The organism is Haloprofundus halophilus, assembly GCF_003439925.1.
Classification (GTDB): domain Archaea; phylum Halobacteriota; class Halobacteria; order Halobacteriales; family Haloferacaceae; genus Haloprofundus; species Haloprofundus halophilus.
This window is the reverse complement of record NZ_QQRR01000001.1, coordinates 666769-778509: the sequence shown is the minus strand read 5'-3', so window position 1 is coordinate 778509 and position 111741 is coordinate 666769. Positions and strand designations below refer to the sequence as shown.

Genomic DNA, 111741 nt, shown 5'->3' with positions numbered 1-111741 from the left:
AGGCGCTGCGGTCGCTAGTGGGCGAGAACAGGTAGTGAGCGTTCGAGGCGGGTGCTACTCACTCCTCGGTCACCGGTTCGAGGTTCGTCGACCCGCACTCCGGACACTGCTCGTGATGCGTGTGAAACCGCGCGTCGCACTCCCGACACCGGTACGCTGCGTTTTCGTCGGCCGTCGTCTGCACAGTCCGTTTGAACTGCTCGACCTGTCGCCCTAACTCGTTGAAAATGCCCATGGGTTCTCTCCGCAGAGGCGGCCGGGACGGATAAGCGTTTGTTGGACTGCTAATCGGGGCACTCGGACGGACATCGGGAGTCGGTTCGAACGAAGTTGCCGGACCAACCCGTCCATCGCGCCGAGCAGAACGTCGCGTTTATCGGTCAATCGCCGTCGGTTCCGCTGGTCTCCGACGCGGACGTTTTTGCCTGACTGGACTGTACCCGGTACTATGTCGGACCAATACAGTCAGCACGGTCGGCCGCTCCACGCGTGCCAGGAGTGTTCGGTCGTGTACGCACGGTATCAGGCTCCCGAAGAGTGTCGGGTCTGTGGTAACGACTCGTTTGTGGAGGTACAAGTCAAAGGGTACAGCTCTTAGCGCCATCGACCTACGAGCGAACTGGACGCCTCAGTGGTCGAAAAATCGGCATCTGTGCCGAGTGGGTCTGCCGCCTCAGCCGAGGAAGATGTCGACGAGGTCGCCGCTCGACTGGCCTTTGTACAGCTCCGAATAACCGCAGTTCGTACAGGAGACGACCGTGAACTGCCGGTTCTGTACGTCGAAGAACTTCGAGAACCCGCTGCCGGTCGTCGAGATCGAGTCCGTGGTCGCTTCGTCGTGGCCGCATTTCTCGCAGCCGTTGTGGGTCTGTGCGCTGGATGGGCTGTGGTCGGAGACCATATCTGCCGTCTCTCGTGACAGGATAAATATCTTCTCGGCGGTGTGAGGGACGCGCCGACCGACGCTCCGCGCTCAGTTTTCGCCGTTCCGGTCGAGTTCGCTCACGAGTTCGTCGGCGACACCCGTGTACCCGGCGGGCGAGAGCGAGCGTAGCTCCTCGCGAACCTCGGGAGAGACGTCGAGGTCGTCGAACAGCGCGCGGAACTCCTCGATGGTCACGTCGCGGCCGCGGGTGAGTTCCTTGACGCGCTCGTACGCCTCGGTGTCGCCCTCACGCCGCAGGATGGTTTGGACTGCCTCGCCGATAATTTCGGGCGTCACCTCCAGTTCCTCGCGCATCACGCGCTCGTTCGGGACGACCTTTTCCAACCCCGCGGCGGTCTTTCCGTACCCGATGAGACAGTGCGCGAACGCCGCGCCGATGTTCCGTTTGACCGTCGAATCCGAGAGGTCGCGCTGGAGGCGCGACGTCGTGACGTAGTCGGCGAGGAACGTCAGATCGGAGTTGGCTTTCGAGAGGTTACCCTCGCTGTTCTCGAAGTCGATTGGGTTCACCTTGTGCGGCATCGTCGACGACCCCGTCTCGCCCTCGACGGTTCGCTGGCCGAGGTAGCGGTCCGAGACGTAGAGCCAGATATCGCGGTCCAAATCGAGGAGGACGTTGTTCGCACCGCGGAGCGCGTCGAAGAGCGCGGAGAGGTCGTCGCAGGGGTTGACCTGCGTCGTCAGCGCGGTGTGTCGGAGTCCGAGCGACTCGACGAACGACTCGGAGAACGCTTGCCAGTCCACGTCCGGGTAGGCGGCGACGTGGGCGGCGTAGGTGCCCGATGCTCCCGCTAGTTTCCCCGAGAGCGCCTCGCTCGCCTCCCGAATCCGGCCCATCTGCCGGCCGAGGCGGGCGGCGACGACGGCCATCTCCTTGCCGAACGTCGTCGGCGTCGCGGGTTGTCCGTGCGTCCGCGCGAGCATCGGCGTCGCGCGGTGCTCTCGCGCCAGCGACGCGAGTTCGTCGCGCACGTCGGCCAGCGCCGGAAGCAACACGTCCTCGACGGCGGGTTCGACGAGCAAGCGCTGCGCGAGGTTGTTCACGTCCTCGCTCGTGAGGCCGAAGTGAATCCACGGGTGGAGTCGTTCGGCGTCGTCGACGGTCGCCGATTCGCCGAGACGAACCCGCAGGAAGTACTCCACGGCCTTCACGTCGTGGTTCGTCGCCGAGTACTCCTCGGTGCCCTCGGTTTCGAGGCGCTTGACGAGGCGCGCGTCGTCGCCGTCGAACGACTCGTAGCAGTCGCGGACTGCGGCGCGTTCCTCCTCGCCGAGCGTCAGCGGCGTCGCCTCGAGGTCGGCGAGCGCGACGAGATACTCGGCTTCGACGCGGACGCGAGCGCGCATCAGCGCCGACTCGCTGGCGTAGGGGACCAGCGGCGTCGTTCGGCGCGCGTACCGCCCGTCGACCGGCGAGACGGCCGACAGCGGGTCGTTCCGGGAGAGGTCTGTCATGCTCGGGTGTGCCCGCGGACGCGGCAAAAGCGTGTCGATGGGTGTAACCCACTTCTGTGCATACAGTGTCGGTTCGATGGCTCGAACGACGGCAATATGATGCACGTATTTGGATATACGGGCTCAACAGACCGCAACTGTTTTTCCCACGGCGGTGGGCGTCTCTCGTATGCTACGGATTGCGGGTCTGGCGAGCAACCGCGGACGGAACCTCCGACACATCGCCGACGCAGCGCCCGGCGGGGCCGGGTTGAGCGTCGTGCTGTCGAACCACGACGACGCGCCCGTTCTCGACGCGGCCGCCGAACGCGGCGTCCCGACCGAGAGCGTCGAACGCGAGGAGGGTGAATCCCGCGAGTCCCACGAGCGACGCGTCCTCGACGCGCTCGACGGCTACCAGTTCGACCTCGTCTGCCTCGACGGCTACATGCGCGTGCTCACGAACGAGTTCCTCGACGCCGCGCCGACGACGCTGAACGTCCATCCCTCCCTGCTCCCCGTGTTCCCCGGTAACGACGCCCACGAGCAGGTTCTGGAGTCTGGTGTCCGAACGACCGGCTGTACGGTCCACGTCGTCACCGAGGAGGTCGACGCCGGTCCGATCGTCACCCAGGAGGCCGTCCCCGTCTTCGAGGACGACGACGAGGCGTCGCTGAAAGAGCGCGTCCTCTACGACGCCGAGTTCGCCGCCTATCCCCGGGCAGTCCGCTTGTTCGCCGAGGACCGCGTGACCGTCGATTCCGAGTCGGGTCGCGTCTCCGTTGAGGGCGACGAGGGCGGCGACCTCCCTTCGCGCCGAGTCGTCTCCGAGCGCCGCGGCGACACACTGCGTTACGGCGAGAATCCGCACCAGGACGCCGCCGTCTACGTCGACGACGCCTGCGAGGAGGCGAACGTCGTGAGCGCCCCGCAGTTGAACGAGGGCGCGAAGGCGCTGTCGTACAACAACTACAACGACGCCGACGGCGCGCTCGACCTCGTCAAGGAGTTCGAGGAACCCGCCGCGGCGGTCATCAAGCACACCAACCCCGCGGGCTGTGCGACCGCCGAGACGCTCTCGGAGGCGTACGAGCGCGCGCTCTCGACGGACCCGATGAGCGCCTTCGGGGGCATCGTCGCGCTCAACCGCGAGTGCGACGCCGAGACGGCCGAACTCGTCGTCGACTCGTTCAAGGAGGTCGTCGTCGCGCCGGGCTACACCGACGACGCGCTCTCGGTGCTGACCGAGAAGAAGAACCTCCGCGTACTCGATGTCGGCGAACTCGGCGACATCTCCGAACGCTTCACGGAGAAACCCATCGTCGGCGGGCGACTCGTCCAGGAACGCGACCTGTGGAGTCCGACCGTCGACGACCTCGAAGTCGTCACCGAGCGCGAACCGACCGACGAACAACTTGAGACGATGCTGTTCGCGTGGAAGGTGCTGAAGCACGTCAAGTCGAACGGCATCCTCTTCGCCGACGGGACGGAGACAGTCGGCGTCGGGATGGGGCAGGTGAGTCGCGTCGACGCCGTCCGACTGGCGGCGATGAAGGCCGACGAGCACGCGGAGGGCAAATCCGCCGAGGGCGCGGTGATGGCGTCGGACGCGTTCTTCCCGTTCCCCGACGGCATCGAGGAAGCGGCGAAAGCCGGTATCGACGCCGTCATCCAGCCCGGCGGCTCGGTCAACGACGACGACGTCGTCGCGGCCGCCGACGAGCACGACATGGTGATGGTGTTCACCGGTCGGCGGTGTTTCCGTCACGATTAGTGACGGAAACTCGTGACGAGCGAAGCGAAACAACGGCGTTTCCGGCACGACTGAAAGGAGCGCCGGAAGTTCGAGAGGCGAGCGTAGGCGACGCCGAACGTCCACTCACCGAGAGATTCGCGTGAGTAGATTTATCACGGTGTCGTGAGACACACTACCATGCACGTTGCGTTTCTGGTCGTCGGTGCGGCGTTTCTCGTTATCGGGACGTACATGGGCGTCAGTGGAGACACCGGTTCGACGCCCGTGTGGCTCGCGCTCGGCGTCGTCTTTCTGACGCTCGGCGTGGTGCTGGACACCGACCGAAACGCGCGTCGAGAAGCTGAACGACTCCGCCCCGAGTGACGACCGGGGTGGAGTCGTGGGAACGACGGTCAGTTGTCGTCGTTTCGGAGGCTATCGTTCGGGAAGCACTCGCCGAGCGAGTGCAGCAGATCTATCGTCTGTTTCTTGGTCTCGGCGTCGATGTCGAGCGTCTCCACGTCGTTGAGCGCCTGACGGAGCAGGGGAAGGCTCAGTCGCTGGTCGAGGTGGACGACCGGTAGGTAGAGGTCCTCGAACGACTCCGGCGGGATGCCCGAAGTCGACAGCAGGAAGTAATCGTCGAGATCCGCGAGGTCGTCGGTCGCGAAGTCGTCCTCCGAGAGCGACCGGTTCGGCGCGTCCTGCGTCGCACCGCGAATCGTCGGTTCGTGCAGCGTGTACTCTGTCACACCGAAATACACCGCAGCCAGAATGATAGTCGTTGGGGCAGGTTCGGTCGAGAACGGCGGGTTGACACCTCTACGTCTCGTCGTCCGACTGCGTATCCGAATCAGCCTCCGTATCCCGAGACTCGTCGACTTCGTCTTCGTCGACGTCTTCGTGTCTGTCGACGTCCTCGCGCTCGTCCGCCTCCGTCTCCGCCGGGTCGGCGGCGTCTGCGTCCGTCGTCGACTCGTCGTCCGCCGACTCGACGTCCACTAACTCGCTGTCCGCCGATTCGCTGTCCGCCGATTCGCTGTCCGCCGATTCGCCGTCCGCCGATTCGCCGTCCGTCGTCTCGGCGAGGCTCTCGGCGTCGCCGCCGAACTTCGACTTGAACGTCTTTCTGGCGACGTAGACGCCACCGACGGCGGCCCCTCCGGCGACGACCGCACCCGGAACGCCGTACTTTTTGTAGCCGTACTTCGCCGCCTTTCGACCGACAGTAACGGTTCCGAGCATCTCGTCTGTACGATGTCGGTCCAGCAACAACCGATGTAGGCTTGTTCCTTCAGGCCGTTTTTATCCGACCGGTCCTCCTCGCCGACCGGCGAGTCCACCCAGTAGTCCGATAGGCCTAAGCGGAGTCGCAGACTCACCCGTTGCATGAACTACTCCGAGGCGGCGAACTTTCTCTTCGACCTCCGCCGCTTTCAGGTGAAACCGGGGACCGAGTCGGTTCGCGCGCTGCTGGCTCACCTCGGGGACCCCCACGAGCACGTCCGGTTCGTTCAGGTCGCGGGGTCGAACGGAAAGGGCAGCACCGCGCGGATGGTCGAGTCGACACTCCGCGAAGCCGGGTGCAACGTCGGTCTCTACACCTCACCGCACTTCGACAGCCTCCGCGAACGCGTCCGCGTCGACGGGCGGAAGATGCCCGAATCCGCGCTCTGTGCGTTCGTCGAGGAGGCCAAGCCGTACCTCGTCGACCGCGCGGCAGCGGGCGAACCGCTCACCTTCTTCGAGGCGGTGACGGCGCTCGGCCTCTGGTACTTCGGCCGCAGCGACGTCGACGTCGCCGTGCTCGAAGTGGGGATGGGCGGCGAACTCGACGCGACGAGCGTCGTCGACCCCGTCGCCAGCGCCGTCACGAACGTCACGCTCGAACACACGGCCGTGCTCGGCGACACTATCGAGGAGATCGCGACGACGAAAGCCCACGTCGCCCCCGCCGACCGACCGCTCGTCACCGCCGCGACGGGCGAAGCGCTGGACGCCGTCCGCGCGCAGGCCGGCGAGGTCGTCACCGTCGCGGATGCGAACGACGCCGACGCCCCCGAGAACCCCGACTTCCGCGTGAGCTACGAGGGCCGCGTCAACCACACCGAGTCTGTCGTCGCCGTCTCGGCGGAATCGGAGTCGGTCTCGGACGCGCTCGCAGTCGAGGCCCGCTTGCCGATGCTCGGCGCGTATCAGGCGAAGAACGCGGGCGTCGCCGTCGCGCTCGCCCGACAGGTCGCCGACGAGGTCGGCGTCGAGCTCGATACCGACACCATCGCCCGCGGCCTCCGAAACGCCCACTGGCCGGGCCGGTTCGAGGTGATGCAGCGAGAGCCGATGGTCGTCCTCGACGGCGCGCACAACCCGGGCGCGTTCGAGGTTCTCGCGGCCGTGCTCTCGGAGTTCGACTACGACGACCTCCACCTGGTGTTCGGCGCGATGCACGACAAGGACCACCGCGAGATGGCTGCCGCCCTGCCGACGCCCGACTCCGTGACGACGTGTCGACCGAACCTCAGCCGAGCGGAGGACCCCGAGATTCTCGCACGCGTTTTCGAGCGGGCGGGCGTCGAAACCGTCGACAGCGTCGACTCGGTCTCCGACGCGCTGTCGAGCGCCCTCGACCGGGCCGACCCCGACGACTGCGTGCTCCTCACCGGTTCGCTGTTCTGCGTCGCCGAGGCGCGGCGGCGGTGGACGCGACTGGGGATACCCAAGGAGGTCACCTCTCGGGCCGAGGCGCGGACGACGCTGGAGCGAGCGGGCGCGACGCCCGAGGCGGTCGACGCCGCCGGCGACGATATCGCCCACCGCGTCGTGAAGACCCAGGTCGAGAGCCGACAGGCGCAGGCGCTCGAAATCGAAATGGCGCGTCTCGACGGACAGTGCGTCGTCGCCGGCCTCGACAGCGACGGCGAGCTCCACGACGTCGTCCTCTCGGGGACGCTCGCGCAGTTCGGGCGACTGCTCGACGCGCTCGACGGTCACCCGTACGGTCTCTCGGAAGTCGGCGCCGACCTCCGCGAACGTCTCGAACTCGACGAGGGCGGAGTGGCCGACGAATCGGCCTACCCGTGGGACGAGGGCGCGTCGGTGATGGGCATCCTGAACGTGACGCCGGATTCGTTCCACGACGGCGGCGAGTTCTTCGACGCCGACGACGCAATCGACAGAGCGCGGGCGATGGTCGACGCCGGCGCGGAGATTATCGACGTCGGCGGCGAGAGCACCCGCCCCGGCGCGGACCCCGTCTCGATAGAAGACGAAATCGAGCGCGTCGTCCCGGTCATCGAGGCCATCTCCGAACTCGACGTGGCCATCTCCGTCGACACGCGACGAGCCGAAGTCGGCCGCGCGGCGCTCGACGCGGGCGCGGACGTACTCAACGACGTGACCGGCCTCGAAGACCCGGAGATGCGATTTCTCGCCGCCGAGCGCGAGGTCCCGGTAATCGTCATGCACAGCATCGACGCGCCGGTCGTGCCGGGCAAGGAGATCGATTACGACGACGTGGTCGAAGACGTCATCGAGGAACTGAACGAGCGCATCCTCTTGGCCGAGAAAGCGGGCATCCCGCGAGAGCGCGTCATCGTCGACCCCGGCCTCGGCTTCGGGAAGTCGAAGCCCGAGAACTTCGAACTCCTCTCGCGACTCTCCGAGTTCGAGGCGCTGGGCTGTCCGATTCTCGTCGGCCACTCGCACAAGTCGATGTTCGAACTCGTCGGGCAGAAAGCCGGAAATAACCTCGAAGCGACCATCGCCGGGACCGCGCTGGCCGTCGACCGCGGCGCAGATATCGTCCGCGTCCACGACGTGCCCGAGAACGTCGCGGCCGTGCGGGTCGCGGAGGCGACGCTGGACCCGAGTCGGTTCGAGTAGGGCGGGGTTCCGACGGCGCGCGGCGGGAGCGCCCTGTGTGGCGCGACCAACGCGCGAGGGAGTCGGGCGCGTTCATGCGCCCGACGAGGCTGGGGAGGGCCGAGGCGGGCGGTTGCGGTGCGGTCTCTCGGTGCGCCCGGCGACTGTGCGTCGGCCGAGTCCGCTCGTCCGAGTCTCAGTAGCTGCTCTCATCCGGACCCCATGAACACTTATTCCACTCCGTTGAGTCGATAGCGTATGACCGACGCGGTCGGAAAACTCAAATCCCGTCTGCTCTCGTCGAACTGGCAGTCGTGGAATCATCCGCTCCGGGCACAGCTACTCGTGCCGATTCTCATCGTCGCTGGCGGGATAACGAGCATCCTCCTGCAGACGGAACTGGAGCACCTCGGATACGACGCGTTGCCCGGCGGAATCACGACTGCCGTGTTCTGCCTGGGCGCGCTCTCGCTCGGACTCGCCGTGCTCGCGCTCGTCGACTAGCGCCACGTCCCGACACGCCGTCCTCGAACCACGGCACGGTCCCGAAACCGACAAGCACCCACCGCCGAGAACAGAACCCAGACAGCCCACCATGTACGAAGCGGTCCACGCGTACCCAGACGGCGACAGCACCCCCTCGCGGTTCGCCCGCACGGCGGCCCACTACGGCTTCGAGGGCGTCGTCGTCCGGTCGCAGGGCGCACCCGACCTCGACGCCTGCGAGCGCGCGAGCGACCGCTACAACGTCGACGTCGTCGACGCCGTCGAAGTCGTCGCCGCGACCCCCGAACAAGCCAGCGGCGCGGTCGGAAACTTCCGACCCAAAACGACGCTCCTCGTCCTCCGCGGCGGCGACGACAAACTGAATCGCTTCGCAACAGAACAAGAGCGAATCGACGTGCTGTCGCGGCCGATGTCCGGCGGCGACTTCAACCACGTGCTCGCCAAGTCGGCGAAGCGAAACGGCGTCCGCGTCGAGTTCGATTTTCGCCGAGTGTTGCGCGCCGACGGCGGCCAGCGCGTGCAGGCGCTCAAGTCGATGCGGAAACTCCGCGAACTCGTCGAGTACTACGACGTGCCGTTCGTCGTCAGCGCGAATCCGTCCTCGCACCTCCAACTGCGCGCGCCGCGCGAACTCGTCGCCGTCGGCGAGCGCGTGGGGTTCACGGCCGACCAGGTGAAAGCCGGCCTGCGCGAGTGGGGCCGCCTCGCCGCCCGAAACCGCGAGCGAACGTCCGAGTCGTTCATAGCCCCGGGGGTCAAACGGGGCAGGTATGAAGAAGACTGTTGAGGAACACGCCGTCCGCTTCTCGGAGATCGCCGCCGACTACGACGAGAGCCAGGACTCCGACGAGTACAGAGCCTGCGCGTCGCTCGTCGTCGACCACGCCGACCCCGGCCCCGACGACGTGGTGCTCGACCTCGGAACAGGGACCGGAGCCATCGCGCTCGCGCTCGCCCCAAAGGCGAAACGAGTCGTCGGACGCGACATCAGCGAGGGGATGATGAAACAGGCGGAGAAGAAAGCCGAGGAACAGGGGATAGAGAACGTCGAGTTCGGGCGCGGCTCGTTCCGCGAACCCGACTACGACGGCGAGGTAGACGTGGTCGTCTCGAACTTCGCCATGCACCACCTCTCCGACGATGAGAAGCGCGAGGCCATCGAGGTCGTCGCCGACCTCGGCCCGCGGAAGTTCGTCCTCGGCGACGTGATGTTCTTCGGCGAACCCGACCCCGAGGAGCCGTTCTACAGCCCCGAGGTCGACGACCCGTCGACGGTCGGCCACCTCGTCGACTGTCTCACCGGCGCCGGGTTCGCGCTGACGGCCGTCGAACGCGTCCACGACCAGGTCGGCGTGCTCGTCGCCGAGCGGTTCGGCGGCGACGACGAGAGCAGCGGTGGCGACGATGACAGCAGCGGCGGCGATGCCGAAACCGACGAGTAATCGTCGATGAAGCACCTGCCGAAACACCTCCGACCGCGCTGGCGCTACCTCGCGGTCGGTATCGAGACGTGGCCCGACGCCGAGTTCGGTCGCGGCGACTTCCAGCGCGAACTCTGGTACGCCGCCCAGAACCTGTTGGGCGACGCCGGGAGCGCGGACGCCGACCTCACGGTGTACAGCTTCGAACTCGGCGACGGCGTCGGCGAGGTCGTCGTCCGCGTCCGGCGCGGCCACGTCGACGACGCGCGCGCGGCGCTCGCCTGCCTGAGCGTCGTCGACGGCGACGAAATCGGGGTGCGAGTCCGCGGCGTCTCCGGCACCGTGCGCGCCTGTGAAGAAAGCTATTTACGCGGCGCGGCCGCATCTTCCGAGAAGAGACAGGTCGTGTTCGAGGGTTCCGAGCGGCCGGCGGTCGCACGCGACGACGTACGCTGCATCCGCCTGCCCTCGGGCGTTCTCGGCGCGACGGAACTCGATTTCGAGTGATACCTATGCAGGGACAAGCGCAACAGCAGGCGTACGACCGCGGCATCACCATCTTCTCGCCCGACGGCCGTCTGTACCAGGTCGAGTACGCGCGTGAAGCAGTCAAGCGAGGCACGGCGAGCATCGGCGTCCGAACCGCCGACGGCGTCGTGCTGGCGGCGGACAAGCGCAGCCGCTCGCCGCTGATGGAGCCGTCGAGCGTCGAGAAACTCCACAAGGCCGACGAGCACGTCGGCATCGCCTCGGCGGGCCACGTCGCCGACGCGCGCCAACTCATCGACTTCGCCCGACAGCGCGCGCAGGTCAACCGCCTCCGCTACGGCGAGGCCATCGGCATCGAGTCGCTGACGAAGGAGGTCACCGACCACATCCAGCAGTACACGCAGGTCGGCGGCGCGCGGCCGTTCGGCGTCGCGCTCATCGTCGGCGGCATCGAGAACGGCGAACCGCGCCTGTTCGAGACCGACCCCTCGGGGACGCCGTACGAGTGGAAGGCGCTCTCGGTCGGTGCGAACCGCGCGGACATCCGCGACTACCTCGAAGAGAACTACACCGAGGACGCCGACTTGGAGGGTGGCATCGGTCTCGCGCTGTCGGCGCTCGCGGAGTCGAACGACGAAGGGCTCGAACCCGAGGGCGTCGGTCTCGCCACCATCGACGTGGAGTCCGAGCAGTACACCGAGCACTCCGCCGACGAAATCGAGTCGTACCTCTCCGAGCACGACCTGACGCCGAGCGACGACGAGGAAGCCGAGTAAGGCGAGTAACCGACATCCCGCCTCTCGCGGCGAACCGAAACTGAAGTCGACGGTTGGGACCCTTCTCCGGTATGCAGTACGAGGTCCGAGCGACGCTGCCAACCGTCGAGGCGTATCTATCGCTCCGCGAGGCCGCCGGGATGAGCCCGCGCTCCCGGGAGGGTACCGAGCGCGGCCTGCCGAACACGCTGTTCGCGGCAACCGCGTTCGCCGTGGACGGAGACGGAACCGAGACGCCCGTCGGGATGGGTCGGGTCGTCGGTGACGGGGGAACCGTCTACCAGATAGTGGACATGGCCGTTCATCCGGACCACCAGGGCGCGGGCCTCGGGACGAAGATACTGGACGAACTCCTCGCGTTCCTCGACGAGGAGGCCCCGCCGAACGCGTACGTGAACCTCGTCGCCGACGTGGACGGCTTCTACGAGCGCTTCGGCTTCGAGGAGACCAGGCCGGCGTCGAAGGCGATGTATCTCAGCACCGAGTAGCGGTGGGAAAAGCGGGACTGCGGGACGAGCGAGCGCTCAGTACTCGTCGTACGCGAGGTTCATCAGCCACTGCGAGAACGCGTCGCTTTTGGGGTCGATCTCCTCCTCGCCGATGTACGGCGAGAGCATGTCGCCTGCCATGAGCAGCGAGAAGTCGAGGTCCCGCGCCGCCGGTTCGAGGAAGTACGTGTTGTGTCCGTCGTAAACCGTCTCCGAGCGCTTGATGAGACCCGTATCCGCGAGTCGTTCCGCGATGCGGCTCCCTTTCCGAGAGCCGATATCGAGTTGCTTCCAGAAGTCGCTCTGGTGGATGCCCCGCGTCTCGCGGATGAGTTCGAGTCCGCGGCGCTCGTCCGCCGTGAGGTCGGCTTCGAGGTCCGGGGCGCTCACGCGAACACCTCCGTCTGTGGCGTGCGCAGGTTCATACTGGATACACGTCCCGCGACCCGCTTAAATGTGGCTTTCGACCCGAACGTAGTCGGTTTCGCAGGGCGGCCCGTCGGCGAACCGATAGCTCGCACCCTCGTCGCCGATGGCGACGAGCGAGGAGGAGCGCGTCCCGAACCCACCGTCGGGCGAGCCCGACGAGCCGTCCGAGCGTTGCTCGGAGATACCCCCGTGAATGCACACACCGTACTCGTGGTCGCCGAGCGCCGTCGCCGCCCGGTCGTGCCACGCCTCCGAGGATTCGCCCGGCTCGGGCTGTAGCGCCTCCCGGAGCCGGCGGGCGTTCTCGGCCTGCCGCTCGCCGACTTCGGAGCGGACCGACGGAATCGTGAAAGTGTCGTCGGCGCCGACGTTGACGACGACGTGGACGCCGGGGTCGAACTGCGAGACGCGGAGGCGACCGTCCCACTCGAAGAGAACTGCCGCAGTTGCGTCCGCGACGACGAGGTTGAACCCGTCGTAGCTCCGCTCGTCGAGTTCGCGTTCGACGAGACGGGCAGCGTCTTCGGCGGACTCCTGTCGGAGCGCGTCGCGGACGAGCAGTCCGCGGGAGCGGTCCGCGGCGGGGTCGGCGTCTATCCAGCGGTTCGTGATGCCGACGAACAGGCCGTGTTCGTTGTAGCCGACCCACGTCCCGCCCGCCTCGGCGTCTCGGGGGGCGACGATAGCCGGGTCGTCCTCGATGCGCGCCGGGGGTTCGGAGGGGCGTCCGAACGCTTCGTCGCGGTTGGCCGCGACGACGACGGGCGCGTCGGGAAACACCTGCCACGCGAGAGTGAGTGTACACACGAGAGAGTGTAGGATACCGCGCGGCATAAACTCCGTTGCGGACGTTTCGACGAGTGAGAACCGCGAAAGAGGCACGGGTGGCGGTGAGCGCTCACGTGGCTGGCAGGCTGGATGACGTTCGCTGGTGTTGCGCGTCACGCGACGGGGCTGAAGCGTCGCGTACGAGGCTCACCGACGGTTGTAGTGTTTACTCGGGAGAGAATAAATGTTTTGGTGGTCAGGCTCCTAGCCCGAGTATGAAAGCGATAGCGGTGTACGAGGGGGCCGAGAAACCGGGCGTCGTCGACGTTCCGAAACCGGAGCCGTCGACGGGCGAGGCGCTCGTCCGAACGCTTCGCGTGGGCGTCGACGGCACCGACCACGAGGTGCTGAGCGGGGGTCACGGCGGGTTCCCCGAGGGCGAGGAGTTCCTCGTGCTCGGCCACGAGGCCGTCGGCGTCGTCGAGGACCCCAACGGTACCGACCTCGAACGCGGCGAGGTCGTCGTGCCGACGGTTCGCCGCCCGCCGAACGGACCCAACGACTACTTCGAGCGGGGCGAACCCGATATGGCTCCCGCGGGCGAGTACCACGAGCGCGGCATCGACGGCGCGCACGGCTTCATGGCGGAGTACTTCACGAGCCCCGAGGAGTATCTCGTGCCCATCCCCGAGGAGCTCGCGTCGGTCGGCTTCCTCGTCGAACCGGTCTCCATCTCCGAGAAAGCCATCGAACACGCTTACGCGTCGCGTTCCGCGTTCGAGTGGAGCCCCGAATCGGCGCTCGTGCTCGGCAACGGCAGCCTCGGCCTGCTGACGCTGGCGATGCTCGGCTTCGAGTACGGCTACGACGCCGACCGCCTCTACTGTCTGGGCCGCCGCGACCGCCCCGACCCGACTATCGACGTTATCGAGGAGCTCGGCGCGACGTACGTCGACTCCCGGGAGACGCCGGTCGACGAGATTCCCGAGGTACACGAACCGATGGACTTCGTCTACGAGGCGACCGGATTCCCGAAACACGTCTTCCAGTCGGTCCACGCACTCGCGCCGAACGGCGTGGCGGCGCTTCTAGGCGTGCCCAGCGACTGGGAGTTCGAGGTCGACGGCGGCGCGTTCCACAGCGAGCTCGTCCTCCACAACAAGGCGCTCGTCGGCAGCGTCAACTCCCACGTCGGACACTTCGAGGCGGCGACGGAGTCGCTGGCGTCGATGCCGGCGTGGCTCTTGGACTCGCTCGTCACCGGAATCTACGGCCTCGACGAGTTCGAACGAGCGTTCGACGACGACGACACCACTATAAAAACCGCCGTGCAATTCAGTACGTATGAAGAACGTCGATGACCTCATCTCCAGTGCGGCGGAGTTGGCAGAACGCGGCCTCTCGAAGGGCGAGATCGCCGACGAACTGAACGTCTCCCGCGAGACGGCGAGCTGGCTCGTCGAGCGCAGCGGCGCGACGAGTTCCGAACCCGAGGCGACGAGCGCCTCCCCCTCCGGCGGCACCGGGCCCGACGACATCCACATCGACTGGAGCACCGTCGGCCGCGACAGCGCCCGCCTCAGCTACATGGCGTGGACGATGGCCGACCTGCTCGGGAAAGAGGGCGACGACGTCGACCTCACTATCGGCATCGAGAAAGCCGGCGCACCGCTGGCGACGGTGGTCGCCCGCGAACTCGACACCGACCTCGGCACCTTCGCTCCCGCGAAACACCAGTGGGAGGAAGGCGACATCGAGGAACTCGGCGGTAGTTTCTCGCGGAACTTCGCGCAGATCCGCGACCGCAGCTGCTACGTCGTCGACGACATCATCACGAGCGGCACGACGATGCGCCAGACCATCGAAGCCGTCCACGACCACGGAGGGACCGTCGAGGCTGCCGTCGTCGTCGTCGACAAACAGGGTATCGAGGAGATAGACGGCGTTCCGGTCTACTCGCTCATCAACGTCGTCAGCGTCGGCGAGGAGTGAGTACGCTGCCGCCAGAGAAAGTCGCACTCGCCGAGGCGTTCGACTCGTTCGACGAGCAGTGGTCCCCGCGCGTCGCCGCCGAACTGAACGGGCAGGAGGTGAAACTCGCCAAAGTCGAAGGCGAGTTCGTCTGGCACAGCCACGACGACGCCGACGAACTGTTCTTCGTCGTCTCGGGCGAACTCCGTATCGAGTTCCGTGACGAGGAGGCCGCTCTGCTCGAGTCGGGCGAACTACTCGTCGTGCCGGCCGGCGTCGAACATCGACCCGTCGCCGACGCGGAAGCCGAGATACTGCTCTTCGAACCGGCGGCGACCAGAAACACCGGTGACAGGGAGGACGAGTTGACGCAGACCGAGACGACGTACCTCGATTGAACGTCGGCGTCGTGTCGAGCAACACGGAGGTTGCGACACCACAGATGGGCGAACAGGCGGCCTATCCGATATCGAGTCGTCCCCGCGAGCGGGTGGCCGCACACCCGCGAACCGCCCGCGGTCGATAGTCACGACACGCGAGCAGGTGGTCCCGTCCTCGTATTTGAAGCTTCGCGCCGCTCGGAGTCGCGGCCCGCGCCAGCGGTAGGTCGTCGCTCCCCGCGAGCGTGAACGACCCTTCTACCGCAACGGGGCGCAACCCCTATCTGTCGGGGTGTCGTACCGATTCGCATGACGTTCCAACCGGGAAGCGACCTCAGCGCCGACGAGGTTCGAGAACGAGTCGACGAGACCATCGCGGAGAACGACGTCGTGCTGTTCATGAAGGGGAACCGCCTGATGCCGCAGTGCGGCTACTCGATGCGAGCGGTCGAACTCATCAGCCAGCATCGCGAGGAGTTCGAGACGGTGGACGTGCTGCCGGCGCTCGACCAGTACCGCGCCGCCCTGTCGGAACACAGCGGGTGGGAGACGATTCCCCAGACGTACGTTGACGGCGAGTTCGTCGGTGGGAGCGACATCCTGGCCGAACTTGACGAGCGCGGCGAACTCGAAGCGACGCTCGGCTCGTCGTAGTTTATTTCCAAACAGTAATCTTGGATAGAAGGGCAGCCCCTATATCCCCACAGCCCCTAAAGGACACGCGTACCGGCATTTGCGCGTACAGCGCAGTACCAACCCATCCCCCATCAGAAGCACAAGAAAATGTCAGGCCGCGTATATAGACTTCACTCGACGCTCGAACTGCCACTCGAAGATGTAGAGGATTACTTCGACGGTAATCCCGACCTCCCGACGGAGGTCGCCGACATCGACATCACACGACGAAACAACACCCTCATCATCAAAGCGATCTCCGACGACGAGAGCCTGAGCAAGTACACGCCGACGGCGCAGCTCAAGGCGAGCGTCACGGAGACGCGCGTGTACGAAGAGGAGCCACCGCGCGCCGGCGGCCCGCAGTGGGCCCAGGACGAGGAGGAGGAGATTCCCTCCGAACTCGTCGAGTTCGCCTGTTTCAAGGGCGACCGCGAGACGGTGTTACAGAACACGGCGCTACAGTTCCCGATGTTTCAGGTGTTGTGCGAGATAGCGAAACTCGCCGAGAAAGGGACGCTCACGGCGATAACGGAGGAAGACGGCGACCTCCGCGCGACCCGCATCGTCGAAGGCGACGTTCGCCCGGCGAGCGTCGAGGTGGTCGAGAACCCACAGCAGAACAGCTCGGGCGGCAACGGCATCAACTGGCGCGACAACAAGTTCATCAACTGAACGGCACGCGCGGCGGTTTCTCCGACAGACCGGGTCCGGACGAGCGGTTACGCGGCCTTTCGACACGTTCGATGCGGTGGATGCACACGACACGCTCGAGGGGCCGAGTGTGCGATTCGAACACACGCCGACGCACGCGTTGCGACGAGCCATAAGACACTTTACTCCGGTAATTATATCTCATTACGAGATGCCCGAAGGCTTCCCAGAGTACGTCGACGTAGACTACACCGACGGTGAGGGTGAGACCGCCGAGGACTATCCGAGCATCCAGCACAAGATAGAGAAAGCCATCGAGGTGACGAAAACAGGCCTCGAAGCGTACGAGAACCCCGCGGTGATGTGGACCGGCGGGAAGGACTCGACGCTGACGCTGTACTTCGTCAACGAGGTCGCAGAGCGCTACGACCTCGAAAAACCGCCCGCGGTGTTCATCGACCACTACCAGCACTTCGACGACCTGTTCGACTTCGTCGAGCGCTGGGCCGACGAGTGGGACCTCGATGTGAAGTACGCTCGCAACACCGACGTCGGCGACTACGTCGACGAACACGGGCTGACTCCCGGTGACGACATCCCGATTTCGGAGCTCTCCGAACACAACCAGCACCACGTCCGGAACATCCTCGAGTACGAGGAGGACACGTTCCCGTTCCTGCTCGACACGTACGTCGGCAACCACCTCCTGAAGACCGTCGCGCTGAACGACGCCCTCGAATCCGAGGACATCGACGGCATCATCTCCGGCATCCGCTGGGACGAACAGGAGGCCCGCGCCGACGAGACGTTCTTCTCGCCGCGTCACGACCCGGAGATCTACCCGCCGCACGACCGCATTCAACCGATTCTCCAGTTCGACGAGGCCGACGTCTGGGAGGCGTTCTGGCACTTCGTCGTGCCCGAGAGCGTCGACGAGTACCCCGACGAAGGGTACGTCCCGCAGGATTACGACGACCTGCCCAACGGCCTCACCCACGAGGACATCCCGGTGTCGCCGAAGTACTTCGAGGGCTTCCGCTCGCTGGGCAGCGAGGTCTCCACCGACAAGACCGAGTCCACGCCCGCCTGGCTGCAGGACCTCGACAACACGACCGAACGCGCCGGCCGCGCCCAGGACAAAGAGGACCTGATGGAGCGCCTGCGCGACCTCGGTTACATGTGAAGACCGGCCGAAACGCCGCCGAGACACCGCCGAACGATCTTTGAATCTCCTTTCCGAAGCGTCTCTCACCGCCGATGTGACCCCTGTTCTCGGGGACGACCGCAGAAAATGACCGCTTAGTATGTTCGTCGTGACCGCTCGCACCCGATAGAGACAGTGCGACGCACTGACAGCGGAAACAACCATTATTCCGTATAACGACAGGGAGTGTATGGCTAACTTCCCCGAGTATCTCGACGTAGACTACGAAGCCGGGAGCTCCCAGACCGCCGCCGACTACCCCTCCCTCGGCGACAAGGTCGAGAAGGCCGCCGAACTCACCGAGCAGGCGCTCGACGAGTACCGCAATCCGGCGGTGATGTGGACCGGTGGAAAGGACTCGACGCTCGTTCTCTACGTCGTGATGGAGGTTGCCCGCGAGAACGGGTACGACGTGCCGCCGGTGGTCTTCATCGACCACTTCGAGCACTTCCCCGAAGTGACCGCGTTCGTCGACCGCTGGGTCGACGAGTGGGACCTCGAACTCGTCGTCGCGCGCAACGAGGAGTTCGCCCGCCTCGGTGCAGAACCCGGCGACGAGTTCGTCGTGAGTGAACTCAGCGAGGCGACACAGCGGGAACTCGCCCGTTTGGAGTACGAGGATGAGACGCTCGTCCTCGACGCCGACACGTTCGTCGGCAACCACCTCCTGAAGACCGTCGCGCTGAACGAGACGCTCACCGAGTACGGATTCGACGGCATCTTCTCGGGCGTCCGCTGGGACGAACAGGAGTCCCGCGCCGGCGAGACGTTCTTCAGCCCGCGCCACGACTCCGAGAAGTACCCGCCGCACGACCGCATCCACACCATCCTCCAGTTCGACGAGGCCGACGTCTGGGAGGCGTTCTGGCAGTTCGTCGTCCCCGACACCGTCGAGGGCTACCCGGCAGGACACGTCCCGGGGTCGCGCGAGGACCTGCCCGCGGGTCTAACTGCCGAGGACCTCCCCGTCTCGCCGAAGTACTTCGAGGGCTTCCGCTCGCTCGGCACCGAGTCGGGGTCGGCGAAGTCCGACGAACGCCCGGCGTGGATGCAGGATTTGGACGGAACGACCGAACGAGAGGGCCGCGCACAGGACAAAGAGAACATCATGGGCCGATTGCGCGACCTCGGCTACATGTGAAACCCGAGAGCCAGTAAACCGCGGACCACGATACCGAACTCCCGTCACGACACCGAATTTCGTTACGAATCGAACTCCCGTCACGACACCGAATTTCGTTACGAATCGAACTCCCGTCTCGAATCGAACTCCCGTCTCGAATCGAACTCCCGCCACGAGTCGAACCCCGGAATCCGGAAGCGGTCTCCCCTCCGACGCGGTTCGCACCTCTCGTGGACGGACGACCGCCAATCCGTCGTTTACGCGTACATTCATCGGCTTCTCGCCAGAGTGCTTAGTCGCTCCAGAGAGTACCGACCGTATGGACGCGGAAGACGACCGCCGCAAGATGCCGGACTGCGTCTCCGAGGCCGAAATTCCGACCAGCGACATCGTCGAGGTGATTCGCCGCGCGCCGCAACCGGTCGTCAACACGGGGTATCTCGCCGAGCGATTCGGCGTACCTCCTGAGGCGATGTATCAGCGACTCGAATCGCTGACCGACGCGGGCGTGCTCGAACACATGGAGGTACAAGAGCGGGGCCACCTCTGGTGGCAGTCGCTCGAAACCGAACTCGACGAGTACTAACGCGGACGAGGCGCGCGAACCCCGACGACGGGCGACGAGAGCGCCGAATCGTAGCGTGTAAACCCCGTTCGTCACTACTCCGTCCAATGACCGACGACTGGGTGAGCCTCTTCTCGGGCGGTAAAGACTCCTCGTGGGCGCTCTACTTGGCGCTCGAAGACGGGCTGAACGTGAGTCGACTGCTCACCGTCCACCCCGAGGGCGACTCGTACATGTACCACGTCCCCGAGACGCGACTGGCGCGGCTCGCCGCCGAGAGCGTTGGCGTCGAACTCGTCGAAGTCGAACCCGGCTCCTTCGAGGCCGAATTAGCGACTGACTCCGGCGAACAGGGCGACGCCGAACTCGAACCGATGGAGGCGGCGCTCCGAGAACTGCAGGGAGAACTCGATTTGGCGGGTGTCACCGCAGGCGCAGTGGAGAGCGAGTTCCAGACGAACCGGATTCAGCAGATGTGCGACCGACTCGGCATCGACCTCTTTGCACCCTTGTGGCAGGAGAACCCCCGCGAACTCGCCGACGCGATGCTCGACGCCGGATTCGAGATTCGCATCGTTCAGGTCGCCGCCCACGGCCTCGACGAGTCGTGGCTGGGGCGAACGCTCGACGCCGACGCCATCGCGGAGTTAGCGGAGCTCAACGAGGAGTACGGCGTGCACATCCTCGGCGAGGGCGGCGAGTTCGAGACGCTGGTGACCGACGGACCGCACATGTCGAAACCCATCGAGTTAGAGTACGAGACGGAGTGGGAGGGGACACGTGGACGGATTCGGGTGACCGACGCTCGACTCGGGGAGCGGTAAGCAGCGAGTTCGTTCCGCGAGCGACCGAAGGAGCGAGCGGGCCGAGGAGCGAACGGAGCGAAGCGGAGTGAACGACGAGTGCTTTTGGTGCAGCTTTTGCCGAGGGCCGCCGGAGGCGGTCCGCAGCGCAAAAGGTGCGAGTACGAGACGGAGTGGGACGGGACGCGAGGACGGATTCGGGTGACCGACGCTCGACTCGGGGAGCAGTGAGGAGACGACTGCGGAGGAATCAGAGCGGGCAGAGATACAAAAAGCAGACTACGCGGGCGGTTTCGTCACTCCTCGCCGACCAGTTTCGAGTGCTCGCCGACGAGCGTCTCGGTCAACTGCAGCCCCTCGATGTGCGTCTCTATGTCGGTGATCGTATCGCGGAGCGTCGAGTCGTGGACCGTCGCGCCGTCGAAGACGACAGCGCGTTCGAGCGTCGAATCGCGGACCTCGGCTCCGGGCAGTACCTGGACGTTCTCGCCGAGTTCGGAGTTCTCGACCGTCGCGTCGTCGTGGACGAAGTTGTCGCCTCCGAGTTTCCACGCGACGGCTTCGAGGTAGCTCTCGGGCGTCCCGATGTCGTACCAGGCCTCGTCGAAACTGAACGCGTACACCGGTTCGCGAGACTGGAGCCACTGGAGGAACCAGCCGGGTTCGTCGGGGTTGTTGTCCGATTCGAGATACTCGTCGAGTTTCGGCAGCGTCTCGGCGGGGAACGCGTAGCAGGCGATGGAGACGAGCGTGCTCTTGGGGTCGTCGGGCTTCTCCTGGAACTCGACGACCTGGTCGCCGTCGAGTTGGACGAGACCGTACGACTTCGCGCGCTCGCGGGAGCCGACGTCGTAGGCGGCCAGAATCGGCGACCCCTTCTCCTCGAAGAAGTCGACGAACTCCGCGGCGTCGAAACTGATGAGGTTGTCGCCGGCGACGACGACCAGGTCCTCCTCGACGCCTTCGCGTTCGACCAACTCCGCGAGCGCGCCGACGACGCCGAACTTCTCGTCCTCGGCTCTGGTCTCCTCGACCGAGAGCGTCGGTTTCTCGAACTCCGACTCGGCGAGGTGCGCTTCGAACTCGTCGGCGAAGTACTCGTTCGTACTCACGAACACCTCCGAGATTCGGTCGTCGGCTTCGAGGTCGGCAAATATCGTATCGATGACCGTCGACTCCCCCACCGGGAGGAACATTTTCGGGCGGTGCTTCGTAATCGGCCAAAGTCGCGTGGCGTAGCCTCCAGCAAGGACGACTGCTTTCATAGACAGGTAATCAATGCCAGCCGTGATGACTGTTTTGCTCGAATCGACGGCCTACAAAAGGAATTTGGCCGTTCGGCCGTACTCGAAGCTATGAACGAAACCGAGACCACCCGCCAGCGAATCGCCGACGCGCTGAGAGACGAACCGCTGACCGCGAGCGGTCTCTCGACGCGGGTGGACGCGCCTCGGTCGGTCGTCTACGACCACCTCCGACACGTCGCCCAGTCGCTCGACGACACCGACGAACGGTTTCTCGTCGCGCCGCCGGAGTGCCGAAACTGCGGGTTCTCGAACTTCGACGACCCCGTGAACTACCCCTCGCGGTGTCCCGACTGCCGGAGCGAGAGCATCGAGGAGGCGGTGTTCAAAATCGAGTGAGCGTCGCGGTTCGGACGCCGAACGGGCCGCCTACGCGCTCTTCGCTTCCACACCCAACTCGTCGAGCAGCGTCGTCGCCGCCGCGTGCGAGGACTCCGGTCCCCGGGCGGTAACGAGGTCGCCGTCGACGGTGACGCTGGTGTCGGCGTCGAGTTCGGCGTCCCAGTTCGCACCGGCGCCCTTGACCTCGTCTTCGACCCAGTACGGCAGTTTCCGGCCGTCGGGCATCACGTCGTTCTCGTCGACGATGTCTTCTTCCCACTCGTTGGGGAAGCCGGTCACGTCGCGCTCGTTGACGACGTACTTCCCCTCCTCGGTGTGCGTGAAGCCGAGGAGACCGACGGCGTGACAGACGACGAGCGCCTTCCCCTCGTCGCCGTCGACGGCGTCGCGGAGAATCGTTCTCGCGTGTCTGTCCTGGTTGATGTCCCAGACGGTACCGTGCCCGCCGGGGAAGACGACGGCGTCGTAGTCGGACGCCGACACCGTCGCGATCGGTTCGGGGTCGTTGAGTCTGTCGTCGGACTCGTGAACCTCTCGGAGCCGTTCGGACTCCTCCTCGCCGACCGTCTCGGGGTCGAGCGAGCGCTCGTCGACCACCGGCGGCGACCCGCTCGGGGTGGCGACGGTGACGTCGACGCCCGCGTCCGAGAGCGTGGTTAGCGGTTCGATGCACTCCTCGGCCCAGTACCCCTCCTCGCTGACGATAAACAGTGCGGATACCATCGTTCGAAGGGTACGTTCCTGAGCTGCAAAAGCGATGGGGCGAGCGAGGAATCGTCGACTACCGAAACCGAACGGTCCGAGACGAAACGGCGAGCGCCCGGACGCGGTCAGTCCGGGGAACTGCCGGAGTACACGCGCGAGCACGGAGGTCTTATGTAGGTGAGGTCGTACCGACTCGGTATGCTCGATACTCGTGGCGTGCTGGCGATTCTCGTCAGCGTGGCGTTTCTCGTCGGGATGGTCTCCTACCGACGCGGACGGGAGGTCGAAGCGTTCTTCCTGCTCGGCGGCGGGTTCGCGCTGGCGGCGTTCTGGGGCCTCATGGGTATGGCACTGTCGCGGACCGGTCCCACGCAGGTACCCGGAGATATCTACCTGGCGATGTCGGGGTCGGCGGTAGTAATGAGTATGTACTTTTTCATCGAAGGTCGCTCGACGCTCCGAGACCGCTGAATTCGGGTTTTTCGACCCCGAACACTCGTTACATGTGAGCTAACTACACACTGAACTCTGGTGAGAATACCATCAAATATAAGTATGGGATACGTCAACGTGGTGCTGCATGTCTGACGATTCGATGAACGGTAGCCGTCGGCGGTTCCTCAAAGCCTCCGGTGCGGGCGCTGTGGCCCTCACTCTCGCCGGTTGCAGTGACGGTGGCAACGGCGGAGACGACCAGGGTACTGACGGGAACTCCTCCGAGACCGACGACACCCCCGAAAAGAACACGACGAACCCCGACGAGATCACTCGCGGTGGAACGTTCACGGTCGGGATGGACCAGCAGCCGAAAGGGATCAACCCGCTCTCGACCTCCTCGGCGTACTCCTGGAGCATCCTCGACTTCGTCTACTGCTGGGGGACGACTATCGACCCGGTCAACTTCAACGTCAACCCGAGCGCGTACACGGAGTGGACCGTCGAGAACGCCAGCGGCGACGACGCCGAACCCGACGTGTACTTCAACGTCCGCGACGGCCTCACCTTCAGCGACGGCGAGGACCTGACCGTCGAGGACGTCATTTTCACGTACAACTACCTGATGGAGAAGAAGCCGGGGCGCTACGTCTCGACGGTCGAGCCCATCCAGGCGGTCGAGGAGGCCGACAACGACTGGGACGTCCACATGAAGCTCGCCCAGCCCATCGGCACCTACGACTCGACGCAGCTGCAGGTTCCGCTGCTGCCGAAACACGTCTGGGAAGAGGTCGACGACTACCAGGCCTACCAGCCGCAGGAGAACGGCGGCCCCATCGGCGCGGGTCCGGGCGAGATTACGACGTACAGCCCCGACACCGCCATCGAAGTCACGTTCCGCGACGAGGCTCCCCTGCAGAACCTCCAGTGGCTCCAGGACCACGACAACCTGTTGGCGGGCGGCCCGTTCATCGACTCGGTTCGCTTCAAGATCTACGGCAGCCAGTCGGCGCTCACGCAGGCGTTCCTCAACGGCGAAATCGACACCGTCTACAGCAGCATCGAGACCTCGAAGGTCGAGCAGGTCGAGGAGACCGACGGCCAGAGCATCGTTCAGGGGTACGACACCGGGTACGGCCACTACTCGTTCAACCTCCGCCGGACGCCGCTCGACGACCTCGCGTTCCGTCAGGTGCTCGGCTTCGCCTTCGACGACATCTACTGGACCCAGCAGCTCCAGCGCGGCTACGTTCAGGAGGGCGACTTCGTCATGCCGCCGGGTTACTCCGCGGTGCGTCCGGACGCGGGCGGCGACGGCGAGCTCCTGACCGGCGCGGCTTCGCAGGCGTTCACCTTCCGCGGCGTCGACCCGACCAGTTCCGAGGTCGACGTCGAGGGCATCCGCCAGTTCCTCACCGACGGACAGGTCGTCACCGGCGAGGGCGGCACCTACGTCGGCCTCGACTACCCGGGCAGCCTCACCGACGTGAGCGCCGGCCAGAGCGAGGCGAAACACGACTACAGCTTCGGCGAGGTCGAATCCAGCGTCCTGCAGGACGCCGACGCCGAACAGGAGATTCGCGTCAACGGCGAGACCATCACCAGCATGAACGACGGTCCGCTGCAGATGCTCATCTACCCGGCGAAGGACTCGCCGAAGACCGCCCAGATGGTCGAACGCTACGTCTCGAACCTCCGCTCTATCGGTATCCCCATCGAGCGAAAAGTGATGACGTTCAACACGATGCTGAACGCCGTCTACGCCGAGGAGGACTTCGACATCTTCCCGATGTCGTGGAGCAGTCTCTCGCCGTTCGGCGCGAGTTCGCTGTACGGCCTTTTCCACAGCGACAACGCCGACGACCACAGCGAGGAGAACGAAGACGGCGAGACCAACACGGACACGCTGCTCAACAACCCGATGGGCTACGGCCTGTTCGAGGACGCGACGGCCGACGACCTCATCTCGCAGTGCCGCACCGAGATGGACACCGAGAAACGCAACGACCTGGCAAAGCAGGCCGTCGAGCAGATCTACCTCGACTTCCCGACGATGATCACCTCGTACTCGCAGGTTCAGTGGCCGGTCAACTCCGGCGAGTGGGACGGCTTCGTCGGTAACATCCCGGGCCCGGGCGACAGTTACCTCGGGACGAACATCATGCAGGTCCACCAGAAGGACAACTGAGCCGACGGCGACTGTCGCCGCCGTTCGTCGTTTCTTTCTTTCCCGTTATCGGCCGGAGTAGCGCCCGCTCGAACCTTTTCTTTCCGAGAAAACGTAGTAATCCAACACATTCATAACGACGCTTCCCAATCATGCCACAGAAACGCAAACAGTACGCGTGCTAAGAAAACCGTGACCTCGAAACCATGACCAGAATCAGTGGAAAGTATCTCGCAAAGCGGCTCGTGGTCTCCTATCTGACCCTCCTGCTCATCATGACCCTGCTGTTCGTGCTCATCCGGAGCGCACCCGGGACGTTCATCGACAGCATGATCTCCCCGGAGATGACCAGAGCGCAGGTCGAGCGCATCCGAGAGGTCTGGGGGCTCAACGAACCGCTGTGGAAACAGTACCTCAACTTCATGATAAACTACCAGACCGGTAACTTCGGCCGGTCGCCGACGTGGAACGTCCCCGTCTGGGACCTCATCCTCCGCCGGATGCCGCGGACGCTCATCCTCTTCGGCGCGGCGTACATCGTCGCCTACATCGTCGGGCCGCTGGTCGGGATGTATCTCGGCTGGTGGCGCGGCACCCAGAAGGACAAGACCATCTTCGGGACGTCGCTGATGGTGTACTCGATGCCCGCGTTCTGGCTCGCGTGGCTGTTCATCTGGTTCTTCGACTACGAGATGGGCTGGCTCCCGAGCGCCTACATGATGACGCAGTTCCCCGAGTTCGAGTGGAACGCGTTCACCGTGATGGCCGACGTGCTCGTCCACATCACGCTGCCGCTCGTCAGCCTCTCGTGTATCGGCTGGGTCGGCGCGATGCTCATCATGCGCCCGTCGATGAACAACGTCGTCGACGAGGGCTACGTCTTCCTGGCGCGTGCGAAGGGACTCGACGAACGCACAGTGATGATCAAACACGCGGCGCGGAACGCGCTCATCCCGGTCGCGACCGGCGCAATCGTCGGACTGGCGTTCCTCATCGACGGCGCGGTCATCACCGAGGCCGTCTTCACCTGGCCGGGGATGGGACAGATCCTCGTCGAGGCGGTGCTGAACAACGACTACCCGGTGACGCAGGCGGCGTTCTTCATGCTCGCCGTGCTCGTCGTCGTGATGCGACTCGTCACCGACATCGCGTACACGTACCTCGACCCGCGCATCAAGTTCGGGGAGGAGAACTAGATGGCTACCGAAGGAGAATCAACGACCGGACTCGAATCGTACAAGCGAGCGTGGGAACCGCGTATCGAACGCGCCCGCCGCGGGTGGGACCGCTTCACCGAACACCGGATGGGCGTCGTTGGCCTCGTCATCCTGACGATATTCTCGCTGTGGGCCGTCGTTCCGAGCTGGTTCGCGCCGCACACGCCCGAGTGGATCGCCTACATCGGTTACGAGAACGCCCGGCTGACCGGCGAGCAGGTGCGGACGCTGCCGCACCCGCCCGCGTTCGGTGACCCCTTCTTCGCGCCGCTGGGAACCGACTCCTACGGCCGCGGCATCGCGACGATGATGGTGTACTCGGCGTCGACGGCGATGTACATCGGCCTCGCCGCGGGCCTCCTGTCGAGTCTCGTCGGCGTGCCGCTCGGGCTCATCAGCGGCTTCTACGGCGACACCTGGATAGACGAGACCATCCAGCGCTTCGTCGACGTGATGTACGGCCTGCCGTTCCTGCCGCTGCTCATCGTCCTCGTGGCGATTCGCGGGCAGACGACGACCAACATCATCATCGGTATCGCCGTCACCTCGTGGCTCAACAACTGCATCGTCATCCGCGGCGAGACGCTCTCGCTTCGGACCCGGGCGTACGTCGAGTCGGCGAGAGTCGCCGGCGCGAGCGACCTCCGCATCGTCTTCCGACACATCATGCCGCACGTGCTGCCGCTGTCGTTCGTCTACCTCGCACAGGACGCCGCCGCCGCCATCCTGACGCAGGCGGCGCTGGCGTACCTCGGCCTGGCCGACTTCGCGACGCTGTCGTGGGGCATCATGCTGGAGAGCATCCAGTCGGAAGGCTACATCTTCACCGCGTGGTGGTGGCTGCTCCCGCCCGGACTGGCGATCATGCTCATCGCGGCGGCGTTCTACTTCATCGGGTTCTCGATGGAGGACGTGACCAACCCTCAGAGATAATCATATGACGCTACTGGAAGTAAACGACCTCTCGATACGATACGCAGTCGAAGACGCGGACGTCCACGCCGTCGACGGCGCGAGCTTCACCGTCGACTCGGGCGAGACGTACGGCCTCGTCGGCGAGTCCGGCTGTGGCAAGACGACGCTCGCGAAGAGCATCCTCCACCTCCTGGACTCGAACGGCTACATCGAAAGCGGCGAGATGTGGTTCGACGGAACGCTCCCGCAGTGGGAAGACGGCGACGGCAACCCGCGACCGGAGATAATCGACGACGACCGCTACCCGGTCCGCGCCGACGGGATGACCGACCTCGCGCAGCTGACGGACTCCCAGATTCGGGACATCCGTTGGCGCGAGGTGGCGCTCATCCCCCAGAGCGCGATGAACGCGCTCAACCCCGTCTACAAGGTGGGCGACCAGATCGTCGAGGCCATCCTCCGACACGAACCGCGGACGACGAAGGCCGAAGCCGACGACCGCGCCCGCGACCTGCTCGAGCGCGTCGGCATCGACCCCGAACGCGCCGACGACTACGCACACGAGTTCTCCGGCGGGATGAAGCAGCGCGCCGTCATCGCCATGGCGATGGCGTGCAACCCGTCGCTTCTCATCGCCGACGAACCGACGACGGCGCTCGACGTCATCATCCAGGACCGCATCCTGGAGGAACTGGAGAAGATTCAGGAGGAGTTCGGCGTCTCCATCCTCGTCATCAGCCACGACATCAGCGTCATGGCCGAGATCTGCGACCGGATGGCCGTCATGTACGGCGGCAAAATCATGGAGCGCGGCACGCGCGACGACATCTTCCGAGAGACGGCGAACCCCTACACGCTCGGACTGAAGAACTCGTTCCCGACCATCACGCAGAAACAGCAGCAGCTCGTCTCCATTCCGGGGTCGCCGCCGCACCTGCGCGACCCCGAACCCGGCTGCCGGTTCCGTAAACGCTGTCCGTTCGCCGTCGAGGACTGCGAGCGGAGCCACCCGCCGATGTACGATATCGCCGCCGTCGAGGAGAGCGGGCGACTGCAGGAGGCGATGGACGACCGGCGTCACGGCTCGGCGTGTTACCGCAGTGACGAACTGGACGAGATACGAACGAAGGCGATGAAGGAGGAAACATGGAAGGAAACCGCAACGCAGAGTCACTAGTCGAAATCGAGAACGTCCACAAGTGGTTCGACATGACCCGGGGCATCGTGGACACCGTCCTCGGGCGCGAAGCGCAACCGGTTCGCGCCGTCGAGGGCGTCGACCTCTCCATCGAGAGGGGCGACATCGTCGGCATCGCCGGCGAATCGGGGTGCGGGAAGACGACGCTCGGGAAACTGCTCGTCAAACTGTACGAACCGACCGACGGCGAGATTCGCTTCGACGGCAAGGACATCTCGAATCTGAGCCGCGAGGAGGAGCGCGAGTTCCGCCAGCGCGTCCAGATGATCTTCCAGGACCCCTTCGAGAGTCTCAACCCCCGGATGACGGTGTTCGACGCCATCGCGGAGCCGCTGCAGATAAACGGGATGACCGACTCCTACGACGAGCGACGCGAACGCGTCAAGACGGTGCTCAACGACGTGGGTCTCGGCCCCGCCGAAGTGTACCTCGACGCCTTCCCGGACGAACTTTCGGGCGGCGAGCGCCAGCGCGTCGCCATCGCTCGCGCGCTCGTCGTCGACCCCGACTTCGTCGTCGCCGACGAGCCGGTGTCGATGCTCGACGTCTCCATCCGCGCCGGCGTGTTGAACCTGATGAAGGAGCTGCAGGACAAGTACGATCTGACGTACGTCTTCATCAGCCACGACCTCTCGCTCATCCGCTACATGTGCGACCGGACGGCAATCATGTACCTCGGCAACGTCATCGAACAGGGGCCGACCGACGACCTCATCGAGGACCCGAAACACCCGTACACGGAGGCGCTGTTCGACGCCGTCCCCGACGTGGAGATCGCCGAGGAGCGCCGACGCGCCAACGCGACGGGCGAGGTGCCGAGCCCGCGCGACCCGCCGGCCGGGTGCCGGTACCATCCGCGGTGCGCTCACATCATCCCGCCGGACGACTGGCAGGGGAGTCAGGACGCCTTCCGCCGCGCGTACCAGTACAAGATACGCCTCCGGGAGGCGGCGTTCGAGCGCAAGGAGTTCGACGGCGACGACGCCGCCGAACGGATGCTCAGCGCGGGACTCGCGCTCGACGTGCCGGAGGAGTACCGTCACAGCTCCGAGCTACGCGGGGCGGGTGTCGGCGTCGACGTCGACGAACTCGACCTCCCGCCGGAGACCGAGTCGTCGCTGCGGTCGGCGACGCGTAGCTACCTCGACGGCGACAGAGACGGTGCCGTCGCGGAGTTGGACGCGCTCACGACGGTCTGTGCGAACGAGGTGCCGAGACCCCGGCCGCTCGACCGACGGCGGGTCGCCTGTCACCTCTACGAGGGCGACGACGCCGAACGGACCCCCGCGACCCCGCACGCGGAGTAATCCGTGGCGCCTGCCCTCCGTTCACGCCTCCGCCCACGCCTGCGTTCGCCGGCGGTCGTCTCGTTCGTGGTGGTACTCGCGCTGACCGCGGTACTGTTCGGTGCGACGTTTCAGACGCAGCTTGCCGTCGCACGAAGCGACACCATCGAGGCCTCGGTGACGGGAATCGGCGTCGACGACGACGGCGAACTGCTCGAAGTTACTGTTCGCGCGGAGAACCCGACCAGCAAGTCGCTGACGCTGTCGAGCGCGCAGGTCGTCGGGCGCAGCGACGGCGAAGAGCTCACCCAGTACGGCACGCAGTCGCTCTCAGACACCGTTCTCGCGCCGCGAGAGGCGACGACGTTCACCGTCGCCGTCGAACTCGTCGACGGTAAGGCCGAGGCGGCGCGAACGGCCATCGAGGAGGACCGCATCCGCGTGGGCGGCGAACTCGTCGGCTACATCGAGAACGTACGCGTCACCCTCGGGGTGACGAACGATGGGTAACGGCAACTCCGGCGCCCTTTCGGAGTCGAACGCGCGAGGCGGTGACGCCCCCGCTCGACTCGGCGCGGGCCTCTCCGCCTCCGCCGAACAACTGCGGTTCGTCGGTGTCGGCGTCGCTGCCGGTCTCCTCGTCGCGCTGGCGGCGTACGGGTTCAACCGCGCGCAGATGGTCGCGGCGGTTCCGGCGTGGGTTCCGTTTGTCGCCGGCCTGCTCGGCGGTGCGTACGTCCACGTCCTCAGTCGGGATCTCGGCGAGAGCGTCAGGGCGTTTCTCGTCGCGTTCGTCTTCTCGACGGCGCTGTACGTCGTCGCGGCGCTCGCACCCCTGTGGCTGCTGTCGTACGACCCCGTCGCGCGCGACCTGCTGATTCAGTCGATTCTCCGCGAGGAGGTCGCCCGACTCGTGTTCGCCAGTCTGGTTCCACAGCTGTTCGTTGGCTATCTGAGCGCCGTCGTCGTCGACGGTACGTTCCGGCCGTAGCGGTCGGACGGCCCGGCGGTCGGGCGGCTGGGCGGTCGGGCGGTCCGGCGGTCGGGCGGAGCGACGAACCTATCAGTACACGGCCGGAACGGACGGCCATGTCGAAGGACATTCCGACGCGCGAGCGCTCGACGCGCGAGCGCGGGACGTACGCCGGCCACAACGAGGACCCCACGCTGGCGAGCTACCTCTCCTCGTTGTTCTTTCTGCTGTCGGTTCCGACGTTCGTCGCGCTCGCGTACGGCGGGTTCTACGCGGGCTACTACGGCGAGGGCGCTATCGTCCCCGTCTTCGGCGGTCTGCTCGTCTTCGCCATCACCGTCGCGTTCGCGGCGATGCATTTCAAGCGGTAAGCGGCGGACGGGTCGGGCCGAACGAGTTCGACAGGTGAGCGGTGCGAATAACGGACGCTGCGCTCACGCGAGGCCGCTCTCGATGCTGCCGTAGATTATCAGTCCCGTCGAGACGAGCGCGAGCGAGATCTCGAAGCGGGAGACGCCGTCGTCGGTGAGAAAGAAACTCGCGAGACTGACGACCGCGAGCGCGATGGCGACGCCGAAGATGAGGAGGATTCGGTTGACGCCGTTTCTGTACCACCGGTACGCGCGCTCCTCCAGTTTCTCAAGGCTCACGCGCATTCGTTCGGCCTCAGTACCAGATGTCTTCGTACTCGCACTGAACGGGTTCGGTGACGACGTTCGTCACGAGCGCGAGCGAGACGAGTCCGACCGCCGTCTCCATCTCGGCGGGGTCGACGCCGTCGGACTCCCAGCCGGCGAGAGAGACGCCCAGGTCGACGTGCCAGTCGTGGACGGTGACGAGCCACTCGTCGGGGAGCTCCTCGGCGTCGGTGCCGACGCGAAAGAGGTAGTTGAACGTCTCGTCGGTTCGCTCGCGGAGGTCGCCTCCCGCCTCGTAACCGGGCAACTGCGGCGTGCCGAACAGTTGGACGAGGCGGTAGAGCGCGGTGCCGATGTCGCCGTACTCGCCGCCCTGCGACCGGCGGTTCAACTCGACGTACGCGTCGACGTCGTCGCGTTCGCGGAGTTCGTCCTCCAGCAGTTCGTCGCCGTCGTCGAGGCGGCGACGGATCTCCTCGGCGGGCACCGGTTCGAGCGTCAGGTCACCGAGCGCGTCGAGATCCGGCGCGGCCGGATGATCGCGGATGTCGACCGGCATCTCAGTAGGCGAACGTCATGAAGCCGCGCCAGCCGGCGTATCCGGCGGCGAGACAGACGAGGCCGGTTGCGATGACGATGAACGAGTCGACGGTGGTGATGGCGTCACCGAGGCCGTTGAGGCCGAAGTAGAGGGTGATTCCGAGTATCGTGAGGACGTACCCGATAACCGCGCCCACGAGCGTCAGACCCAGGGAGGCGAAGCCGACTGGCTGCTGGAGCCTCGGCGGGACCCGATGTTTGAGCGACATGGTAATCATCCGTTCATCGTAGTGATGTCATATATATCCCGCGCTATGGGTTCACACGGACGGCCGGAGGCGAGCGTTCCGCGGACGCTCGAAGCGACTCCGCGTTGCTTTCTCGCCTACTCGATGTTTCGGTCAGTGTTCGTGCGACGAGCGGAGTCCGTGTCGTTCTCCGACGGCGTGTCGTTCTCCGACCGCGTTTCCGTCTCCCGTCGGAGTTCGTCGGCGTCGTCGGCTCCACGTCCGTCGGCGGCCCCCCGGTCGTGGGCGTCCGAGGGCGTGTTTCCGAGCGGGCTGAGTCGCGGGTCGTACTCGGAATCGGCGGGCGCGTCACCGAGCGCGTCGTCTCCTGCGGACTCCGACCGCGACGACGACGTCTCCCGAGTCAACTCGTCCAGTGGGACGCGAACCCAGTAGCCGAGCGCGATGAGAACCGTCCCGAGCGCCAACGCGAGCAGAATCGGCTGTGAGGACAGCGACGCTTCGCCGGCGACGACCGACTGATGGAGCGCCTCGCCGAAGACGAGCGCCCCGGTGACGAGGAGGACCGTACTGATGAGATTCCGCGGGTTCGCGTGCGCCATACCGCCACTCGCAACCGACCGGATAAAAAAGCAGTCTTCGACCGCTCGCGTCGCCGCGGTCGGACGCCGCGTCTCGGCGGCCGGTTCCTATCCGTCGCCGTGTTCGTCGACGATGACGACTTCGCCGTCCTCGACGGTGACGTTGATGAGCGTCTTCACGTCGTAGCCGGTGTCGTCGAGTTCGTTCGGGCCGGCCTTCTTGATGACGGCGACGACGTCCACGACGTTCGCGCGGACGTCGTTCGTGAGCGCGTCGAGAATCGCCTTCATCGTGCCGCCGGTCGAGAGCACGTCGTCGAGGACGAGCACCCGGTCGCCTTCCTCCACGTCGTTGATGTACATCTCGCTCTCTGAGTAGCCCGTCTCCTGAAACAGCGGCACCTCGCCGTCGAGGCCGTACTGGCGCTTGCGGATGACGACGAGCGGGATGTCGGTCATCAGCGAGACGGCCGTCGAGATGTGGATGCCCATCGCCGCGGGCGTCACGATCTTGTCGACGTTCTCCAGTTCCGCCTTGCGGATGATCTTGATGACGATCTCGCGGAGAAGACTCGGTTCGAGCATCGGCACGCCGTCGCTGATGGGGTGGACGAAGTACTCGTACTCGCCTTTCTCGATGATGGGCGCGTCGCACAGCGACTGCCGCAACTGGTCCATGCCGACAGTTTCTGTGGACCGGGATAAATACTGGTGGTTCGGCGGTCGTTCGTGGTTCGGTGGCACGGGTCGGATTCGGCTCGAGCCGTCGAAAAGAGACGTTTCAGCGCCGCTCGCTCAGATAGCGACGAGCAGTCCGATACCGACCGTCACGACGGCGGTCAGGAGGAGGATGCTCGTCCCCATACCCGCCCGCAGCGACACCGGCCACGTGGCGTTCCCTTCGTCGTCGGTGTCGGTCCGCCCCGTGACGCGTCTGAGCGCCTCGTCGGGGTTGCCGACCGTCCACGTGACGCCCGAGGCGGTGGCGACGGCCGCGCGGTCGACGGCCGCGTACGTCTCGGTGACGCCGCGAACCAGCCCGCGCGTGCCGTAGAAGGCGAGCGGGTTGTAGAGCGCGTCGACGTCGGGGACGCGCCCGAGTCGGTCCAGCGGCTTCTTGAGGATGGCGAAGGCGACGACGCCGAGGGCGAACAGGATGAGCCCTTCCTGGATGTGTCCCCAGGTGTACGTCGTGTAGTCGAAGCCGCCCTCGTTGCCGGGGAGGATGGCGAACAGCGCGTTCGGGAACAGGCCGTAGACGACGCAGAGAATCGCCACCGAGACCATCCCGACCATCTGGAGTCGGTTCGCGTCGCGGACCGGGCCGTCGTAGCTCCCCTCGTAGAAGGCGTACCAGCCCAACTTGATGAACGAGAGGAACGTCCCGACGCCGCCGGCCAAGAGCAGATACCAGATGACGTCGAGGTGCTCGTAGTGCGCCTCCGCGAGCACCATCCCCTTGCTGACGAAGCCGTTGAAGCCGGGGAAACCGCCGATGGAGAGCGCTGCGACGACGAACGCGACGAAGGTGACGGGCATCCTCCGCCAGAGGCCGCCGACGTACTTCAGGCTCTCCTCGCCGGTCCGGTAGATGATGACGCCGACGGTCATGAACAGCAGGCTCTTGTAGAGGATGTGGTTGAACACGTGGCCGAACGCGCCCGCCGTCGCCACCGTCGTCCCGATGCCGACGCCGGCGATCATGTAGCCGACCTGCGACTGGATGTGGTAGGAGAGGAGCCGTCGCATGTCCTTCTGGAGCACGGCCATCGTCGCGCCGAAGACGGCCATCGCCGCGCCCATGTACGCGATCCAGAGGTGGCCCTCCGGGAACGCGCGGTACATCGCGTAGACGCCGGTCTTCGTCGTGTAGACGCAGAGGAAGACGCTGGCGGCGACGTGCGGCCGCGGGTAGGTGTCGGGCAGCCACGCGTGCAGGCCGACGAAGCCGACGTTGACGCCGATGCCGACGGCGGCGAGCGCGAGCACCGCCGGACCCCCGCCGACGATGCCGTCGGCGGCGCTGAACAGGAACGACCCGACCTCGGCGTAGTGCCAGATTATCGCCGCGAGCACGAGGCTGCCGCCGATACCGTGCAGCACGGCGTAGCGGAAGCCCGCGCGGACGGCCTTGCCGCCGTAGTCCCAGACGAGGAGCGTACTCGTCACGGCCATCAGCTCCCAGAAGAACACGAGCGTCAGCCAGTCGCCGGCGAAGACGGCCCCGATACTGGTGCCGGCGTACGACAGCGCGTAGGCGGTCTGCTTGTTCGACGCGTCGCTCGCGTACGAGTAGAGCACCGCAATCGCGCCGATGAAGCCGAAGATGATGCCCATCAGCCGCGAGAAGTCGTCGACGTTGAACAGCGCGACCTCGAAGCCGAACAGGAACGTCTCCCAGTGTACGCCCGCCGGTGCGAGGTACGCGATGGGGACGACGACGGCCGTCGCGACGACGCCGAGCGCGTGGCCGACGCGCCTGGGGACGACCGGAAGCAGCAGCGCGGCGACGAGCACGTAGACGAACGGCGGAACCGTCGTCAGCGCGTCGACCGCCATCAGAACACCACCCCCATCGTCGCGGCGGCGGTGGCAGCAGTCGCCGCCGTGACGACCTCGTTGACGATTTCGAGGAACACCGCTCGACCCGGTACGATTCCGATGACGAGAGAGCCGACTGCAGCGGTCAGAATCGGGCCGAGCATGAACCACGTGCTCTCGGCACCGAGCCAGCTACGGCGCTCCCAGCCGCCGGTCGGCGGGCCGCCCTCGTGGTGGTGGTCGTGGTCGGCGTGGGCCGGTTCGTGGTCGGCCATCTCCGCGGCACCGTCGCCGAGTTCGCCGCCCTGTCTCGTCGCCTTCGTGTGGTCCGACGGGTGGCGGTCGACGGCGTAGTCGGCGTCGGGGTCGGCGGGTTTCTGTACCTCGTTCGCCCGCGGACCGGCACCGGCGTTCCCGCCGGTCAGCGCCGAACCCTCGCCGTCGGGGTTCTCGTCCGCTTTCCGGCCCCCGTCGGCGGCGACGTCCGCTCGGCCGCCGAAGCGGTGTTCGACGAGCGGCTTCCGGTCGTGGCCGCCGGGCATCTCGTCCTCGAAGAACGCCTGGTAGACGACCGGCCAGAAGTACGCGATGTTCAGGACCCCCGAGAGCAGGAGCGCGACGGTGAAGGCGACCTCGCCGCCGGAGGCGGTGCCGACGAGGAGGTAGAACTTGCTGACGAAGCCGGCGACGAGCGGGATGCCGGCCATCCCGGCGGCGGCGACGCCGAAGGCGGCCATCGTCAGCGGCATCCGCTTGCCGATGCCGGCCATGTCGCTGATGTCGTCGGTGTGGGTCTCGACGTGGATGATACCCGCACAGAAGAACAGGGTGAGCTTCATGAACGCGTGCGCGGGGATGTGCAACAGCCCGCCGACGAGCGCGTATCTCGCGGCCTCGCCGCCCATCGAGGCCCCGATGCCGAGGCCGAGGACGATGTACGAGAGCTGGCTCACCGTCGAGTACGCGAGGCGGCGCTTGAGGTTGTCCTGTCGGAGCGCGATGACGCTCGCCATCAGCAGCGTGAAGGCGGCGACGGCCGCCAGCGGGACGCCGACGCCGAGGTTTCCGACCGTCTCGGGGCCGAACACCTCGAGGACGACGCGGGCGATGCCGAACACGCCGGATTTGACGACCGCCACCGCGTGGAGCAGTCCCGAGACGGGCGTCGGTGCGACCATCGCGTCGGGCAGCCACGAGTGGACGGGCATCAGCGCCGCCTTGACGCCGAAGCCGAGCGTCAGCAGTGCGAACGCCGCGCGACCGAGCGTCGGGTCCGCGGTGGCGAGACCCTCGATGCCGCCGGGGGTGAACGCCACCGACCCGGCGAGCACGTAAACGAGGACGGTGCCCGCGAGCACCGCGACGCCGCCGCCGAAGGTGTAGACGAGGTATTTCCGGCCGGCGGCGCGCGACTCCGCCGTCTCGTCGTGGCCGACGAGCGGGTACGTCGCCACCGTCAGCAGTTCGTAGAAGACGAACAGGACGAGCAGGTTCGCCGCGAACGCGACGCCGACGGCGCTGGCCACGCTGGCGGCGAACGCCGCGAAGTACCTGGTCTGGGCGTGTTCGTGCAGGCCGCGCATGTAGCCGATGCTGTAGAAGCTCGTGACGAGCCACAGCAGACTCGCCAGCAGGCCGAACAGCATCCCGAGCGCGTCGGCCTGCAGGGTGAACGCGACGGCGTCCTCGCCGAGCGGGACGAACGCCCCGAGGTCGGTGTAGTACGTGTCGCCCGCGAGCACGCCGGGCACCATACTCGCCACGACGAGGAACGTCGACGCGGCGGCGAGCAGCGTCCACGCCTCGCGGACGTTCGGCCGGCGGTTCGACGCGTAGATGAAGGCGACGGCGACCGCCGGAACGGCGACCGCCGCGAGCGGTCTGAGTGATGAAATCTCTGTCATGGCTGGAGTAGGAGGTCGAGCGTCGGTTCGAGCAGCGGTTCGAAGGTCGAGACGAGCGGGCCGAGTCCGACGGCGAGCACCGCCGCGACGACGACGACGGCGACCATCCCGACGGACGGGCGGCCGAAGTCGGCGTCGTCACCGCGGCCGAGCACCGGACGCTCGTCGTCGGTCACGTCGCCGGAGTTTCCGCCGTCGGCGACGGCGGCCGCCCCGGTTCCGGTCGGCGAGTCGGCGGACGGCTCCGTCGTCGCGGCCGAGCGGAAGTACATCCGTTCGACGAGGCGCAGGAAGTACGCCAACGTCAGCAGCGTGCTCAGGAGGATGACGACCGCGATGGGCCACGACCCGGCCTGAATCGCGCCGAGGGCGATGTACCACTTGCCGACGAAGCCGACGGCGGGCGGAACCCCGACCATCGACAGCGACAGGGTCGCGAGCGCGGCGCTGAGGAGCGGGACGCGGTCGGCGAGGCCGTCGAACTGCTCGACGTATCGAACGCCCGTCCGCGCGGCGACGGCGCCCACCGCGAGGAACAGGCCGCCCTTCATGACGGCGTGGCCGACGAGGTGGACGAGGCCGCCCGTCACCGCCGCCTCGTTGGCGACGGCGAAGGCGGCGACGACGAGGCCGAACTGCGACACCGACGAGTACGCGAGCATCCGCTTCAACTCGCTTTGCATCACCGCGAGGACGCTCCCGGCGACGATACTGACGCCCGCCAAGACGAGGACGAACTCGCGGGCGTAGGCGACCGACGCGAGGAAGTCGACGGTGTAGACGCTGTAGACGACGCGCGCGAGCGCGTACGCCGAGACCGTCGAGACGAGCGCCGAGATGAGCGCGCTGACGCTGTCGGGCGCGCTCGCGTACGCCTCCGGTTGCCAGGTGTGCAGCGGGTACAGCGCCGTCTTGACGGCCAGCCCGGTCACGACGAACGCGAACGACGCCCGGACGAGCGTCGACCCGTAGCCGACGCCGGCGAGCTTCTCGGCGAGGTCGGCCATGTTGAGCGTCCCCGTGGCGACGAACGCGTAGCCGATACCGACGAGGAACAGCGACGCGCCGACGGTTCCGACGAGGAGGTACTTCAGCGCGCCGACCGCCGAGCGTCCGTCGTCGCCGGTCGCCACCAGCGCGTAGGCGGCGAGACCGGTGATCTCGAGGAAGACGTAGAGGTTGAACATGTCTCCCGTGACGCTCATGCCCGAGAGGCCGGCGACCAACAGCAGGTAGCCGGTGTAGAACGCCGGCGAGTGGGGGCCGGCGCGGCGCGCGTAGGCGAGCACGCCGAGGGCGACGGCCGCGACCAGTACGACGACGGCGGCGTTGAGGCCGTCGACGACGAGTTCGATACCGAACGGCGGCCGGAAACCGCCGACGGCGTACGCGAGCGGTTCGCCGCCGGCGTACACCTGTGCGGCGACCGTTCCCGCCATCGCGGTGTGCACCAGCGACGTGACGAGCGCTACGCCCCAGCCGAGCCGTTCGAACGTGTAGCCGGCGACGAGCGTGAGCAACGCGCCCAGAATCGGGACAGCGACCAGCAGCGCCAGCAGGTCACTCATCGGCGCGCACCTCCCGGAGGTTCCTCTCGTCGAGCGTCCCGTACTCGGTGTAGATGCGGACGATGAGCGCCAGCGCCACCGCCGTGAGGCTCACCCCGACGACGATGGCCGTCAGGATGAGCACGTGCGGCAGCGGGCTGACGTACGTCGCCGCCTCGCCGCCGCTACCGACGATAGGCGGGTCCGCGCCCTCGCGGTACGCCGAGGTGATGAAGAACAGGAAGATGCCCGTCTGGAAGATGTTCATACCGATGACTTTCTTGACGAGGTTCCGGTTCTCGATCATCATGTACGCACCGATAGGCAGCAGCAGCGCGACGACGACGTAGTTGTAGCGTGTGAGTAGAATCTCTGCGATCATTGTTCGTCCTCCAACGGTTCGCCGATGTCGAACCCGGCGGCGATGAGGAAGAACAGGCCGGTGATGATGCCTGCGACGACCGCACCGATGCCGAGTTCGACGAGTTCGATACCGTACTTGCTCGCGTGCGGGACGGGGTAGGCGGTGTACTGGAGGAACTCGCCGCCGAGCAACACCGACCCGAGTGCGATCGCGAGGAACGTCCCGACGCCGACGGCGATGAGTCCGAGGATGACGGCCGGACTCAGCCAGTCGCGGACCGGACCGATACCGAACGCGAACGCGAGCAGCAGGACGACGGTGCCCGCGATGGCGCCGCCCTGGAAACCGCCGCCGGCCGAGGACGCGCCGTGGAACATCACGAACAGACCCAGCGTCAGGATGAACGGCGCGACGACCCGGACGGTGGTCATGATGATGGTGCTCTCGACGTACGGCACCTGCTCGTCGTTGTGCGTGATGCCGTCGCCGGCGTCGCCGGAGTCGTCGACGCCGGAACCGTCGGCGCTCATACGAACACCTCCCGGCGCAGCACCAGCAGCACCGCGACGCCGGCGGTGAACACCACCACCGCCTCGCCGAGGGTGTCGAACCCGCGGTAGGCGGCCAACACGGCGGTCACGGCGTTGGTGACTTCGGTCTCCTCGTACGCGTTGTCGAGGTAGTACTGGGTGACCTCGCCGCCGACGACCGGGGAGTCCGCCGCGCCGATGGCGGGCAGCGCCGGCACCGTCGCCAGCAACACGCCAGCGAACGCGACGACGACGACGAGCGACCGGAGACTCGGGCGCTCGAAACTGGCGTCGTTCTCGGGGTTGACCGTCTTCGCGATGGTCAGAAGCAGCAGCAGCGTCATCACGCCGGCCCCGATGGCCGCCTCGGTGAGCGCCACGTCGGGTGCCTGGAGGACGACCCAGAGGATGGCGACACCGAGGCTGTAGGCGGCGAACGCGATGATGACACCGAGAACGTCTCGCAGCAGCGCGGCCGTGAGCGCACAGCCGACGACGAAGACGAGCGTCACCGCCTCGATGGGCGTGAACGTCATCTGTCACCTCCGGTAGAAGAGCCGTCCCGCGGATTCGTCTCCGGCGCGGGGCCGCCGTCTGTCGCCAGCGACTCGGAGCCGTCGACGTCCTCGGGCGACCGGTCGGCGTCGACGCCGCGGCCGGTTCGGTCTGCGGCCTCTCCGGTCCACGGTTCGATGTCTTGGTCGAAGGCCGCGCGCGCGATGGCGTGTGCCGCCGTCGGATTCGTCACGAACATGAACACGAGGAGGAACACCGCCTTCACCGTCGGAATCCCGGCACCGTAGACGGCCGCGACGGCCGCGAGACCGAGCACCGCACCGAGCGTGTCGCTCTTGGAGGCGGCGTGCGCCCGCGTGTAGAGGTCCGGGAGGCGGAGCACGCCAACCACGGCGACGAAGGCGAAGAAGACGCTGCCGGCGAGCAGCGCGACGACGGCTATCTCGACGGGCGTCATATGACACCACCTCGTTCGACGGTGAACTTCGAGATGGCGATGCTCATCAGGAAGTTCAACAGCGCGTACACCAGCGCCACGTCGAGGAACCCGGGTTCGCCGAACGCCGCGGCCAGGAACGCGAGGATGACCACGGTGTTCGAGCCGATGACGTTGACGGCGATGACGCGGTCCTGCATCGTCGGTCCTTTGACGACGCGGTAGAGCACGACGATGGCGAGGGTGACGAACGCCGCCGCCGTCCCGAGCAACACGTCGGTGAGAAACGGCGTGAGGTTCGCCGGGTCGCCGGCGCCGCCCGCGGCGGCGAGAACCACGCCGTTGGCGGTCGTCGCGCTCATCGGTTGGTTCCCCCGTCGGTGGTCAGCGAGTCGTTCGGCGTCTCGCCGAGGTCCTCCTGCGCCGCGCCGCGCTCCTTCGGACTCGGGATTTGCGCGGCGGCGCGGCCGTAGAAGACGAACCTGACGGCGCGTTCGAGCGCTCCGTCGAAGAGGTCGTCGCGCGCGGACTGCGTGAGCGAGTGGATGTAGAACTCCCGATGGCTCACCTCGACGGTCAGCGTCCCGGGGGTGAGCGTGATGCTGTTTGCGAGCGTCGTCGCCGGGAGGTCGTTCCACACCGCCGCCTCGAACTTCACCATCTTCGGGTCGATGGGCAGCCGCGGGTGGAGGATGACGTAGGCCAACGCGACGTTCGCTTTCGCGATCTCCCAGAGGAGGTACGGCGTGTAGAGGAGGAGCCGACCGAGTTCGGCGGGCAGCGTGCGGAGGTCCGGTTTCCCTTTCAGCGCGATTTTCCCGAGCACGACCGTGACGACGGCGGCGCTTATCGCACCGGTGACGAGGTCGAACGTGCCGCTGAACCCGCCGAGGGTGAGATAGAAGAGGTACGACGCGCCGAAGACGAGCAGATACTGCGTCAGGCTCTCTCGCCCGACGAGCACCCCCCGGCGGGTCGGCCGTTCGACCGGCGCCTCCTCGACGCTCAACTCGGACTTCGTCAGTTCGTACTCCAGCGGTCGGAGCATCGGTGCGTTGCCGCCCGGTTGGTACTCCGGGTCGACGACGACCCGGCCGAGGTCGTGTTCTCTCGCGTACGAGACGATGACACGAGCGAAGTCGGCCGGACTGAACAGGTACTCGTCGGCACCGACGACGGCCGTCTCTATCTCGACGGTCGGTTCCGCCGCGTCGGCCTCGTCGTCGCCGAGGTCTTCGTGAGCCCACACCTCGACGCGGTCGAGTAGTTCTTGCGCTCGTTCGAACTTGCCGGCGCGCGTCGGTTCGACCGCCCGCCACAACGCCGGGTAGACGAAGTGAACCGCCGCGGAACTGTCGGCGTCGGCGGCGCGTTCGCGGGCGGTCCGCACGGCGTACGCGACGGTGTTGCGCAGCGTCGGCGACTCGCCGACTGGAACGAGTACGCGCGCGCCGGTCCCGCGCGCCGTGGATTCCGTCGACTTCCTCGCGTCGGTCGCCTCACCCGCCACGGTCTCTCAACTCCGTTCGGCGACGGCCGGCAGGCCAACAGTCGCTCATGCGTGTTCGACCCGTCATGCTAGCTAATCGTATGAAGCGAGTAGCTGTTGACGCAAAACTATTCTTATCTCTGTCTCGCTTTCGGGAGTTGTTACGCGCGCAGTTCGGCGAGGCGAAGTGCCGTCTGTCGTCGCTGTCGACCGACGGCGTCGGTCGGAACGTCGTCGGGTGAGGAACGGGTCACGCTCCGAGTTCCGCGGCGAGTTCGTCGGCGACCCGCCCGCCGAGTCCCGCCTTGTCGCCCTCGTACTCGCCGGTCAGACCCGACTCGCGGACGAACAGCGCCCGCGTCGCGTCCTCGCCCATCACGCTCGCGTCGTTGGCGACGACGAACGACAGCGACGCCCGGTCGAGAATCCGTTTCGCCTCGGCGACCATCGACTCGTCGTCGCCCGCCGTCTCGGCCTTGAACCCGACGATAGGGAGGTCGGGGCGGGCGTCCCGGACCGCGTCGACGAGTTTCGGCGTCGGCCGCAGGTCGAGCGTCCGCGACTCCCCGGATCGGATCTTCTCGTCGGCGGCGTCGACGGTGAAGTCGGAGATGGCGGCCGCGGAGACGAGGGCGTCGGCGGGTGCGACGTCGTCAGCCTCGTCGCCGGCACAGGCGGCTTCGACCGCGGCGAGCATCTCGGCGGCGCTCTCGACGCGTTCGACCGAGGCGTAGGGAACGTCGGGCCCGTCGTGGACGAGCGTCACGTCGGCTCCACGGACGTAGCAGGCGCGGGCGACTTCACGGCCGGTTCGTCCCGACGCGCGGTTGGTCAGCACGCGAATCGGGTCGATTCGTTCGCTCGTCGCGCCGCTGGTGACGACGACGCGCTTCCCCGAGAGCGTCCGCTCGGTCGTCGCTCGGGCGACGTCCGTCACGATGGCCTCCTCGGTGGCGATTTTCGCTTTGCCCTCCTCGATTCGCGGGTCGACGAAGGAGACGCCCCACGACTCGACGCGGTCGATGGCGTCGAGCACGCCCGGGTGGTCGTACATCGGTTCGTGCATCGCGGGCGCGACGACGACGGGCATCCCCGCTCCGAGGGCGGTGGTCGCGCAGGTCGTCACGGGCGTGTCGTCGACGGCGGCGGCGATTTTGCCGACCGTGTTGGCCGTCGCGGGCGCGAGCAGGAGCACGTCCGCCCAGCCGTCGCGTCCGCAGAGTTCGACGTGCTCGACGCGGCCCGTAATCTCCGTGACCACCGGGTTGTCGGTGGCGAACTCCACGGCCCACGGGTGGACGATACCGCGGGCGCTGTCGGTCACGACGGCGCGAACGTTCGCCCCCTGCCGCCGGAGCTCGTGGGCCAGTTCGACTACTTTGACCGCAGCGATACTGCCCGACACCCCCAGCGCGACGTTGACTCCCTGAAGCATCTGGTGGGAAGTGGGGAGCGACGGTAAATAGTACCGTGCGGTTCGCGGATTCGACGCTTCGACCACACCGGTTTGCAAATGCTCCGAACTGAAACCCGCCCCAGCGAGGTCGAGGCGTCCGATTTCGGGACCAGATAAACGTCTTTCGGTGGGCGAGAGACACCGATTTGCAAATGATTCGGCGACTCGGGGCCTAATCCCCTTGAACTCGAATATCTTGCCAGGCGTGGCCCATCGACTCGAACGCCTCGCGAACCTTCGAGCGGTCGACCTCGTCGGAGAACTCGAACTCGTAGTACTGGCCGCCTTTGATCCCCTCGTTGTTGTCGTGGGAGGTGAGAAAGCCGAGCATCGCCAGTTTCGTCAGGTGGTTGTACATGCCGCGCTGGCTCAGCGGGTCGGCGGCGTAACTCTCGGCGACGGCGCGGTACGCGCGGTGAACCTCCTTCACGCGGGCGGGCGTCGCGTCGGCCTTCGAGAGGTGGGCGACGGCGGCGAGCACGTAGCGTTTGTGCGCGTCCTGGTCGGTGATGGAGTCGACCATGTCGCCGTACTCCAGGTCGTCTTTCGCCTCGTGGACGTCGCCCTCGACGATGGTCGTTCGACCGTCGTTCTCGGCGATTTCGCCCGCCCTTCGGAGGAGGTTGATCGCTTTTCGCGCGCTCCCCGAGGATTCGCGGGTGGCGAGCGCCGCACAGAGCGCGATGACGTCGTCGCCGTACGTCTCGTCGTACAGCGCGCGGGAGGCGCGGTCGCGCAGAATCTCGCGCAGTTGCATCGCGTTGTAGGCGGGGAACTTGATCTCGGTCTCGCAGAGCGTGTCCTTGACCTTCGGCGAGAGGTTCGACCGGAACGTGTAGTCGTTGGAGATGCCGATGAGACCGATGCGGGCGTTTTCGACCTTCTCGTTCGCTCGCGCGCGCGGGAGTTCGTAGAGGATGGTGTCGTCGGCGCCGATGCGGTCGACCTCGTCGAGGATGACCAGCACCGTGCCGCCGAGGGCGTCCATCTCCTCGTACAGCATCGAGTACACCGCTTGCGGGGCGTAGCCCGTGGAGGCGATCATATCCTTCGGCGGGCGGAGTTCGTTGACCAGCGCGATGGCGACCTGGTAGGAGGAGGTTCGCTCGCCGGTGGAGGTGAGGTTCTGGCAGTTCACCTTGACGATGGTGAGGTCGACGGGGGCGGCGGCGTCTGCGCTGTCTGCGGCGTCGGTCTCGACGGACGGTTGCGCGTTCCCGTCGTCGTCCGCTCGCTGGTCGTTCCGTTCGTGCTGTCGCTCGATGTCCTCGTTCTTCTGGCGGATGTCGGCTTCTAACTGCGTCGTGAGGTGGTTCGTCACGGCGGTCTTGCCGACGCCGGTGTCGCCGTAGAGGAAGGCGTTCTGCGGTGGACGGCCCTTGTAGATGGGTTTGAGGACGTTGATGTACTCCGTCATCACCTCGTCGCGGCAGAGGATGGTGTCGGGGGTGTAGTCCTCTTCGAGCACCTCGATGTCGCGAAACACCTCGGCCTCGTCTTCGAAAATAGAGTCGGGAGCCATTGTTCGTGCCTGCCGTGTGCCGCTACTTAGTGCTTTGCAAATGCTTCACGTGTTTCAAGTGCTACTCGTGTCCGACGGCTTGGCCGTCTACCCGGCCCGTCGCCGGAGACACCGTCACTCGGAGAGAGAGCGGTTTTCAAATGTTCGGCGCCGCCTCGTAGACCCGAGAATCGGCGAGAAGCGAGCGACCCGAACGGACCCTCTCTCACACCAGTTTGCAAATGCTCCGGGTTCGAGAGGGTGGGGGTGGGGGCGCGAGGCGGAATCAGCCGACCATCGACGACCAGCGGTCGTTCTCATACGGATTTAGACTCCGTCACGAGGTACCGTGGCCAGTGTTAACACGGGTGATTGCCTCGAAAGGCCATTCCTATGATTATATCTTTCTAAACTAGTGTAGTGTAGTGTAGTGTTTTCTCACCTAATCGACAGACGTAACCGACCCCGAACATTTGAAAACCGGTGTGGTCCGTCGGCCGAACGGCGTAATTTATATACTACCCCCTGACTCGCGCTCGACTGTCGCCGAACCGACCCCCTCTCTCGACCCGCCGAACATTTGAAAACAGGTGTGGGAGGGTGGCATCTCGTCGGCTTCGCCGAATCTCTTCGATAGCTCCGACGTCGGCGAGTTCGACGTCGACCCAGCACGGACTACTCGGTTCACTCGGACTACCCGACCCACTCAGATTGCTCGGTTCACTCGGGCTACTCGGCCCACTCAGATTTCTCGGCTCACTCGGACTACCCGACTCTCTTGAACTCTTCCGAGATATCCGACAACTTCACTCGTCGTCGACGAGACTCGGGTGAGTGCGCTGCGGTTCCGGATGCGACTCGGCGAAAAACGCCTGCATCGTCTCCAGCGACTCGGCTTCGCGGCGACGGCGTTCGGCCTCGTCGATCTCCTCGCAGCCCGGCGGAACCTCCCGACCGCGGTCGGTGAAGTAGCCCTCCGGCGTGACCCAGTCGTTGTAGAACGGCGTCTCCGAGTCGTGAACGAGCGTAATCGCGGTCTGCGCGCCGTGACCCGCGGCGACGACCGCCTGGTGGTAACGCTCGGTCAGCCGTCCGGCGGCGTACAGTCCCTCGACGCTCGTCCGGCCGAGGCCGTCGTCGCCGATGTACGTCTTGCTTCCAGCGACCCGGAGGTCGACTCCGAGGCCGTCGAGGTAGCTGGTGTCGCTCCACGAGGCGGCGACGACGTACGTCGCGTAGAGTCCGGAGTCGGTGTCCACGTCGCCGTCGACTCCCGCGCGGAAACCCCCGCCGTCGACGCGCCGGAGGTCGGTCACGCGTCCGTCGACGAACGCACTGCCGCTACGTCGGGCCTGTTCGCGCTGCATCTCGCAGAACAGTCGGGAGTTGACGCCCGCCGGGAAGCCGGGGACGTTCTCCAGATGCGCGTTTCGCTTGACGATGGAGTTGCCGTCGTCGACGACGACGGTGTCGAGTCCGGCACGCGCGGTGAACGTCGCCGCGCTCAGTCCGGCGACGCCGCCGCCGACGACGAGCACGTCGTGGCGGTCGTGGTCAGCCGCGTCGTTCGATACTGGGGCTTCAGTCTGGGACGTGTCGCTCATATCGGTTCGTAGTTCGGACTCCGGTGAAGCGTCGTCGATTTCGGTTCGTTGTCGTCGTCGGAACTCGTCGGCGACGAGGAGACCGGCCTCGGCTGGTGCCGTCGCGTGTCGCCGCGCACCGTCACGTCTCCCATCACGCACCCTCCGTCACGACGCTCGCGACGCGTTCGCGGTCGAACAGCCGCTCGTCCTCCGGAATCGCGTACCTCCCGTCGGCGTCGTAGCCGGGCCACTCGCCGAACCGTTCGGGGTAGATCTGCTTGGCCGCCATCTCCAACTGGAAGATGTTGTAGAGCGGTCCCTGCAGCGGCGACCCGCCCGTGTAAACGCGGTCGTTCTGCATCGCGGTGAGTTCGCCGCCGACGGGGTCGTCCTTCAGGTCGACCATCGCCTCGTACCGGTCGCTCCCGCCCACGTCGAAGTTGTGTATCAGCACGTCGGGGTCGACTTCGAGCATCGCTTCGAGGTCGTAGCTCGCGTCGTAGTCGGCCTCGTACGTCCGGTCACTCTCGGCGAACACGTCCCGGACGCCGAGGGGGCGGTAGTGCGAGACGCCGAAGCCGTCGTTCGCTATCTTGTACGGCGAGAACGTCTGCGCGTCCGCGTCGTAGATGACGAGGCCGACGGTCGGTCGGTCCGACTCCGGCGGGAGGTTCGACTCCAGTTCCGAGACGAGTTCGTCTCGGACCTCCCGAAGCGCCTCCCACCGCTCGGTCTCCCGGTACAGTTCGGCGACTTTGCCCGACAGCTCCCAGAGTGTGTAGTACTCGTAGTCGTCGACGCCGGGGTCGCTGTGGGCGCGGCTGTACCGGTTGGCGAAGAACGGCCCGACGTTCGTCTCTATCTCCTCGATGTCGGCCTCGTCGAGGCCGAAGCTGCCGACGTTCAGAATCCACGTCGGGTCGATGAAGTGGACGTCGGAGTCGAGTTCGTAGAAGATCTCCTTGTCGACGCCGTCGTTCCACAGTTTCGACCGACTCTCGGGGTCGAACTCGACGCCGTCGAGTTGGTCGTAGTAACCCGTGTAGAACGACTCCGGGAAGCCGATGGAGTTCACAGTTTCGCCGCGACCGAAAGCCACGGCCATGTCCACGTACTGCGGGCTGTACGCCATCGCGTTCTCGGGGACGGCGTCGAACGACACCTCGCCCATCGGCGAGATGCTGACCGAGTACCCGCCCTCGCCCGTCTCGCTGTCGGTCGACTCCTGACCCGTCTGCTCGGTTCCGTCGGCTGTCGACCCGTCTCCGGCGCTCGCGTCGTTCTCGCCGTCTCCGCCGTCTCCGCCGTCTCCGTCGCCTCCACCGCCGACACAGCCGGCGACTCCGATGCTCGCGGCGATGGCCGCGGTCCCCGTGAGAAACTGTCTACGCTCGAAGGCTGTCTCCTCATCTTGCATGTTTTTTAGGCTCGCCTAATCCATAGTAAGCGCTTCGAATTTTAGGCGAGCCTAAAATCTTCGACAGAGCGGAGTACAGTGGACGTTTCGGCAGGGTAGGAACTGTCAGCTATCGACCGGAATAAGGGTGCCTCGACGGTCAGTTACCGGAGGTCTCACCGGTCAGTCACTCGTCCATCGCGCGGTGCGGCGAGATGTGCGGTCCGGTCGGGTGGTCGGCGTCGACGGTGGCTTCGACGCGGAACACGTCGCGCAGCAGTTCCTCGGTGACGACTTTCCTCGGCGGGCCCCAGTCGTACAGTTCGCCGTCGCGCATGGCGACGAGGTTGTCCGCGAAGCGCGCCGCCTGGCCGATGTCGTGGAGGACGACGGCGACGGTGACGTCGCGCTCGCGATTGAGCGTCCGGACGACCTCCATCACGCGCAACTGGTGGTGCAAGTCGAGATACGTCGTCGGTTCGTCCAACAGCAACACGTCGGTGTCCTGCGCCAGCACCATCGCAATCCACGCCAACTGCTTCTGCCCGCCGCTGAGGTTTCCGACCTGCGAGTCGCGGATGTGCTCGACGCCCGCCAGCGAGATCGCCTCGTCGACGGCCGCCTCGTCCTTCTCGTCGACCGTCTCGAAGAACCCGCGGTGCGGATAGCGGCCGTGGTAGACCAGCTCCTCGACGGTGAGACTGCCGGGCGCTTCGTTCTCCTGCGAGAGCAGCCCGAGCCGCTTGGCGAGCTCCTTCGTCCCGAACGTCTGGAGTTCGTGTCCATCCAGGAGGACGCTGCCGCGTTCCGGTTCGAGCTGGTTCGACAGCGAGCGAAGCAGCGTGCTCTTACCGGACCCGTTCGGACCGACAAGCGCGGTCACCTCGCCCGCGGGGACGACGACGGAGTCGCACTCGACGACCGGTTCCGGCGTCGTCGGGTAGCCGATTGCGAGGTCCTCGCCGACGAGTTCCGTCGCTTCGACGGCCTCCGTCCGCATCTCCTCGTCGGGCGTCTCTCCGTTCGTTCGGTTCGACGCCGTCGAACTCGACGACTCCGCCGCGTTCGACGATTCCGCCGCGTTCGACGACGACTCCGTCGAGACGTTCGTGTCTACCATCAGATTTCACCCAGTTGCTGTTTCTTCCGCATGAGATAGAGGAAGTACGGCCCGCCGACGAGACCGGTGACGATGCCGACCGGAATCTGCGCCGGATTGAGCGCGAGACGCGCGCCCACGTCCGCGCCGACCAGCAGCGCGGGCCCGGCGAACACACAGCCGACGACCAGCCGACGGTAGTCGCTGCCGACGATGTTGCGGACGATGTGCGGGACGACGAGGCCGACGAAGCCGACGATGCCGGCGACGGCGATGGCGGCGCTGGCGGCGAGGATGGCGACGCCCGACAGCGCGAATCGGACGCGTTCGACGGACATCCCGAGCGCCTGCGCCGTTTTCTCGCCGAGGAGAAGCACGTTCAACTGCCGAGCGCCGGCGATAGCCAGCACCACCGACAGCACCGTCCACGGCAGCGCCGTCCGGACCTGTTCCCAGTCGGTGCCCGTCAGCGACCCCGTCGTCCACGCGATCGCGCTCTGGACGACGCCGATGTCGCTCGCGAAGAAGAAGATAGCCGTCTGCATCGACCCGAAGATAGTCGAGACGATGACGCCGGCGAGGACGAGTCGAACCGGACTCGTCCCGTTCTTCCACGCGATACTGTAGACGAGCAGGAAGGCGACCGTACCGCCGAGCGCCGCGAGAATCGGCAGGTAGACGGCCAATCCGGTGAAGAACACGAGCGTCAGCAGGATGGTCAGTCCCGCGCCCGAACTGACGCCGAGGATGTACGGCGAGGCGAGTTCGTTGCGCGTTACGGCCTGAAATATCGCTCCCGATACGGCGAGGTTCGCGCCGACGAGCGCGCCGACGACGACTCGCGGGAGCCTGATGTTCCAGACGATGATCGTCTCTCTCGCCAACTCCGGTGCGGTGGCCTCGAAGCCGAACGCCCTCGCGGCGGCGTCTGCGGCCCCCTCCCCCAAGAAGAACTGCAACAGGAGATACGGACTCGTCAGCACTGCCGGGTCGAACACCGCGCGCCACGCCTGTACGATACTCATCGAGTACGTCCCGAAACTCACCTGCACGAGCGCGGCGAACACGACGACGGCGACACTGGCGAGCGCGAGCGAGACGAGCGGCGCGTTTATCCAACCGAATCGGGTCCGTCCCCCGGCGTTGCCGTACTCGCCGCTTCGAGCGTCACTCGCCATCTACCGAACGCCCCCTCGGCGCCGTCCGAGTCGTCCCCGACCCCGAGATGGCTGTTTCGTGTACCGTCCGTCTCGGTGTCGCCCACCAGTGTCTCTCGGACGCTTCATGCCCGGAACTGGCGTCTCGCCGAGTCAAAAGAACTTCGATTTTTAGGAGTACCTAAATTGCCTCCCGCGGGCTCAGTTCGGGGTGTCGACGCCGCGTTCGACGAAGAACGTCACCATCGACGGCACGAGTTCGACCCGCCCGACGGGTTCGACCCGGTCGACGAGTTCGACCGTCTGACGCTCTTCGTCGTAGTTCACGACATCGGCGCGGACGAGTTTCGGCACGTGGCTGTGGTGGAGGTTGATGTACGCCGGCGAACTCTCGCGCGTCTGGTCTTCGAGTTCCGTCCCCATCTCTATCGCCGTGAGCACTCGCGCGAGCATCGCCAGCGAGACGGGACCGTTCGCCTCGAACAGACGGTCGGCGGCCCAGAGGCGACGTTCGTCGCTCAGCGCGTCGAACAACTCGACTGCGCGCCTGTCGCGGAGCCCCGACGTGGTACGCTCCTCGGTCGGCGAGCCGAGGTTCGCTGTCATGCGATACCACACCTCCCCTCTCCTCGTAAATCCGTCTTCCCAACCGAACAGAATATCCGATACGTGTACGCGTGGGTGACTATCACTAGATTCTGAAATTTACGAACGTGAACTATACGGTGGAATATCGGAACATCTGACCGGTTCCCGCGGCTGTTTTTCTACTCAATATAAGTATTTGGAGACGTACCGTCGGGACATCCGTGACATCCATCTCCCGTCACTCCGGACTCCGCCCCGTCCTCTCGACCGTACTGCCTCGGAGGAGCTGTCTCCGATGACCGAAGAGACGGCCGACGGCGAACGGTCACGGCTCGTCTCGTCGGTTCCGCTCGACGATTACCGTACCGCGACGGAGGCCGTCGTCACCGCAGTGGCGGCGCTGGAGGAGACGACGCCCCGTGGACTACCGCCGCTCCGGAGATACCTCGACGCGGACGCGCTGGAGAACGTCCTCGTCCCGCCTCGACGCGACATCGCTTCGACCGTCCGGGTCGGGTTCACCTATCTCGACTACGAAATCGTCGTCACCGCCGGCGAGACGGCCGAAATCTTCGAATCGAACGAAACTGAGTGAGAAGACGGGGCGAACGAATCGAACGAGACGAATAGGACGAGCGTGGCAAACGGGACGAGCGTGGCAAACGGGACGAGCGTGGCAAACGGGACGGGCGAGACGGGCGAGTTAGGCGAGGTGAACGAGTCGGGCGAGGTGAACGAGTCGATAGAGCCCTCACCGACCGAACCGATAGTCACACGACAGAACGGCGGAGACGCTCGCGTCGGCTTGATTAGCCGGAGACGATATCCGACACCGCGCCCCGGTCGAACAGTTCGCCCTCGAAGGTGTCGGGGAAGAAGTCCTTGGCGGCGCGTTCGAGCGTGAACAGGTGCTGGATGGGGCCCTGGTAGATTGGGCCGCCGCGGAACACCATCTCGTTTTGGACTGCCGAGAGCTGACTCGCCACGTTGTGTTGCTGCATGAACGACAGCACCGTGTCGGCGAACTCGTCGGCGGATTTGTCCTCGTGTCCGCGCACGAGTAAGACGTCCGGGTCGACTTCGAGCATCGTCTCGTAGTCGATAGTGCCGCGCTCGCTCGTCGAGAGGCCGCTGACGCCGGTGCCTTCCAGCGCGTCCCTGATACCGAGGTCGTGGAACTGTTTCTTGTTCGTTCCCTTATCGGTGAGACGATACGGAGAGAACTCCTCGGGTTCGTCGCCGGCACCGAACGTCAACAGCGCGTTCGGACGCTCGGATTCCGCGGGCAGTTCCGACTGCACCGAGGAGACGTAGTCGTCGTGAAGCGACCGGAACTGCTCGAAGCGCTCCTGCTGCTGGAACACCTGCGCGACTTTCTCGAACGCCTCGTACATCGTGTAGTACTGGTAGTCGTGCCACGAGGAGTCCGTCCGCCGGAAGATGGTGTTGCCGATGAAGGGGCTGACGTTCGTACGGAGTTCGTCGATATCGGACATCTCCAGGCCGAAACCCGACCCGCTGACCAGCCAGTTCGGGTCGACGACGTGGACGTCGGCGTCGAGCTCGTAGAGCAGTTCCTTGTCGATCTGCGAACTCTCGCCGAGCAGCTGCGTGAGCGACTCCTTGTCGACGCTGACGCCGTCGAGTTCGTCGTAGTACTGCGTGTGATAACGCGGCTTGTTGCCGACGGCGAGCAGTCCGTCGGACTGTCCGAGTGCGACGCCCATGTCGGCGTATCCCGCTTCGTACGCCAACCACGTCTCCGGCACCGACTCGAACGTCACGTCGCCGACGGGCACCATCGAGACGGTGTACGACCCGCTCTGTTCGGTGTCGGTCTCGCCGTCCGTCTGGTCTGAACCGTCGGTCCCCGAGGCCGACGAGTTTCCTTCGGACCCGCCCGAAGGCGTCGATTCGTCGGCGCTGTCCGAACAGCCAGCGAGTGCGGTCGCCAGCGCCCCCGCGCTGAGACCCAGATACTTGCGTCGTTGCATACCTGTTTAGGTTCACCTAAATCCAATAAAAGCGTCGATTGTTAGGCGCGCCTAAACGTGATTTGGTGTCACACTGCACATCGGCGGCGGGTGCCTCGTCCGAGGTGAGGCCCTCGGGCGGTCGAGACGCTTGACTTCCCGACGTTCGACTTTCCGGTGGCCGAAACGCTCGACTTTCCGACGCTCGACTCCCGCAACGCTTAGGCTACCGGCTACACATCTTCAGCCGTGGACGAGATTGCCGTTTCGACGGTCGTGTACCTCCCGCCCGAGGAGGTGTACGAGTTCCTCGTCGATTTTCCCCGATACGCGAACTACTCGAAGTATCTCACCGACGTGCGCGCCGACGGCGACGGCTCCGCGGGCACCGAGTACGCGCTCCGCTTCGAGTGGTGGAAACTGACGTACACCGCCCACTCGGAGGTGACCGAACTCGCCCCGCCACACCGCGTCGAGTGGCGACTGACGAAGACGATAAACGCGGAGGGGCGGTGGCTCGTCGAACCGCTGGACGAACTCCCCGAAGACGCGCCGCCGGACGCCGACACCGCCTGCCGCGTCGTCATCGAGGTGGAGTTCGACCCCGACAGCGCCCACGGCGCGCTGGACCTGCCGATGTTCGTCTCCTTCGACAGAGTCATCGAGAAGGTCAAACCGCTCGTCGTCAAGGAGGCCGAGCGCGTCGTCGAACGCGTCGTCGCCGACCTCGAGGGCCGCGAGCGGTCGGTGACGCTCGAAGTCAGGGACCGACCGGACGAACTCTGAGCCGGACGAACTCCGAGCCGGTGAACGCCCCGTCACGGTCGGCGGACGCGTTCTCACGCGAGAGCGGGGCGTCCCGAGACGAAAAGACAAATGTAGTCGGACGACCGCCGAGTGGTATGAACAGAGGTGCGGGGACTCCGTGCGCGTGATCATCATCGGCGCCGGTCAGGTCGGCGAGAGCATCGCCTCCGACCTCGACAGGAGCCACGAAGTCGTTATCGTCGAACGCGACGCCGACCGCGTCGAGGACCTCACGTACTCGCTGGACGTGCTCGCCGTCCAGGGCGACGGCACGTCGCTGTCGGTGCTTCGGGAAGCCGGCATCGACGAGGCGGACATGCTCATCGCGACGACCGACAACGACGAGACGAACATCGTCGCCTGCGCGACGGCGAAAGCCATCAGCGACGCGTTCACCGTCGCACGCGTGAAGAACACCGAACACCTCCGCACGTGGCAGCAGTCCGGCGACGCCTTCGGTATCGACTTCATGGTCTGTACCAACCTGCTGGCGGCGGAGGCCATCGTCCGCATCATCGGCCTGCCCGCCGCCCGCGACGTCGACCCGTTCGCGGAGGGTCGCGTCCAGATGGCCGAGTTCGAGGTGAGTCCCGACAGCCCCGTCGCCGACCAGACCGTGCGCGAGGCCGACCGCTTCGACTCGCTGACGTTCGCGGCCATCCTCCGGAACGGCGAGGTCGTCATCCCCCGCGGGGAGTCGGTCATCAGCGCCGGCGACCGCGTCGTCGTCATCGGGAGCCCCGAGAGCGTTCAGGCGTTCTCGGACGCGCTCGTCCCCGCCGAGTCGCCGGGGTCGCCCGAGGAGGTCGTCATCGTCGGCGGGAGCGAGGTCGGCTACCACGTCGCCCGCCTGCTCGAAGAGCGGGGACTGCGCCCGCGACTCATCGAGTACGACTCCGAACGGGCGCGACGCCTCGCCGAGAAACTCCCGGGCACTATCGTGATGGAGAGCGACGCGACGAACGCCGAGTTCCTCGAACGCGAGCACGTCGGCGACGCAGACGTCGTCGTCTCCGCGCTCGACTCCGACGAGAAGAACCTCCTCGTCTCGCTGCTCGCGACCCGTCTCGGTGCCGGCCGAACGGTGGCGATTATCGACACCCCCACGTACGTCGAACTGTTCGAGGCCGTCGGCGTCGACGTGGGGTTGAACCCCCGCGAAGTCGTCGCCGAGGAGATCACCCGCTTCACTCACGAGGGGGGCGCGGAGAACGTCGCGCTCATCGAGAGCGACAAGGCCGAAGTGCTGGAGATAGAGGTCGACCGCGACAGCATCCTCGTCGGACAGCCCATCAGCGAGGTGATGACGGAACTGCCCGACGGCGTCGTCATCGGCGCTATCACCCGCCACGACGAGTTCGTCACCCCGCGCGGTGACACCGTCATCGAACCCGGCGACCACGTCGTCGTCTTCGTCGACATCGAAGTGCTCGACGACGTGACGCCGAGGCTCTGAGCGCGGCACGTCGTCCCCGCGGCACGTCGTCCCCGCGGCGCGTGGCTCGGCGTTTCCGCCGAATACGGGATTCCACTACGTTCATACGCTCCGCATCGAAACAGGCTCGCACTCGTGACATCTTCGTCGAATCGGTGGCGGTCGATGCATCTGCGCGTCGACTACCGCGCCAGTCTCAGTCTCGTCGGGACGGTGCTGAAGTATCTGGTCGTTCCGCTCGCGCTGCCGGTCGCCGTCGCGCTCTACTACGGCGAGTCGGTCGTCCCGTTTCTCGTGACGATGCTCGTCACCGCGGCGGTCGGAACGTGGTTAGAGCGCCTCGACCCCGAACCGGACCTCCGAGCGCGAGAGGGTTTTCTGATGGTCGGGGTGACGTGGCTGGCCGTCGCCCTCGTCGGCACGATTCCGTATCTCGTCGAGGCCCACGGGATTCCGTTTCTGCTCGGACCCCTCTCGCCGGCGTCGACGCTCGCGAACCCGGTGAACGCGCTGTTCGAGAGCATGAGCGGCTTCTCTACCACGGGGTCGACCGTTCTCGGGGACATCTCCTTCGAGACCCACGGCCGCGCCATCATGATGTGGCGGCAGCTCACGCAGTGGCTCGGCGGGATGGGAATCGTCGTTCTCGCGGTCGCCATCCTCCCGCAGCTCTCCGCCGGCGGCGCGCAGTTGATGGACGCCGAAGCGCCCGGCCCGAGTATCGAGAAACTCACGCCGCGTATCGCCCAGACGGCGCGTCTCCTGTGGGCTGCGTACCTCGGGTTCACCGTCCTCGAAATCCTCCTCCTGTACGGTCTCCACCGCGGCGGGATGGCACCGCAGATGGACTTCTACAACGCCGTCGCTCACGGGTTGACGACGATGCCGACCGGCGGCTTCTCGCCGGAGGCGCGGAGCATCGAGGCGTTCTCGGCGGCCGCCCAGTGGGTCGTCATCCCCTTCATGGTCGTCGCCGGAACGAACTTCGCGCTCATCTGGCACGCGCTGGCGGACGACCCGCGGACGTTCCTCGAGGACACGGAGTTCCACACGTACCTCGGCATCGTCGCCGTCCTCACCGCCATCCTCGCGGGACTGCTGTTCAGCGGAAACGGGTTCGTCGCTCCCGACGCGGTCACGGCCGGGCAGACGTACGACGCGGCCTACGTCGTCGACGCGGCGGCCGACCACGTCGGCGACGCCGAACCGTCGATACGGGCGGCGCTGTTCCAGGTGCTCGCCATCGTGACGACGACGGGGTACGCCAGTCTCGACTTCAACGCCTGGAGCGCGCCCGCGAAGTACCTCCTCCTGTTTGCGATGTTCATCGGCGGCAGCGCCGGGTCGACCGGTGGGGGCATCAAAATCGTCCGCTGGTACGTCATCCTCAAATCCCTCCGCCGTGAACTGTTCACGACGGCACACCCGGAGGCGGTTCGCCCCGTCCGACTCGGCGACCGCGCACTCGACGAGCGGGCCGTCCGCGGCATCTACGCGTTTACGCTCCTCTACTTCGTCATCTTCGCCGTGGCGACGATACTGCTCGGACTCGACGCCGTCCGCGTCGGCCTCGACGTGACGGTGTTGGAACTCGTGAGCGCGTCGGCGACGACCATCGGCAACGTCGGTCCGGGCTTCGGCTTCCTCGGCCCGATGGGCGGATTCGTCGAGTTCTCGAACGCGTCGAAACTGCTGATGGTGGTGTTGATGTGGATCGGTCGGTTGGAGATACTTCCTGTGCTGGTCCTCCTGACGCCCGAGTACTGGAAGCGGTGAGGTCCCCGCTCTCTCGTCACGAGCGAGTCGCCCTCGGACGCTGTTCGGGCGGAACCGGAAACAGAGTGGGGTGCTCGACGGAGAGACGCCCCGACATTTTTGCCGATACTCGACGACCACCGTCACATGGTGGATAACTCCGACATGTCGACGGGGACCGGCACGACAGCGGACGACGGCGGCACCGTCTACTGTCACAACTGCGGCGAACAGATAGACGCCGAGGCCGAACTCTGCCCGCACTGCGGCGTGCGTCAGCGCCCGCCGCCCTCGGCCGTCGACGACAAGCGACTCGTCGCCGCGCTGCTCGCCATCCTGCTCGGGTCGTTCGGCGCGCACAAGTTCTACCTCGGCCGGACGAAGGTGGGTATCCTCTACCTCCTGTTCTTCTGGACCGGGCTTCCGGGTCTCGTCGGCATCGTCGAGGGCGCGATCTACCTGTCGAAGAGCCGCGAGGAGTTCGAGGCGCGGTACGTCGAACGCGAGCACTGAACGCCCACCTTTTTCTTCGCCCTCGGCCCTCGCTTCGCTCGGGCACTCGGCTCGAAAAATCTGGACCAAAAAACCGCGGCTTACTGTTCGACGGCGCTGGCCGTCCACCTTTTTCTTCGACGGCCATCCTCGCTCCGCTCGTCGGCCGCCTCGAAAAATCTGGACCAAAAAACCGCGGCTTACTGTTCGACCGCACTGGCCGTCCGAATAATCTGCTCCTCGCCGAACTTCGGACCGATGAGTTGGAGACCGACCGGAAGACCGTCTGCCTCGCCGGCGGGCACCGAGATGGCCGGGAGGTTCGCCAGGTTCACCGGCACCGTGTTCGCGTCGGTGAGGTACAGTTGCAGCGGGTCGTCGAGGCTCTCGCCGAGTTTCGGCGGGAGGACGGGCATCGTCGGCGACGCGAGTACGTCGACGCTCTCGAAGGCGGCGTCGAAGTCCTGCGCCACCCACGCGCGGGCGTCCTGGGCCTTCTTGTAGTACTTGTCGTGGTAGCCCGCCGACAGCGCGTAGGTGCCGAGGAGGATACGACGTTTGACCTCCGAGCCGAAGCCCTCCTCGCGGGCGCGGGCGAACGACTCGTTCCAGTTGCCCTCGTAGCCGCCCGATTTTCCGTATCTGACGCCGTCGAACCGCGCGAGATTCGAGGAGGCTTCGGACATCGCGATGACGTAGTACGCCTGCACCGCGTGGCCGACGGACTCGAGGCTCACCTCCGTCGTCTCTACGCCCTGCGCTTCGAGTTCCGAGAGGGCGTCCTCGAACACCTCGACGACGCGGTCGTCCGCACCGTCGACCAGTTCCGTGGGGACGCCGACGGTGAGGCCGTCGACGTCGCCGTCGGCGGCGCTCGCGTAGTCGGAGCTCGTCCCCGTCTCACGGGCGGTGCCCGTTCGACCATCCGAGGCGCTTCGTGCCTCGCTCGCGTCACGAGTCGTCGCGTCGTTGGCGTCCGGTCCCGAAATCACGTCGAGCAACGTCGCCGCCTCCTCGACGGTGGAGCCGAACGGTCCGATCTGTTCGAGGCTGTTGGCGTAGGCGACGAGCCCGTAGCGCGAGACGAGCCCGTAGGTGGGTTTGATGCCGACGACGCCGCAGAACGCCGCGGGGTTGCGAACCGAGCCGCCGGTGTCGGTGCCGAGCGCGAGGTCCGCCTCGCCCGCCGCGACCGCCGCCGCGGAGCCGCCGGACGAGCCGCCGGGGACGCGTTCGGGGTCGACGGGGTTCCTCGTCGCGCCGAACGCCGACGTCTCGGTGGTCGACCCCATCCCGAACTCGTCCATGTTCGCCTTGCCGACGATGGTCGCGCCCGCGTCCTTCAGGCGCTCGACGACCGTCGCGTCGTACGGCGGGACGTAGTCGTCGAGCATCGCCGACCCGCAAGTCGTGCGGAGACCCTCGGTGCTGATGTTGTCCTTGACGGCGACGGTCGTGCCGCTCAGCGGGCCGTCGGCGTCCGATTCGACGGTCTCCTCGGTGACGAAGATGTTGAGGTCGGCAGCCATCTACGACACCTTCGGCCCCTTGAAGAAGCCGTCTTCGGCCTCCGCGGCGTTCGAGAGCGCCTCCTCCTGACTGAGGCTCTCGCGGACCTCGTCGGGGCGCATCACGTTCACCAACTCGGCTTCGTCGTCGACTTCGGGCACTTCGTCGAGCGCGTCGAAGTACGTGAGAATATCGGCGAACTGCGCGGCGAACTCCTCGACCTCGGCGTCGTCGAGGTCGACCCGCGCGAGGGTCGCAACGTGACGCACTTCCTCCGCGTCGACGGACGTGTCGCTCATACCGTCTCGGTGTCGGGGGCCGGGAGTAAGGGTTTCGATGCACCGCGAGTCGCCGACGAGAGCGACGTTCGGCGAAAGCGAAAAGTATCGGCCCCCGTGACGAGACGCCAGCGCCACCGGACCGAATCCACCATCGAAACCATCGGTGCGACCGGCCCGCCGGAACGTAGTTTTCGAGGCGTCTCGACCCCTAATTTCGGCACCAGACTTAAGTGAATCGCTTCCGAACAACCCGATGGAGAACAGTCCACGAGAGAGGCGTCTCTCCACCACCCCACTACCCCTAACAATGACTGATAGTGTCCGACGGTACACGGGCGAGCGCACCCGACAGAGAGACGAGGAAGAGAACGAAGACGAAGCCGACGAGACGCTGCGCTGCCCGGAGTGCGGCGGACAGTTGGCCAGCGACACCGAACACGGCGAGACCGTCTGTACCGACTGCGGTCTCGTCGTCGAGGAGGACGGCATCGACCGCGGCCCCGAGTGGCGCGCGTTCGACTCCAAGGAGAAAGACCAGAAGTCCCGCGTCGGCGCACCGACGACGAACATGATGCACGACAAGGGGCTGTCGACGAACATCGGTTGGCAGAACAAGGACGCCTACGGTAACTCGCTGTCGAGCCGCCAGCGGGAGAAGATGCAGCGGCTACGGACGTGGAACGAGCGCTTCCGCACCCGCGACTCCAAAGAGCGCAACCTGAAACAGGCACTCGGCGAGATAGACCGCATGGCCTCGGCGCTCGGCCTCCCCGAGAACGTCCGCGAGACCGCCTCGGTCATCTATCGCCGCGCGCTCGGCGAGGACCTGCTCCCCGGCCGCTCCATCGAGGGCGTCTCGACGGCCAGTCTGTACGCCGCCGCTCGTCAGGCCGGAACGCCGCGCAGTCTCGACGAGATTTCGGGCGTCTCCCGCGTCGAGAAGGACGAAATCGCCCGGACGTACCGCTACGTCGTCCGCGAGCTGAAACTCGAAATCCAGCCCGCAGACCCCGAGAGCTACGTCCCGCGGTTCGCCTCGGCGCTCGACCTCTCCGACGAGGCCGAACGCCGCGCACGAAAACTGCTGAAGAACGCCAAAGAACAGGGCGTCCACTCGGGTAAGTCGCCGGTCGGCCTCGCCGCCGCCGCCGTCTACGCCGCCTCGCTGTTGACCAACGAGAAGGTGACTCAGAGCGAAGTGAGCGACGTCGCCAACATCAGCGAAGTCACCATCCGGAACCGGTACCACGAACTGCTCGAAGCCGAAGAGCAGGTCCACCTGCCGTAGTCGGGTCGTGCGCCGCCGCCTGCCGACGCCTGCCAACGCGTGCTGACACCTGCCAACGCGTGCTGACGCCTGCCGATACCGCTCGACCCCCGCCGCGGATTCGACTCCCCCTTTCGCACCCACAGTCGGAGCGACTGCTACCGATTCGGTCGCAGAATCGAAGCGGTCGCCGCCGATTCGGTCGCCGGAAGTCACGACGGTTAAAACCGGTCGCCGCCACCGTTCGGCATGGAGACGACGCGGCACTTCACGGCGACGGTGTACATCGTCAACGACGGGGCGACGGCGCTGCACGAGCACAAGCGGCTCGGCCTGCGACTGCCCCCCGGCGGCCACGTCGACAGAGACGAACTCCCCCACGAAGCCGCGCTCCGAGAAGCCCGCGAGGAGACGGGTCTGGAGCCGACGTTACTCGCCGATCACTCCACCATCGCCTCCGAGACGGCGCGGACGATTCCGCGGCCGCGGCATCTGTTGCTCGAAGATATCAACGTTCACGACGACGGGGTCAGCCACCAGCACATCGACCACATCTACTACGCGACGACCGACTCGCGTGCCATCGACCCCGACGACGGCGAAGAGAGCGCAGACGTGTGGGACTGGTACACCCCCGACGACCTCCGGACGAGCGACCTCGACGCCGACGTGGTCGAACTCGGTCTGGAAGCCATCGGGTGCGCGTCCGGTCGACGCTGAGGCCGGTACGGCGCTAAGGCCGGTACGGCGCTGAGGCCGGTACGGGTCTGTCTGTCGGTAGCGAGGGTTTTTGAACGAGGACGCGGCCACCCCGTCGTGTGTCCTGACCGATTGCCGAACGGGTGCCGAGGCTGTTGCGCGGTGACCACCCGTTCGAGCGCTCACCGCCTGCTTGCACCCACCACATCGACCCGACGCTGACGGCAGCATCTCCACCGTGAGGAGCGAACGCTATCCCGAGCGCTTCTCGAACGATGCGCGGAACGTGTCTGTATATCGTCACTAACTGGTTAGGCCTCGCACTGATGCGAGCGTGCTCGCAACAGCAGGTACGCGATGACCGACGAGCAATCCTCTGCTACCGCGGACGACGTGGATGAGCTGTCGCAGTTACTGGCGGTTCTCTCGCATCCGCGTCGCCGGCAGGTCGTAACGCTGCTATCGGACGACTCTCACCCCTCGACGCTCACCGAACTGGTCACAGCGATTCGGACGCTCGACTCGCCGACGCCGACGGCTGCCGACCGCGAAGCCTCGCTCCATCTCTCGCTTCACCACGTCCACCTTCCGAAGCTCACCGACGCCGGATTCGTCGAGTACGACTCGGCCAGTCGAACGCTCACACCCGGTCGCCGGCTCGTCGAACGGGACACCGACCAGGTCCCCTCACTGGCGGCCCACTTCGACGACGAACGGACCGGCTCCGGGGTCCGCCTGTTTTCGACGACCACGATGCGGGCGACGTTGGCCGTTCTCGACGCCGACGACGACGAGGAACTCGCCGTTTCGGACGTCGCGGCCGCGCTCTCCGCTCGCGTCGGCGGTTCTCCGCAGACGCACGCGGCGCATCTCGTCCACTCTCTCCTCCCGAAACTCGCCGAAACGGGCGTCGTCGACTACGACGCCGACCGAGGGACGGTGTCGCTCCTGTACCGCTCGCCGCCACTCGGCGGTTCGTCCTCGCCGGCGCACCCCTGAGAAACGGAGACAGAGCAGTCGCCGACTCCTCGCCGAGCGCGCTCTGTTCGATTACCGGTCGGTCAGCGAGCGGACGTACTGCCCGACGTGGTCGTCCATCCGTCGTTTGAACCCCGCGCGGCGGGCCAGTCGGTCGAGTTCGCGCGCCGCTAAACTCCCGTACTGGACGGCTTTCTTGTCCGCGGCGGCGACGGCAGCGGGAAGCACTCTGTCGGCGGTACGTCGAAGCGCAATCTTGCGCTCCTCGCCGTCGGTCAGGAGGCGACCCGGCAGTCGGAGCGCGGCCGCGACCACGTCGTCGTGCAGCAGCGGCGCGACCGGTTCGACGCCCGCCGCGCGCAGCGCCAATACGTCGCGCTCCAGTTGGTCGGGCAGCGTCGCGACGACTTCGCGCGTCGCGCCGCGGACCGTCTCGGCGTCGACGCGGTGGTCGTCGGAGGCGTTCGCCACCTTCGCGTAGCCGCCGAACAGTTCGTCCGCGCCCTGTCCGACGGCCAGCCTGTCGTAGCCGTCGGCGGCGACGCGCTCCGCGACGAGATACAGCGACAACGCGATCTGGACGTCCATCGCGTTCGTCCGCCCCGTCGCAGCGACGATCTCGGGGACCGCGCGGACGAGGTCGTCGTGAGTGAACTCGACCACCCGCAGGTCGCGGTCCCGGTCCATCGCTTCGGCGGCGTCGCGGGCGGCCTCGATGTCGTGCGACCCCTCGAACCCGGCGACGTAGCAGGGCGCGTCGGGTATCCCGGCGGCGACGAGCGCGGAGTCGACGCCCCCGGAGAACGCGACGGCGGTGTCGGCGGCGTCGACGGCGCGGACGCTCCGCAGCACGGCGTCGTCAACCGCGTCGAGCGCCGTCTCGTCGTCGTCGAACGTGGGCGGGTCGGGAAGCGTCCACGCGCGCACACTCTCTGTCTCCGCTTCTCCCCGACTCGGAAGCTGCCGGACGTGACCCGCCGGGAGCGGTTTCGGGTCGTCGAGGTCGGTCGGGTCGAAACTCCACGTCGTCGGGTCGCGCTCCGAGAAGAACACCGGTTGTCGGCCGAGTACGTCGCGGACGAGAAGCGGCCCGTCGCAGGCGACCGACCCGGCGTCGAGACGGCCCGCGAATCCGGCGGTCCCGGGAAGCGGGTCGCCGCGTTCGAACGCGTCCTCGACGCGTTCGGGAGTCGCACCGCGAATCACAGGAAGTCGGTGACCGCGTGTTTCATGCGCCGCTTCGCCCCGCCGGCGGCCTGTCGGAGACTGATGTGCCACGGCGTGCGGGTACCGACGACGCCCGTCCGGCCCTCGGCGATCGCGTCGAGGATGGCGTCGGCGCGGCGTTCGTTCGTTCCGACTTCGGTCACCGCCTGTCCGACCATCTCGCTGATGTGGGCGTCGCTGCCGGCGGTCATCGGGAGGTCGTTGGCGAGCGCGAACTTCTCTGCTTTCCGGTTGGCGAGACCGGTCAGGAGCCGCGAGTTGTACACCTCGACGGCGTCGGCGCTCGCCAGTTGTTCCCGCGAGATGTGCGGGGCGACGCCGTGGCGGGACTTCTGGAACGGGTGGGGGACGACGGCGAGACCGTCCTGGTCTCGGATTCGGTCGAGCGTCTCGTCGTAGGAGAGGCCCGCGGGAATCTGCTCGTCGATGTCGAACGCGAGCACGTGGCCCGCCGAACTCGTCACCTCCATGCCGACGATGCCGACGAGGCCGTAGTCGGCGGCGCGTTCGGCCGCCTCGATGCTCGCGTCTATCTCGTCGTGGTCGGTGACTGCCAGCCCGTCGAGTCCGACGGCCGCGGCTTGTTCGAGCAGCAACTCTACGGGGTCGCGGCCGTCGTACGACAGCGCGGAGTGCGCGTGCAGTTCGACCGATAACACGAACAGCCTTTGGGAGGGTGTCTAAAAAAACTCGCCGGTCCCGACCGCCCTACCTGCTTCGAAGCATGCTCGGAGCGATGATGACCGTGGTGAACAGGACGGCGAGGATGACGCCCACGCCGTAGAGGAACGTGAACTCGGTGACCTGCCCCGCGGCGAGCATACTGAGGAACTCCGAATCCGGGTAGAACAGTATGATGGCGATACCTGCGAGCCCGATGAGGATGCCGATTCCTCCCCAGAGGCGTGATTCGTCCATTAGTGGCCGATGTGACCACGTGCAATCATAGAACTACCGGAATCTCACGCCCGGACTGTGAAATCTACCCGGAGAGCACGGTCCCGGAGGCTCCGTTCGCCGGCGACGATACACACGTGCGTGCATATGAAAAGGGATTTATCGACGCTTTCTGAACAGGGAGGTGAATGAGTCTCTCCGACGCCGACCGCGAACTCGTCGTCGCCGAACTCGGCCGCGAACCCACGGCGGCCGAGGCGGCGCTGTTCGAGAACCTCTGGAGCGAGCACTGCGCGTACCGTTCGTCTCGGCCGTTGCTGTCGGCGTTCGACAGCGAGCGCGAGGCGCGAAGCGCCTCGGACGAACACGGGAAGCGTAGCGACCCGTGGGAGCGCGTCGTTATCGGTCCCGGTGACGACGCCGCCGTCGTCGCCGTCGACGACGACACGTACGTCACGCTCGGCATCGAGAGCCACAACCACCCCTCGTACGTCGACCCCTACGACGGCGCGGCGACGGGCGTCGGCGGCATCGTCCGCGACACGCTCTCGATGGGCGCGTACCCCATCGCGCTCGCCGACTCGCTCTACTTCGGCGAGTTCGAGGACGAACACTCGCGCTACCTGTTCGAGGGCGTCGTCGAGGGCATCGCCGACTACGGCAACGCCATCGGCGTCCCGACAGTGACGGGCAGCGTCGACTTCCACCCCGACTACGAGGGGAACCCGCTCGTGAACGTCGCCTGCGTCGGCCTCCTCCCCGCCGACCGCCTCGTCACCGCCGAAGCCCAGGAGGCCGGCAACAAACTCGTACTCGTCGGCAACGGCACCGGCCGCGACGGCCTCGGCGGCGCGTCGTTCGCCAGCGAGGACCTCGCCGAGGACGCCGAGACCGAGGACCGACCCGCCGTGCAGGTCGGCGACCCCTACACGGAGAAACTGCTCATCGAAGCCAACGAGGAACTCGTCGACGCCGGACTCGTGCGGTCGGCGCGCGACCTCGGCGCGGCCGGTCTCGGAGGCGCGTCCTCCGAACTCGTCGCCAAAGGCGGCTTCGGCGCTCGTATCGACCTCGACGCGGTCCACCAGCGCGAACCGAACATGAACGCGATGGAGATTCTCCTCGCCGAGTCTCAGGAGCGGATGTGCTACGAGGTGCGTCCCGAGGACGTCGAGGCGGTCCAGAAAATCGCCGAGAAGTACGACATCGGCTGTTCGGTCATCGGCGAGGTGGCGGAGGGCAACTACGTCTGCACGTTCGACGGAGAAGTCGCCGTCGACGTGCCCGCCGAGTATCTGGCCGACGGCGCGCCGATGAACGACCTCGACTCGGTCGAACCCCGACAGCCGGAGCGCGACCTGCCGGACGCGGACCTCGCTGACGCCTTCGAGGCCGTCGTCGGCAGTCCGACGACCGCGAGCAAGCGCTGGGTGTACCGCCAGTACGACCACGAAGTCGGGCTTCGAACGGCGGTGAAACCCGGCGACGACGCCGCGGTGATGGCTATCAGGGAGGCAGAGACGGGACTCGCGTTCTCCTCGGGCGCGAACCCGAAGTGGACGAGCGCCGCCCCCTACGACGGCGCGCGGGCCGTCGCGCTCGAAAACGTCGCCAACCTCGCCGCGAAGGGCGCGACGCCGCTGGCGGCCGTCGACTGTCTCAACGGCGGCAACCCCGAGAAACCCGAGGTGTACGGCGGGTTCAAGGGAATCGTCGACGGTCTCGCCGACATGTGTCGCGACCTCTCGACGCCCGTCGTCGGCGGCAACGTTTCGCTGTACAACGACTCGGTGACGGGACCGATTCCGCCCACGCCGACGCTCGCCGTCGTCGGGACGAAAACGGGGTACGACGCCCCGCCCGCGGCGTTTTCGGGCGAGGGGACGCTGCTGCTCGTCGGCGAAGCGGGCGACGCGCTCGGCGGGTCTGAGTTCCTCGCGCACGCCGGCGGCGCCGACCGGTTCCCCGAACTGCCCGAGAACCCGGGGGAGGTCGTCTCGGCGCTCGCCGCCGTCGCCGACGACGGGGCGACGCTCGCCGTCCACGACGTGAGCCACGGCGGCCTCGCCGTCTCGCTCGCGGAGATGGTCACCGCGGAGGCCGGCGCGGACGTCGCCGTCGACGACGCGCTCTCGCTGTTCGACGAAACGCCCGGCCGCGCCATCGTCGAGACGACGGACGAAGCGGCGGTGCGCGAGGCGTTCGACGGAGTCGCGCCCGTCGTGAAACTCGGCGAAGCCACCGACAGTGGGGCGCTTTCGCTCTCCGTGGGCGAGGAGACGCTCGACTACTCGGCCGACGAGATTCGAGAACTCCGCGACGTTATCGCCCGCGAGTTGGACTGACGGGGTCGTCGACGACACCCCGTTTCTCACGGCCGCTGTTTTAGGCAATCCTAAAAATCGGCAGGCTTTTTAGGCCGTCCTAAAAACGTGTGAGCAACGACCATGCGTGCCGACACCTGCGTCATCGTCCCGACGATACGAGAGTACGAGTGCATGCGGACGTACTTCGAGAACGCCCGAGACCACGGGTTCGACCTCGACCGGTTACACGTCGTCCTCGTCACCGAGGACTTCTGCGACACGGCTGCGATGCGCGCGATGCTCGACGAGGAGGGCGTCTCCGGCGACGTGTTCGACGGGAGTCGACGCCGGGAGTGGTTCGAGGCGCACGGTCTCTCGCAGTACGCTCACCTGATTCCGGCCGCCAGCCACGCCCAGACCTCGTTCGGCCTCCTCTACCTGTGGGCCAACGAGTTCGAGTACGGGTTCTTCATCGACGACGACACGCTCCCGCACCCCGAGGAGGACTTCTTCGGTCGCCACTTCGAGAATCTCGACTACGAGGGAGAGATCACGTGCGTCCGCTCCGACGAGCGGTGGGTGAACGTCCTCTACCAGAACTTCGACGAACACGGGCTCTACCCCCGCGGTTACCCCTACGCGGCGATGGACGAGTCGGTCGAGACCGACACCCGATACGTCGACGAGGTGGTCGCCTCGCAGGGGCTGTGGACGAACGTTCCCGACCTGGACGCGGTCCGCATCTTGATGGACGGCGACCTCCGGGGACAGGCGCAGACCCGAACCTCGGCCGACGATTTCGGCGGGGATTTCGTCGCCGACCGCGGTCAGTATCTGACCGTCTGCTCGATGAACCTCGCCTTCCGGCGCGAGGTCGTCCCGGCGTTCTACCAACTGCCGATGGACGACAACGAGTGGGACGTCGGGCGCTTCGACGACATCTGGTCGGGCGTCTTCCTCAAGCGCGCCGCCGACGTCCTCGACAAGGACGTCGTCAACGGACGGCCGCTCTGCGAACACAACAAAGCCCCGCGACCGACGTTCGACGACCTCAACAACGAGGTGCCGGGACTCGAACTGAACGAACATCTCTGGGAGGTCGTCGACGGCGTCGGCGGCGGCCGCGAGACGTACGCTGGCGTCTTCGAAGCTATCGCCGACGAACTCGCCGAGGGCGACTGGAGCGAGTACAACAACGGCGCGTTCTTCACCTTCGTCGGCGAACGGATGCGCGAGTGGCTCGACTGCCTGTCGGCGCTCGACGCGGCCGAGACGACGCCGGCCGCGGAACGCCCGATTCCGAGCGACGACTGAGACGCCCGAACCGGTAGTTCTATATTATTTTAGGCAGACCTAAAATCCATATGGAGCGAAACGACACGGGACGGCTCAGTCGGCGTCGCCTCGTCGCCGCGGGGCTCACGGCCGGCGTCGCCGGTCTCGCGGGTTGTAACGGTGTTCTCGGCGGCGGGAGCGACGACGGCAGCCAGAACGGTTCACAGAGCATCGGACAGATCGGTTCGGGTCGGTCACCGTTCGGGGACCGTTCCATCGACGGCGGCACCTCGATGTCGGAGATGCCCGCTCTCTCGGGTGAACTCACCGTCTACTCCGGCCGCGGCGAGGCGCTCGTCGGTGAACTCGTCGAGTTCATCGACGACCTCTACGACGACTTCTCCGTCCAGGTTCGGTACGCGGGCTCTTCGGACCTCGTCAACCAGATCATCACCGAAGGCGACGGAAGTCCCGCGGACGTGTTCTACTCGGTCAACGCCGGTTCGCTCGGCACGCTCGCCGAGGAGGGTCGGACGACCCCGCTCCCCGACGACGTGCTCGAACTCGTCCGCGAGGAGTTCCGCGACCCCGACGGTCGGTGGACCGGCACCTCCGGCCGCGCCCGGACGGTTCCGTACAACACCGACCAGTGGTCGGCCTCGGACGTCCCGAACGACATCTCCGCCTTTCCCGACGCCGAACGGTTCGCCGACGAGGTCGGTTGGGCACCCACGTACGGCTCGTTTCAGGCGTTCGTCACGGCGATGCGCGTGCTCGAAGGCGACGAGCCGACCCGCGAGTGGCTCCAGGGGATGTTGGACCTCGGCGTCCAGGAGTACAGCGACGAGTTCCTGGTCTGTCAGGCCATCGCCGACGGCGAGATCTCGGTCGGCTTCGCGAACCACTACTACATCCAGCGAATCCTCGCGGGCCGCAACGACGCACCGCTGGCCACCGCGTTCACGAGCGGCGACGCCGGGAGCATCTTCAACGTCGCCGGCGCGTGTACGGTCGACACGTCCGACAACCGGGAACTCGCGGCGAACTTCATCCGTCACCTGCTGTCGGCGGAGGCGCAGGACTACTTCGCCCGCGAGACGTTCGAGTACCCGCTCGTCTCCGGCGTCGACCCCGTCGGCGACCTGCCGCGTATCGACGAGTTGAACCCGCCGCAGGGGGTAGACCTGACGCAACTGTCGGACCTCGAAGGCACCGTCGACCTGATGCGCGACGTCGGTGTCCTCTGAGGGCGGACGTTTCCACCGACTCGTCACCTACACACCGAACACACAGATGGACGCCGAACACAGTACCGGAGCGAACGACGCCGCCAGCGACGCCGAAGACCGCAGCGCGTCGAACGGGGCGTCGACGCCGCTCGGCGAATCGACGCCGCCGCTCGGTCTGTCGCTCGCCTCTGCCACGGTGGCCGTCGTCGTCCTCCTCCCCTTGATATGGCTCGTCCGGCTGGCCTTCGACGTAGGCGTCGAGGAGGCGGTGGCGCTCTCGGTCCGGCCCCAGACCGTGGAGGTGTTCGCCAACAGCGCCGCCCTCGTCGTCGCGGTCACCGCGGCCTCGATTCTCGTCGGCGTCCCGCTGGCGTACCTGACGGTCCGGACCGACCTCCCGTTTCGGCGCTTCTGGACCGTCGCCGTGTCGCTGCCGCTCGTCATCCCGAGCTACATCGGCGCGTTCGCGTTCGTGACGGCGTTCGGCCCGCAGGGGGCGCTCCAACGGCTTCTCGAACCCTTCGGCGTCGAGTCGCTGCCGCGGCTCTACGGCTTCACCGGGGCGACGCTCGTGCTCACGCTGTACACCTACCCCTACGTCTACATCACGACGCGGGCGGCGCTGAAGTCGATGGACACGACGCTCGTCGAGGCGGCGCGGACGCTCCGACACACCCGCTGGGAGGCGTTCCGCCGCGTGACGGTGCCGCAGATTCGACCCGCGGTCGCGGCCGGGTCGCTGCTCGTGGCGCTGTACACGCTCTCCGACTTCGGGACGCCGGCGATCATGCGCTTCGACGCGTTCACCCGCGTCATCTTCGTCGAGTTCAACTCCTTCGGCCGCGACTTGGCCGCCCTGCTGTCGCTGCAGTTGGTCGCGGTGACGCTTCTCATCTTGGCCGCGGAGTCGCGCATCCGCGGCGACGAGCAGGTGTACGGCGGCGGCCGAGCGACCGACCGGGTCCGGCTCGGCCGCTGGAAAGGTCCGGCGCTCGGCTTCTGTACCGGCGTCTCCGCGCTGGCGCTCGCCGTCCCGTCGGTGGTTCTCGGTACGTGGTTCGTCCGCGGCGCGAGCGACGTGGGCAGCGAGACCCTGGCGTTCGATATCTCGTACGTGCTCAACTCCGTCGGCGTCGCGGCCGCCACCGCCGCCGTCGCCGCGATTTTTGCGTTCCCGGTCGCCTACGTCGCCGCCCACCACCGCGGGACGGTCGCGACGCTCGCCGAGCGCGCGACGTACGTCGGCTACGCGGTTCCCGGCGTCGTCATCGGACTGGCGCTCGTCTATCTGGGCACCTCCTACGCGCAGCCCATCTACCAGACGCTCTACCTCCTCGTGTTCGCCTACGTCGTCCGATTCCTCCCGCAGGCGGTCGGCTCGCTGCGGGCGTCGTTCCTCCGGGTCGACCCCAAGCTACCGGAGGCTGCGCGGACGCTCGGTCGCACCCCGGGCGGCGCGTTCCGGAGCGTCACGCTGCCGCTCGTCGCGCCGGGGCTGTTGGGCGGGATGGCGCTCGTCTTCCTCACGACGATGAAGGAGCTCCCGGCGACGCTGTTTCTCGCGCCGACGGGGTTCGAGACGCTCGTCACGCGCGTCTGGTCGGCTTACAGTCAGGGCTACTTCGGCCGCGCGGCGGTCCCGGCGCTCATCCTCCTGGCCGTCTCGGGACTCTCGATGCTCGTCATCGTCTCGCAGGAGGGGTACGACGTGAAATGATACTCCGACGGAACCGACGAATCGACGAACGCGACAGCGACGACCCACTATCGATGAAACGAACGACGAACGACGAACGACAACCCGGCGGCGGTGGTTCACGATGAGTAACGACACGATGGTCAACGACACGATGGTCAACGATACGGCGGTGCGTTCGACGCGGGAGTCGACCGCTTCGACGGAACCGGTGCTGGAACTCGACGGCGTCTTCAAACGCTTCGGCGACAAGACGGTCATCGAGGACCTCTCGCTCGCCGTCGAGGAGGGAGAGATACTCACCCTGCTCGGCCCCTCGGGCTGCGGGAAGACGACGACGCTCAGACTCGTCGCCGGACTCGAACGCCCCGACGAGGGCGAGATTCGACTCGACGGCGACGTCGTCTCCGGAAACGGCTCGTTCCGTTCGCCGGAGCGCCGCGGCGTCGGCGTCGTCTTCCAGGAGTTCGCGCTGTTTCCGCACCTCACCGCGGGCGAGAACGTCGCCTTCGGGCTGAAGGAGTGGGACGACGCCGACCGCGAGGCGCGCGTGAACGAACTGCTCGACCTCGTGGACCTCTCGGCGCAGCGCGACTCCTACCCGGACGAACTCTCCGGCGGCCAGCAGCAGCGCGTCGCGCTGGCGCGCTCGCTCGCACCCGAACCGGCGGTGCTGCTGCTCGACGAACCGTTCTCGAACCTCGACGTCGACCTCCGGGTCCGGATGCGCGAGGAGGTGCGACGCATCCTCAAAGCGGCCGGCGTCACCGCCGTCTCGGTCACCCACGACCAGGAGGAGGCGATGTCGATGTCGGACCGCGTCGCCGTCGTCAACGCCGGCCGAATCGAGCAGATCGGTCGCCCCGAGCGCGTGTTCCAACACCCCGAGTCGCGGTTCGTCGCCGGGTTCCTCGGACACGCGAGTTTCCTCGGCGGCACCGTCGGACGCGACGCCGTCTCGACGGCGATCGGCGACGTTCCGCGCGAGCGGATTCACGGCCTCGCGCCGGAGTACGAGGGCTCCGCGATAGAGCTACTGGTCCGCCCGGACGACCTCGAAGCGACGCCCGACCCCGACGGCGACGGCGTCGTCTCCTCCCGGCGCTACCTCGGGCCGACGGCGCTGTACGAGATCGAACTCGACTCCGGCGAGGCGGTTAGCTGCATGCACAACCACGACGTCCACCTCGACCGGGGCGAGCGCGTCGCGCTCTCGCTGGCGGCGGCGCACGACCTCTCGTGGTTCCCCGAGGGAGCCGAGACCGTCGTCGACCGCTGATGTCGTGGGTGGGTCGGCGCTTCTCGACGTCCGATTCCGACGAGTCCGTTCTCCGGCGTCGCGGTTTCGCGCTCGGAACGCTCGCGCTTTCGCTTCTCGCGGCCGCCGTCGTCGGGTGGCTCGCCACCGACCTGTTCGCGTACCACTCGGTCAACGACGACGAGGCGGTCTACCTGACGCAGGCGGCGATGCTGCTGGAGGGTCGGCTGTTCCTCCGTCCGGGTGCGCTCGCGGAGGTCGTCAGACCGTGGTTCTTCGTCGTCGACGACGGCGGCGAGACCCTGCGGATGTACGGCAAGTACTCGCCAGCGGTGCCCGCCATCTTCGCCCTTTCTCGTGCACTCACCGGCGGATACGTCGCCGCGCTCGTCGCCGTCGCCGCGGGAATCGTCGCGCTCGTCGCCGTTCTCGGTCGGATGGCCTTCGACGAGCGGGTCGGACTGCTCGCCGGGGCGTTCGTCCTCGCGTCGCCGCTGTTTCTGTTCACCTCCTCGGTGTATCTCGCCTACGCGCCGACGACGCTGCTGAACCTCTGTTTCGCCGTCGCCTACGTTCGGGCGTCGAGAATCGGGAGTCGCCGCTGGGCGCTCGTTTCGGGCGTCGCCGTCGGCGCGGCCTTCTTCGCCCGGCAGTTCACGGCGGTGCTTTTCGCCGCCCCGTTCATCGTCCACTCGCTGGCCGTCCTCTCTCGCGCTCTCGGCACCGACCGCCTCCGCGAGACGCTCGTCCGGACGGCCGCCGTCTCGGTTCCGGGTCTCGCGTTCGTCGCGCTGACGCTCGGCTACAACGCCGCCGTGACGGGCGACCCGCTGTTGTTCCCCTACGAGGCGTTCGCCCCCCGCGACGGCCTCGGCTTCGGCGAGCGCGAGATTCTCGGCTACGTCGTCGATTACACCCCGGAACTGGCGGTCGCCGTCGCCGTCGAGGCGCTCTCGATGCTGTTCACCGACTGGGTCGCCGTCGGGAGCGCGGGGGCACTCCTCGCGGCCGTCGGCGTCGGCGTCGCCGCCCTGCGCTGGCGGCGCGCGGGCGCTCCGGTCGCGCCGAAATCGACGGCGCTGTCGGTCCACGGAGTCAGGGCGCTGTTGCTCGGCGTCGCCGTCTCCGTCGTCGTCGGCAACCTCTACTTCTGGGGTACCCACAACGGGCTGGCGAACGGACTCGTCGACCTGCTCGGCCCGTACTACCACTTCGACCTCCTCGTCCCGTTCGGCGTCTTCGCCGCCGCGGGCGTCGTCGCCGTCGCCGACGCGGCGGCCGACGCGGTCGAGAAACGCCGAAATCGGCGGACCGCTCGCGTCGCGCTCGCCTGCCTGCTCCTCGTCTCCGCGCCCGTCGTCGCCGCCGCGGAGGCGTCGGTCGTCGCCGACCCCTACGAGGAGAACCGCCTCCGGACCGACAACTTCGAGACGACGTACGAACCGTTCGAGCGCGCCGAGTTCGACCGCGCGCTCGTGTTCGTTCCCAGTCCATACGGCGACTGGCAGAACCACCCGTTCCAGTATCTGCGCAACGACCCCGGCTTCGACGGCGACGTGGTGTACGCGCTCGACGACGGCCCCGACAGGGATTTCCAGACGCTCGCGGCCGTCGAGAACCGGACGCTCTACCGCTTCACCTACCGCGGGACGTGGACCGGTGCGGTCGAACCGGTCGACCCCGAACTGCAGCGACTCGAACTGCTGCGCGGCGAACGAATCGACGGGGAGACCACCGTCGGCGTTCCGAGCGGAGCGACGCGCGTCAGCGTCCGCGTCGAGACCAAACGAGGGTACGCTCGCTACTCCGTCGGGGGGTTCGCCGAGGGCGACGCCGTCGCCGTCGAGTGGACGGTAACGCCCGACGGCGTGCGGGTGGCGAACCTCGACCGGACGGGCGGCGACGCCGACGGGCCACCGGTACCGCTCCCGTCGGGCGCGAGCGAACTGGACCTCGTCGTCAGGTTCGCGGGCACCGCGGGCGAGTCGGTGACGTACCGACAGGAGCTCACGGTCGACCGGGACGGTGACGAGGTCCGTGCGCTGTGGCCGCCGGAGACGCGAGTCTGTCGCCTCCGGACCGAGTGCGGCCGCGAGGGGACGTGGGTCGGCCCCGACGGGGACTACCTCGACGGCGTCTCCGTGGCGACGAACGCGACGGCGTCGGGATAGCGCGACCGAGTCGGAACGCGACCGAGTTGGAACGCGACCGAGTCGGAACGTGGCCGTCTGCGGCCCGTTCTCCCCGAGATTCCAGAGTTGGCTATACAGATATCTTTCCAGATAGCTATGTAGATGTCTCTCCGTGGCTCCTCCGGTTCAACCCCCGTCGCCGTCGAAAACGCAACTCCTTTGTTTAGGTCTACCTAAATCGAGGCCGATGGAGCTGACGAGACGGGACGCGCTGGCGGCGCTCGCGGGCGGTGGGGTCGCCGTCGGCGGTGCGAGTGCGCTCGCGTGGGACCGCCTCGGCGACGACGGAGGGGAGACGCCGGACGTCCCGACCGGCGAGACGCTCACCGCCCTCGCGGCGGCGGTCTACCCCTCGGCGGTCGACGGCGTCGACGAGTTCGTCGAGACGTACGTCGTCGGCCGCGCGTCGGGCCGACCCGAGTACGAGCGCGGGGTCGTCGAGACGGCGGCGCTCGTCGAAACGTACGCCGTCGACTGGTTCGACGCGCCGGTTTCTGAGCTGTCGCGCGAGGAGCGCGACGAACTGCTCCGTCAGATGGGCGCGGAGACGGCCGACCCCGACCCCGAGGGGAGCGTCGCCGAGCGCGTGCGCTACTACGTCGTCGACGAACTGCAGTACGCGCTCTACACGTCGCCCGCGGGCGGCGAACTGGTGGGTATCGAGAACCCGCAAGGGTACGCGGGCGGAACCGAGAGCTATCGGCGGGGGCCGAAGCGGTGAGCGCGAGCGACGACGGCGACGAGCGGGAGAGCCCGGAACTCGACCGGACGCCGAGCGACCGGGTCGACGTCTGCGTCGTCGGTGCGGGACCCGCAGGAGGACTCGTCGCCCACCGACTCGCCGACCGCGGCCACGACGTGGTCGTGCTCGAAGCCGGACCGCGGTTCGACCCGGCCGACCGTCTCGAACGGATGGAGCGGTCGATTCGCCCGGCTCACGGCGGTAGGGAGGTGTGGGAGATGGGCGGCCCGAGAGACGCGTTCACGACGCCCGGCGAACTGTTCTACCCGCTGAACGTCGCCCGCGCGAAGGGCGTCGGCGGGTCGACGCTCCACTGGCAGGGGATGGTGATGCGCCTCCACGAGTCGGATTTCCGACGGCGGAGCCGCGACGGCGTCGCCGACGACTGGCCCATCGACTACGACGACCTGAAACCCTACTACGCCGAGGCCGAGTCGGCGCTCGGCGTCGCGGGCGCGTCGGACAACCCGTTCGCGCCGCCGCGCGACGAACCGCACCCGCTCCCCGCCTTCGAGCCCTCCTACAGCGACTCGTTGTTCGCCGAAGCCTGCGAACGCCTCGGCGTGACGACCCACTCGGTGCCGAACGCGCGCAACTCCGAACCGTACGACGACCGCTCGGCCTGCGTCGGGTTCGGCACGTGCAAACCGGTCTGTCCCTCCGGTGCGAAGTACACGGCCGAGAGCCACGTCGAGAAGGCCGAGGCGGCAGGCGCGCGCGTTCTCGACCGGGTTCCGGTCCAGCGACTCGAACACGACGCCGCGGGCGAGCGCGTCGAGGCGGCCGTCTATGCGACGCCCGACGGCGAGGAGCACAGACAGGAGGCGCGGGCGTTCGTGCTGGCCTGCGGCGGCGTCGAGAACCCGCGCCTGCTCCTCCTCTCCGAGTCGGAGCGGTACCCCGACGGCCTCGCGAACTCCTCGGGGCTCGTCGGCCGCTACTTCATGGAACACCTGTTCGCGGGGATGGGCGGCACGCTCGACGAGCGGACGCGACAGAACCACGTCGGCTTCATCACGACCGAGAGCCACCAGTTCTACGACGACCCGGGCGCGGGCGCGGAGGGGACCGAGTCGTCGATTCCGGCGAGCGACGACGACCTCGGCCCCATCAAACTGGAGTTTCTGAACTACGCCGGGCCGTCGCCGGTCGAAATGGCGCTGTCGGCCGAGACGTGGGGCGACGAACTGCTGTCGCAGCTCCGCGAGGGCTACGGCAACCACGTCGCGATGGGCGCGCTCGTCGGGCAGCTGCCGCGCGCGGAGAATCGTATCGCGCTGGACCCCGGGACGACCGACGACTACGGTAACCCCGTCCCGGCGGTTCACTGGCGTATCGACGACCGGACCCGGCGGACGCTCGCCCGCGCCAACGAGATTCAGCGGACGATTCTGGAGTCGCTGGGCGTCGACGTCGAGTGGACGGTCGGCCCGGACAACACCGGCCCGGCGTACCACCACATGGGGACGACGCGGATGGGGACCGACCCCGAGACGAGCGTCGTCGACCCCCGGCTCCGGACCCACGACCTCTCGAACCTGTGGATTCCCTCCTCCGGTGCGTTCGTCACGAGCGGCGCGATGAACCCGACGCTCACCATCGCCGCGCTCGCGCTGCGCGTCGCCGACGACCTCGACTCTCGGCTCTGAGCGCCTACCGACGCCGCCGACGCTCTTCGAGGCAGACGCGCACGATGGAGTTCGCGATGGCGGCCCCGCCGCCGAGCGGGTCGAGTTTCGTCTCGCCGAGTCGCTCGTCGTACTCGATTGGCAGTTCCTTCACGGCGTAGCCGCGCAGCAGCGGTCGGATGAGAAGCTCCGCGGAGAGCCCCGTGTTCTCGGTCCACTCGATGTCGTCGACGACCTCCCGGCGGTACGCGCGCATCCCGGTCGTCGTGTCGTGGACGCGCTCTCCCATCAGCGCGCTCGCCAGCAGCGCGAACGCGGCGTTGCCGAAGCGGTTGAAGGCGGGCATCGCTTCCGCGCCGTGGTAGAGCCGGTCGCCGCTCACCACGTCGTAGCCGTCGTTGATGGCGTCGAGGAACTGGGGGAGCTGTTCCATCGGGTAGGTGCCGTCGCAGTCGGTCGTGACAATGACCGGCCGCGAGGCCGCCGCCAGCGCCGCCTCGACGGCGACGCCGTACCCCTGCGGTTGCTGGCGGATGACCCGCGCCCCGTGTTCGCGGGCTATCTCGGGCGTGCGGTCCGACGACCCGTCGACGCAGACGACCTCGGCGCGGCCGTCGGTCACCTCGTCAATGTCGGCGAGCACCGATTCGATGGCCGCCTCCTCGTTGTACGTGCCCATCACGACGCTCACGTCGTCGAACGTGTAGCGTTCGCGTCGGTCTGCGCTGCTACTCTGCTCGGCCCGGTCGAGTTCGTCGAGTTCGGTCTCCGGCTCGGCGTCGGCGCTCTCGTCCGCCTGCGCGGTCGTATCGCTCATCGTCTCTTCGGACGGACGCCCGGGTTTTTAGGTTTACCAAAAACAGCGGCGACGCGGCTTCGCCTCTCCCGTCTTCCCCGCTCAGGCCAGAAGCAGCGGGACGCCGAAGACGACGAGGAGGCCGACGAGAAGGACGACGAAGCCGGTCCCGACCTGACTCGTGGTGTAGGCGCTCTGCGGGGCGGTCGTTCGCTCGCCCGCCGTGGTGTCCTCGGCCTCCTGGTGTGGTTCGTCCCCTTCGTCGACGTCGCGGCGCTCGCTCGGTTTGCTCTGGTCAGCCATGTCCGAGGGTTCTGCACCTGCCTACTAAAACACAACTAAATGGGCTCCACCCGTGAGTAGAGTCGTGAAGGAGACACAGGACGCGACGAGCGAGGACGCCGACCCCGCGCACGTCGACCGGGCGTGGTGGAAAGAGTCGGTCGTCTACCAGATCTACCCGCGGAGCTTCAACGACAGCGACGGCGACGGCGTCGGCGACATCCCCGGCATCATCGAGAAACTCGACTACCTCGACGACCTCGGCATCGACATCGTCTGGCTCAATCCGGTGTACGAGTCGCCGAACGCGGACAACGGCTACGACATCGCCGACTACCGCTCCATCATGGACGAGTTCGGGACGATGGACGACTGGGAGCGGCTGCTCGAAGGGCTCCACGACCGCGACATTCGGCTCATCATGGACCTCGTCGTCAACCACACCTCCGACGAGCACGCGTGGTTCACGAAGTCGCGCGACCCCGACAGCGAGTACCGCGACTACTACATCTGGCGGCACGGTCGCACCGACGTCGACGGTTTCACCGGTCACGAGGGGCCGGAACACGAGGCTCCGCCGAACGAGTGGGGGTCGTTCTTCGGCGGTCCCGCGTGGGCCTACGACGAGCGGAGCGAGGAGTGGTACATGCACCTGTTCGACCGAAAGCAGCCCGACCTCAACTGGGAGAATCCCGAGGTGCGCGACGAGGTGTTCGAGATGATGGAGTGGTGGCTGGAGAAGGGCATCGACGGCTTCCGGATGGACGTTATCAACCTCGTCTCGAAACCCGACAGCGTCACCCAGCACGACCCGCCGCACGTGTACGACGACTTCGACGCCACCATCGACGGCCCGAAAGTCCACGACTACATCGGCGAGATGGGCGACCGGGTGCTCGCCGACCGCGACGTGTTCACCGTCGGCGAGATGATCGGCCAGGAGATGTCGATGGAGGAGGCACTCCGGTACGTCGGCGACGACGGCGACGGCCTCAGCACGCTGTTTCACTTCGACCACGTGCTGCTCGACCAGGGCGAGAACATCTGGGACTACCACGGCTACGAGCTCGGGGAGCTGAAACGCGTCTTCAGCCGCTGGCAGAACGGCCTCTTTCCCGACGGCTGGAACAGCCTCTACCTGAGCAACCACGACCAGCCGCGCCTCGTCTCGCGCTTCGGCGACGACGGCGAGTACCGCGCCGAGTCGGCGAAACTGCTCGCGACGCTCCTCTTCACGCTCCGCGGCACGCCCTACGTCTTCCAAGGAGCCGAAATCGGCATGACGAACTACCCGTTCGAGTCGCTGTCGGAGTTCCGCGACGTGGAGACGATAAACCCCGTCCGCGACGCGCTCGACTCCGGCGAGGTGAGTTCCTTCGAGGAGATAAAGGGTGGCCTGCGCGAGAACAGCCGGGACAACGCCCGCACGCCCGTCCAGTGGTCCGACGACGAGAACGCCGGCTTCACCGACGGCGAACCGTGGATAAACGTCAATCCGAACTATCAGGAGATAAACGTCGAGGCCGCCCGCGACGACCCGGCGTCGGTCTGGCACTACTACCGGCGACTCATCGACGTGCGAAAGGAGAACGACGTGCTCGTCTACGGCGAGTACGACCTGTACTACCCCGACCACGACCGCCTGTGGGCGTACACTCGAACGCTCGGCGACGAGACGGCACTCGTCGTGCACAACTTCGCGGATCGGAAGACGGCGTTCGAACTGCCGGCGTCGGTTCGGGAGTCGGTCGACGACACGACCGCCGAACTGCTGCTCGGTAACTACGACGCGGCCGACGGTCCCCCGGTCGAACACGACGTCGACGCGCTCGCTCTCCGTCCGTGGGAGAGTCGCGTCTACCGTCTCGGTTGACGCGTCGTACGATCCGACGCGGCGGCTCGCTCGCCCGTCTCGTCCGACCCAATCTGCTATGGGTGTCCCTTCTGACGGCTCTGTCCGCGACCCACGTCCACGTCTGCGCCGCGAACGAACGGCTTTCGCGGCTGCTGTGAGGCGGACTGCCGGCGGAAAAAACTTCGACAGTCGTCGGAATCGACTCCGTTCGTGCGGTTAGCCTATCTATGTTGGCGACGACTACTACCGGTCGGAGGCCGTACGGATTACTCGTCGGCGCCGTCACGGCCCGACCGCCATGAAGGTGGTGAGCAAACTGGTGTGTCAGCATCTCTCTACCTTTCTCTCGAAACCAGACGGGTAGCCGACGCTGTCGTCGCGACGGTACTCCTCCTGCACTGATTGGCTGTGCCACTCTCGAGCGACTGTGCCACCGTCGACACCGCCGCGTGTGACCCGAACACCCGCTGACCGGAGAGACTGACGGAGTCGAAACCGTGAAACCCGCCACCCGCGAATTCTCCGACAACGAATGCTGACGAAGCGCATCATCCCCTGTATCGACGTCGACCTGGACGACGACGGGAACCCGGCCGTCTACACCGGCGTCAACTTCGAGGACCTCGAGTACACCGGCGACCCGGTCGAGATGGCGAAACGGTACAACGAGGCGGGCGCCGACGAGTTCGTGTTCCTCGACATCACCGCCTCCGCCGACGGCCGCGAGACGATGCTTGACACCGTCTCGCGCGTCGCCGACGAGGTGTTCATCCCGCTGACCGTCGGCGGCGGCATCCGAACCCGCGAGGACATCAAGGAGACGCTCCGCGCCGGGGCCGACAAAGTCTCTATCAACACCGCCGCACTGGAGCGTCCCGAACTCATCACCGAGGGCGCGGCGGCGTTCGGCAGTCAGTGCATAGTCATCAGCGTCGACGCCCGCCGTCGCTACGACGAGGAGGGGGAGTACTACGCGCGGGTCGACGGCGAGTCCTGCTGGTTCGAGTGCACCGTCAAAGGCGGCCGCGAGGGGACCGGAACCGACGTCGTCTCGTGGGCCGAAGAGGCCGAATCCCGCGGCGCGGGAGAGCTGTTCGTCAACTCTATCGACGCCGACGGGACGAAAGACGGCTACGACATCCCCCTGACGAAAGGCGTCTGCGACACCGTCTCGACGCCCGTCATCGCCTCCTCCGGCTGTGGCGGTCCCGAAGATATGTACGAGGTGTTCACCGAGGCTGGCGCGGACGCCGGCCTCGCCGCCTCCATCTTCCACTTCGGCGAGTACTCGATTCGGGACGTCAAGGAGTACTTGGACGAACGCGACGTGCCGGTTCGACTGTAACCGCCGCCGTCCGTCCGGTCGTCTCTCGTTCGGTCACCTCTCGTCCGGTCGTCTCCCGTCCGGTCGTCTCCCGTCCGGTCATCTCTCGTTCGGTCGTTTCGCCCCAATGCGCGCCGTCGGCACGTCCGACGAACGCTGATTTATCTGGCCTACGTACACGGAGTATGAGCGCGCCGACCGACTGGAAGGAGACTCTCGAACAGCACCGCCGAAACAAAGACAGCTACTTCAGCGACAACCCGCAGTCGCCGATTCCCGACGCCGAACGCCACGACTTCGAGGGGTTGCGGTACTACCCGCCCGACGACGACTACCGCTTCGAACTCGACCTGCACGAACACGACGAGAAAGAGCAGGTGGTCGTCGCGACGACGACCGAAGGTGAGCGGGGGTACCTCCGCTGGGGTGAGTTCCGGTTCGACGTCGACGGCGAACGGCAGACGCTGCAGGCGTACCGCCGAGACGCCGACGACCCGGGACTCTGGATGCCCTTCCGCGACGAGACCAGCGGCGAGGAGACGTACGGGGCGGGGCGATATCTCGACTTACACCCCGAGGACGACCGCGCCGACGACGGCCGGTGGGTCGTCGACTTCAACCTCGCGTACAACCCCTTCTGCGCGTACTCCGCGCGCTACGAGTGTCCGATGGTGCCGGTCGAAAACTGGCTCGACGTCGCTATCGAGGCGGGCGAGAAGACGTACGAGTCGAGCGAAGGCTACGACGCTACCGCCGAGTGAACGGCGGACAGAACGGAAGAGAGAGCGGACGGAGCGCCGAGTTTACGCGCCGGCGGCCGACTCGTAGGCGTCGCGGAGGCTACCCATCTGCGTCTGGACCCGTCCGGCGGCGTCGCCCAGCGCGTCGAGCGGGTCGGTGCCGTCGGTCTTGACGGTCAGCACCGGGTCGGTCTGCCCGCCGGACTGTTCGGGGTTCATGTCGTACGTCGCGGCGACGACGCTCTCCGTCTCCAGGAGCGCGCCCTTGAGCACGTTCATGAACGTGTGGTCTTCCCCGGCGACCTCGATGCGGAGTTCCTCGTCGGTCTTGTCGATGACCCGCAGTTCCATGCTCCTGCGTTCCCTTCCGGGCCGGTTTAGTGTTTCGTCTTTGCGACGACGGCGGTGGCGCAGACGTCCGCGGCCCCGAACCGCGGTTCAGAGCGGCCGACCGCGAGTCAGTGCATCGCGTCGCCGCCGTCGGGACTGAGCGTCTGGCCCGTGTAGTAGTCGCCCCCGTCGCCGGCGAGCAGTATCGCCGTCGGGACCACGTCGTCCACGTCGCCGATGCGGCCGAGCGGCACCTCCGCTTTCTTGTTCTCGCGCCACTCCTCGGTGGTGTCGTCGAGGAGGTCGGTCTCGATGGGACCCGGCGCGATGGCGTTGACCCGCACGTCGGGAGCCACCTCCCGAGCGAGCGCGCGCGTGAAGGCGATGACGCCGCCTTTCGCGGCCGAGTAGTGGGTCAGCTCTTCGGCTCCTTTGATACCCAACTGAGAGGCGACGTTGACGACCCGGCCGTCGCCTCGGTCGAGCATCCCCTCGATGGCGAAGCGCGTGACGAGAAACGTCCCCCGGAGGTCGACCGAGATGGTCCGGTCCCACGTCTCGACGTCCATCTCGTCGAGCGGCGACGGTTCGAGGACGCCCGCGTTGTTCACGAGCACGTCGACGCCGCCGAACCGCTCTTCGACCGCCGCGACGAGCTCCCGGGCGTCGTCCTCGTCGCTCACGTCGGCCTGTTCCACGACGGCGGTACCGCCGTCGCTCTCGATGGCCTCTCGCACCTCTCGGGCGGCCTCCTCGTCGGAGTGGTAGTTTATCGCGACTGCGGCCCCCTCGCTCGCGAACCCCTCCGCGATGCCGCGTCCGATACCTTTCGATGCGCCGGTGACGAGCGCGGACGTACCGTCGAGTTCACCCATACGGTGTCGACACTCCGCAAACACAAAGTCACCATGTCGGTCGATAACACGTTCTCGATGGATTCGGTGTCCGATTGCGCGGTCACTCCGTCGAACACAGCTTTTTGACAGATGGCAACCCACCGAGCGGTATGACGCCCTCCACCCACGGCCGACTCGTCGCCGGCGCGGTCCGCATCGGATCGCTCGGCTTGTTCGGACTCCCCACCTATCTCGTCACGGTTCGTGCCGCCGAGATTCTCGCGTCGCTCGCCGTTGGCTCGCTCTCCGGCGAGTGGGAAGTCGTCGCGTCGGTCGCCGCCGTCGCTCTCTCGTACGTGGTAGTAACCGAAGTCGCCGCCGTCAGACTTGACGGGTTCGCGGCACTCAGCCGGAGCGGTCGCCTCCCGAATCTGGTGCGCCACGTGACGCTCTCTGTCGCCGTCTTCGCGGCGGTCGTGGTCACGGTGGAGTTTCTCGCGTCGGGTTTCGTGTGGGCGGTATCCCGCGACCACACCGTCCTCTTCGGACTCGGGACCGTCGTCGCGGCTGCGGTGACGTGGGCGCTCGGTCGGGCGCTCTCCGCGTTCTACCGCGGCTATCGCGGTGACGACGGGGTCTGACACACCTGCCGTCTCCGGCGGCGGTGTGACCAGTTTCAAGTGACCGAGTTACCGAGTCCGGTCGAAGTGCCGCGAAAAGCGGCCCCGACGAGCACAGCGAGTACGCCGACGCGTACCGCTGTCAGCGATGCAACACCACGAGAGAACGACCGGCTACAGAACTCGCCGACTGACGCTACGACCGTGCGTCGACTGTCGGGAACAGGTCTTCGATATCCGGGTCGTCGTCGACGAGTTCGTACTCGTTGCCGTCGCGTTCGGCGACGCCGCGTTCTTCGAGGTGCGCGAGGTGGGCGTACGCTTCGCCGGGACCGTGGAGCACGTGGATGTTCTTCAACTCGCCGAACAGCTCCGCACTCACCGTCCACGGGTCGCTCGGGCCGCGCTCGCGCAGCACGCCGACGACGTTCTCGGTCCGTTCGCGGTGGTGGTCGAGGATGGTCGCCGCGCGCGCAGCGGGGTCGTCGATGACGTCGCGGTGACCCGGCCACGCGCGGTCGAAGTCGCGGTCGATGAAGCGGACGAGGCTGTCGACGTACAGTTCCAGCGGCGCGTCGAGGCGCACGTCCGCGCCGCCGACGTTCGGGGTGTACTTCGGGAGAATCGCGTCGCCGACGAACGCCTCCTCGCCCGATTCGCCCTCGAAGGCGAACGCGGAGAGGCCGGCCGAGTGGCCGGGGAGGTGGACCGCCTCGTACTCGCGGCCGTCGATGGCGAACGTGTCGCCGTCCTCGAACGGCGTCACCTCGGCGGGGCGACCCGCGAGGCTCTCGTGCTCGGAGAGAAAGTCGAGCAGTTCCTCGCGGCGGTCGTCCGGCAGGCCCCACTCGCGGAGTTTCCGGCGCGTCGTCTCGTTCTCGGCCGAGAGCGCGCTCTCGTCGCCGGCGACCAGCGGCGCGTCGGCTTCGTGGACGCGGACGACGGCGTCGCTCTCGGCCTGTATCTCGCCGGCGAGGCCGGCGTGGTCGTAGTGCCAGTGGGTGAGGAGAATCTCGTCGACGTCGGCGAAGCTAACGCCGAACGCCGCCAGTTCGGCTTCGAGTTGCTCGCGGACGTCCGTCGTCGCGACGCCCGTGTCGACGAGGGTCGTCGTCTCCCCGTCGAGGAGGTAGACGTCGTTTTTCCCCTCGAAGACGGTGTTTCCCAGTTGGATTCGCTTCACGGTCGACCCACTCGGCGAACCCGTATGAGGTTTCCCACTTTCGATCACGACGGATTCAGTCCTCGCGTTCTACCGTTTTCGGCTTTTCTTGAAAGTCACGCTCCGGTACATTCAAACCGGGGGCTTGCGTAGCGCTTCCGCAACAGGGCATGCCCGAAAACTTCTACGACCTCCTCGGCGTCTCCGACGACGCGACACAGGCGGAACTGAAAGCCGCCTACCGGGCGAAGGCGCGCGAGTACCACCCCGACGTGAACGACGACGACCGCGCGACCGCGCAGTTTCAGACGATTCGCCGGGCGTACGACGTCCTCTCCGACGAGTCCGAGCGCGCCGACTACGAGCGACTGGGCCACAGGACGTACGTCAAAAAGCGGATGAAAGGCTACCCCTCCGCGTCGCGCTGGGGCGACGACGAGGACTCGTCGAGTTCCCCGAGTTCGAGCGGTTCGTCCGGCGCGTCGTCGCGTTCGAGTCGCGCCGGCACGTCGAAGTCGAGCAGTTCCGCGTCGACCACCTCCGCGTCCCGCTCGTCGACCGCTCGCTCGGCTTCGGCGTCCGGTACGGCTTCGTCGACGAGTTCGACGGGGACCTCCCGCGGTCGGTCGAACCGCCGGTCGAGCGGCCGAACCGCCGACGCTTCCGTCGGCGGCCACGACCCCGACGCGGCCGATGCCCGCGCGAAAACGCGGGAGGCACGCCGCGCACGCCGTCGTCAGCAGCGCCGGCAGAACCAGGTTCGGTCGTCGCGCCGTCGAACTCTCCTGCACCACTGGACGGCCGTCTTCGGTGCGACGATACTGTACGTCGCCGGCGTCGCGCAGTACCTCTTCGCCCAACTCCCCGCGCTCGACGCGTTCGCGTCCGAGCTCGCGAGTGCACCGTCGGTGGCGACGCTGCGCGGGTCGTACGGTCTCGACGGCCTCCTCCCGTTCGTCCTCGAAGCGACGCAGACGCCGACGGCGACGCCCGAGGCGCTCCTGTTTCCCGTCGGTGCGGTCGCACTCCCGCTCTCGCTCGTCGTCACGGTTCGCCGGTTCGGGTCGGGGACGACGTGGCTGTACGCCGTCGGCGCGCTCGCGCCGACGGTCGCGCTCGGCCTGAGCGCCGCGCTCGCGCCGATGGTCGCGCTCGTCTTACTGCTGGCCGTCGTCGTGCCCGTCCTCTCGGCGACGTGGTTCCTCGGCGACGTGGGCAGGTATCTGTGGGCGACGCGGTGAACGCCGCCTCCGGCGGCGAACAGTTCGACTCCCCTGATTTTTCCTTCCGGCGCTCGTACTCGCCCGTATGAGTCCGCCTTCCGACACGACGTGGCGGGTACCGCTCCGCGGCGTCAACGCGTATCTCGTCGACGCCGAGGGACTGACGCTCGTCGACGCCGGGACGCCGATGGACGCCGCACGCCTCCGCGAGTACGTCGAACGCGCCGGATACTCGCTGTCCGAACTCGAACGCGTCCTCCTCACCCACTACGACTTCGACCACGTCGGCGCGCTCGCCGAACTTGCGGAGATGGGTCTCGACGCGCCCGTTTACGCCAGCGAACCCGACGCGAGCTTTCTGCTCGGCGAGGCGAAACCGCCGCTCGGCAACCGGAAGGGGGCTCTCCAGCGGGCGCTCGGCGCGTTTCTCGACGCGCCCGACCTCTCGGTCGAACGCGTCGTCGACGGCGACGCGGTCGGTCCGTTCGTCGCCTACCGGACGCCCGGGCACACGCCGGGGCACACCTCCTTCGTCCACCGCGAGTACGGACTGGCGCTCGTCGGCGACCTCGTCCGCGGCGACGGCGGTCGGTTCGCGCGCCTCCCGTCGGCGCTCGCCTACGACGCCGACCGCAACGACGAGAGCGTCCGCCAGTTGGCCGAGCACCTCGACGACGTCGACGTCGTCGGGACGGGTCACGGCGCGCCCGTCCGCTCCGACGGCGGCCGGCGGTTCCGCGAGTACGCCGACTCGCTCTGAGCGCCCGCGTGCGTCCATATTGATAATTCCATCTGAACGACCTGTCCGTACCGTTATTTCGCCGGTTACCATCACGTTCGTTGATGACACAGCACAACCTCGAATCGTACGAGGAGGCGTACGACTCGTTCACGTGGGACGACATCTACGGCGAGGCCGACTGGGACGCGCCCGAGCGCCTGAACATCGCACACGAAGTGTGTGACCGCCACGCCGCCGACGGCGAGAACGTCGCGCTCCGCTACGTCGGCACCGACCGCTCCAGCGAGACGCTCACCTTCGCCGAACTGAAGGAGCAGTCGAACCGCTTCGCCAACGCGCTCGAATCGCTCGGCGTCGAGCGCGGCGACCGGGTGTTCTCGTATATGCCGCGGGTGCCCGAACACTACGTCGCGCTCGTCGGGGCGCTGAAGCGGGGTGCGGTGTGGGGAAGCGTCAACGAGCGGTTCGGCCCCGACGGCATCGCCTACCGCCTCGACGACTGCGACGCGAAACTCGTCGTCACGACCGCCGAGAACGAGGAGACGGTGGAGCGGGCGCTCGACGACGCGCCCTCGGTCGAGACGGTCGTCGTTCTCGGAGCCGACGGCGACCGCGGCGAGCGGCGACGGGGCGACGAACGCCACGACGACGTCGACTTCGACCGGGCGCTGTCGGAGGCGAGCGACGAGTACGAAGCGGCCGAGACGGGCGGCGAGGACGACGCGCTGCTCTACTACACGAGCGGGACGACCGGACTGGCGAAGGGCGTCCTCCACAAACACCGGTGGGTCGCGGGCGTCGCGGCGACCCAGCGCTTCGCCGTCGACCTCCAACCGGACGACCTCTACTGGAGCACGGCCGATTTGGGCTGGCTCACCGGCCCCATCAACACGCTCGGCGCGTGGTTCTGGGGGACGACGCTGTTCACGTACGAGGGCGAGTTCGACCCCGAAACGTGGGCCGACCTGCTCGACGAGTACCCCGTCTCCGTCCTCTTCAGCGTCCCCACCGCCTACCGGATGTTGCGGGCGAACGAAGAGGTGCTCGCGGGCGTCGACCTCGACCTCAGACACGCGTTGAGCATCGGCGAGCCGCTGAGCGCGGGCGTCATCGACTGGGCCGAAGAGCGCCTCGGCGTGACGGTGTACGACACCTACGGACAGACCGAGACGGGCAACATGGTCGTCAACAACTACCCGACGATGGAGCTCCGGCCGGGGAGCATGGGCAAACCGCTGCCCGGCGTGACCTCCGACATCGTCGACCCCGAGACGGGCGAACCCCTGGGGCCGGGCGAGACGGGCGAGATCGCCCACCGCGGCGAGTTCCCCTGCTTCTTCGCCGAGTACTGGGACAAACCCGAACAGACCGCCGACTGCTTCGTCGGCGACTGGTATCTCTCCGGCGACCTCGCCCAGAAGGACGAGGACGGCTACTTCTGGTTCGAGGGCCGCGCCGACGACGTCATCCTCTCCTCCGGATACCGCATCGGCCCGTTCGAGGTGGAGTCGTCGCTCGGCGAACACCCGGCCGTCGCGGAGGCGGCCGTCGTCCCGAAACCCGACCCCGAGCGCGGCAACATCGTGAAGGCGTACGTCGTCCTCGCCGAGGGTGAGACGCCGTCGGACGACCTCGCCGAAGACGTCAAACAGCACGTCCGAAACGAACTCTCCGCGCACGAGTACCCGAGAGAGGTCGAGTTCGTCGACGACCTGCCGAAGACGGTGACGGGCAAGATTCGACGGACCGAACTGCGCGACCGGACCGACGACCCGACGGCGTAGCTCGACCAGTTACGTTTCGACGGCGTCGTCGCGGCCGAGGTGACGTCGCTCGGAAGAGTAGGAGACGGTCCGCAGCGCGGACCGTCTCTGACCAAGCCACTGCGGTGAGCACCAGTCCGCAGTCGCAAGCGGCGGCATGGGCATCCACGCGCGCCAACTACCGATTTGATATATTCTAATAAAAATCCTCGGTTCAGTCCAATATCGGCCTGAACACTCGATGATGGTGGCAAATCGAACAGAAAGTGGGCGAGAAGCTGTTGGATACGCCAACAACGTAAAAACGCGTCCGCATCGCTGGACAGTCGTCTCGAAGCACCGGTAATTATAATTATTTTTCGAATCGGACTCAGCGAACGAGGTATGACTCGCCGCCGGGGAGGAATCGACCGAGGTCCGTCTCGCGGCGGTAGTCGGTCGACTGGAGCGTCAACAGCGCTTCGACGAGGCGGTCGGCGTCGTCGTCTTCCCACTCCGCGGGGTCTTTGACCGGGACGACGAGCCAGCCGCTACCGCGCATCTCCGTCGCGTGGAGCTTCTCCATGTCGATTTCGGTTTTCCACGCCTGAGCGGTGTACGTCTCGAGGACGTGCTTCGTCGCCCGCGCGCCCACGGGCACGATGACGTGCGCGGCGATGGCGCGGAGTTCGGCGTCGAAGAAGCGTTCCATGTCGTCGTACTCCGCTTGCGTCGGCGTCGTCTCCGCGACGCACATGTGGAGGTACGAGAGAAACGTCCGGTCAACGTCCGGTTCGTCGCCCGCGCTGCGGAGTAACCCCGCGTCGACGAGCGCCTCCTGGAGTTTCAGACCCGCCTCGTTCGTAAAGGGGACGCCGGCGTCGGCGCCGCCGTGGACGCCGGGGTGGTCGCCGACGACGTGGAAGTGCGCGTTGGCGTCGCCGTAGCCGGGGACGAACTCGGCGCAGGACGGCCGCATGCCGAACGGGTTGCTCGTGCGGTCGGTGACGTTCTTCACGGGGGCGAATACGGCGGCTGAGCGTTATAAGCGGCGTGATTCGGGCGACGTTTCGAGCGGCGGAGAATGACTCCGGCCGACCGGTACTCAGAGTTCGACGCCGGAGGGGATGAGACTCCGCCGTCGCATCAGGTCGCCGTCGGCGTTGTAAACCAGAAACGTCGTCTTCTCGTAGGCGACGAGCGGTTCTCCCTCGATGGAGAGTTCGACCCGGTACCGACCGTCGTCGTCGCCGGAGGCCTTGCCGTACTCGCGCGCGGCGCGGATGAACTTCAACACGTCGTCGGCGTCCTCGTTCAGCTCGAGGACGAAGTCGCCGGTGATGCGGTTCGTGACGCTGACGACGCCCGGCGCCTCCGGGTTCTCGTCGAGCGATTCCTGGAGCCGAAACGCGACGTCGGTCTGCTTCGCCTCGAGCAGCTCCCCGTCGACGTCCGAGAGCCGCCGCTGAAGGAGTTCCGCGGGCCCGTAGAAGTCGATTTCGACCGTCGGCTTCTCGGGCGCGTCGCCGGTCTCGACCCAGTCGATGTGTTCGACTGCCAGTTCGAAGTAATCCCGCCTCATTCGATAGCAGGAAGTTCGGTTCGAGGCGGTATGAACGTAACGCCGTCGTCCGGGTACCGACCCGTTTCGACGCGTCACCGACGCCGAATGTGGTTCCCCCGACGCGACTGTCTCCGTCGTCGATATGACGACCACGAACGGTTCCGTCGTTGTCGACGTGCCCGCTCGTCCGACTGCACGCGACGTCGCGCTCGGTCACCCGCTCGCGCCGCTCACGCTGGACGCTCGGTTTTAAGACCCCTGCGCCGGAATGGTCGCTGAACTTCGGAAGAACAGAATGTCAGACGATTCGATAACTCCCGACGACCCGCCGACGCGGTTCGACGTCCTTCGCCGGCGCGCGGAACGAACGCTCGAACTGTTGCGCGGCGTCGACGTGTCGGTCCGCCCGCTCCGCCCGCAGACCGACGGACCGCTCGCGACGTTCGACCCGCCGAGCGGACACGAGGAGGTCGACCGCTACTGGGTGAACGCGCCGTACGCCTACGTCGTCGTCACGTACGAGGCCGACGAGAACGCCCACCGCTACCACACGGTCGAACCGGACCTCGACGCCTTCGAACGACGGCTGCTCGGCCGGGTGTCGACGGACGTTCGGGAACCGCTGCTGTTCGGCGACGACGCGGCGAGCGCCGCCGAGAGCGCGAACGCGGCGCTCGAAGACGACCCGCTGGCCGACGCGCTCCGCGAACTGCTCGAATCGTACGGCGTCTCGCCGGACGCGGAGAGCTTTCACACGCTGCTGTACTACCTTCACCGCAACTTCCGCGGCTTCGGCCGCATCGACCCGCTGTTGGCCGACCCGCGCATCGAGGACGTCTCCTGCGACGGCTACGGCGTTCCGCTGTTCGCCTACCACGACGACTACGCCGACATCGCGACCAACATCCGGTTCGACCGCGACGAACTCGACAACTTCGTGGTCCGCCTCGCCCAGCAGTCGGGACGGCACATCTCCGTCGGCGACCCCATCGTCGAGACGACGCTGCCCGACGGCTCGCGCGCGGAACTCGCCCTCGGCGAGGAGGTGACCCCGCGCGGGTCGGCGTTCACTATCCGTCAGTACGCCGAGGAGCCGTTCACCCCCGTGGACCTCGTCGACTTCGGTACCTTCAGCGTCGAGCAGATGGCGTACCTGTGGCTCTGCATCGAGCACAACAAGTCGCTGGTGTTCGCCGGCGGCACGGCGTCCGGAAAGACCACTTCGATGAACGCCGTCTCGATGTTCATCCCGCCGCGGGCGAAGGTGCTCTCCATCGAGGACACCCGCGAACTCGCGCTACACCACGACAACTGGCTGTCGGCTATCACGCGCGAACGCCGCCACGAGGGCGCGGACGTCGACATGTACGACCTGCTGCGCTCGGCGCTCAGACACCGCCCCGAGTACATCCTCGTCGGCGAGGTCAGAGGGGAAGAGGCCGTCACGCTGTTTCAGGCGATGAACACCGGCCACACGACGTTCTCGACGATGCACGCGGACAGCATCGAGACGGTCATCAACAGACTGGAGAACGAACCGATCAACGTGCCGCGGGCGATGGTGCAGTCGCTCGACATCCTCTCGATACAGACGCTCGCCCGCTTCGACGGCGAACGCGTCCGCCGCACGAAGGTGGTCGGCGAACTCGGCGGCATCGACCAGCGGACGGGCGAACTCGACTACTCCGCCTCGTTCTCGTGGGACGCCGGCCGCGACGAGTTCGCTCGCCACGACAGCGACCTGCTCGGCGAGATTCAGGACGAGCGCGGGTGGAGTCGCTCGACGCTGCTACGCGAACTCGACCGACGAAAGCGGTTCCTCGACGCGCTCTGCGAGCAGGGTATCTCGGATTTCCGCCGCTTCACCGCGTTCGTCGACCAGTACTACGCCGACGCCGAGGCCGCGATGGCGCGGGTCGCCGCCGGGGACGAGCGCGTCGACGCCGATGGAGACGAACCCGTCGACACCGACGCGGGCGCGCACGTCGACCCGGCGACCGACGGGGCGAGACGGTGATTCTCGCTACGGGAGTCGCGGCCGCGGTCGCGCTCTCGGCGCTGCTCTGCGTACCGCTCTGTCTCTCGCTCGTGCACCCGCCGACGAACCGCGTTCTCACCCGGGCGTCGACGCTCCTGTTCGGCGAGTTCGTCGACGGCGACGGCCCCCGGAAAGCCCGGCAGGTCGACCGTCTCCGGGCCGCCCACGTCGCCGAGACGCACTACACCCACGCCGCGCGGACGCTGTTGTTCTCGGCCGCGCTCGCGCTGGTCGGCGCGTGTCTGGGCGTCGCCGTCGGCCTCGTTTCGGTCTCTTCGCTCGAAGCGGCGGGAACCCTCGCCGGAACCGCACTCGTCGACGACGCCGGGTCGATTCGACACCCGGCTCGGTTTTCGCTGCTTCTGGGACTCGGCGGGGTGTTCGCGGCGTCTCTCGGCGCCGGTTCGTACTGGCTCCGCTGGTATCTCCACGACGCGACGGCGCGCACTCGCTCGAACAGCATCGACGCGTCGCTCCCTCGAACCGTCGCGTTCACGTACGCGCTGTCGAGAAGCGGCACGTCGTTTCCGACGGTGCTGTCGACGCTCGCCGACAACGACGACGTCTACGGCGAGGCGGCGACCGAGATCGGCGTCGCCGTCCGCGAGATGGAGACGTTCGGCATCGACGTGCTGACGGCGCTGTCGCGGACCGCCCGCCGGACGCCCAGCGAGGACCTCGCCGAGTTCAGCGAGAACCTCGCGAGCGTTCTCGGGAGCGGTCGAAACCTCTCGGGCTTCCTCCGCGACCAGTACGAACGCTACGAGTCGAAAGCCGAGTCCCAACAACTCCGGTATCTCGAACTGCTGGCGACGTTCGCGGAGGCGTACGTCTCGCTCCTGGTCGTCGGACCGCTGCTGCTCGTCACTATCCTCGTCGTCATCGGCCTCGTGCTGAGCGACACGCTCCCGATTCTGCGGTTCATCGTCTACCTCGGTATCCCGCTGGCGACGGCGGGGTACGTCGTCTACGTCGACAGTCTCACCCAGTCGTACCGACCGCCGTCGAACCGCCTCGACCCCGGCGACGAGGGCACCGCCGGCGGTACCGTACCCGACACCGATGTCACGGCCGACACCGACGCCGTAGCCGACACCGACGCCGTGGCCGACACCAGCGCCGTGACCGACGGCGGGACGGCGACGGCCGACGCCGCCGAGCCCGGAGCGGGAGGCGGGGCGGCCGACCGGCGGCGGGCCGACCGAGAACGGCTCCGACTGTTCGACCGTCTCCGGCCGATTCGGTCGACGCTCTCGGACCCGTACGGAGCGCTCCTCGACCGGCCGGTTCGAGCGCTGCTGTTCGGCGCTCCGCTCGCACTCCTGTGGTTCGCCGTCCGCGTCGACTTCTCGGCGGTACCGGACGAGTTCGTCGCCGCGGTGACGGCGCTCGACGGGCCGCTCGTCGAGGCGGCGGTGCTCGCCTTCGGCAGCGTCGCGCTCGTCCACCAACTCCGGAAGCGCCGCATCCGCGCCTACGAGGCGGCGGTGCCGGACTTCCTCGACCGGCTGGCGAGCGTCAACGAGGCGGGACTGACCGTCGTCGAGAGCTTCGAGCGCGTCGCAGAGAGCGACCTGGGAGCGCTCACGCCCGAGGTACGGCGGCTCTGGCGCGACATCGAGTGGGGCGCGGACCTGGAGACGGCGCTGGCGCGGTTCGACCGCCGCGTCGACTCAGGGATGGTGACGCGGGCGACGGCGCTCGTCGCCAACGCCACTCGCGCCAGCGGCGACCTGGGACCGGTGCTTCGCATCGCCGCCGACGAGGCCGAGGCGACCCAGCGCCTGCGCGAGGAGCGCCGCCAGGAGATGCTCACCTACCAGCTGGTCATCTACATCTCGTTTTTCGTCTTCCTCGCCATCGTCGCCGCGCTGACGCTCGCGTTCGTCCCGGCGGTCCAGGAGGCGCAGGCGGCCGCCCCGGACGCGGGTACCGCCTCCGGGACGACGGCGGGACTCGTCGGCTTCTCGGACGTCGCCGTCGAACTGTACACGCTCACGCTGTACCACATGTGCGTCGTCCACGCGGTGTGCTCCGGCGTCGTCGCGGGGCAACTCGGCGAAGGAACGCCCGCGGACGGCATCAAACACGTCGCCGCCCTGCTCGCGCTGACCTCACTCGCGTTCGTCGCGCTGTGAGCGCCGAGCGCCGGCCGCACGCGACGACGATTTGCGCGGGTCGGCGCAACGCAAGCCGAACCGGTGCGGGTCGAAGCCCTGTGGGTTGAACCGATGCGGGTCGTAGCTGGTTTATCCTCGCCGACGAACGGACCACCATGGACGGCGACCCGTCGCCTACGACCGACGACCCGCGAGCGACGTACGACGCCATCGCCGAGCACTTCGCGGCGACCCGCGAGTACCCGTGGCCCGAAGTGGAGTCGTTCGTCGCCGAGTCGACGGCTGACGAGCAGGCGACGCGAGCGCTCGACCTCGGCTGCGCGAACGGCCGTCACTGCGAGTTGCTGTCGGAACACGCCGCTCGCGTCGTCGGCCTCGACGTGAGCCGCGAGCTCCTCCGCGAGGCCCGAAAACGCGCGACGGAACGCGGCTTCGACGTCTCGCTCGTCCACGGCGACGCCGCGCGGTTGCCGTTTCGCGCGGAGACGTTCGACCTCGCGGTGTACGTGGCGACGCTGCACCACCTCACGACGCGGGAGGCGAGAGTCGACAGTCTCGACGAACTCGCGCGGGTGCTCCGCCCCGGCGGTCGGGCGCTCGTCAGCGCCTGGAGCACCGAACACGGCAAGTTCGAGGAGAGCGAGGGATTCGATACGACCGTGGACTGGACGCTCCCGGGCGGCGAGCGCGTTCCCCGCTTCTACCACATCTACGACCCCGACGAGTTCCGAGACGACCTCGATTCGAGCGGGCTCGCGCCCGTCGACGTGTTCGTCTCCAGCGGCAACTGCTACGCCGTCGTGGAGTGAGCGAGAACTCGTCGCCGCCGACGCGACAGCGGAGTTCGTGACTCGACACCGGGGGTCTGTAGCTCGACACCGACGGTTCGTGACCCGACACTGGGGGTTTGTGACCCGACACCGGAGGTCCGTGTCACGGTTTCGCGGGCGGGCGCACGGGTCGCACGCGAGCTAAGTTATTAAACGGGAACCGTTCTAAAAGGAGGCTAATGAGTGAGACCTCAGCGGCTGGCGACCCGGCCGACTCCGACGCCGACGCGCGAGACGCGTCGAGCGGTACGACGGAATCGTACGACGTGGTCGTCGTCGGCGGCGGCCCCGCCGGACTCTCGACGGCACTGTACACGACGCGGCTCGGCCACGACACCGCGGTCGTCGACCGGGGCGGCGGCCGCGCCGCGATGATGCTCGACACGCACAACGTCATCGGCGTCACCGAGGACGTCTCGGGCAACGAGTTTCTGCAGACGGCCCGCGAACAGGTCGAAGAGTACGGCGCGACGTTTCACCGCGACCTGATAACCGAGGCCGAACGGACCGACGACGGTCGGTTCCACCTCGTCGGCAACGACGGCGAGTTCCTCGCTCGGCGCGTCGTCATCGCGACCGGCTTCTCGGACGAGCGACCGGACCCGCCGCTGCCGCGGACGGGGAAGGGGCTACACTACTGTCTGCACTGCGACGCGTACATGTTCGTCGACCGGCCGGTGTACGTGATGGGCAACGGCGAGAGCGCCGCCCACGTCGCGATGATCATGCTCAACTTCACCGACGAGGTCGACCTGCTGCTTCGCGGCGACGACCCCGAGTGGAGCGACGAGACCGACGAGCAACTCCGCGCGCACCCCGTCGACGTCGTCGAGGCGGAGATTACGGGGATGCGAAAGCGCGACGACGGCTGGCTGGATGGGTTCGAGTTCGACGACGGCGAGTTCCGGGAGTATCGGGGCGGGTTCCCGATGTACGGCTCGAACTACAACACCGACCTCGCCGAGCAGCTCGGCTGCGACCTCAACGACGACGGCACCGTCGCCGTCGACGACCACGGGCGAACGAGCGTCGAAGGGGTCGTCGCCGTCGGCGACATCGTCCCCGGCCACAACCAGGTCCCGGTCGCGATGGGGCAGGGCGCGAAAGCCGGCATCGGCATCCACTACGACCTGCGGGAGTTCCCGCGGAGCCTCGAAGAGATCCGCGAAAACGGCCCCGTCGAACGCGAGGAGACGCCGGGAATCGGCGCTCGCGTCCGCGAGGCCGCCCGCGCCTTCGGGGAAGCCGGTGCGCCGCCCGCGGACGACGACTGACGCCTCGGTTCGACAGCACCGACAGTGCGGCGGTCCGCCGTCCGTTCGGGTTCGTTTCGGTCGGAGTCCCGATGGGAATGATTGAATACCCCGACCCGTCGTAGCTCCGTGCTGATGAGCGATTCGAGAAGCCCTCCTCCCGCGGCGAGCGTCCGCGCTCGCCTCGCGGCGGCGCTCACGGCGCGTTTCGGCATCGACACGCGAGCGCTGGCCGCCTTTCGCATCTCGCTCGGTCTGTTGCTAGTCGCCGACCTCGCCCTCCGCGCACGGTATCTAGAGGCGTTCTACACCGACGCCGGCGTACTCCCGCGAGCGCTGTTGTACGACCTGTACCCGACACTCTCACAGCTCTCGGTTCACACGCTCTCGGGCTCCCTGTGGGTTCAGGCGCTGTTGTTTCTGTTCGCCGGCCTCTGCGGGTTGGCGCTGCTTCTCGGCTACCACACGCGAACAGCGCTGCTACTCTCGTTTCTCCTCCTCGTGTCGCTGCACGCGCGCAACCCGGGCGTGCTCAACGGCGGCGACTCCGTGCTCCGTCGTCTCCTGTTCTGGGGGCTGTTCCTCCCGCTCGGCGAGCGGTGGTCCGTCGACGCGCTTCGACGGGTCGAAACGCCGAGGGAGCGAGCGGCGAGTCTCGCCTCCGCCGCGCTGTTGGTTCAGGTCGTGCTCGTCTACGCGGTCAACGCGGTGTTCAAACTCAGAGGCGACCTCTGGCTCGACGGCGAAGCGGTCCGCTACGTGCTGAGCCTCCAGCAGTTCACAATTCTGCTCGGCGACACGCTGGCGCAGTTCCCGGCGCTGCTCCACGCGTTCAACCTCCTCTGGCTGGGGTTAGTCGTCGCGTCGCCGCTGCTGCTCGTTCTCACGGGCCGCCTCCGAACGCTACTCGTTCTGGCGTTCGCCGGGATGCACGTCGGGATGCTTCTCACGATGCGCATCGGTCTGTTCCCGCTCGTCTCGGTAACGGCGCTTCTCGTGTTCCTCCCCCCGGCGGTGTGGGACCGGTCGGTCGACCGATTCTCCGGTTCGGTCGAGCGCGCCGCGGGACGGCTCGGCCTCGCCCCGAGACTCGCTCGACTTCGCCCTGACTCCGGGTCCGCGTCCGAGCAGACAGCCGGGTCGCGATTGGCTACTATCCGACGCTGGTGCGGCCGCGCCGCCCCCGCCGTCGTCGCGGTGTTGTTGGCGGCGATTCTCGTCTGGAACGCCATGGCCGTCGGTCTGGTCTCGCCTCCCGACGACGGTGGACTGACGCTCAACCCGTCGGGCAACACGTGGAACATGTTCGCGCCGCACCCGCCGACGGCCGACTGGTGGTACGTCGCCCCCGGCGAACTCCAGTCCGGCGAGCGCGTCGACGCGTACTACCTGTCGCCACCGGTCGAAGACCGACCCGACACGATGGAGATGTACCCGAGTTCCCGCTGGCGCAAGTACATGGGCGACCTACGTTACGCGGACGACGACCGCTTGCAGCGCGAGTTCGCGGAGTACCTCTGTAGTCGCTGGAACCGAGCGCACGACGAGAAGTTGGCGACGGTCACGCTCTCGTACGTCAGTCAGCCGACGCGGTTCGACGGTCCGGAGCCGACCGAACGGCACGAACTGCTAACGTACAACTGTTCGACCGGTGCGTGAGCGATTCGGCGGGTGCCGCGTCGGTCCGTGTCGGCCGACGAATGCGAAGAGTAACACCCTTATTCTCTCGTATAGAACTGGGTAACTGCGCGCCGGTGGTCTAGTGGTAGGACCTGAGCCTTCCAAGCTCATGGCCCGGGTTCAAATCCCGGCCGGCGCACTCCCTTCGGTCGCGCGCCGCCCGACCCTCGCAAACCTTCGGTTTGCTCGGTCCCGGCCGGCGCTGCTCTCACTCTTTGCGGCTGTAGTCACCTCTATCGTGAGAATCGGTGCGCTTGGCAGTCTCTCTGGACTGTAATATATTGAGCACCCCAGAACCTACCACAGTAACATTAAAGAAGTATTGAATGTATACAGAATTGTCACTCAGCCATGGCCCGAAAAACCGAGCTTCAACGCAAGATTCTCATCACCGCCTACAACAACCCACGTCTCTCTCAGACAAAAATCGCTGACCGCGTCGACTGTTCACCCTCCTACGTCAGCAACATACTCAACCGGTTCGACAGCGTCGACGCCATGCACGCCGAAATCGAACAGCTAAACCATGACCTCGGCTTCGACCCCTATGCAGACCTCGACAACGACTGGACGTTCAACCAAGCACCCAACTGGTCCAACGGGGAGGACTTCGACGCGGACCTCGACCAAGCTATCCGCGACGGCGTCGAAGGACTCAAAGTCCTCTCGAAGAAAACCAAGAGCCTCGTCAACAAGTTCCGCGGCTGATGGCTGTCACCACCGCACATCACGAACGACTCCGTAGTCTCGAACCGTACGAGTTTGAGTTGTTCATCGCAGAGTTGTGGAGCCGCCGCGGCTGGGAAACTGAAGCTTCTCAACAATCCGTCGACAAAGGAATCGACGTAATCGCCACCAGGTCCACCCCATTCCGGGAGAAGCAGGTTATTCAGGCCAAACGGTACGACGAGGGGAACAACGTTGGGTCACGCGACATCCAGCAGTACAGCAGTCTCCGACACCAAGAACAGGATGCTGATACCGTCGTAGTTGTCACCACGAGTGGATTCACTCGTCAGGCACAGGAATTGGCGGGCGATTTGAACGTGAAGTTGTTAGACGGCGATTCACTCTCGCGCCTTATCGATGAGGTGGGAGCCGTTGACTTAGTCGACACGTATGTCGGCCCGATGAACGTGTCTCAGACGGAGCCTGTAGATTCTACCCCTACTGAAAAACCAACTACTTTCGAGGAGGACGAGATGAGTACTGACGAGGCCGTTGTGGCGGTTCTCCAACTTCTGTTGATACTCGGTGTTGTCGGGTATGTACTGTTCGAGGTTGCAACGATTTTCTTCCTCTAACGCAGGAATTCTTTAGTTACACGTATTCACAGACCACGCCACGAACCTTCACAACTCTCCCACCCATCTAGACCCAAGCGATGGACGAAGAGATACACAGGTACACCGGCGAGGGAATCGAGGTCAGCTACGACGTGCGGCGATGCATCCACGCGAGGGAGTGCGTCCGCGGCCTCCCGGACGTGTTCGACACGGACCAGCGGCCGTGGGTAAACCCGCACAACGCGGACGCAGACGATATCGCCGAGGTCATCGAGCGCTGTCCCACCGGCGCGCTCCACTACGAACGAGCCGACGACGGCCCCGAGGAAGCCGTCGCCGACGAGAACACCGTTACCGTCACCTCGGACGGGCCGCACTACGTCCGCGGTGACAGCGTCATCGAGACGCCGGACGACGAGCAACTGCTCGCCGACACCCGAATCGCGCTGTGTCGATGCGGGGCCTCGGACAACAAGCCGCTCTGCGACAACTCCCACCTCGAAATCGAGTTCGAGGCCCCGGGAACTGTCGAAGACAACTCCGCGGAGACAGGGGCGACGGGGGGCGGGGGTAGACTCTCGGTCGTGCCGACGCCGGACGGTCCGCTCCACGTCAGCGGCCCGTTCGAGATGAGCGGGGAAGACGACGGGTCGGTCTTCCGCGGCACGGACGTCTGGCTCTGCCGGTGTGGGCACTCGGAAGACAAACCCTTCTGCGACGGTACTCACGGCCGAATCGGTTTCTCGACCGAGGGGGAGTGACGGAGTTCGAGCGTTCGCTCACCGACCGACGCCCCGAAGCTGCACCAGCGCGCCGTGGACGTGGGCGAGTTCCGGATTTCGCTCTGTTACCGCGTCAGCGAGTCGGTGCAACTCCTCCACCGGGTCGCCGTCGAAGCGATAGAACTCGAAGGTCGGCGCGGCGTGTTCGTCCGCGCCGTCGGCGAGGGGTTGTCTGGTCAGCCACCGAGCCAACGGCCGCATCGCCGCCATCATCACGCCGTAGAGTTCGAGGACGAGGTCGTCTTTCGTCTCCGAGTCGACAGGGGAGTACAGCCCGTCCATCAGCACGTAGAGATAGGAGTAGCAGGCGTTGAACAGGTCCGCGGCCGGGCGGAGATGCTCCGGGTACTCGGCGGCCCGAGGGTTGGTCGGCACGGCGCGCGTCTCACCGAGCGGATGGGTTCCGTCGGCAATCTGTTTGAACTTGTAGTAGTGCGTCTGCTCGTGGTGGTCGGGGTCGGCGTACTCGGCGTCTCGGTACCCCTCTCCCTGGTGGACGATGGTCTCGACGGCGCTGGTGGCCGTCTCCCGGTCGACGACGGCGTCGAGGCCTCCGCTCTCTTCGAAATCGTACTCCACCGGGGCGTAGTAGCCCGACTCCGCCATCTGGCGGTCGGTCCGGTCCACCTCGAACAGTCCCTCTTCGGTGTCGAGGCGCTCGATGGCTTCCTCGACGGCCATGTAGAACTGTTCGATAGTCTCGTAGTCGTCGTCCTCCGGTAACCCGCCGACCTCTCTGGGCCGTTCGATCGTCACGAACACGCGGTCGATCAGTTCCGGGGATGCTCGTTCCAGCCCGAGGACGATTTCGGGCCGATGGTGAGGCAGCGCCATCGGATACGACAGGACGACGCTCTCGTCGTAGAACCGCGGCTCGCCGCCGGCAGCGGTGAGTACGTTCGCTACGAGGGCTGTGTGGAGCATCTCTTCGACGACTACGCTCCGGATGAGCCGGTACGGTACGGAGGTGTCGTCGTCGACGGAGTACATCGCGTAGAGGTACGCTGGAATGGTCGAAAGTTCGACCTGAATCGCCCACTGCAGGTGCTCGTGGAGCGATTCGAGAGTGTCAATTGACATACTCTATACAGTCCGACCCCCACGCGAATAAGTAACACGGGTAGTCGGCACTCTCCTCCGCAGTTCGAGACATCGGCACTCAGACGGAGGCTGCGACGTTCTTCACACCCGCTCCGACGTGCACATCTCGCCGGGTTCGAGGCGAGAGAGCCGCCGACGGACGTGGAACGCGTCGGGAACCCACCTCTCACCGGAAAAACCGCCGCTCGAGCGCTCGGCACCTCGACGAACGCTCAAACGACCTGCAGATGCTCCGTCCGGAGTTCGTCGTCGCTGTACTCTTTGCCGTGGACGTCCTGCATGTGTCGCCTCGCGAGCTCTATCGCCTCCGATTCGTCTTCCGATTGGACGATGAACCGGCAGTCCGCGGCGGCCGACTCGCAGTCGAGTTTGTGTGCGTCTTTCATGGCTGTGTCTCCGTTCGCCGGAGGAGTACACGACCGGTGAAGAGAGGTAGCTATCGGCCGCCGGTCGGGCGACGAGTGACCGTCGCGCGGCGACTGCTCGGCGGTCACCTAACGACGACGCTCGGGGAGACGGCGGTGCGCCGCCGCCTCATTAGAGAATCGTCTCGCGGCGGAGCGGTCGACTCTCGCGGTAGTACGACTCGTACAGGATTTCGGCCCACTCGCGCGCTTCGGGGGCCACGGAGTCGATCAACACACGGACCGTTCCGCTGTCGTGGTCGTACCCGCAGACGCCCACCCGACGGTCGAAGAGACAGACGCCGTACGGCGGTGGGTCGTCGTGTATCCGCACGCTGAAGTTGTCGCTTTCGAGCGGTTTCGAGCAGTGGTCCGGATACGTTTCGAGGATGTGCTCGGCGACGCTCGGCGGATCGATTATCTCCGCGCGCATGCCGTCGAGCACCCGCTCGCGGAACTCGTCTCTGCAGGGTTCGAGCAGGGCGATGCCGACGCCGACGAACCGGAACTGGTCGGTCTCCCGGAGCAGCGAGGCGAACCGGTTCACCGGTCGGTACGGGTCGTCCGACTCGGCGACGGTGACGACGGCCCCGACGCAGGTGTCGACGCCGAAGCCGCTCTCCTCGCCCGGGAGCCAGTGCCAGACGTCGCGGAGCTTCCGCTCCGTCTCGACCTGTCCGACGAGTGCCTCGACCGAGGACGCGACGAACGCCCCGAGTTCCGTCGCCTCGTACCGAAACCCGTCTTTACGCACCCAGCGTCGCGTCTCGAACTCGCGGAGCGTCCGTCGGACGGTCGAGGAGGAGACGTTCGCCAGGTCCCGGAGTTCGGCCCCGCTCCTCGGCCGAGTCGCGAGCGCCACCAGGAGAGGTACGCGGTGGTGTGAGCGCGCGAGGTAGCTGATGTCGTCGAGCGCACCGTGTGTGTCAGTGTGTGCCATGGATATAGTACACGCGACGGCTACTATAGCTGTTCGTCCCCGAGACGACAGACGCGCTGTCGCTGCAGTCACCGTCACCGCAACCACCGCCGCTGCAGTCACCGTTGCCGCAACCGCCGTCGCCGTAGTCGGCTTCGCGGTCGGGTTTCGCCCTCGGGTCGGTCTACGGCGTCACGACGATTTTCCCCACGTGGTCGCGTTCGGCCATCGCCTCGAAGGCCGCGCCCGTCTCTTCGAGCGGGAAGGTTCCGTGTATCTCCGGCGAGAGCGCCCCGTCGGCGACGAGTTCGACCAGCCGTTCGAGGTCCGGTTGCGTCCCCATCGTGCTGCCGACGAGGCGTTTGTGTCCAAGAAACAGGTCGGGTACGTCGATTTCGGAGCGACCGCCCGCGGTCCGACCGCAGACGACCATCCGGCCACCGCGACGGAGGAGGTCCAGTCCGAGTTCGGTGTACGGGCCGCCGAGGTGGTTGAGCACCGCGTCCGGCGCCCCTATATCGCGCACTGCCGCTCGAATCTCCTCGACGTCGGCCCCTTCGACGGCGTGGTCGAGGCCCAGCGTCGACACCTGGTCGAGCTTCGCCGACGACGAGGAGGTACCGACCGTTCGCGCACCCAGAACGTCCGCTAACTGCACGCTCGCGACGCCGATGCCGCCGGTCGCACCCGGGATGAACACCAGGTCACCGGGCCCGACCTCGGCGCGCCGGAGCATGTGTAAGGCGGTCATGTAGGCGGTCGGCAGCGCCGCCGCGGTCGTGGTATCGACGGCGTCGGGGAGCGCGACGAGGCGGTCCGCGGTCACGAGCGCGAATTCGGCGAGGCCGCCGTGGTACAGCGAGAAGTTCTCGCAGAGGTTCTCCGGACCTTCCCGGCAGAAACGGCAGACTCCACAGGTCTCGTTCGGACACAGCACGACGCGGTCGCCCGGCGAGACGGCGGTCACGTCGTCGCCGACGGACGCGACGACGCCGGCGACGTCGAGGCCGCTGACGAACGGCAGGTCGCCGGTGTCGACCATCGCGGAGTCGCCTTCGAGAATCCAGAGGTCGTGGCGGTTGACGGCACAGGCTTCGACGTCGACGACGGCCTCTCCCACGCCTGCTTCCGGCGTCGGTTCGTCGACGATGTCGACACCGTCGGGACCGACGAGTTCGGTGAATGCTGCGGTACGCATTGGCGAACGTTCGTCCGCTGTGTGCATAGACGTACCGCGCGAACGTGATGGCAGGTGCCCGGCGCGAACGTAGTGGCCGGTGCCCGGCATGAGTATCTCGAACTAGTCCGCCGCTGCTGTCACCTCCCCATCATTACTTATCCGGTCTCGTGATACAGTATCGTGGTATGTCAAACCGATTCACGCGCGACGAAGCGCTCGACGAACTTCGCGCGACGGTCGACGAAGGGAAGGCGATAATCGGCGCGGGTGCCGGGACGGGTATCTCGGCGAAATTCGCCGAACGCGGCGGCATCGACCTGCTCATCATCTACAACTCCGGTCGCTACCGGATGGGCGGCCGCGGGTCGTTAGCGGGGCTGTTGCCCTACGGCGACGCCAACGAGATCGTCGTCGAGATGGGCCACGAGGTGCTCCCGGTCGTCGAGGAGACACCGGTGCTCGCCGGCGTGAACGGGACGGACCCGTTCCGGCAGATGGACGTGTTCGTCGCCGACCTGAAGCGCCGCGGGTTCTCCGGGGTACAGAACTTCCCCACCGTCGGTCTCATCGACGAGGACAGCCAGTTCCGGCAGAACTTGGAGGAGACCGGGATGGGCTACGACGAGGAGGTGGAGATGATTCGCGAGGCCAGTAAGCAGGAGATGCTCACCTGTCCGTACGTGTTCAACACCGACCAGGCGCGCGAGATGGCCGAGGCCGGTGCCGACGTCGTCGTCGCGCACATGGGACTGACGACCAGCGGCGACATCGGGGCCGAAACGTCGCTCGACCTCGACACTGCCGCCGAGCGCGTGCAGGAGATTCACGACGCCGCAACGGACGTCGACGACGACGTGATGGTCATCTGCCACGGCGGCCCGATAGCGTGGCCCGACGACGCGAGACACGTCCTCGACAACACCGAGGGCGTCGTCGGCTTCTTCGGCGCGTCCAGCATCGAGCGCCTCCCGACCGAGGAGGCCATCGAGAGTCAGGCCCGCGAGTTCAAGGACATCGAGCTATGAGCGCCGACCGCACCTCCGTCTCGCCGGAGGACGTCGAGAGTCCGTCGTTCGACCGAGGCGTCCCGAAGTTACCGAACGCGCCCGACGGCGCGGAAGAATCGGGCGAAGCCGAAGACGTGGAAGGAGGTGAGCCGCTGTGAGCGTCGTCATCGTCGGGACGCTCGACACGAAGGGCGAGGAGATCGCGTTCGCCCGCGACGTGATCGAGGCGCAGGGCGTGAACGTTCACGTCGTCGACGTGGGCGTGATGGACGACCCGGAGTTCACGCCGGACACGGACGCCGAAACCGTCGCCGAGGCCGGCGGGACGAGCCTCCAATCGCTCCGGGAGGGCGGCGACCGCGGCGAGGCGATGGACGTGATGGGACGCGGGGCCGCCGCTATCGCCGAGCGACTCCACGACGAGGGAACGTTGGAGGGTATCCTCGGACTCGGCGGGTCGGGTAACACCTCCGTCGCGACGACGGCGATGCGGGCGCTCCCGGTCGGTGTTCCGAAACTGATGGTGTCGACGATGGCCTCCGGCGACGTCGAACCGTACGTCGGCTTCAAGGACATCGCGATGACGTACTCGGTCGCCGACATCGAGGGCCTGAATCAGCTCTCTCGGCGCATCATCGCGAACGCGGCGCTGGCGATGGTCGGGATGGTCGCCAGGGAGGCCGACGTCGAGGTCGAGGAGAAACCCACCGTCGCTCTCACGATGTTCGGCGTCACGACGCCCTGTGTCCAGACCGCCCGCGAGTACCTCGAAGAGCGCGGCTACGAGACCATCGTCTTTCACGCGACCGGTTCGGGCGGGCGGGCGATGGAGAGTCTCGTTCGAGAGGGCGTCGTCGACGGTGTACTCGACGTGACGACGACCGAGTGGGCCGACGAACTCGTCGGCGGCGTACTCAGCGCCGGCCCGGACCGACTCGACGCGCCCGGCGAGATGGGAATCCCGCACGTCGTCTCGGTCGGGGCGCTCGACATGGTGAACTTCGGACCGCCCGACTCGGTCCCGGAGCGATTCGAGGACCGGACGTTCTATCGGCACAATCCGCAGGTGACGCTGATGCGGACGACGCCCGACGAGACCGCCGAACTCGGCGAGATTCTCGCGGGCAAGGTGAACCACGCGTCGGGAGCCGTCGCGGTGTATCTGCCACTCGACGGCGTCTCGATGCTCGACGTGGAGGGCGAGCCGTTTTTCGACCCCGAGGCCGACGAGGCGCTGTTCGACGCCGTCCGCGAGCACCTCGACCCCGGTGTCGAACTCGTCGAGATGGACGCCGCCGTCAACGACGACGAGTTCGCGCTGGCGCTCGCACGGAAGATGGACGAGTTCCTGAGCGACGCGTCCGCGGACGCGACGTCGGACAGCGGGTGACTCGCTGCGACAGTGAGTCGACCCCCGGCGCCCGGTCCGGAGTGCGCCGACGCGTCCGTCGCCCACATACTCGGTCGTGTAGACTGTTCCGTACTTTCTCGTCGCTGCGCCGCATACCTCTCTCGCCCTATGAACAACAACGGTCAGCCCACGTGCGACATCTGCGGCGGCGACCTCGTCGAGGAGGACCCCGTCGTCGAGCTCCGGCTCGGCGACTTCACCATGCAGCAGCGGTTCTTCTCGGTGTCGCACGAACTCGGCGGCGACATCTACGGCGCGTTCGTCCACCTCTCCTGCATCGACGCGCCCCGGGGCACGGACCGCGGGCAGACGCTTCGCCGGATTCTCGACACCATCGGCGTCCGCGACGTCTCGCTCGACCTCCCGAGCACCGACGCTCCGCTCGGCAACCCGGAGCTACCCGAAGCGTCGGAAGACGACTGACCGAGCGAAAAACAGTCGAGTCGACGGCTCGACCCCGAGACGGCGCACCGATTCCCGCTTACGGCGAGTTTCGCAGTCAGACGCGCCCTTCGTCGTAGGAGTCGATGTGTTCGGTGCGCAGTTCGTCGGAGTCGCCGTCCCACCCGAGGAAGCTCTTTACCTTGTCCGTGAGACCGGCGTCGTCGTCGCGGTCGACCGTCGCGCGGTCGCCGTCCACCTCGCGTATCGTTCCGACCTCGGTTCCTTCTGCAGTCACGACGCGTTTGTTCCGGTCGTCCTCGGTGAACTCTCGAACCATCGCACGCTGACAATCGTTGTCGTCTCCGAGGTAGCTGGTGCTTGTATCTACCGGCATCCGGACGCCGAGGCTCGCCGGGAGTAGCGAGCCGAGCGGCGGAACGCACCGCCGCCGACCGCTGACTTCACCCGACGTTGATGTGGCCTTCCTCGCGCAACTGCTCGGCGTCCTGCTGGTCGTATCGCCACACGATGTCGGCTTTCTCGTCCTGCCAGTCCCACGGTTCGACGAGGACGACGTCGCCCTCTCGAATCCAGATTCGCTTACGCATCCGACCCGGGATGCGTCCCATCCGTTCTTTGCCGTCGTCGCAGCGGAGTCGGACGCGGCCGTACCCCTGCATGTCCGTCACGAGTGCGAACTGCTCGCCGTTCGCGGGCATCCGGAGGTTCCGCCGCCGGGAGCGCTCTTCGCTCATAGTCGAGCGTAGTCGCCGCACGTGCTAATAGCTAGCTAGCGTCGCGGTGTCGAGCGCCGTCATCGTCCCCGAGCGGCGACCGGTTCACTCGTTTGCGCGCTCGTGGTCGAGGAGACGGCGTTTCAGTCGGAGCCCCTGCTCGCCACCGGCGGAGTAGCCGCCGAGCGAGTCCGCGCCGACGACGCGGTGACACGGCACGACGATGGGAAGTGGGTTCCGCCCGCACGCTCCACCGACGGCGACGGCCGCGGTGTCGAGCTTCGCCGCCAGTTGGCCGTACGTACGCGTCTCTCCGTACGGTATCTCGGCCATCGCTTCCATCACCGCGCCGGTGAAGCCGGCGGGTTGCTGCAGTTCGAGGTCGAACGTCCGACGCTCGCCGGACTCGTAGGCGGCGATCTGTCGACGGAGTTCGTCCGGTGAAACCGAAACGACCGCCTCGTCCAGCGCGACAGTCGTTCCGAACAGTTCTACGTCCATCGGTACCGAGTCAGTCGAGCGCGCAGGCAAAATAGATACACCCCGCACCGGTGCCGATGCGGCCCATTCCGGTGCAGATACACCTCACTCCGGTACCGATGCGGCCCGCCTCGGCGTCGCTCCTCACACCGGTCACGACACGGACGACGAGGGAGACGTTCCCGAGAGCGCGTACACCGACCCGCCCAGCGCCGCCACGTACAGACTTCCGTCGACGGCGGCGGGGCTACTGAGTACGTTGCCGTCCGTCTCGAAGCGCCAGCGTCTCTCACCGCTATCGGCGTCGACGGCGTGGACGCTCGAACTCGAACTGCCCACGTAAACCGTGTCGCCGGCGATAGTCGGGCTGCTCCTGACGAATCCGCCGGTCGGATAGCGCCAGCGCCGCCGACCGGTCATCACGTCGAGCGCGTACAGGCCGCCGTCGTCGCTGCCGACGTAGACGACGCCGTCGGCGACGCTCGGACTACTCTGTACGCCTCTCTTCGTGACGTGCTGCCAGCGCTGGTCGCCGGTCTCGGCGTCGATGGCGTAAACGTTGGTGTCGTCGCTGCCGACGTAGACGGTGCCGTCGACGACGCTCGGACTGCTCCGAACGACGTCTTCGGTGTCGAACTGCCACCGAAGTTCGCCGGTGTCGGCGTCGAACGCGTACACTCCCCCCGTCGACCCGCCGACGTAGACGGACGTCTCGTCGACGGCGGGCGTTCCGTCGACGTATCCGTCGACTCGGGCGGTCCACTGCGTGTCACCGGTGTCGGCGTCGAGCGCGTACACCGCTCCCCGCGGGTCGACGATGGACGTCTCGGCGCTGCCGACGTAGACGGTGCCGTCGACGACGGTCGGACTGCTCGGCGAGCGACCCTTCGTCGCCCGTCCGAGGGCGTCTATCGTCTCGAACGACCACCGCTCGCTCCCGTTCTCGGCGTTTATCGCGTATATCGGCTGTTTCCCCGTCGACGCCCCCGCGTAGACGGTGCCGTCGACGACGGCGGGGCTTCGCGCGAGCACCTCCCCGGACTCGAACTGCCAGCGCTGGTCGCCGGTCTCGGCGTCTTTGGCGTACAGTCGACCGTCGTTGGCACCGATGTAGACGGTGCCGCCGACGACGGCCGGACTCGACAGAATCCCGCTGACGTCCCGGCCGAGAATCTGTCTCGCCCCGGGCGTGAACCGCCAGCGGACGGTCACTCCTTCCGACGGTCCGATGCCGTCTATCTGGTAGCCGGAGTTCGCGGCGTCGCTCTGAAACATCGGCCACGCGCCGGGTTGCGGCTGTGCCCCCGCCTGCTGTGTGAACTCGCCGTCGCCCTGCGAGCGGGCGCTTTCGCGGGCAGCGACTCCCGGGAACCGAGAGAGGGCGGCCGGACCACCGACACCGACTGCACCGCTGGCGGCGAGAAACCGTCGGCGGGATAGGTCTGGGTTCGACACGATACGACGAGATAGTTCGTCACAAAGTGTAACTGTTTTTTACGCCGGACCGGAGTGTACGAAGGTACAGAAATTCCGCGGAGCGGAACTGCGCTCGGAGCGGAGACGGACGGTCAGCGTCGGAGTCGTTCCGTGACGGTGCCACAACTGAGACACGTCGCGGTCCGGCACGGGACGCGTGCGAACTTCCGATTCTCGGGGTTCGTCTGCTGTTCGTCGCTCGTCGAGACGATACTCACTTCGACTTTCTGTTCCGTCTCTCGTCCGCAGTCGGCGCAGTGCTCCGTCAGCGTGTAGTCGTCGTCCGGTTCGGTAGGTGCGCTCTGTCGATTTACTTTCTCCATCGATTACGATATTCCACCAGTACAGCGACTGCTGTACCGTCCGTATCTCACAGTCCTTCCCGGAAGGGAGACTGGCTGTACTGACAAGCCGTTCAAGTACTATCGCGGCGTTCCGCCGGTCGGTTCGGGCGACCGCACAGCGAGTTTATATCGGTGCACGGCGTCTCTATTCATCGAAATGGGGTTTATACTCTTTGGCGGATTGCCGGGCGGTCCCGAGATGCTCATCATCCTCCTCATCGTCGTCCTGCTGTTCGGCGCGAACAAACTCCCGGAACTCGCGCGCTCGACCGGTCAGGCGATGGGCGAGTTCCAGCGCGGGCGCGAAGAGACCGAGCAGGAACTTCGCCGGTCGTCGACGCCGTCGCCGTCGTCGACCGCATCGGACCGACCGGGTGCTCCCTCCTCGGCGACCGTGGGTGACGATACCGGAACCGACGCCGTGAGCGACGATACCGAAAGCGACGCCGTGAGCGACGATACCGGAACCGACGTCGAGAGCGACGCTACCGAAAGCGAATCGCGCTCGGCGAACTGACGCGTCAGTCGCCGGGTACCGCCGCCGCGGTCTCGGTCGGCTTCATCCGGCGGTAGGTGAAGACGAACACACCGGTCGCGAAGACGATGAAGGCCGCGGCGAACAGGAACGCCGCGGTAGTAGAGACGAAGTCTTTGACGAACCCCACCATCAGCGGGCCGGCCACCTGTCCGATCTTCCACGAGATGGAGCGAAGCGACATGCTGCTGGCGACGGAGTCGAACCGCTCTCCCTCTTCGACGAACAGCGCCATGCTCGCCGGGAGGCGGAGGCTGTCGGCGACGCCCAGTACCGCGTAGGCGGCGAACAGCGAGAAGAACGCGCCGCCGAGCGTCAGCGTCCCCTCGAAGGTCTCGATGCGTACCGGGTCGAGCGTCCCCTCGGCGACGAGCGCGAAAGGGATGAACGCCGTCCCGACGCCGTAGACCAGCGCTCCCGTCGCGACGAAGTACGGTTTGTGGCCGATGCGGTCGGTCAGGTCGCCGACGTACCCCTGCGACAGCGACTTGGTGAGCTTGCCGCCGGCGAGAATCCACCCGACCGCGAACTCCGAGATACCGAACTCGCGGATTGCGAAGATGGGTAGAAAGATGATGACCGCCATCTTCCCGACGCTGAACGAGAGACGGAAGAACACGAGCGCTCGGACCAGCGGCCGGTCCAACAGCGCGCCGAACGTCTCGATGCTCGTCGCGTCCTCGGGGTCTTTCCGGCCGCCGGGGTTCGACCGGAGGTTGAAGAACACGAGGACGAACGCGCCGATTGTCACCGCGCTCAGCGCGAGATACGTGAGAGTGAAGCCGTGCGCGTAGAGGAGATACCCGCCGACGACGTCACCGAGGAGACTGGAGAGCGCCGCGACCTGGTTGTACGACCCCAGCCACCGACCGCTCTCGTCGTCGGGGCTTATCTCGCCGACGACCGTCGACCCGGTGATCCAGAGGAGACTCGCACCGATCCCCTGGAGCATCCGAACTAAAATGACGTGAACGGCGCTGTCGACGAACACGAACGCCCCGAAGACGACGACGTTCAGCGCCAACCCGGCGAGCAGGTAGTGCTTCGCGTTCCCGGTGTCTATCTTCCGACCCAACGGGAGAACGATGAGGAGCTGCACGAACGCGAACGCCGTCCCGAACAGCCCCTCGACGACGCCCGTCGTGTCGTACAGCTCGGCGTACAGCGCCAGCGCGATGACGACCGTCGAGTACGCCTGACTACGGGCGAACGCCGTCCCCGCGAGAGCGGCGAACTCCCGGTTTTTGAGCAGTGCCAGCGACCGGCCCGGAAGCGACACCACAGTTGCGATTCGAAATGGTGAGGAGAGTTATAAATGACCGCATACCGGACGCGTTAGCGGCTAGTTCGCACGGGGAACGACCGGAAAACGGGCTCTCGTCGCGGACGCAGTGCGGGCGGTTTCCCGAGCGTCTGAGGATTCGAGACGCTACAGTTCGATGCGCTCGACGAGTTGGTCGTCGGCTTTGGTGTTGACCGCGACGATGCGGATGTCCTCCTCCAGTCGGGAGTTCTGCATCTTCGCCTTCAGGAGGTTGTCGACCTGGTAGACGCCCGCCGCGTTTATCATCTCGATCTCGACGAGGACGGGCACGTCGTCGCCCTCCTTGAGCGAGACGCTGTTGATGGCCTGGCTGGAGAGGGTGTTGATGCCGCGGCCGCCTTTCTCGTAGGGGATGCGCGACCGACCGCGTTCCATGTCGAGGGCGTCGGCGATGCGGATGACGCCCGCCTCGTGGGTCAGCGGGTCCTCCTCGGTGTGGTGACAGAGGATGGCGTGCAGCACCTCGGCTTTCACCCGGACGACGCTCGGCGTCTCGTAGAACTGCGGGAGAAAACGGTCCAGGAGGTCCGCCGCGAGCGGAATCGAGTAGTAGGCGTGCTCGTCGCGGTGGACGACGTGGCCGATGTCGTGCAGCGTCGCCGCGAGGGCGACGATGACGGGCTCGTCGGCCTCGTCGAGGCCCTGCTGGCGCGCGCCGTTGAACTCGACGCCGCCGCGCTTGAGCAGGTCGTACAGACGCAAC

119 protein-coding genes, 1 tRNA gene and 1 pseudogene (2 of these 121 cut by a window edge) are annotated in these 111741 nt (G+C 66.6%); 66 read left to right on the top strand and 55 right to left on the bottom strand.

Annotated features, from left to right (window positions below; all coding sequences use genetic code 11):
- Positions 1-35 carry the 3' end of a M20 family metallopeptidase gene (locus tag DV709_RS03915; RefSeq protein ID WP_232819690.1) on the top strand. It extends 1147 nt beyond the left edge of the window, so the window shows 35 of its 1182 coding nt (coding positions 1148-1182); the start codon falls outside the window, past its left edge; its stop codon occupies positions 33-35.
- A gap of 23 nt (positions 36-58) precedes the next feature.
- Here DV709_RS03915 and DV709_RS17965 read toward each other — a convergent pair whose 3' ends face one another.
- The 3 genes from DV709_RS17965 to purB all read right to left on the bottom strand — a co-directional run bounded on the left by DV709_RS17965 (position 59) and on the right by purB (position 2401).
- Positions 59-235 (bottom strand): hypothetical protein, encoded by a 177-nt coding sequence (locus DV709_RS17965; RefSeq protein ID WP_198665643.1) that lies wholly within the window; start codon positions 233-235, stop codon positions 59-61.
- A 438-nt stretch (positions 236-673) separates the two neighbouring features.
- The gene (locus DV709_RS03910; protein WP_117591925.1) at positions 674-901 is read right to left on the bottom strand and encodes a zinc ribbon domain-containing protein; all 228 of its coding nucleotides are present in this window, start codon (positions 899-901) and stop codon (positions 674-676) included.
- Between the two features lie 72 nt (positions 902-973).
- The gene (gene purB / locus DV709_RS03905; RefSeq protein ID WP_117591923.1) at positions 974-2401 is read right to left on the bottom strand and encodes an adenylosuccinate lyase; all 1428 of its coding nucleotides are present in this window, start codon (positions 2399-2401) and stop codon (positions 974-976) included.
- A 169-nt stretch (positions 2402-2570) separates the two neighbouring features.
- On the opposite strand from purB, the gene purH reads away from it, so the two are divergent.
- Together purH and DV709_RS03895 are read left to right on the top strand one after the other, a co-directional pair.
- The gene (gene purH, locus DV709_RS03900; RefSeq protein WP_117591921.1) at positions 2571-4154 is read left to right on the top strand and encodes a bifunctional phosphoribosylaminoimidazolecarboxamide formyltransferase/IMP cyclohydrolase; all 1584 of its coding nucleotides are present in this window, start codon (positions 2571-2573) and stop codon (positions 4152-4154) included.
- 159 nt (positions 4155-4313) lie between these two features.
- Complete coding sequence (locus tag DV709_RS03895; protein ID WP_117591920.1) at positions 4314-4499, top strand: hypothetical protein; 186 nt, start codon at positions 4314-4316, stop codon at positions 4497-4499.
- Positions 4500-4528: 29 nt separating this feature from the next.
- On the opposite strand, the gene DV709_RS03890 is transcribed toward DV709_RS03895, so the two are convergent.
- Positions 4529-4867: a hypothetical protein gene (locus tag DV709_RS03890; protein ID WP_232819689.1), complete on the bottom strand. Its 339-nt coding sequence runs from the start codon at positions 4865-4867 to the stop codon at positions 4529-4531.
- Between the two features lie 70 nt (positions 4868-4937).
- Complete coding sequence (locus DV709_RS17960; protein ID WP_198665642.1) at positions 4938-5360, bottom strand: hypothetical protein; 423 nt, start codon at positions 5358-5360, stop codon at positions 4938-4940.
- A gap of 144 nt (positions 5361-5504) precedes the next feature.
- Between DV709_RS17960 and folP the strand changes: the two genes are divergently transcribed.
- From folP to DV709_RS03845, 7 genes are all read left to right on the top strand, one after another.
- On the top strand, positions 5505-7997 hold the full coding sequence (folP, locus tag DV709_RS03875) for a dihydropteroate synthase (protein WP_117591915.1): 2493 nt from the start codon (positions 5505-5507) through the stop codon (positions 7995-7997).
- 237 nt (positions 7998-8234) lie between these two features.
- The gene (locus tag DV709_RS03870) at positions 8235-8480 is read left to right on the top strand and encodes a hypothetical protein (RefSeq protein WP_117591914.1); all 246 of its coding nucleotides are present in this window, start codon (positions 8235-8237) and stop codon (positions 8478-8480) included.
- A gap of 91 nt (positions 8481-8571) precedes the next feature.
- Positions 8572-9270: an RNase P subunit p30 family protein gene (locus DV709_RS03865; protein WP_117591912.1), complete on the top strand. Its 699-nt coding sequence runs from the start codon at positions 8572-8574 to the stop codon at positions 9268-9270.
- A complete protein-coding gene (locus DV709_RS03860; RefSeq protein WP_117591910.1) occupies positions 9254-9925 on the top strand; it encodes a class I SAM-dependent methyltransferase in 672 nt (223 codons plus the stop codon). The genes DV709_RS03865 and DV709_RS03860 overlap by 17 nt, the downstream gene beginning before the upstream one ends.
- Before the next feature lie 6 nt (positions 9926-9931).
- On the top strand, positions 9932-10411 hold the full coding sequence (locus DV709_RS03855) for an Rpp14/Pop5 family protein (RefSeq protein WP_117591909.1): 480 nt from the start codon (positions 9932-9934) through the stop codon (positions 10409-10411).
- 5 nt (positions 10412-10416) lie between these two features.
- A complete protein-coding gene (gene psmA / locus DV709_RS03850) occupies positions 10417-11169 on the top strand; it encodes an archaeal proteasome endopeptidase complex subunit alpha (RefSeq protein ID WP_117591907.1) in 753 nt (250 codons plus the stop codon).
- Between the two features lie 71 nt (positions 11170-11240).
- A complete protein-coding gene (locus DV709_RS03845) occupies positions 11241-11657 on the top strand; it encodes a GNAT family N-acetyltransferase (RefSeq protein WP_117591905.1) in 417 nt (138 codons plus the stop codon).
- 36 nt (positions 11658-11693) lie between these two features.
- Here DV709_RS03845 and DV709_RS03840 read toward each other — a convergent pair whose 3' ends face one another.
- Both DV709_RS03840 and DV709_RS03835 read right to left on the bottom strand, forming a co-directional pair.
- Positions 11694-12047 (bottom strand): helix-turn-helix transcriptional regulator, encoded by a 354-nt coding sequence (locus DV709_RS03840; protein ID WP_117591904.1) that lies wholly within the window; start codon positions 12045-12047, stop codon positions 11694-11696.
- Positions 12048-12107: 60 nt separating this feature from the next.
- Positions 12108-12893 (bottom strand): NRDE family protein, encoded by a 786-nt coding sequence (locus tag DV709_RS03835; RefSeq protein ID WP_117591902.1) that lies wholly within the window; start codon positions 12891-12893, stop codon positions 12108-12110.
- Positions 12894-13129: 236 nt separating this feature from the next.
- Here DV709_RS03835 and DV709_RS03830 point away from each other — a divergent pair, with 236 nt between their 5' ends.
- The 9 genes from DV709_RS03830 (at position 13130) to DV709_RS03790 (ending at position 20250) form a co-directional block, all read left to right on the top strand.
- Positions 13130-14215: a glucose 1-dehydrogenase gene (locus DV709_RS03830; RefSeq protein WP_117591900.1), complete on the top strand. Its 1086-nt coding sequence runs from the start codon at positions 13130-13132 to the stop codon at positions 14213-14215.
- A complete protein-coding gene (gfcR, locus tag DV709_RS03825) occupies positions 14199-14846 on the top strand; it encodes a transcriptional regulator GfcR (protein WP_117591899.1) in 648 nt (215 codons plus the stop codon). The genes DV709_RS03830 and gfcR overlap by 17 nt, the downstream gene beginning before the upstream one ends.
- Positions 14843-15223, top strand: a complete 381-nt coding sequence (locus tag DV709_RS03820; protein ID WP_232819688.1) for a cupin domain-containing protein — start codon at positions 14843-14845, stop codon at positions 15221-15223. Before gfcR ends, DV709_RS03820 begins: the two co-directional genes overlap by 4 nt.
- 291 nt (positions 15224-15514) lie before the next feature.
- Entirely contained in the window at positions 15515-15859 is a 345-nt protein-coding gene (locus DV709_RS03815; protein WP_117591897.1) for a glutaredoxin family protein, read from the top strand.
- 129 nt (positions 15860-15988) lie between these two features.
- Positions 15989-16555: a DUF7110 family protein gene (locus DV709_RS03810; RefSeq protein WP_117591896.1), complete on the top strand. Its 567-nt coding sequence runs from the start codon at positions 15989-15991 to the stop codon at positions 16553-16555.
- 190 nt (positions 16556-16745) lie between these two features.
- The gene (locus tag DV709_RS03805; protein WP_117591894.1) at positions 16746-17717 is read left to right on the top strand and encodes a phosphoadenosine phosphosulfate reductase family protein; all 972 of its coding nucleotides are present in this window, start codon (positions 16746-16748) and stop codon (positions 17715-17717) included.
- Positions 17718-17928: 211 nt separating this feature from the next.
- Positions 17929-18879: a phosphoadenosine phosphosulfate reductase family protein gene (locus tag DV709_RS03800; protein ID WP_117591892.1), complete on the top strand. Its 951-nt coding sequence runs from the start codon at positions 17929-17931 to the stop codon at positions 18877-18879.
- Between the two features lie 301 nt (positions 18880-19180).
- Positions 19181-19447, top strand: a complete 267-nt coding sequence (locus DV709_RS03795) for a helix-turn-helix transcriptional regulator (RefSeq protein ID WP_198665641.1) — start codon at positions 19181-19183, stop codon at positions 19445-19447.
- Positions 19448-19533: 86 nt separating this feature from the next.
- A complete protein-coding gene (locus tag DV709_RS03790; RefSeq protein WP_117591891.1) occupies positions 19534-20250 on the top strand; it encodes a diphthine--ammonia ligase in 717 nt (238 codons plus the stop codon).
- A gap of 275 nt (positions 20251-20525) precedes the next feature.
- Here the strand turns inward: DV709_RS03790 and DV709_RS03785 are convergent, their stop codons facing one another.
- Positions 20526-21494, bottom strand: a complete 969-nt coding sequence (locus tag DV709_RS03785; RefSeq protein ID WP_117591889.1) for a sugar phosphate nucleotidyltransferase — start codon at positions 21492-21494, stop codon at positions 20526-20528.
- 90 nt (positions 21495-21584) lie between these two features.
- Between DV709_RS03785 and DV709_RS03780 the strand changes: the two genes are divergently transcribed.
- A complete protein-coding gene (locus tag DV709_RS03780; protein WP_117591887.1) occupies positions 21585-21872 on the top strand; it encodes a transcriptional regulator in 288 nt (95 codons plus the stop codon).
- Between the two features lie 30 nt (positions 21873-21902).
- Here the strand turns inward: DV709_RS03780 and DV709_RS03775 are convergent, their stop codons facing one another.
- Positions 21903-22598 (bottom strand): type 1 glutamine amidotransferase domain-containing protein, encoded by a 696-nt coding sequence (locus tag DV709_RS03775; RefSeq protein WP_117591886.1) that lies wholly within the window; start codon positions 22596-22598, stop codon positions 21903-21905.
- Positions 22599-22778: 180 nt separating this feature from the next.
- Between DV709_RS03775 and DV709_RS03770 the strand changes: the two genes are divergently transcribed.
- From DV709_RS03770 to DV709_RS03730, 9 genes are all read left to right on the top strand, one after another.
- Complete coding sequence (locus tag DV709_RS03770; protein ID WP_117591884.1) at positions 22779-23051, top strand: hypothetical protein; 273 nt, start codon at positions 22779-22781, stop codon at positions 23049-23051.
- A gap of 109 nt (positions 23052-23160) precedes the next feature.
- Positions 23161-25203 (top strand): ABC transporter substrate-binding protein, encoded by a 2043-nt coding sequence (locus DV709_RS03765; protein WP_117591882.1) that lies wholly within the window; start codon positions 23161-23163, stop codon positions 25201-25203.
- A gap of 185 nt (positions 25204-25388) precedes the next feature.
- Positions 25389-26378: an ABC transporter permease gene (locus DV709_RS03760; RefSeq protein ID WP_198665640.1), complete on the top strand. Its 990-nt coding sequence runs from the start codon at positions 25389-25391 to the stop codon at positions 26376-26378.
- Positions 26379-27332: an ABC transporter permease gene (locus DV709_RS03755; RefSeq protein ID WP_117591881.1), complete on the top strand. Its 954-nt coding sequence runs from the start codon at positions 26379-26381 to the stop codon at positions 27330-27332.
- Between the two features lie 4 nt (positions 27333-27336).
- Entirely contained in the window at positions 27337-28491 is a 1155-nt protein-coding gene (locus tag DV709_RS03750; protein ID WP_117591880.1) for an ABC transporter ATP-binding protein, read from the top strand.
- Positions 28461-29819, top strand: coding sequence for an ABC transporter ATP-binding protein (locus DV709_RS03745; RefSeq protein ID WP_117591878.1), 1359 nt, complete (start codon positions 28461-28463; stop codon positions 29817-29819). Before DV709_RS03750 ends, DV709_RS03745 begins: the two co-directional genes overlap by 31 nt.
- A 69-nt stretch (positions 29820-29888) precedes the next feature.
- Entirely contained in the window at positions 29889-30308 is a 420-nt protein-coding gene (locus DV709_RS03740) for a hypothetical protein (protein ID WP_117591876.1), read from the top strand.
- Positions 30301-30789 carry a hypothetical protein gene (locus tag DV709_RS03735; protein WP_117591875.1) on the top strand — a complete coding sequence of 163 codons (489 nt, stop codon included), beginning with the start codon at positions 30301-30303 and terminating at the stop codon, positions 30787-30789. Before DV709_RS03740 ends, DV709_RS03735 begins: the two co-directional genes overlap by 8 nt.
- 98 nt (positions 30790-30887) lie before the next feature.
- A complete protein-coding gene (locus DV709_RS03730; protein WP_117591873.1) occupies positions 30888-31142 on the top strand; it encodes a hypothetical protein in 255 nt (84 codons plus the stop codon).
- A 63-nt stretch (positions 31143-31205) separates the two neighbouring features.
- Here DV709_RS03730 and DV709_RS03725 read toward each other — a convergent pair whose 3' ends face one another.
- The 22 genes and pseudogenes from DV709_RS03725 to DV709_RS03620 form a co-directional block, all read right to left on the bottom strand.
- Positions 31206-31421: a hypothetical protein gene (locus DV709_RS03725; protein ID WP_137048852.1), complete on the bottom strand. Its 216-nt coding sequence runs from the start codon at positions 31419-31421 to the stop codon at positions 31206-31208.
- Positions 31422-31437: 16 nt separating this feature from the next.
- Positions 31438-31968: a hypothetical protein gene (locus DV709_RS03720; RefSeq protein WP_117591870.1), complete on the bottom strand. Its 531-nt coding sequence runs from the start codon at positions 31966-31968 to the stop codon at positions 31438-31440.
- 1 nt (position 31969) lies between these two features.
- Entirely contained in the window at positions 31970-32218 is a 249-nt protein-coding gene (locus DV709_RS03715; RefSeq protein ID WP_137048854.1) for a hypothetical protein, read from the bottom strand.
- 116 nt (positions 32219-32334) lie between these two features.
- On the bottom strand, positions 32335-32799 hold the full coding sequence (locus DV709_RS03710) for a hypothetical protein (protein WP_117591867.1): 465 nt from the start codon (positions 32797-32799) through the stop codon (positions 32335-32337).
- Between the two features lie 87 nt (positions 32800-32886).
- Positions 32887-33456, bottom strand: coding sequence for a hypoxanthine/guanine phosphoribosyltransferase (hpt, locus tag DV709_RS03705; protein WP_117591865.1), 570 nt, complete (start codon positions 33454-33456; stop codon positions 32887-32889).
- A 117-nt stretch (positions 33457-33573) separates the two neighbouring features.
- The gene (locus DV709_RS03700; RefSeq protein WP_117591863.1) at positions 33574-35337 is read right to left on the bottom strand and encodes a Na(+)/H(+) antiporter subunit D; all 1764 of its coding nucleotides are present in this window, start codon (positions 35335-35337) and stop codon (positions 33574-33576) included.
- Positions 35337-37223 carry a cation:proton antiporter gene (locus tag DV709_RS03695; RefSeq protein WP_117591862.1) on the bottom strand — a complete coding sequence of 629 codons (1887 nt, stop codon included), beginning with the start codon at positions 37221-37223 and terminating at the stop codon, positions 35337-35339. Before DV709_RS03695 ends, DV709_RS03700 begins: the two co-directional genes overlap by 1 nt.
- Positions 37220-38791 (bottom strand): monovalent cation/H+ antiporter subunit D family protein, encoded by a 1572-nt coding sequence (locus DV709_RS03690; RefSeq protein ID WP_117591860.1) that lies wholly within the window; start codon positions 38789-38791, stop codon positions 37220-37222. Before DV709_RS03690 ends, DV709_RS03695 begins: the two co-directional genes overlap by 4 nt.
- Positions 38784-39152 (bottom strand): cation:proton antiporter subunit C, encoded by a 369-nt coding sequence (locus tag DV709_RS03685; protein ID WP_198665639.1) that lies wholly within the window; start codon positions 39150-39152, stop codon positions 38784-38786. Before DV709_RS03685 ends, DV709_RS03690 begins: the two co-directional genes overlap by 8 nt.
- Positions 39149-39664, bottom strand: a complete 516-nt coding sequence (locus DV709_RS03680) for an MnhB domain-containing protein (protein ID WP_117591858.1) — start codon at positions 39662-39664, stop codon at positions 39149-39151. Before DV709_RS03680 ends, DV709_RS03685 begins: the two co-directional genes overlap by 4 nt.
- Complete coding sequence (locus DV709_RS03675) at positions 39661-40200, bottom strand: DUF4040 domain-containing protein (protein WP_117591857.1); 540 nt, start codon at positions 40198-40200, stop codon at positions 39661-39663. Before DV709_RS03675 ends, DV709_RS03680 begins: the two co-directional genes overlap by 4 nt.
- A 122-nt stretch (positions 40201-40322) precedes the next feature.
- Positions 40323-40637, bottom strand: a pseudogene (mnhG, locus tag DV709_RS03670) (monovalent cation/H(+) antiporter subunit G); the annotation flags it as partial.
- Positions 40634-40891 carry a cation:proton antiporter gene (locus tag DV709_RS03665; RefSeq protein WP_117594067.1) on the bottom strand — a complete coding sequence of 86 codons (258 nt, stop codon included), beginning with the start codon at positions 40889-40891 and terminating at the stop codon, positions 40634-40636. The pseudogene mnhG and the gene DV709_RS03665, both read right to left, overlap by 4 nt.
- Positions 40892-40974: 83 nt before the next feature.
- Positions 40975-42126 (bottom strand): monovalent cation/H+ antiporter subunit E, encoded by a 1152-nt coding sequence (locus DV709_RS03660; protein ID WP_117591854.1) that lies wholly within the window; start codon positions 42124-42126, stop codon positions 40975-40977.
- A gap of 229 nt (positions 42127-42355) precedes the next feature.
- Positions 42356-43540, bottom strand: a complete 1185-nt coding sequence (gene coaBC, locus DV709_RS03655) for a bifunctional phosphopantothenoylcysteine decarboxylase/phosphopantothenate--cysteine ligase CoaBC (RefSeq protein WP_117591852.1) — start codon at positions 43538-43540, stop codon at positions 42356-42358.
- A gap of 193 nt (positions 43541-43733) precedes the next feature.
- Entirely contained in the window at positions 43734-45083 is a 1350-nt protein-coding gene (locus DV709_RS03650) for a Cdc6/Cdc18 family protein (RefSeq protein ID WP_117591850.1), read from the bottom strand.
- A gap of 785 nt (positions 45084-45868) precedes the next feature.
- Positions 45869-46666, bottom strand: coding sequence for an FAD-dependent oxidoreductase (locus DV709_RS03640; RefSeq protein ID WP_117591847.1), 798 nt, complete (start codon positions 46664-46666; stop codon positions 45869-45871).
- Positions 46663-46800 carry a hypothetical protein gene (locus DV709_RS17585; protein ID WP_157972636.1) on the bottom strand — a complete coding sequence of 46 codons (138 nt, stop codon included), beginning with the start codon at positions 46798-46800 and terminating at the stop codon, positions 46663-46665. The genes DV709_RS03640 and DV709_RS17585 overlap by 4 nt, the downstream gene beginning before the upstream one ends.
- Positions 46800-48065 (bottom strand): twin-arginine translocation signal domain-containing protein, encoded by a 1266-nt coding sequence (locus DV709_RS03635; protein WP_117591845.1) that lies wholly within the window; start codon positions 48063-48065, stop codon positions 46800-46802. The genes DV709_RS17585 and DV709_RS03635 overlap by 1 nt, the downstream gene beginning before the upstream one ends.
- A gap of 166 nt (positions 48066-48231) precedes the next feature.
- Positions 48232-49044, bottom strand: a complete 813-nt coding sequence (locus DV709_RS03630; protein WP_232819715.1) for an ABC transporter ATP-binding protein — start codon at positions 49042-49044, stop codon at positions 48232-48234.
- Between the two features lie 119 nt (positions 49045-49163).
- Positions 49164-50321 (bottom strand): FecCD family ABC transporter permease, encoded by a 1158-nt coding sequence (locus tag DV709_RS03625; RefSeq protein ID WP_117591841.1) that lies wholly within the window; start codon positions 50319-50321, stop codon positions 49164-49166.
- A 180-nt stretch (positions 50322-50501) separates the two neighbouring features.
- The gene (locus DV709_RS03620; protein ID WP_117591839.1) at positions 50502-50906 is read right to left on the bottom strand and encodes a DUF7344 domain-containing protein; all 405 of its coding nucleotides are present in this window, start codon (positions 50904-50906) and stop codon (positions 50502-50504) included.
- Positions 50907-51183: 277 nt separating this feature from the next.
- Between DV709_RS03620 and DV709_RS03615 the strand changes: the two genes are divergently transcribed.
- Positions 51184-51483, top strand: a complete 300-nt coding sequence (locus DV709_RS03615) for a HalOD1 output domain-containing protein (RefSeq protein WP_117591837.1) — start codon at positions 51184-51186, stop codon at positions 51481-51483.
- A gap of 214 nt (positions 51484-51697) precedes the next feature.
- Here DV709_RS03615 and DV709_RS03610 read toward each other — a convergent pair whose 3' ends face one another.
- Complete coding sequence (locus DV709_RS03610; protein WP_117591835.1) at positions 51698-52882, bottom strand: ABC transporter substrate-binding protein; 1185 nt, start codon at positions 52880-52882, stop codon at positions 51698-51700.
- A 228-nt stretch (positions 52883-53110) separates the two neighbouring features.
- Between DV709_RS03610 and DV709_RS03605 the strand changes: the two genes are divergently transcribed.
- The 4 genes from DV709_RS03605 to DV709_RS03590 all read left to right on the top strand — a co-directional run bounded on the left by DV709_RS03605 (position 53111) and on the right by DV709_RS03590 (position 57371).
- Positions 53111-53647: a type II toxin-antitoxin system RatA family toxin gene (locus DV709_RS03605; RefSeq protein WP_117591833.1), complete on the top strand. Its 537-nt coding sequence runs from the start codon at positions 53111-53113 to the stop codon at positions 53645-53647.
- 139 nt (positions 53648-53786) lie between these two features.
- The gene (trkA, locus tag DV709_RS03600) at positions 53787-55124 is read left to right on the top strand and encodes a Trk system potassium transporter TrkA (RefSeq protein ID WP_117591831.1); all 1338 of its coding nucleotides are present in this window, start codon (positions 53787-53789) and stop codon (positions 55122-55124) included.
- Positions 55125-55268: 144 nt separating this feature from the next.
- Positions 55269-56879, top strand: coding sequence for a TrkH family potassium uptake protein (locus DV709_RS03595; RefSeq protein WP_117591829.1), 1611 nt, complete (start codon positions 55269-55271; stop codon positions 56877-56879).
- 126 nt (positions 56880-57005) lie between these two features.
- Positions 57006-57371 (top strand): TM2 domain-containing protein, encoded by a 366-nt coding sequence (locus tag DV709_RS03590; protein WP_117591827.1) that lies wholly within the window; start codon positions 57006-57008, stop codon positions 57369-57371.
- Positions 57372-57550: 179 nt separating this feature from the next.
- On the opposite strand, the gene gatA is transcribed toward DV709_RS03590, so the two are convergent.
- Together gatA and gatC are read right to left on the bottom strand one after the other, a co-directional pair.
- On the bottom strand, positions 57551-58879 hold the full coding sequence (gene gatA / locus DV709_RS03585; protein ID WP_117591825.1) for an Asp-tRNA(Asn)/Glu-tRNA(Gln) amidotransferase subunit GatA: 1329 nt from the start codon (positions 58877-58879) through the stop codon (positions 57551-57553).
- The gene (gene gatC / locus DV709_RS03580) at positions 58880-59158 is read right to left on the bottom strand and encodes an Asp-tRNA(Asn)/Glu-tRNA(Gln) amidotransferase subunit GatC (protein ID WP_117591822.1); all 279 of its coding nucleotides are present in this window, start codon (positions 59156-59158) and stop codon (positions 58880-58882) included.
- Between the two features lie 289 nt (positions 59159-59447).
- Between gatC and DV709_RS03575 the strand changes: the two genes are divergently transcribed.
- The 3 genes from DV709_RS03575 to DV709_RS03565 all read left to right on the top strand — a co-directional run bounded on the left by DV709_RS03575 (position 59448) and on the right by DV709_RS03565 (position 62105).
- Positions 59448-60428, top strand: a complete 981-nt coding sequence (locus DV709_RS03575; RefSeq protein WP_117591820.1) for a transcription initiation factor IIB — start codon at positions 59448-59450, stop codon at positions 60426-60428.
- A 228-nt stretch (positions 60429-60656) separates the two neighbouring features.
- Entirely contained in the window at positions 60657-61127 is a 471-nt protein-coding gene (locus DV709_RS03570) for an NUDIX hydrolase (protein WP_117591818.1), read from the top strand.
- Positions 61128-61463: 336 nt separating this feature from the next.
- Positions 61464-62105 (top strand): DUF7344 domain-containing protein, encoded by a 642-nt coding sequence (locus DV709_RS03565; RefSeq protein WP_117591815.1) that lies wholly within the window; start codon positions 61464-61466, stop codon positions 62103-62105.
- Between the two features lie 51 nt (positions 62106-62156).
- Here DV709_RS03565 and DV709_RS03560 read toward each other — a convergent pair whose 3' ends face one another.
- Genes DV709_RS03560 through DV709_RS03550 form a run of 3 tightly spaced genes read right to left on the bottom strand, consistent with a single transcriptional unit; the run spans position 62157 to position 64229 of the window.
- Positions 62157-63287 (bottom strand): asparagine synthase C-terminal domain-containing protein, encoded by a 1131-nt coding sequence (locus tag DV709_RS03560; RefSeq protein WP_117594065.1) that lies wholly within the window; start codon positions 63285-63287, stop codon positions 62157-62159.
- Positions 63287-63970 (bottom strand): PHP domain-containing protein, encoded by a 684-nt coding sequence (locus DV709_RS03555; RefSeq protein WP_117591814.1) that lies wholly within the window; start codon positions 63968-63970, stop codon positions 63287-63289. Before DV709_RS03555 ends, DV709_RS03560 begins: the two co-directional genes overlap by 1 nt.
- 49 nt (positions 63971-64019) lie before the next feature.
- Positions 64020-64229, bottom strand: a complete 210-nt coding sequence (locus DV709_RS03550; protein WP_117591812.1) for a hypothetical protein — start codon at positions 64227-64229, stop codon at positions 64020-64022.
- A 167-nt stretch (positions 64230-64396) separates the two neighbouring features.
- Between DV709_RS03550 and purL the strand changes: the two genes are divergently transcribed.
- From purL to DV709_RS03510, 8 genes are all read left to right on the top strand, one after another.
- Entirely contained in the window at positions 64397-66553 is a 2157-nt protein-coding gene (purL, locus tag DV709_RS03545) for a phosphoribosylformylglycinamidine synthase subunit PurL (protein ID WP_117591810.1), read from the top strand.
- A 102-nt stretch (positions 66554-66655) separates the two neighbouring features.
- A complete protein-coding gene (locus DV709_RS03540; RefSeq protein ID WP_117591809.1) occupies positions 66656-67828 on the top strand; it encodes an alpha-1 4-glucan-protein synthase in 1173 nt (390 codons plus the stop codon).
- A gap of 44 nt (positions 67829-67872) precedes the next feature.
- A complete protein-coding gene (locus DV709_RS03535) occupies positions 67873-69036 on the top strand; it encodes an iron ABC transporter substrate-binding protein (protein WP_394338684.1) in 1164 nt (387 codons plus the stop codon).
- Positions 69037-69082: 46 nt separating this feature from the next.
- On the top strand, positions 69083-70735 hold the full coding sequence (locus DV709_RS03530) for an ABC transporter permease (RefSeq protein WP_117591805.1): 1653 nt from the start codon (positions 69083-69085) through the stop codon (positions 70733-70735).
- Positions 70736-70838: 103 nt separating this feature from the next.
- Complete coding sequence (locus DV709_RS03525; protein WP_394338681.1) at positions 70839-71993, top strand: ABC transporter ATP-binding protein; 1155 nt, start codon at positions 70839-70841, stop codon at positions 71991-71993.
- 1454 nt (positions 71994-73447) lie between these two features.
- Positions 73448-74143 (top strand): DUF7846 domain-containing protein, encoded by a 696-nt coding sequence (locus DV709_RS18475; RefSeq protein WP_449272243.1) that lies wholly within the window; start codon positions 73448-73450, stop codon positions 74141-74143.
- A 208-nt stretch (positions 74144-74351) separates the two neighbouring features.
- Positions 74352-74885, top strand: a complete 534-nt coding sequence (locus DV709_RS03515) for a gluconate 2-dehydrogenase subunit 3 family protein (RefSeq protein ID WP_117591802.1) — start codon at positions 74352-74354, stop codon at positions 74883-74885.
- A complete protein-coding gene (locus tag DV709_RS03510) occupies positions 74882-76555 on the top strand; it encodes a GMC family oxidoreductase (RefSeq protein ID WP_117591800.1) in 1674 nt (557 codons plus the stop codon). Before DV709_RS03515 ends, DV709_RS03510 begins: the two co-directional genes overlap by 4 nt.
- Before the next feature lie 4 nt (positions 76556-76559).
- On the opposite strand, the gene DV709_RS03505 is transcribed toward DV709_RS03510, so the two are convergent.
- On the bottom strand, positions 76560-77213 hold the full coding sequence (locus DV709_RS03505) for a dolichyl-phosphate hexose transferase (protein ID WP_232819714.1): 654 nt from the start codon (positions 77211-77213) through the stop codon (positions 76560-76562).
- A gap of 219 nt (positions 77214-77432) precedes the next feature.
- Entirely contained in the window at positions 77433-77633 is a 201-nt protein-coding gene (locus DV709_RS03500; RefSeq protein ID WP_117591796.1) for a DUF7550 family protein, read from the bottom strand.
- Positions 77634-77697: 64 nt separating this feature from the next.
- Here DV709_RS03500 and DV709_RS03495 point away from each other — a divergent pair, with 64 nt between their 5' ends.
- The 3 genes from DV709_RS03495 (at position 77698) to DV709_RS03485 (ending at position 81552) form a co-directional block, all read left to right on the top strand.
- Entirely contained in the window at positions 77698-79485 is a 1788-nt protein-coding gene (locus DV709_RS03495) for a glycoside hydrolase family 13 protein (protein ID WP_117594061.1), read from the top strand.
- Positions 79486-79999: 514 nt separating this feature from the next.
- Positions 80000-80812: an imidazole glycerol phosphate synthase subunit HisF gene (hisF, locus tag DV709_RS03490; protein WP_117591794.1), complete on the top strand. Its 813-nt coding sequence runs from the start codon at positions 80000-80002 to the stop codon at positions 80810-80812.
- Positions 80813-80976: 164 nt separating this feature from the next.
- On the top strand, positions 80977-81552 hold the full coding sequence (locus tag DV709_RS03485; RefSeq protein ID WP_117591792.1) for a DUF1684 domain-containing protein: 576 nt from the start codon (positions 80977-80979) through the stop codon (positions 81550-81552).
- Between the two features lie 42 nt (positions 81553-81594).
- On the opposite strand, the gene DV709_RS03480 is transcribed toward DV709_RS03485, so the two are convergent.
- Both DV709_RS03480 and DV709_RS03475 read right to left on the bottom strand, forming a co-directional pair.
- On the bottom strand, positions 81595-81882 hold the full coding sequence (locus DV709_RS03480) for a DNA-directed RNA polymerase subunit L (RefSeq protein ID WP_117591790.1): 288 nt from the start codon (positions 81880-81882) through the stop codon (positions 81595-81597).
- A gap of 107 nt (positions 81883-81989) precedes the next feature.
- A complete protein-coding gene (locus tag DV709_RS03475) occupies positions 81990-82736 on the bottom strand; it encodes an SDR family NAD(P)-dependent oxidoreductase (RefSeq protein WP_117591788.1) in 747 nt (248 codons plus the stop codon).
- Positions 82737-82867: 131 nt separating this feature from the next.
- On the opposite strand from DV709_RS03475, the gene DV709_RS03470 reads away from it, so the two are divergent.
- Positions 82868-83338: a hypothetical protein gene (locus tag DV709_RS03470; protein ID WP_117591786.1), complete on the top strand. Its 471-nt coding sequence runs from the start codon at positions 82868-82870 to the stop codon at positions 83336-83338.
- A gap of 175 nt (positions 83339-83513) precedes the next feature.
- Here the strand turns inward: DV709_RS03470 and DV709_RS03465 are convergent, their stop codons facing one another.
- Positions 83514-84500, bottom strand: a complete 987-nt coding sequence (locus tag DV709_RS03465; protein ID WP_117591784.1) for an MBL fold metallo-hydrolase — start codon at positions 84498-84500, stop codon at positions 83514-83516.
- A 149-nt stretch (positions 84501-84649) separates the two neighbouring features.
- On the opposite strand from DV709_RS03465, the gene DV709_RS03460 reads away from it, so the two are divergent.
- The 3 genes from DV709_RS03460 to DV709_RS03450 all read left to right on the top strand — a co-directional run bounded on the left by DV709_RS03460 (position 84650) and on the right by DV709_RS03450 (position 88228).
- Positions 84650-85720, top strand: a complete 1071-nt coding sequence (locus DV709_RS03460; RefSeq protein ID WP_117591782.1) for a DnaJ domain-containing protein — start codon at positions 84650-84652, stop codon at positions 85718-85720.
- Between the two features lie 67 nt (positions 85721-85787).
- The gene (locus tag DV709_RS03455) at positions 85788-86462 is read left to right on the top strand and encodes an MBL fold metallo-hydrolase (protein ID WP_117591780.1); all 675 of its coding nucleotides are present in this window, start codon (positions 85788-85790) and stop codon (positions 86460-86462) included.
- Between the two features lie 83 nt (positions 86463-86545).
- Positions 86546-88228 carry an acyl-CoA synthetase gene (locus DV709_RS03450; protein ID WP_117591779.1) on the top strand — a complete coding sequence of 561 codons (1683 nt, stop codon included), beginning with the start codon at positions 86546-86548 and terminating at the stop codon, positions 88226-88228.
- A gap of 349 nt (positions 88229-88577) precedes the next feature.
- Here the strand turns inward: DV709_RS03450 and DV709_RS03445 are convergent, their stop codons facing one another.
- Together DV709_RS03445 and DV709_RS03440 are read right to left on the bottom strand one after the other, a co-directional pair.
- A complete protein-coding gene (locus DV709_RS03445) occupies positions 88578-89204 on the bottom strand; it encodes a uracil-DNA glycosylase family protein (RefSeq protein ID WP_117591777.1) in 627 nt (208 codons plus the stop codon).
- 87 nt (positions 89205-89291) lie between these two features.
- A complete protein-coding gene (locus tag DV709_RS03440; protein WP_117591775.1) occupies positions 89292-89768 on the bottom strand; it encodes a DUF5793 family protein in 477 nt (158 codons plus the stop codon).
- Between the two features lie 277 nt (positions 89769-90045).
- On the opposite strand from DV709_RS03440, the gene DV709_RS03435 reads away from it, so the two are divergent.
- The 9 genes from DV709_RS03435 to DV709_RS03395 all read left to right on the top strand — a co-directional run bounded on the left by DV709_RS03435 (position 90046) and on the right by DV709_RS03395 (position 99718).
- Positions 90046-91767, top strand: a complete 1722-nt coding sequence (locus tag DV709_RS03435) for a type II/IV secretion system ATPase subunit (RefSeq protein ID WP_117594059.1) — start codon at positions 90046-90048, stop codon at positions 91765-91767.
- Positions 91764-93926, top strand: coding sequence for a type II secretion system F family protein (locus tag DV709_RS03430; RefSeq protein ID WP_232819686.1), 2163 nt, complete (start codon positions 91764-91766; stop codon positions 93924-93926). The genes DV709_RS03435 and DV709_RS03430 overlap by 4 nt, the downstream gene beginning before the upstream one ends.
- Before the next feature lie 137 nt (positions 93927-94063).
- Complete coding sequence (locus tag DV709_RS03425) at positions 94064-94717, top strand: class I SAM-dependent methyltransferase (RefSeq protein ID WP_117591773.1); 654 nt, start codon at positions 94064-94066, stop codon at positions 94715-94717.
- Positions 94718-94917: 200 nt separating this feature from the next.
- Positions 94918-96012, top strand: a complete 1095-nt coding sequence (locus tag DV709_RS03420; RefSeq protein WP_117591771.1) for an NAD(P)/FAD-dependent oxidoreductase — start codon at positions 94918-94920, stop codon at positions 96010-96012.
- 114 nt (positions 96013-96126) lie between these two features.
- A complete protein-coding gene (locus DV709_RS03415; RefSeq protein ID WP_198665638.1) occupies positions 96127-97650 on the top strand; it encodes an HTTM domain-containing protein in 1524 nt (507 codons plus the stop codon).
- 89 nt (positions 97651-97739) lie between these two features.
- Positions 97740-97810, top strand: a tRNA-Gly gene (locus DV709_RS03410).
- Between the two features lie 212 nt (positions 97811-98022).
- Positions 98023-98379: a winged helix-turn-helix domain-containing protein gene (locus DV709_RS03405; protein ID WP_117591769.1), complete on the top strand. Its 357-nt coding sequence runs from the start codon at positions 98023-98025 to the stop codon at positions 98377-98379.
- Positions 98379-98975, top strand: coding sequence for a restriction endonuclease (locus tag DV709_RS03400; protein WP_117591768.1), 597 nt, complete (start codon positions 98379-98381; stop codon positions 98973-98975). The genes DV709_RS03405 and DV709_RS03400 overlap by 1 nt, the downstream gene beginning before the upstream one ends.
- A gap of 80 nt (positions 98976-99055) precedes the next feature.
- A complete protein-coding gene (locus DV709_RS03395) occupies positions 99056-99718 on the top strand; it encodes a CDGSH iron-sulfur domain-containing protein (RefSeq protein ID WP_117591766.1) in 663 nt (220 codons plus the stop codon).
- Between the two features lie 18 nt (positions 99719-99736).
- Here DV709_RS03395 and DV709_RS03390 read toward each other — a convergent pair whose 3' ends face one another.
- The 4 genes from DV709_RS03390 to DV709_RS03375 form a co-directional block, all read right to left on the bottom strand.
- Complete coding sequence (locus DV709_RS03390; protein ID WP_117591764.1) at positions 99737-100819, bottom strand: ferritin-like domain-containing protein; 1083 nt, start codon at positions 100817-100819, stop codon at positions 99737-99739.
- Between the two features lie 233 nt (positions 100820-101052).
- Positions 101053-101226 (bottom strand): DUF1059 domain-containing protein, encoded by a 174-nt coding sequence (locus DV709_RS03385; protein ID WP_117591763.1) that lies wholly within the window; start codon positions 101224-101226, stop codon positions 101053-101055.
- 151 nt (positions 101227-101377) lie between these two features.
- Positions 101378-102184 carry a helix-turn-helix transcriptional regulator gene (locus DV709_RS03380; RefSeq protein ID WP_117591761.1) on the bottom strand — a complete coding sequence of 269 codons (807 nt, stop codon included), beginning with the start codon at positions 102182-102184 and terminating at the stop codon, positions 101378-101380.
- A 163-nt stretch (positions 102185-102347) separates the two neighbouring features.
- Entirely contained in the window at positions 102348-103361 is a 1014-nt protein-coding gene (locus DV709_RS03375; protein ID WP_117591759.1) for an alcohol dehydrogenase catalytic domain-containing protein, read from the bottom strand.
- Between the two features lie 167 nt (positions 103362-103528).
- Here DV709_RS03375 and DV709_RS03370 point away from each other — a divergent pair, with 167 nt between their 5' ends.
- The 4 genes from DV709_RS03370 (at position 103529) to DV709_RS03360 (ending at position 106184) form a co-directional block, all read left to right on the top strand.
- Positions 103529-104368, top strand: a complete 840-nt coding sequence (locus tag DV709_RS03370) for a phosphoenolpyruvate hydrolase family protein (RefSeq protein WP_117591758.1) — start codon at positions 103529-103531, stop codon at positions 104366-104368.
- A complete protein-coding gene (locus tag DV709_RS17580) occupies positions 104365-104508 on the top strand; it encodes a hypothetical protein (RefSeq protein WP_157972635.1) in 144 nt (47 codons plus the stop codon). Before DV709_RS03370 ends, DV709_RS17580 begins: the two co-directional genes overlap by 4 nt.
- Positions 104505-105740: a Tm-1-like ATP-binding domain-containing protein gene (locus tag DV709_RS03365; RefSeq protein ID WP_117591756.1), complete on the top strand. Its 1236-nt coding sequence runs from the start codon at positions 104505-104507 to the stop codon at positions 105738-105740. Before DV709_RS17580 ends, DV709_RS03365 begins: the two co-directional genes overlap by 4 nt.
- Positions 105741-105869: 129 nt before the next feature.
- Complete coding sequence (locus DV709_RS03360) at positions 105870-106184, top strand: hypothetical protein (RefSeq protein WP_117591754.1); 315 nt, start codon at positions 105870-105872, stop codon at positions 106182-106184.
- 76 nt (positions 106185-106260) lie between these two features.
- Here the strand turns inward: DV709_RS03360 and DV709_RS03355 are convergent, their stop codons facing one another.
- The 5 genes from DV709_RS03355 to DV709_RS03335 form a co-directional block, all read right to left on the bottom strand.
- On the bottom strand, positions 106261-106539 hold the full coding sequence (locus tag DV709_RS03355) for a hypothetical protein (protein ID WP_232819685.1): 279 nt from the start codon (positions 106537-106539) through the stop codon (positions 106261-106263).
- A gap of 67 nt (positions 106540-106606) precedes the next feature.
- On the bottom strand, positions 106607-106900 hold the full coding sequence (gene eif1A, locus DV709_RS03350; protein ID WP_117591750.1) for a translation initiation factor eIF-1A: 294 nt from the start codon (positions 106898-106900) through the stop codon (positions 106607-106609).
- Between the two features lie 84 nt (positions 106901-106984).
- Positions 106985-107380 carry a methylated-DNA--[protein]-cysteine S-methyltransferase gene (locus DV709_RS03345; protein WP_117591748.1) on the bottom strand — a complete coding sequence of 132 codons (396 nt, stop codon included), beginning with the start codon at positions 107378-107380 and terminating at the stop codon, positions 106985-106987.
- Between the two features lie 132 nt (positions 107381-107512).
- Positions 107513-108814 (bottom strand): outer membrane protein assembly factor BamB family protein, encoded by a 1302-nt coding sequence (locus DV709_RS03340; RefSeq protein ID WP_117591746.1) that lies wholly within the window; start codon positions 108812-108814, stop codon positions 107513-107515.
- A 113-nt stretch (positions 108815-108927) separates the two neighbouring features.
- The gene (locus tag DV709_RS03335) at positions 108928-109158 is read right to left on the bottom strand and encodes a DUF7835 family putative zinc beta-ribbon protein (RefSeq protein ID WP_117591745.1); all 231 of its coding nucleotides are present in this window, start codon (positions 109156-109158) and stop codon (positions 108928-108930) included.
- Between the two features lie 178 nt (positions 109159-109336).
- Here DV709_RS03335 and DV709_RS03330 point away from each other — a divergent pair, with 178 nt between their 5' ends.
- Positions 109337-109696 (top strand): twin-arginine translocase TatA/TatE family subunit, encoded by a 360-nt coding sequence (locus DV709_RS03330; protein ID WP_117591743.1) that lies wholly within the window; start codon positions 109337-109339, stop codon positions 109694-109696.
- A 4-nt stretch (positions 109697-109700) separates the two neighbouring features.
- Here DV709_RS03330 and DV709_RS03325 read toward each other — a convergent pair whose 3' ends face one another.
- Positions 109701-110993: an MFS transporter gene (locus DV709_RS03325; RefSeq protein ID WP_117594053.1), complete on the bottom strand. Its 1293-nt coding sequence runs from the start codon at positions 110991-110993 to the stop codon at positions 109701-109703.
- Between the two features lie 150 nt (positions 110994-111143).
- Positions 111144-111741: the 3' portion of an HD domain-containing protein gene (locus DV709_RS03320; RefSeq protein WP_117591741.1), read on the bottom strand. The gene runs 230 nt beyond the window's last position; 598 of the gene's 828 nt are visible here — the last part of the coding sequence; the start codon falls outside the window, past its right edge — the gene reads right to left on this strand; its stop codon occupies positions 111144-111146.

Bases quoted from the DNA above. Each gene is read 5' to 3' on its own strand.
- DV709_RS03790 (WP_117591891.1), top strand. From the start codon at position 19,534: ATGACCGACGACTGGGTGAGCCTCTTCTCGGGCGGTAAAGACTCCTCG.
- DV709_RS03830 (WP_117591900.1), top strand. From the start codon at position 13,130: ATGAAAGCGATAGCGGTGTACGAGGGGGCCGAGAAACCGGGCGTCGTC.
- DV709_RS03440 (WP_117591775.1), bottom strand. From the start codon at position 89,768: ATGAGGCGGGATTACTTCGAACTGGCAGTCGAACACATCGACTGGGTC.
- DV709_RS03640 (WP_117591847.1), bottom strand. From the start codon at position 46,666: ATGAGCGACACGTCCCAGACTGAAGCCCCAGTATCGAACGACGCGGCT.
- hisF (WP_117591794.1), top strand. From the start codon at position 80,000: ATGCTGACGAAGCGCATCATCCCCTGTATCGACGTCGACCTGGACGAC.
- gfcR (WP_117591899.1), top strand. From the start codon at position 14,199: ATGAAGAACGTCGATGACCTCATCTCCAGTGCGGCGGAGTTGGCAGAA.
- DV709_RS03625 (WP_117591841.1), bottom strand. From the start codon at position 50,321: ATGGCGAGTGACGCTCGAAGCGGCGAGTACGGCAACGCCGGGGGACGG.
- DV709_RS03330 (WP_117591743.1), top strand. From the start codon at position 109,337: ATGGGGTTTATACTCTTTGGCGGATTGCCGGGCGGTCCCGAGATGCTC.
- DV709_RS03730 (WP_117591873.1), top strand. From the start codon at position 30,888: ATGTCGAAGGACATTCCGACGCGCGAGCGCTCGACGCGCGAGCGCGGG.
- DV709_RS03690 (WP_117591860.1), bottom strand. From the start codon at position 38,791: ATGAGTGACCTGCTGGCGCTGCTGGTCGCTGTCCCGATTCTGGGCGCG.
- DV709_RS03405 (WP_117591769.1), top strand. From the start codon at position 98,023: ATGGCCCGAAAAACCGAGCTTCAACGCAAGATTCTCATCACCGCCTAC.
- DV709_RS03810 (WP_117591896.1), top strand. From the start codon at position 15,989: ATGTCAGGCCGCGTATATAGACTTCACTCGACGCTCGAACTGCCACTC.
- DV709_RS03710 (WP_117591867.1), bottom strand. From the start codon at position 32,799: ATGGCGCACGCGAACCCGCGGAATCTCATCAGTACGGTCCTCCTCGTC.
- DV709_RS03455 (WP_117591780.1), top strand. From the start codon at position 85,788: ATGAGTCCGCCTTCCGACACGACGTGGCGGGTACCGCTCCGCGGCGTC.
- DV709_RS03380 (WP_117591761.1), bottom strand. From the start codon at position 102,184: ATGGCACACACTGACACACACGGTGCGCTCGACGACATCAGCTACCTC.
- DV709_RS03355 (WP_232819685.1), bottom strand. From the start codon at position 106,539: ATGCCGGTAGATACAAGCACCAGCTACCTCGGAGACGACAACGATTGT.
- purL (WP_117591810.1), top strand. From the start codon at position 64,397: ATGAGTCTCTCCGACGCCGACCGCGAACTCGTCGTCGCCGAACTCGGC.
- DV709_RS03755 (WP_117591881.1), top strand. From the start codon at position 26,379: ATGGCTACCGAAGGAGAATCAACGACCGGACTCGAATCGTACAAGCGA.
- DV709_RS03515 (WP_117591802.1), top strand. From the start codon at position 74,352: ATGGAGCTGACGAGACGGGACGCGCTGGCGGCGCTCGCGGGCGGTGGG.
- DV709_RS03630 (WP_232819715.1), bottom strand. From the start codon at position 49,044: ATGCGGACGGAGGCCGTCGAAGCGACGGAACTCGTCGGCGAGGACCTC.
- gatA (WP_117591825.1), bottom strand. From the start codon at position 58,879: ATGGCTGCCGACCTCAACATCTTCGTCACCGAGGAGACCGTCGAATCG.
- DV709_RS03860 (WP_117591910.1), top strand. From the start codon at position 9,254: ATGAAGAAGACTGTTGAGGAACACGCCGTCCGCTTCTCGGAGATCGCC.
- DV709_RS03460 (WP_117591782.1), top strand. From the start codon at position 84,650: ATGCCCGAAAACTTCTACGACCTCCTCGGCGTCTCCGACGACGCGACA.
- DV709_RS03680 (WP_117591858.1), bottom strand. From the start codon at position 39,664: ATGAGCGCCGACGGTTCCGGCGTCGACGACTCCGGCGACGCCGGCGAC.
- DV709_RS17585 (WP_157972636.1), bottom strand. From the start codon at position 46,800: ATGGGAGACGTGACGGTGCGCGGCGACACGCGACGGCACCAGCCGAGG.
- DV709_RS17580 (WP_157972635.1), top strand. From the start codon at position 104,365: ATGAGCGCCGACCGCACCTCCGTCTCGCCGGAGGACGTCGAGAGTCCG.
- DV709_RS03570 (WP_117591818.1), top strand. From the start codon at position 60,657: ATGGAGACGACGCGGCACTTCACGGCGACGGTGTACATCGTCAACGAC.
- gatC (WP_117591822.1), bottom strand. From the start codon at position 59,158: ATGAGCGACACGTCCGTCGACGCGGAGGAAGTGCGTCACGTTGCGACC.
- DV709_RS03685 (WP_198665639.1), bottom strand. From the start codon at position 39,152: ATGATCGCAGAGATTCTACTCACACGCTACAACTACGTCGTCGTCGCG.
- purH (WP_117591921.1), top strand. From the start codon at position 2,571: ATGCTACGGATTGCGGGTCTGGCGAGCAACCGCGGACGGAACCTCCGA.
- DV709_RS03485 (WP_117591792.1), top strand. From the start codon at position 80,977: ATGAGCGCGCCGACCGACTGGAAGGAGACTCTCGAACAGCACCGCCGA.
- DV709_RS03735 (WP_117591875.1), top strand. From the start codon at position 30,301: ATGGGTAACGGCAACTCCGGCGCCCTTTCGGAGTCGAACGCGCGAGGC.
- DV709_RS03745 (WP_117591878.1), top strand. From the start codon at position 28,461: ATGGAAGGAAACCGCAACGCAGAGTCACTAGTCGAAATCGAGAACGTC.
- DV709_RS03400 (WP_117591768.1), top strand. From the start codon at position 98,379: ATGGCTGTCACCACCGCACATCACGAACGACTCCGTAGTCTCGAACCG.
- DV709_RS03375 (WP_117591759.1), bottom strand. From the start codon at position 103,361: ATGCGTACCGCAGCATTCACCGAACTCGTCGGTCCCGACGGTGTCGAC.
- DV709_RS03855 (WP_117591909.1), top strand. From the start codon at position 9,932: ATGAAGCACCTGCCGAAACACCTCCGACCGCGCTGGCGCTACCTCGCG.
- hpt (WP_117591865.1), bottom strand. From the start codon at position 33,456: ATGGACCAGTTGCGGCAGTCGCTGTGCGACGCGCCCATCATCGAGAAA.
- DV709_RS03635 (WP_117591845.1), bottom strand. From the start codon at position 48,065: ATGCAAGATGAGGAGACAGCCTTCGAGCGTAGACAGTTTCTCACGGGG.
- DV709_RS03420 (WP_117591771.1), top strand. From the start codon at position 94,918: ATGAGTGAGACCTCAGCGGCTGGCGACCCGGCCGACTCCGACGCCGAC.
- DV709_RS03525 (WP_394338681.1), top strand. From the start codon at position 70,839: ATGAGTAACGACACGATGGTCAACGACACGATGGTCAACGATACGGCG.
- psmA (WP_117591907.1), top strand. From the start codon at position 10,417: ATGCAGGGACAAGCGCAACAGCAGGCGTACGACCGCGGCATCACCATC.
- DV709_RS03715 (WP_137048854.1), bottom strand. From the start codon at position 32,218: ATGTCGCTCAAACATCGGGTCCCGCCGAGGCTCCAGCAGCCAGTCGGC.
- DV709_RS03590 (WP_117591827.1), top strand. From the start codon at position 57,006: ATGGTGGATAACTCCGACATGTCGACGGGGACCGGCACGACAGCGGAC.
- DV709_RS03775 (WP_117591886.1), bottom strand. From the start codon at position 22,598: ATGGTATCCGCACTGTTTATCGTCAGCGAGGAGGGGTACTGGGCCGAG.
- DV709_RS17960 (WP_198665642.1), bottom strand. From the start codon at position 5,360: ATGCTCGGAACCGTTACTGTCGGTCGAAAGGCGGCGAAGTACGGCTAC.
- DV709_RS03650 (WP_117591850.1), bottom strand. From the start codon at position 45,083: ATGGCTCCCGACTCTATTTTCGAAGACGAGGCCGAGGTGTTTCGCGAC.
- DV709_RS03700 (WP_117591863.1), bottom strand. From the start codon at position 35,337: ATGGCGGTCGACGCGCTGACGACGGTTCCGCCGTTCGTCTACGTGCTC.
- DV709_RS03435 (WP_117594059.1), top strand. From the start codon at position 90,046: ATGTCAGACGATTCGATAACTCCCGACGACCCGCCGACGCGGTTCGAC.
- DV709_RS03720 (WP_117591870.1), bottom strand. From the start codon at position 31,968: ATGCCGGTCGACATCCGCGATCATCCGGCCGCGCCGGATCTCGACGCG.
- DV709_RS03770 (WP_117591884.1), top strand. From the start codon at position 22,779: ATGCTCGATACTCGTGGCGTGCTGGCGATTCTCGTCAGCGTGGCGTTT.
- coaBC (WP_117591852.1), bottom strand. From the start codon at position 43,540: ATGCTTCAGGGAGTCAACGTCGCGCTGGGGGTGTCGGGCAGTATCGCT.
- DV709_RS03335 (WP_117591745.1), bottom strand. From the start codon at position 109,158: ATGGAGAAAGTAAATCGACAGAGCGCACCTACCGAACCGGACGACGAC.
- DV709_RS03675 (WP_117591857.1), bottom strand. From the start codon at position 40,200: ATGACGTTCACGCCCATCGAGGCGGTGACGCTCGTCTTCGTCGTCGGC.
- DV709_RS03780 (WP_117591887.1), top strand. From the start codon at position 21,585: ATGAACGAAACCGAGACCACCCGCCAGCGAATCGCCGACGCGCTGAGA.
- DV709_RS03795 (WP_198665641.1), top strand. From the start codon at position 19,181: ATGGACGCGGAAGACGACCGCCGCAAGATGCCGGACTGCGTCTCCGAG.
- DV709_RS03865 (WP_117591912.1), top strand. From the start codon at position 8,572: ATGTACGAAGCGGTCCACGCGTACCCAGACGGCGACAGCACCCCCTCG.
- DV709_RS03870 (WP_117591914.1), top strand. From the start codon at position 8,235: ATGACCGACGCGGTCGGAAAACTCAAATCCCGTCTGCTCTCGTCGAAC.
- eif1A (WP_117591750.1), bottom strand. From the start codon at position 106,900: ATGAGCGAAGAGCGCTCCCGGCGGCGGAACCTCCGGATGCCCGCGAAC.
- folP (WP_117591915.1), top strand. From the start codon at position 5,505: ATGAACTACTCCGAGGCGGCGAACTTTCTCTTCGACCTCCGCCGCTTT.
- DV709_RS03475 (WP_117591788.1), bottom strand. From the start codon at position 82,736: ATGGGTGAACTCGACGGTACGTCCGCGCTCGTCACCGGCGCATCGAAA.
- DV709_RS03785 (WP_117591889.1), bottom strand. From the start codon at position 21,494: ATGAAAGCAGTCGTCCTTGCTGGAGGCTACGCCACGCGACTTTGGCCG.
- DV709_RS03845 (WP_117591905.1), top strand. From the start codon at position 11,241: ATGCAGTACGAGGTCCGAGCGACGCTGCCAACCGTCGAGGCGTATCTA.
- DV709_RS03760 (WP_198665640.1), top strand. From the start codon at position 25,389: ATGACCAGAATCAGTGGAAAGTATCTCGCAAAGCGGCTCGTGGTCTCC.
- DV709_RS03815 (WP_117591897.1), top strand. From the start codon at position 15,515: ATGACGTTCCAACCGGGAAGCGACCTCAGCGCCGACGAGGTTCGAGAA.
- DV709_RS03470 (WP_117591786.1), top strand. From the start codon at position 82,868: ATGACGCCCTCCACCCACGGCCGACTCGTCGCCGGCGCGGTCCGCATC.
- DV709_RS03500 (WP_117591796.1), bottom strand. From the start codon at position 77,633: ATGGCTGACCAGAGCAAACCGAGCGAGCGCCGCGACGTCGACGAAGGG.
- purB (WP_117591923.1), bottom strand. From the start codon at position 2,401: ATGACAGACCTCTCCCGGAACGACCCGCTGTCGGCCGTCTCGCCGGTC.
- DV709_RS03805 (WP_117591894.1), top strand. From the start codon at position 16,746: ATGCCCGAAGGCTTCCCAGAGTACGTCGACGTAGACTACACCGACGGT.
- DV709_RS03360 (WP_117591754.1), top strand. From the start codon at position 105,870: ATGAACAACAACGGTCAGCCCACGTGCGACATCTGCGGCGGCGACCTC.
- DV709_RS03595 (WP_117591829.1), top strand. From the start codon at position 55,269: ATGCATCTGCGCGTCGACTACCGCGCCAGTCTCAGTCTCGTCGGGACG.
- DV709_RS03565 (WP_117591815.1), top strand. From the start codon at position 61,464: ATGACCGACGAGCAATCCTCTGCTACCGCGGACGACGTGGATGAGCTG.
- DV709_RS03695 (WP_117591862.1), bottom strand. From the start codon at position 37,223: ATGACAGAGATTTCATCACTCAGACCGCTCGCGGCGGTCGCCGTTCCG.
- DV709_RS03395 (WP_117591766.1), top strand. From the start codon at position 99,056: ATGGACGAAGAGATACACAGGTACACCGGCGAGGGAATCGAGGTCAGC.
- DV709_RS03345 (WP_117591748.1), bottom strand. From the start codon at position 107,380: ATGGACGTAGAACTGTTCGGAACGACTGTCGCGCTGGACGAGGCGGTC.
- DV709_RS17965 (WP_198665643.1), bottom strand. From the start codon at position 235: ATGGGCATTTTCAACGAGTTAGGGCGACAGGTCGAGCAGTTCAAACGG.
- DV709_RS03385 (WP_117591763.1), bottom strand. From the start codon at position 101,226: ATGAAAGACGCACACAAACTCGACTGCGAGTCGGCCGCCGCGGACTGC.
- DV709_RS03390 (WP_117591764.1), bottom strand. From the start codon at position 100,819: ATGTCAATTGACACTCTCGAATCGCTCCACGAGCACCTGCAGTGGGCG.
- DV709_RS03615 (WP_117591837.1), top strand. From the start codon at position 51,184: ATGACCGAAGAGACGGCCGACGGCGAACGGTCACGGCTCGTCTCGTCG.
- DV709_RS03550 (WP_117591812.1), bottom strand. From the start codon at position 64,229: ATGGACGAATCACGCCTCTGGGGAGGAATCGGCATCCTCATCGGGCTC.
- DV709_RS03505 (WP_232819714.1), bottom strand. From the start codon at position 77,213: ATGGGCACGTACAACGAGGAGGCGGCCATCGAATCGGTGCTCGCCGAC.
- DV709_RS03800 (WP_117591892.1), top strand. From the start codon at position 17,929: ATGGCTAACTTCCCCGAGTATCTCGACGTAGACTACGAAGCCGGGAGC.
- DV709_RS03480 (WP_117591790.1), bottom strand. From the start codon at position 81,882: ATGGAACTGCGGGTCATCGACAAGACCGACGAGGAACTCCGCATCGAG.
- DV709_RS03575 (WP_117591820.1), top strand. From the start codon at position 59,448: ATGACTGATAGTGTCCGACGGTACACGGGCGAGCGCACCCGACAGAGA.
- DV709_RS03620 (WP_117591839.1), bottom strand. From the start codon at position 50,906: ATGACAGCGAACCTCGGCTCGCCGACCGAGGAGCGTACCACGTCGGGG.
- DV709_RS03425 (WP_117591773.1), top strand. From the start codon at position 94,064: ATGGACGGCGACCCGTCGCCTACGACCGACGACCCGCGAGCGACGTAC.
- DV709_RS03530 (WP_117591805.1), top strand. From the start codon at position 69,083: ATGGACGCCGAACACAGTACCGGAGCGAACGACGCCGCCAGCGACGCC.
- DV709_RS03370 (WP_117591758.1), top strand. From the start codon at position 103,529: ATGTCAAACCGATTCACGCGCGACGAAGCGCTCGACGAACTTCGCGCG.
- DV709_RS03750 (WP_117591880.1), top strand. From the start codon at position 27,337: ATGACGCTACTGGAAGTAAACGACCTCTCGATACGATACGCAGTCGAA.
- DV709_RS03765 (WP_117591882.1), top strand. From the start codon at position 23,161: ATGTCTGACGATTCGATGAACGGTAGCCGTCGGCGGTTCCTCAAAGCC.
- DV709_RS03895 (WP_117591920.1), top strand. From the start codon at position 4,314: ATGCACGTTGCGTTTCTGGTCGTCGGTGCGGCGTTTCTCGTTATCGGG.
- DV709_RS03450 (WP_117591779.1), top strand. From the start codon at position 86,546: ATGACACAGCACAACCTCGAATCGTACGAGGAGGCGTACGACTCGTTC.
- DV709_RS03415 (WP_198665638.1), top strand. From the start codon at position 96,127: ATGAGCGATTCGAGAAGCCCTCCTCCCGCGGCGAGCGTCCGCGCTCGC.
- DV709_RS03610 (WP_117591835.1), bottom strand. From the start codon at position 52,882: ATGCAACGACGCAAGTATCTGGGTCTCAGCGCGGGGGCGCTGGCGACC.
- DV709_RS03540 (WP_117591809.1), top strand. From the start codon at position 66,656: ATGCGTGCCGACACCTGCGTCATCGTCCCGACGATACGAGAGTACGAG.
- DV709_RS03910 (WP_117591925.1), bottom strand. From the start codon at position 901: ATGGTCTCCGACCACAGCCCATCCAGCGCACAGACCCACAACGGCTGC.